We start from the raw sequence: 115343 nt of genomic DNA, 5'->3' as shown, positions 1-115343 counted from the left end.
GAGCGTGCCTTGGCAACACGGCTATTACAACGCAGCACGCGTAAATTAAGATTGAGTGAAAGTGGTCAGCACGTCTATATGCGCTGTGTCGATATGGTCAATGCCGCTCAGGCGGTGATGCAATGTTCATCGGCATGGCAACAAGAGGCACAGGGGCTGATTCGTATGAGTGTCCCCAAAGCGGTCGGGCATTTTATGATTCATCCGCATTTGCCTGAGTTTTTAAATCTATATCCGCAGATTGATGTGCAGTTATTGCTAGAAGATCGTTATATCGATCTAATCGACGATGCCGTAGATTTGGCGATTCGCATTACCGACCAGCCACCTGGCGGTTTAATGGGACGTAAGCTGATGGAGATAGAGCATGTGATTTGTGCAACACCGCAGTATTTGGCACAGCATGGCGTGCCGCAACATCCACATGATCTCAAACAGCAGCAGTGTATTTATTTAGGCGAGCAAGCCATGGACTCAAAATGGAAGTTTCAACAGGGAACAAAGTCGGTTACGGTGGCTGTGCGGGGGCGTTATGCGGCTAACCATACTGGCATTCGTTTAGATGCTGCCTTACAACACTTAGGCATTGCCAGTTTGCCTTATTTTGTCGCGCGACCAGCCTTACAACGAGGTGATTTACAGTTACTGCTGTCCGATTGGACCTTTAAAACCTATTATAGTGGTGGTGCGTGGCTACTTTACCCACCGACACGGCATTTGGCGCCGAAGCTGCGTGTTTTTATCCAGTACTTGGCAGATAAACTAGCAATGGTGCATAAGCCACTGGACCATACACCATTGGGCGATACACCACTGCAGGTATCTACTAAAAATGCTTTTGATGAAAGTCTACCGCGATGAGTAGACCCTCCAAAGCATAAAATTGCAGTTGCGGCACAGAGCTATAAACCGGTTTATAGTACGCTGGCAATGGCTTGTGCCACGGTATCGAGGTTACGGTCATTTAAACCAGCAATACAGATTCGACCACTGCCTACCAAGTAAATTGCATGTTGTTCACGTAAGGTATCGACTTGTGCTGGGCTTAAGCCGGTATAACTAAACATACCGTGTTGTTTGGTCAAATAGCTAAAATCATGCTTGGGACATGCCTGACTCAGTTTTTGGTAGAGACGGTGACGCATCTGGTCTATGCGATCACGCATGCTTTTGACTTCATCTCGCCATTGTTGAGCCAAGTTTGCATCGTGCAAGATGTGGTTGACCAATGCCGCTCCAGTGGTCGGTGGACTAGAGTAGATACGACGTACAGTGGCTTTGAGCTGCCCTAGTGTTGCAGCTGCCGCAGTCGCATCATCACAGACTATACTTAAACCACCAACACGCTCGCCATATAAAGAAAAGATTTTAGAAAAAGAGTTGCTGACAATAAAGTTGAGACCCGCACGATCCATCGCACGAATGGCATAGGCATCTTGGTCTAAGTCTGCTGCAAAACCTTGATAGGCGATATCCAAAAAGGCAATTAATTGGCGTTGTTGGAGTACAGTAATGACTTGATCCCACTGTTCCGGACTGAGATCGGCACCCGTTGGGTTATGGCAACAAGGGTGTAACAAGACGATGGACTGTGCAGGCAATTGAGCCAAGCATTGCAACATCGCAGCAAAGTCGACGCTACCACTTTGTGCATCGAAATAAGGATAGAAATGGGTGTTAAAACCGGCCCCTTGGAAAATTGCCACATGGTTTTCCCATGTCGGTTGGCTGACCCAAACCTCAGCTTCTGGAAAATATTGCTTGAGAAAGTCGGCAGCTACTTTTAATGCACCTGAACCACCTAGGGTTTGAATGGTCGCAATACGTTGTGCTGCGAGTGCTGGGCTGTCTTGAGCAAAGAGTAACTGCTGAATGGCTTGACGATAAGGTTGTAAACCTTCCATCGGCAAATAAAGCTTACATTGGTTTTGTTCTGCTTGTAAGGCTTGCTGGGCATTAATGACGCATTGTAATTGCGGCACGATACTGTCTTCATTGTAGTACAAACCAATGCTGAGATTGACTTTTTCAGGGCGGGGATCGGCTTTGAATTGTTCCATCAAGGATAGAATTGGATCACCCGCATAAGGGGGAATATGTTGAAACATCATGGTTCCTCTAAACGTGTTAAAGCAAATGTCGCGATTACAACAGCGCATAGCACGTGCGCAAGCTGTATTAAGCAACAATCTCAGCTAAGTTACCTTTTTGTTCTAACCAATGCTTACGATCGGCAGAGCGTTTTTTGGCGAGTAGTTTATCTAGTAAACCATAAGTTAGATGGATATCATCCAAATCCAATTGCACTAAACGTCGTGTATTAGGGTCCATGGTGGTTTCACGTAATTGTCCGGCATTCATTTCACCCAGCCCTTTAAAGCGTGTGATTTGTGGGTTTTTGCTCTTGCAGCGTTTTAGAATACTTTCCAATTCTTCATCATCAAGCGCATAGTGCACGTCTTTGTTGTCATCGATGCGAAATAGCGGCGGCATTGCAACAAATAGATGCCCTTCTTCGACCAAAGTGGGGAAATGTTTGACAAATAATGCGCACAATAAGGTCGCAATATGTAGACCATCTGAATCGGCATCTGCCAAGATACAAATTTTGCCATAACGCAGTTCGGAAAGATCTTCACTACCAGGGTCCACCCCAATGGCAATGGCGATATCATGTACTTCTTGTGAGGCAAGCACTTCATCGGAAGCGACTTCCCAAGTATTTAGAATTTTACCGCGGATCGGCATAATGGCTTGGAAGTTTTTATCACGTGCTTGTTTGGCTGAACCACCCGCAGAGTCACCTTCTACAATAAACAGTTCTGAGTCTTCACGGGTTAAACCCACACAGTCCGCCAATTTGCCGGGTAAAGCGGGTCCAGAGACAATCTTTTTACGCTCAACTTTTTTTGCTGCCTTGAGACGGCGTCCAGCTTTGGCAATCGCCATCTCAGCCAATTGCATGGCAACATCGGCATTTTGGTTCAACCATAAAGCAAAAGCATCTTTGGCCATGTTTAGCATGAGGTTTGAGGCTTCACGGCTAGAAAGTCGCTCTTTGGTTTGACCTGAGAATTGCGGTTCTTGAAACTTTAAGGACAAGATAAAGTTGACGCCATCCCAGACATCTTCCGCAGACAGTTTGAGATTACGCGGTAATAGATTACGCAAATCACAAAATTCACGAACTGCATCCGTTACCCCAGCCCGTAAACCATTGACGTGTGTTCCACCTTGTGCGGTCGGGATGAGGTTGACATAACTTTCATGGATTTGCTCACCAGACTCAAGATTCCAACAAATAGCAAATTGTGCGCTGGCACGCTCAGCCTCACCACTGCTGACAAAGGCGGGTTGCGGTAAGATTTCACGACCAGCCAGTTCATCCATCAGATAGTCGACAAGACCGTTTTCAAATTGCCATGTGATTTGTTCGTTATTAATTTCATCGACATAATTGATTTGCAATCCTGCGGCGAGGACGGCTTTTGCTTTTAGATTGTGTTTTAGTGCTTTGAGTGCAAACTTAGGCGAATCAAAGTATTTGCTTTCAGGCCAAAACTGCACACGCGTCCCTGTCGCACGTTTGGCTACTTTGCCATTGAGGACATTGAGTGGTCCTGTGGCTTCACCTTGCTCAAACTGCATTTGGTAAAGATTGCCTTGGCGTTTGACTTCTACCTCAACTCGTGTAGATAAGGCATTGACGACAGAAATACCCACTCCATGCAAACCACCAGAAAACTGATAGTTATCGGTACTAAATTTACCTCCAGCATGTAGCTTGGTCATAATGATTTCGATACCACATTGACCATATTCGGGGTGAATGTCGACAGGCATACCACGACCATTGTCTTCTACAGACAACGAACCATCTTGGTGAACTGTGACGTGAATCGTATTGGCATAGCCTGCTAGTGCTTCGTCGACTGCATTATCAATCACTTCTTGTGCCAAGTGGTTGGGACGAGAAGTGTCGGTATACATGCCAGGACGACGACGTACAGGATCTAAACCGGAAAGTACTTCAAGCGACTGAGCCGTATATTGAGACACGTTATAACTGTTCCTTTTATTGTACAGAGTAAGATAAAAACTCAAGCAGCATGGGAATTTTATCTGAGAAATTCGACATGCTGTGGTCTCCCCCTAACTCACTGATGATTAAGCTGTTGTGGGGAACTTGACTATAATACCGCTCTGCTTCGCGATAATCCAAGACTTCATCACCTCGCTGTATCAGTAATAACACTTTGGCATCAGTTGCTAAGCGATTGATCGCGAGTAGTTTGAGGTCTTGTAGTTGGGTTGCATCGAGCTGCCATTGTGGGCTGATATAAAGTGGTAAATCAGCTAAATTGTAGCGCTGTGCAAAGACCTGCCATGGTCGCACAACTGGATTGATTAGAACAACAGGAAGGTGAAATTTTGCGACGAAATACGTCGCGTAGAAGCCCCCCAGACTGCTGCCAATCAGGGCTACAGGCTGTTGCTGGGCTTGTAAGGTCATCAAGATATCGGCAAGTTTGGCGATGACTTGGCGTGGTGGTGCATTTAAATCAGGGCAATGAAACGTAAACTGACGATGCTTGGCACAGTAGGCTTTGAGTTGTTGTGCTTTGATGGATTGTGTGCCACTGCGAAAGCCATGTAAATACAAAATATGCATAGGGTGCCTATAGCCATCACGCGCTGGGCGGGAAACCGAGTGTTGGCGCTATTGTTTTAGTTTTGTTCGCATCCCATGCTGCGAGATTGCGAATGTTCAGTAGTTTATCGCGTATTTTAGGACGGCGATATACGTGAAACCATTATAACATCACACAATTTATTCAAATTGTTAAACAATATATTGGATTTCAGCGGCAACAAGCAGTATGTTAATAACAGGCAAAAAACCGACTATAAATCATAAAGCTTTTTTTAATGCAATGATTTAAAACAAGAAACAGATGTGATGCTATTGAGATATTAAGGATGTAATCTACAGATGCCGAGTTTAACACCACTGCATGAAAGCTATTGTACTTTGCGCAACACCCCCCTGAGTCAGGCAGATCTATTAGAAGGCATTGCCCAACTGGTCAGTACGCCAGTGAGCAGTGTTATGCGAGATGTGATTGAAATGCTACAGCGCGATGTGTTGCTCAAGGTACTTGGTGTGAGTCGTAGCAAGACCCGAAAATTCCAAAAAATGCAGAAAGTACAACGTTTCCACCGCGCAGGTTATGTGAACTTGCAACGTTATGGGCGTTATTGGGTTGCGCCCAGTTTGCGTCGCCTCATCAATCTATTCCCCGATTTGCAACACAAACCGATTAGCCCAATTGCGCAAGTGCTGCTCGGAGCACTCAATGGCTTATTGGGGGATTATTTACATGCCAAACAAAATCCGCTGGCTGTGCCGATGGTGCTCTATGATCATTATGGTATGGTGCAGCAGGGCGATCTGGCAGGTCGTGTGGTGATTTTTGTGCATGGTCTGTGCATGACCCATTTAGATTGGAACCATTCCACAGGTGGCATTGCCGAAAAGTTGCTGGCTCAGCGTGATAATAACCATATGCTTTATCTGAGCTATAACACTGGACGCCGTATTTCTGCCAATGGTCGCAGCTTTGCATATTTACTCAATGAATTGGTTGAACAAAACCCTGATATTCGCAGTATTGATCTGATCGGACACAGTATGGGGGGGCTGGTTTGTCGCAGTGCATTATTTTATGGCAAGCAAAATCTACAGCAATGGATACATCGAGTCGAAAATCTCGTGTGTTTGGGATCACCGCATCATGGTGCCGCCTTAGAACGTTTTGGCTATGCTTTACAAGAAAAAATAGGTCATTTGCCTATTATTAAGCTATTGAGTTACATCGTAAATATTCGTAGTAATGGCATCTTAGATTTACGTTATGGCAGTGTGCGGGATGATGACTGGGAATATAACCAAGCCCGTATTGGTCTGATCGATGACAATCGTAAGCCAGCACCTTTGCCTAGTCATATCAATACTTACTTGGTGGCAGGCACTTTAGAGTTTGAAAGTAAAAATAACCGACCGCTACAGATTATAGGCGATGGTTTAGTGAGTGTAAAAAGTGCTTTGGGTGAACATCCCAATCCACGTTTTCGTTTGAAATTGCCTGAATCCAATAAGGCGATTTTTTATGGTTTGAATCATTTTGAATTGCAGCATCATCCACAAATTGCAGAACAAATTTGTACATGGTTTTATCCGTCTGAAGATCAAAAAGATCCTGCAGCTTTGCATTGTATCCATCAATATGTTGCACCTGTGACAGGCAAAAACAACTATACTGAAAGCGCCGTATCTTAGCTCAAAGTCATTAGCTCAAAGTCATTAGCTCAAAGTCATGAGCTTAAAGTCTTAGCCCAAGTAAAAACCGTATAGCTACGCACTATACGGTTTTTACTTGGTATGGTTGTTACTTGGTATTATGTCGTACTTGCAGAGCACAAGGATCAAAACGCTGTATAAAGCGTTTTAACGCGGATAAGACCGTAGCGCTTGCCAAATACCAATCAGTGTAAGGATTGCAAAGAAGACACTTGACCAGACTGGTAAGGCTAGCCCTAAGAACTGCCAGTCAATGGCAGCACATTCTCCTGAACCAGAGAGTACTTCTTGGAATACGACTTGTAATGGGAGTGCGCTGACAAGATAGTCAAGTCCAGGTCCACAGCTTGGTACTTGGTCTGGTGGTAAGCTTTGTATCCAGATATGACGTCCTGCGATCGCCAAAGACCATAAGATTGAAATACTAGCAAGTGCAGCGTACACACGCTTGGCAACATTGCTGTTGGGGTTGTGCAAGAACGCCAATAATGAGAAAAAGCCTAGCCCAATCAGACCAATGCGTTGGAAGATACACAAAGGGCACGGATCTAAGCCTTTTACGTGCTCTAAATATAGGGCAAAGGCCATACCGATGACACTTGCTAAAAATAAAATACCGCTAACAAATCGATAATTACGCCATTGCATGCGAGAGCCTCTTAGATTTTATCTAAATTTTTCAAGATATTGTTCAAAAGTTATAGAATGATCACTTTCAAGTTGCTGTTGTTGTTGCAAAGAAGTTTCGGTGAGCGCATTAAAATAAGTCTGTATTTCTGGTTTGCATTGCAGACTTTGATAATACTGCACATGTTGTTGCGCCATATAACTACCAAAACTCCATGTGCCACCGTGCTGAATGGTGTCATGAATGACCTGAGCAGAAAGCGTCACATCCACATCACGATTACGTTGCAACATACGTTGTAGAGCAGTGCTATATAAATCAGTTGTATAGGCTTGATCTAAGTATTCTGCATAAGGTTGCATGTGCTCAAGATGCTGTGCAATCCATTGGTCTAAGCCAATGCTTTGTTCTGCAATAAGAATTTTGGCATTGGGGGCACGACCACGATTGACCACTTCTGCTTGGTTACGTTCGATCTGGTTCTGTTCTTCTTCATCTAACATAGGGCTGTCAGTGATTAAGCAATAGCTGGCTAAAATTTCTAAGAAAGCCGCGCTATATTCATCGATTCCGATCGGGCTGTAGGGGTTGACATCAACCGCACGTAATTCCACATAACTGACACCACGATGTGCAAGTGCTTGAGAAGGAGTTTCACCGTCTAAAGGCACTTGTTTGGGGCGAATGATACTGTAGTATTCATTTTCAATCTGTAAAACATGGTCATTAATCTGTAACGGTTCTCCATTTTCATCATTTAAGCCAAGTCGACTAAATGGTGCGAAGGGTGTATATACCGCTTTTTGTAATTCACTGACATAGCCTTTGATGTGGTTATAGTGAATACCCAATTGTTTTTGTGCTGAGTTTTGATAGCCAAAATTACCCATACGCAAGGCTGTGGCATAGGGCAGAAATAAGGTTCCTCTGACCAAAGGCAATAAATGGTGCTCACGACCTGTTAAAAAGCATTTGCATACTGAGGGGCTGGCACCGAGTAAGTACATCACCATCGGGCTGAGGCGAATAAAATTGCGAATCAGACCGAAGTAACGATGGCTACGATAGTCTTGTAAGCTGAGTTCTTTCAGGCGTGTATCACTTTCTTGTTGTTGCAGTGCGGCAAATAGATGATCTGGAAATGAGACATTGTAATGTACGCCAGAAATCGTTTGCATGCGACGACCATAACGTAGACCTAAACCACGACGATACAAAGTTTTAAATTGACCGATATTGGAGCGACCATATTGAGCAAGACGAATATTATTTTCATCGTTGTCGAGCATGCAAGGCATGGATAAGGGCCAAAGTTTTTCACCTTCAGGCAGATGTTGAAAGACAAAACGGTGGATATCGGTCAAGTAATCGAGTGTTTTTTCAATGCTGTCGAGAGGTGGTGTAATAAACTCCATCAAGGCTTCAGCATAGTCTGTGGTGATGTGTGGATGGGTCAGTGCTGCACCCAATGCTGCAGGATGATCTTGTTGTGAGAGGTAGCCATTACTTTGCATGCGTAAGCTTTCACGTTCTATTCCCCGTAACATCCCTTGAAAGAATGACCCATCGAGCCAAGTCGGGGTTAAAGCGGTGGAGGTAGATTCTGGCTGACACATAATGATGGCTCTCTGAAGTCTTTTATACGCATAAACATAAGCAATATGCGCTGCTAAGTATACTGTGATTTTTACAATTGCAGCGTATTAAACGATGTATTGTAAATAAGTATAACTTCTATAATGGCAAATATTTAGCACAAAGTTACTGTATATGACATTTGTAATTTGTGCTCTGATACTGATATATATCAGTAAATGTATAAAAGAATAGAGACAAATAGACAGTCTCATGATGTTTACCGATGCATCGGGTGGGCTAGCGGTTGGCATATGATGTATGTGAATGTCTTGGTTTTGGGTTGGAGTGAATCTTTTCATCCAGCCTGATCTGTCGTGTAAAAAGTGGATGACCTGAGCTTTAGCTTTAAAGTCAGTGGGCATCTTTTAGATTTTACCCACCTCGCAGTATACTGCTGTTATTGAGGTCTAGGAGTTTAGGCATGAAAAACATCTGTTTGAGTTTGTTGATCGTACTGGGCGCAGGGCTAACGGGCTGTGCATCTCTTCCAAGCAAGCCTCTTACGTATGACCAGCTTGGTAAATATGAAACCTATCCATTAAATGCCTCGAGTTTTCGTGTCAGTTTTGAAGGACGACGAGACATGAGCTTTGCCACTGCCGAAGAGATTACCTTACTCAAGGCGGCACAAGTAGCGGTACAAAATGGCTATCAATATTTTAAAGTATTAGACACGCCAAGCAATGCTACACCGCGTCCGCCACGCCAAGCAGTGGTCTATCCAGCACCACTGTACGCACCTTATGGTTATTATCGTCATTATCCTTTTTATGACCCATTTTATAATATGCCGCAGGTGGTCACGATTGAACCCACACAAGTTAGCTATAGCATTGAATGTTATAAAGATCAAAAAACTGCACCGAAAGAAGCATTTGATGCACGTTTGATTCTAAAGAGTCTTGGCGCTAAATATGGGTTGAATAGCAGTGGTGAAGTTTTGCAGCCGACTCCCGTTGCAGCCAAATAGCGTAACAATCCATGTTGAGCCATGTTGAGTTTTAGGATCTTGTGATGCCCGATTCGTTTACGACAGACCATTCTCCCTCTCTCAGTTTACAGCGTAGTAAACGTTTTGCCACCATCGCTTTAATGTGCGCAGTGTTGCTTTGGCTATGCTTAATCGTGGTCAGTAAGTTCTGGCCCGAACAAGGCTGGTGGTTGCATATTTTAATGTTGGGCGCAGAAGCAGGCGTGGTGGGTGGATTAGCCGATTGGTATGCCATCACCGTGTTATTTCGCAATCCTTTTGGCAAGATTCCCATTCCCAATTTTTTAAAAGACCATACTGAGATTATTCCGCGTAACAAAGCACGCATTGCCGAATCGATGGGGCGTTTTGTACAGGAAAATTTTTTATCGCCACACATCGTGCAGCAGAGTTTGGCCAAAACAGATCTTACGCTGGCAGTGGGGCAATGGCTGGCAACTCCGAGCAATCATGCACAGGTGGTGGCTGTTATACAGCAGAGTTTGCCCAAACTCTTTGATTTTGTCGGGCAACAACAAATAGCCAATTTTGTGCAAGGCAATAGCGTGCAATGGTTGCGTAGTACCCAAATCAACCATATGGCGAGTGAGATGCTGCGTGCCGTATTGGAAAATGATTTCCATCAAGATGTTTTACAACGCGGTTTAGATGTTATTCAGCAATGGATGCTTACGCATCCAGCGCAAAGTCAAGACTTGGTGCGGCAACTCTTTAAGGAGTTGGGGGTGTGGAAATTAGCCAAAGGGGCAAGTTGGATCGGGATTGATGTACAGCAACGCACTTTGGACTCCGTGCTGGCAAAAATTGAGTTGATGTTGGCAGATCCAGAGCATCCCATGCGTCAGCAGATTGAACAGCTGGGACTCCAGCTTATGCAGGCTTTGGCTGATCAAAACAGTTCGGCAAGTATGGCTTTAAATGACAGCAAAAATGCTTTGCTCGATAGTCAGGCTTTTTTAAACTTTGTCTCGGGCGCTGTGGTGATCTTATGTGATGCAATTAAGCGCGATTTAGAAAAAACAGATTCTGGTATTGCCAAAAACCTCAATATTGCTATTCAACAAGTAGGTGAAAACTTGATGAGCAATCAGGCGGTGCGTGAGCTACTGAATCAGCGTATGAGTGCCTTGGCAGTCAACCTCAGTGATCAATATAGTGAGAAGATTATTCTTTTTATTAGCCAACGCATTCATGAATGGGACTCGACTGAAATGATCGATAAAATTGAAAGTGAAGTCGGTGGTGATCTGCATATGATTCGGGTGAATGGCGTTGTGGTGGGTGCATTTATTGGTTTAAGTTTGGGAGTTATCCGGGCTGTGCTGGATACACTGTTATAAATTTTTGTTTTCATGTCTTGATAACAAATTACACATAAAAGTTATCTGGTCGACAGCAGGAGCGAATATGCAAATTGCACTAGCCAATAAACTGGCAGGACAGGGCACCACAATTTTTAGTCAGATGACAGCCTTGGCACAACGTTTACAAGCACTGAACTTGGCACAAGGTTTTCCTGACTTCGCACCACCAGCCGCATTATTACAACATTTGATTGCTGCGATTCAGGATGGGCAGCACCAATATCCACCGCGTGATGGTATTTTGGCTTTACGTGAGCAATTGGCTGTACAGTTTTTACAACGTGACCAGATTCAGTTAGACCCCGAACAAGAGCTTTGTATTACCGCAGGTGCGACCATTGCCATTTACTGTGCGATTCAGAGTTGTGTACAAGCAGGTGATGAGGTCATTGTTTTTGATCCAAGTTATGACAGTTATGCACCGAGTATTGAACTTGCTGGCGGCAAAGCCGTACATATTGCATTGCAACCCCCGACTTTTGCCGTCGATTGGGATCAAGTAAAAGCAGCCATCAATAACAATACCCGCATGATCATTGTCAATACACCGCACAATCCAACTGGGACGGTATGGGGTGAAGAAGATTGGCAGCAATTGATTGCGTTGATCGCAGCATATAATATCGTGGTGCTATCCGATGAAGTTTATGAGCATATTGTTTTTGATGGACGTAAACATTTATCTGCGCTGCAGTTTCCCGCATTAAGAGCACGTAGTTTTGTGGTGGGATCTTTTGGCAAAAGCTTTCATGTCACAGGGTGGAAAACGGGATACTGTGTGGCCGCACCTGCTTTATTGCAGCAATTCTGTAAGGTATATCAGTTTGCACAGTTTTGCGCGGTACACCCGATGCAAATCGCTTTAGCACAGTTTATGCAACAATATCCTGAACATCTTGCCGCACTCAGTGCTTTCTATCAGCATAAGCGTGATTTATTTTTAACTGCGCTACAAGATTCAGTTTTTATAGCAACGCCGAGCCAAGGCAGTTATTTTCAAAACTTAGATTATCGACAGTTCAAGCCAGAGCTCGATGCGATGCAGATGTGCCAATATTTAGCCACTGAGCATAAACTGGTCGCAATTCCGGTGTCAGCGTTTTATCAGACGCCACCGCCATCTTTAACCTTGATTCGTTTATGTTTTGCCAAGCAAGATGAGACCCTTGTACGAGCGGGTGAAATATTGTCACACTGTCGCTAAGCCTAGCTCTCGACATCATGTTGTTTTCAGTAAAATGGGCGCAAACAATATATTTACGCCCATTATTGCTGTCCATGCCATGGTGCTGCATCACCAGCTGTGTTACAAACCGCGGATATCAAAAGTCAAATAGTCAGACATGACCAGACATTAGAAATCAAAGGTGACGCCCAATTTATAAGTACGTCCCTCGCCAATGGTCGCAAAGCCACTTTGGAATACCCCAGCCCAATATTTTTCGTTGGTGACATTGTCAATATTGGCGCGGAAAGTCGTGCCGACCCCACCGATTTGCGTGGCATATTTAGCACCAATATCAAGCAAGGTATAATCTGGCAATTCTAAGGTGTTGGTATTGTCTAAATACTGTTTATCGACATAAGTGGCGCGCGCATTAACACTGAAGCCATCCAATACTGGTAGATGGTATTCAAGACCGAGCCCTGCTGTAAATTCTGGCTGACCCTCTACCGTTTTACCCGATAAATTGACGCCACGAAGCGCTCCTTTATTATATTCAACATCAATATAAGCCAGATTGCCCCAGATGATTAAGTTATCGATGATGTTGCCTGAGAAACCATATTCAACGCCTTTGGATTTGGTTTTTGCTCCATCGGTCGTGATTTGTTTAATCGCACTGTTATTGGGGTCACGGTAAGTTGTATCGGTTAATGTACTTGGTTTTTCGATTTGATAGAGTGCTAAGGTGTGTAGCCAAGAACCTTGTTGATATTTAGCACCTAATTCATATTGCTTGGTTTGAAAAGGGGCAAAGGTTTGACCATAATTGGCATCGCTGAGCGTATTTACAGTTGCACCCTCACTGAGCCCTTCAACATAGCTGGCATATAAAGATAGGTCATCACCGAATGGTTTTGCCACCACGCCAACACTGGGGGAAATCTTCGCTTTGCTATATTTTATACCAGTTAAAGGATTCTTTAGGTCCATGTCCTGATAGCGCGCACCGAGAATAAACTGCAATTTATCATCCAACATGGTGATTTGGTCCGTGAGGGTATAGCTGATAAACTGATTATTGGCTTGTGGTACCAATTCGGGTGCCTCGGCTGGCATCTGGGTACCATCATTACGTGGGTCATATAAGTTGGTGAAAAACTGTGAGGGGGTTGGACCTTGCTCAATTTGAGCATCTTTTTTAGACTTTAAATAATCAGCACGTACGCCGACTGTATGTCGGAGTGCTCCAGTATCAAATACCCCTTCTAAGCCTAGATTGGCAGTGGTATTGGTATAATTGGAACCGACACGATAGTACTGTGAACTCGCTTTGCCTTGTGCATCTTCTATAATCATACGCGTGCCAAAGATATGACCTTTATATTTTTGCTCAGCAATGCCGAGCCCTGCGATGGCTTTTAAGTTGGGCAAAATTTTATATTCACCCGATACACCAATATGCTGTGCGCTTTGTCGACCATGTAAATTGGGGAAGTAATTGTTTTTCCCATCGGGCGCATCTAATACTTTGCCCAGCTTGCTAAATGACACCATGGCGGGGGAGCCATGATCCCGTTTATCACTGACCGAATAGGCATCTAGATTAATTTTGGCTTGATCCGTGGTCCAGTCTAAACCAATGACTGCAGAGACATTTTCATCTTCCATGCCTTTGACTACATGTTCGCCTTGACCATAGGTTGCACTCACGCGGGCACCGAATTCTTGTGCTTCACCAAAACGCCGTGAGATATCAAAACCAGATTTGTAGTAGCCTTCAGTATCATAATTGGCAGAAACACGACTCAGCTCGCGGTCTGCACGTTTGGTATTGGCAATAATCACACCACCGACCGCACCTGCCGGAGACATTCCTGCAATTAAGGCATTGGGTCCTTTTAACACCGTAACGGAACTGAGAATATCGGTGGTGACACGACCTGTCGGCGCCATGCCATAGGCACCATTGAGATTATAGTTTTCCCAGGTGACATTAAAACCACGCATACTGAAGTTTTCATTGAGGTGACCATTATTGGTGGTGGTGCGAATACTTGGGTCAATTCTTAGCACATCCATGATGGATAAGGCGTGGGCATCTTGGATGGCTTGTTCGCTATAACTACGAATGGTGAAAGGTGTGTCCATCACATCTTTTTCACCTAAAATATTTAATGTGGCTTTTTTCTTAAGCTTGCCTGTGACGTCTGTTTCTTGTGAATCTGCTTTAACGACGATGGTTGGTAATTCTATGAGTTCTTCTGCAAATGCAAAGCTTGGCAGTGCGATAAGAGATAAAAATAAAATATTTTTTTTCAAGGTGAGTTCCCCTGCACGATCAGCGATATAAAGCCTAAATACTAACCTATTTTTTTGAGAATGATTACCATTGTTTTTTACTTTCATCGGCATCTTTCATTGCCAGCATGCTGTTTATTTTTTATTGGTCTTTTTGTGATGTACTGGGTCATGTTATGAAGCAGCAAAGCCATTTGCTTTGCAGCGACGGATAGGCATACATTTCATGCTATGCTCAACAACAATATTTTAAATTTTATATTTTGATTACAATCTCAAATAAAGTCTTAACAGTTGTTTAACTTTCAATAAGATATGTGTATGGGCTCTAATTTACGGTTGAGTTGAATGAAGAGTTTTTGAAAAAATGTTCAATAAGCTGGGGGATAAAAAGCTGATCTTTGCACTTTCCCAGTATAATACGCTGCCCATCATATGCTGATATCGACATATTGGCATTGGGGTGTTATTCAATCGGTTGTTGCTGATAACGCAGAATAGGTCGCGTTGCTGTTCAAACAATCATAATGCAGTGATGCATTGAATATTTTGTTCTGGATTTAAACTGCATGCCACCACGTGATCAAACCATACAACAAACACATTTTTATAAGACTTTTCTGATTTTTGTCTTACCGCTGATTGCGACAAATATCCTGCAAAATATGTCAGGAACGCTGAATGCCGTCTTTGTCGGGCAGATGTTAGGCGTCGACGCTGTAGCTGCCATCTCAGTATTTTTTCCCATTCTATTTTGTATTATTGCCTTTGTTATTGGTCTATCCGCAGGGGCAACGATTTTAGTTGGACAGGCGTGGGGCGCCAAGCAGATTGAAAAAGTCAGTGCTGTGGTGGGCGCTTGTCTCTTTCTGACGCTGATCGGTGGATTATTTATTGCCATATTTGGGGTGATATTTAGCGAAAACTTACTTCGTTTACTGGGCGTGAGTGAGCAAGTGATGCACCTATCATTGCCCTATGTGCGATGTATGCTGGCTGCGAGCCCAATCTTATTTGTCTATATGATTTTTACTGCGGTACTGCGTGGAGTGGGAGACAGTACCACACCATTATTTGCCCTAAGCTTAACCTGTTTAATTGGTGTCGTGGTGACACCAACCTTAATTCGTGGTTATGGGATTTTCCCTGCGTTGGGGATTATTGCACCGGCGATTGCTTCGATTATTGGCTATGTTGCTGTATTGGTTTTTTTAGGGTTTTATCTCAAATATAAAAAACATGCACTACAAATGAATCGTGCTTTATTAAAACAGATTCGTTATCAACCAGAATGGTCAGCATTGATTTTAAAGCTGGGTATTCCCACTGGTGTACAGATGGTGACGAATTCTATTGCTGGCTTGGTGATTATTGGCTTGGTGAATCGTTATGGTGTGCATGCCACTGCAGCATATGGTGCAGTGAATCAAGTGTTAAATTATATTCAATTCCCGGCGATCTCCATTGCCATTGCCGCCTCTATTTTTGCCGCACAAGCCATTGGTGCGGGCAAACAAGATTTATTGCGTAAGGTGACGCGAACTGCGTTGAGCGTCAATCTACTGATGACAGGTGGTTTGATTATATTGGCCTATATCGGTGCTGAGGCACTCATGGCTTTATTTATTACCGATCCTGCCGTGGTCGATGTTGGGCGTCAATTATTATTTATTGTGCTGTGGTCCTATTTGTTTTTTGGTGTAGCCGCAATTTTCGCCTCGATTATGCGTGCCAGTGGCACGGTCAATATGCCTATGCTGATTAATCTTGTTGCGATTGCGTTGATTGAAGTACCTTGCGCCTATTGGTTTAGTAGTATTTGGGGGCTAAAAGGCATTTGGTATGCTTATGCACTGGCTTTTGTCTGCCTGAGTATGATGCAAGGCATATATTATCAGTGGGTATGGAAAAAGAAATCGATTCAAGCATTGATCTAATATGATCAATGCGATGGCATGCACGCATCGTTACTGCAAAGATTAATCGTTACGGCAAATATTAAAATTAAGCCCATAAATATTCATAAACATTTAATCCGATAAACATTGATTTAACCCCATGAACATTCATTTAATCCCATAAACATTAAAATCCGCAAGCAAACCAGCAAGCACGCTGCTCAAAAAAACATGACACAAAACTGAAGATCTTAATTTTGAATTTAAACTCACTGGCGCAGCGATAGAGCAAAGTCGATAGAGCAAAGTAGTAACTTTAAATTCAAATGTCCCATTGGCTTATTTTTAAATTTAAAAGCAATGAATTTAAAAATACCAAGCAGTCGATTCAGTTTTTGAATTCAAAGCATCTGTTTCTCGCGCAAAGCCCTTTTAAATTCAAAAATGCTTGTGCGAGCTTGCGCGCTTTTGAATTTAAAATCGTTCGCAGTGATTTGCTTGAATCTGGGCTCAGGGGGTGGCTGATTGTATTTGAATTTAAAAAAGTTCGATTTATTTTTAAATTCAAAGGCGGTTATCGGATGGCGCATATTTGAATTTAAACTTTAGGGATCTTAGAGCTAAATTCATCCCAAAAATAAGATGAAAGTAGTTTTGAATTCAAATATAGCAAAGCATATTGGTGGTGGATAATTTAAATTTAAAAGCTTCTGTGGATAACTATTTTCTTTTATTTTGAATTTAAAATATTTTGGTTTTGAGGTTTTGAATTTAAATTCAAAACGGCTGTTATGTGGTGTCATGCTGCGTTGTGGATAACTTTTTATATTGTGCTGTCGAGAGCACTGAAAAATTTTGCGTATATTTTTTGCTGATTTTACCGGATACTGCTCAACAAGAATTTGAAAAATTACGGTTAAGTATCGTATGAACGGCAAAGTCAGAAATACCCGTCGCTACAATTTCATGTCGGCAGCCTCTGCTTTATTGCTTTGGGGAAGTTGGTCTTTTTATATCAATGTACAGCAGGCTGATTATCGTGTTGCATTGACCTCAGCGTTGGCACAAGGGTTGAGTAGTTTTGTGATTACTTTGGGCATAACTATTTTGATCGAAAAACAGTTTAACTTTTATCAAGCACCTTTAAGTCGTTTAATTTTACCGCCACTCTGTACGGTATTTTTTACGGGGGCTTGTTTGATCACGATACATTTACTTGTTGCAACGCCGAGTATTTTAAAAACCGTGGCACCTCCTTTAACGGTGGCATTATTTTTTGCTTTTTTTACCAATTTCAAATTATATAAACAAGTTCAGAGTAACCAATAGGTATAGCATGCAGAATGATTCTCAGCAGGATATAGATGCTGCAAAAAATCTCCACCAACAAAATGCATCCGCAACGCATCAGGATGCGCTGGAAAACCGCCGCCCCTTAAAAGTTAGGCAACATCGTTTGGTTAATGCTATTGCACGCTGGTTATCCCATAAATCCGTCACGCCCAATCAAATTTCTATCTTGAGTATTTTCTTTGCTGCTTTCTCTGCATTATGTTTACTGTTAGTGCCAGCGTTTCATGGTATCAATCAAGTCGTACTGTATGTCTTTGCTGCGATTTTTATTCAAGGTCGTTTATTGTGCAATTTGTTTGATGGCTTGGTTGCGATTGAAGGCAATAAATCAACTGCATCAGGTGAGTTATTTAATGACATTCCAGATCGCATTTCCGATCCCTTGATTATTGTTGCTGCGGGTTATTCATTAACAGCGGTGGGTTTTGGTGATAGCTTAGGCTGGTGTGCAGCATTATTGGCGGTATTTACTGCCTATGTCCGAACCTTAGCGGTTTCAATGGGAGCACCAGCCAATTTTAGTGGGCCTATGGCGAAACAACATCGCATGGCTTTATTAACCTTAGTATGTATGATTGCGGCACTAGAACAGTATTTTTGGCAGCATGATTATAGTATGTTGCTGGCTTTACTTTTGCTCAATGTCGGCTGTGTGATCACAATCTGGCGTAGAATAGTTGCTGCTTATTGTTATTTAGAAGTTAAATAACACGATGATCGACCCAAGATTCAGCTATGCTGTCAATGTTGGTTGGTATATTTAAAAAAAGGGCTGAAAATATTATGCAACGTTTATCTTATTTATTTGCTGCTGCGGTGCTCGGAATTACACAGGCACATGCGGACTTAGTAATTAACGGACAAAACACAGCAATAACGACAGCAAATCCAGTTGCAAGTTCTGTCAAAAATAACAGTAATTATACACCGAGTCGTTCTTTTCCAAGTTGCTTAGCCAGTTTACGTAGCCAAGCGATTGCTGCGGGTGTATCTGCAGCCAATTATGATCTTTATACCCAAAATTTACAGCCAGATTATTCCGTCATTGAAAAGCTGAATTATCAACCCGAATTTTCTACGCCAATTTGGGATTATCTTTCCGGTCTGGTAGATGATGAGCGTGTGCAAAAAGGGCAGGCGATGTTACAACAACACCGTGAGGTCTTGAACCGTGTTGCTGCTCGATACGGCGTTCCTGCCGAAACGGTTGTTGCCGTCTGGGGAGTAGAAAGTAATTTTGGTGACATTTCTGGAAAATATCCATTATTACAAGCGCTGGGTACGTTGAGCTGTGAAGGGCGTCGGCAAAGTTATTTCCGTGGTGAGTTTTTTGCCACCATGCGTATTTTGCAACGTGGTGATTTGCGTATGGATCAACTCTATGGCTCTTGGGCTGGTGCCTTTGGTCATACCCAATTTATGCCATCGACCTATGAGCGTTTAGCGGTTGACTTTGATGGAGATGGTCGTCGTGATTTGGTGTCAAGTACTGCAGATGCCTTGGCTTCAACGGCGAACTTTTTAAGCAAAGCCGGTTGGCAAACGGGTATGCCGTGGGGATTTGAAGTGAAGATTCCAGCTGGAATGTCCACAGCTGGCGAGGGTCGTCGTCAGAAAAAGCCTTTGAGTTATTGGGTCAATCAAGGTGTTAAGCGTGTAGATGGCAGCCCATTGATGCAAGGGTCACTCAGCAGCAGTACATCGGCTGGCTTAATGGCACCGAGTGGTGCACAAGGACCGGTATTTTTGGTCTTTAAAAACTTTGATGCCATTTATGGTTATAACGCGGCAGAAAGTTATGCCTTGGCCATTGCACATTTATCGGATCGTTTACAAGGCAAAGGAGCTTTTGTGACCGCATGGCCGACAGATGATGCAGGAACGTCACGTGCAGAACGTCGTGAAATTCAACAGTTTTTGCTCAACAAAGGCTATGACATCGGTGCGGTAGATGGTTTGATTGGTGATAAATCACGACAGGCTATTCGTCAGGAGCAACAATCACTCGGTTTAAAACCGACGGGTCGTGCCGGACAGCAAATTTTGAAAGCTTTCCGTGAACAAACAGCCAAGGAAATGATGCAATAACGATTATGCCAGCGCTTGCTTGACTTAAGTTTTATCAGTCAATTTTGCAATAAAAATCCCGTCAGGATGCGATGCTATGACGGGATTTTTTTTGATGGTATCGTGGTCATTTAGCATAGATATGACTAGACACGAGCACCAATAGATAGGGCATATTGATTTGAATTTTATTCGATCTCGCCATGATCGAGTTTGGCTGCCTCAAGTAGGTCAAGCACAACAGTGGTGACATCCATGGTATGGTCACGGTTGTTAAAGATTTCATAAGCAGTAATGGTGATATCGGTATCACTCGGCAATTGCTTTTGCTCTTCTTCAATCAGTTGCTGAATCGGCAATAAAGTTTGCTTGATTTCAAGATGTAGAATATCGCTGAATTCAATATTTTCATCTTCAAGCTCAATCATTTGCTCATTAAAATAGGGCAATAAAATTGCATAGAGGCTGGGTTGTAAGTCGGTAATATCAAATAGTTCGATATCACGACTTTGCTCGATGGTGCTGATGTGGTCATTGACCTCTAGAATGATATGATAATAACTCACCTTCTACTCCTTAAATCAGATGACCTGCAATGTTTATGATGTTACATCAAAACAACAAGCAAGGCGATACAATCCGATGCTGTGCTACACATAATTTTTATAAATAATCAGATGTTAAGGTGATTTTGCCCGCATGCTGCCATGTGATGATTCAGGCACAAAAGCGGGCATGCTGTACTTTTGCGGCAGTACAGTTAGGCATTGCCGCAAACTTTAAACGCTAAAATTGTCCAGAACACTTTACTGAAAACACAGCTTGATCTGACCTTGGCTTAGTCAAGCCTCAGCACGAGAGCGTATTTAGACTGCATCATGCATCATAATGTTGTTGTAATGCCTGTAGTAATTTTTGGTGTAGTCCAGCAAAGCTACCGTTGGACATAATCACCACAGCATCGCCAGCTTGCGCATTTTGTACGATTTTATCGATGATGGTCTCGATATCATTGCAGACCTCAGCTTGATTACGGGCTGCAGCGACGACAGGTTGTAAATCCCAGTCTAAGCCAGCGGGTTGATACCAGATGACGTGATCGGCAAGTGCGGCTGAAGCCGCTAAATGTTCTTTATGCCCACCCATGCGCATGGTGTTGGAGCGTGGTTCAATGATGGCCCACAGTTTACGCTGTTGTAAGCGTTGACGGGCACCCTCTAAAGTGGTGGCAATGGCCGTAGGGTGGTGAGCAAAATCATCATACACTTCAATACCCGCCACCGTAGCAAGCAGCTCCATGCGGCGTTTTACCCCACCAAAGTTTGACAATGCCTGACAAGCATCCGCAACACTGACACCGACATGCTGTGCTGCAGCAATAGTCGCCAGAGCATTGGCAACACTGTGTTGACCGGTCATGTGCCATTGCACCACGCCTTGTAATTGACCGTGATGATAAACCTCAAAGTGTGAACCATCGGCGCTCAGTAACTGCGCATATAGAGCAAGGTCTGGTCGCGAGCCATCAAGTTGTGAAAAGGGTTGTGCCGGATGGTCAGGGTTTGTGGTGCTTTGGATTGCTGTACGCACCACAGGTGTCCAGCAACCTTGCGCCAAGACTTCATCGATATTTGTTTCGCTTAAGGGCGCAATGATTAAACCTTGGCTTGGAATTGTACGTACTAAATGGTGGAATTGTTTTTGGATGGCTGCCAAGTCATCAAAGATATCGGCATGGTCAAATTCTAGATTATTTAAAATCGCTGTGCGTGGTTGGTAATGTACAAATTTAGAGCGCTTGTCAAAAAATGCCGAGTCATATTCATCAGCTTCGACCACAAAATATTGACCATCGCCTAAACGTGCACTGTGGCTGAAACCTAATGGAACACCACCGATCAAGAAGCCAGGGGCTAAACCTGCTTGATCTAAAACCCAAGCCAGCATGGTGCTGGTGGTGGTTTTACCATGAGTACCTGCGACCGCCAAGACGTGTTTGCCTTGTAAAACATGATTGGCGAGAAACTGCGGACCTGAGGTATAGGGAATCGCTGCATCGAGCATATATTCAACCGCATCAATGCCACGCTTCATGGCATTCCCGACAATCACTAAATCAGGATGAGGCTGGAGATGTGCACGGTCATAACCTTGCATAAGGGTAATGCCTGCGTTTTCGAGTTGTGTTGACATCGGTGGATAAACATTCTGGTCTGAGCCAGTTACCGTGTGCCCCAGATCACGTGCCAATAATGCCAAAGACCCCATAAAGGTGCCACAAATTCCCAAAATATGCAGATGCATGTGTGTTTACTCCACTACGTTTTAGACACATCAGTTTATTGTTTGATGGTGTTGTCGTAATACATTTCATTTGCATGCAACGATAACAAGGCAAAGCCCGAAAAGATAGTAATAGTTGTGTCGATTTGGTGATTCTGTCGGCAGGCTTTGATGCTGGCTGGGTGATGGCGAAGGTTGGATTGGGAAAATAGCCAGCATCAAACATGCCGCGCCATCAGGTTATTCTCGCTTATAGATGAAAAGTTGCATCGGAAAATCGCAGCATATAAAAACGCTCTTAACTTCCTGTTAAGAGCGTTTTTATATTCCACATCACAAATAATCGTGCGCTTCCTGCTGTATTTTTTTGCAAGTATCTTGTTTTATTATTGGTATTTATTGAGTTGTTTATACTTATTATGCAAACATTTTAATCAAAGCCTTACACCCGCTGCAGCAGATTATTTCATCATACCGTGTAAGTCATTGCCGACACTGTTTGTAGCCCATGAGGCGATGGCATCATATGTTGATGGGTGGATTCACGTGGAACCTAAGTCGTGTACTTGGGGGATTTTTTTGGGTATTTAGATGATTAAGCCTGACAATACTGAAGCTTATCTTCATGGAAAATATCGGTAATAACCTGTATGGAGGGTATCGGTTTGCTAATATCAAGCAATTGATGATGCGATATTGATGATCAGATAAGGAGTCAGGATGTCCGCAGCAACTGCATCGACCGAGCGTATAGCCTATGGTTCACCAGCCTTTCATGCTATTTTGCTGTCCTTATTCCTTGCTGGATTTGCAATTTTTTCCAGCTTATATTGCGTACAGCCGATGATGCCATTTTTGGCAGAATATTTTCATATTTCAGCAACCCAAAGTAGTTTCCCGCTGTCTAGCTCTACGATTGCTCTGGCCTTGGGTTTGATTTTTGCAGGGCAAATCTCTGATCGCTATGGGCGTAAATCCATCATGGTCGCTGCGCTATTTATTGTTGCTAGCCTATTGTTATTGAGTGCTTTATTTCCAATATGGTCTTTTTTCCTAGCGCTACGCGTGGGGGTTGGTTTGGCGGTTAGTGGTGTTGCAGCAGTTGCCATGACCTATATCGGCGAAGAAATTGCCGAAAAAGACGTGGCATTGGCAATGGGCTTATATATCTCTGGTACCGCCATTGGGGGGATGGGTGGGCGACTGATTGCTGGTGTGCTGCTGGACTTTAGTACATGGCAAGTTGCGACACTCAGCATCGCTGTGTTGAACTTAGTCATAGCGCTGGTGTTTTGTTTATTATTGCCAGCGTCCAAGCATTTCAAAGCATATCCTTTGAGTTGGTCACGTTTGATTCATTCTTTTTGTAAAAATGTGCAAGACCGAAAGTTACGCCTTTTGTTCCTACAAGGTTTTATTTTGATGGGCTGCTTTGTCAGCATTTTTAACTATATGAGTTACCATCTGCTGCAAGCGCCTTTTCAGTTATCACAGACATGGATTGGTCTGATTTCGATTGCTTATCTGTCTGGCATTTATAGCTCACCACGCGCCGCTGCATGGAGTCGTCGTTTTGGTCGTGATGGGGTATTGCCTGCGATGTTGCTGAGCATGTTATTGGGCTTATGGATTATGCTGATTCCATCGATCACTTTTACGTTGATTGGCTTACTTATTTTTACCTTTTCCTTTTTTGCGGCGCATTCTACCGCCAGTAGTTGGGTTGCTGTGCAATCCTTACAATACCGCGCCATGGGCTCAGCCTTATATTTATTTTGCTATTATTTAGGTTCAAGTCTGCTGGGCAGCGCCAGTGGTTTGGTCTGGGAATACCTTGGTTGGAAGGGTATCGTCATGGTGATGAGTGGGGTATTGCTCTGCGGACTATATGCAGCATTGACGTTAAAGAAACTGAATCAGCCAGAAACCACATAGCAAGAGAAAGCATTGTGCCACTTAAGAACATCACGGCGCAATGAATAGAGCTGCAATGAAATAGCAATCAATGAAATAAGAGATGAAATAGATGCTCAGTCGGCGAGTATCCCGTTTGCTATGTACAGATCTTTAATGTCCACGACAGATATTGGCATCATGCACATGATCATGGGCATCAATCGTTTGGGGAATATGTTCGCTTTCTAAAGCGCGTAAAATGCCGCAATCTTCAACACCATCAAAACCTTGGCATTGTTGTTGTAAGCGCTGTAACTCTTGCTCCAGAGCCTGTAGTTCATGTAAACGATGTTGTACATGGGCAAGGTGCATGGCGATCACATCATTGATAGCATGGCAACCATCGATATTTTTCTTGGCATCGAGTAGGGTGCGGATTTCATCATGCGTCATGCCCAAAGAACGGCAACGACGGATAAAACGTAAACGTTCCAAATGAACGTGTTGATAATCGCGATAGTTATTTTCTATATTGCGCAGCGCTTTGGGTAATAAACCTGCTTTTTCGTAGAAGCGAATAGTTTCTACACTACAACCGACCTGTTGTGCCATTTCACCAATTTTCATAATTTTTCCCTTTTATACTTGAGTCTGGAGTTACTTTAGGGTGTTTAATAGCGCTACAGTATCACTCAGGATGAATCATGAGCAAAGATTTTAACAATAAAGATCAACAGTCTGAATTACATGATGTTCAAGATACTTGCTGTCGCGTCGACCACGTTGTCGATCCCCAGTCCGCTAGAGCTGAACAGAAACTGGGTGATACACAGTCAAGTGCTTGTTCTCATCAATCCAAGCCTGTTGTTGATGCAACGGCACAAGAGCATAGCTCAGGTTGTGGTTGTTCAGGTGAAGCTACTGTTCCAAAGCAGTCTTCGTGTTGTTCCGGTGAAAGCACTGTTCCAAAGCAGTCTTCGTGTTGTTCCGGTGGGCAATCACAAACACATAATGACCATACACAGGGCGCAAGCGCCTTGACGGCTTTGGCTGTAGCAACACAACACGGAGATTATTTGCGTAGTCAACTGCGTATTATGCAAATGGATTGTCCCACCGAAGAAGCCATGATTCGTAAAAAACTCGGTCATATGTCGAGTGTGCAAAGCCTTGAGTTTAATCTAATGCAACGGGTGTTGACCGTAGTCCATGAGCCCGCGGCTATGCCAGAGATTATTGCTGCAATTCAGTCTTTGGGTTTTGACGCAGAAAGTGCCAATGCTGCTGGACAGTTCGAGCAAAATAGCGAAGCAAAGACCAAACCACTTTGGCCATTGGCAATTGCGGGGATTTTTGCGTTGTTGGCTGAAATAGGGGATTGGTTGCAATGGTCGGTCTGGATTACCTTATTGGTCAGTTTAATTGCAATTGGCTTATCTGGTATAGAGACCTATAAGAAAGGTCTTATTGCTGTTAAAAACCTAAATTTAAATATTAATGCTCTGATGAGTATTGCGGTAACAGGAGCATTTCTAATCGGCTCTTGGCCCGAAGCAGCAATGGTCATGGTATTGTTTTCCGCTGCTGAATTGATCGAAGCACGTTCTTTGGCGCGGGCGCGCAACGCAATTGGTGAATTGATGCAATTGGCACCCGATCGCGTCACGGTGCAACAGCCCGATGGGCAATGGTTAGCGCGCGATGCAGATCAAGTGGCAATCCATGATATTGTGCGGGTCAAACCTGGTGAAAAAATTGGTTTAGATGGTGTGATTGTGAAAGGTCAAAGCAGTATTGATCAATCACCCATCACGGGAGAAAGCATCCCGATTGATAAAGTAGAAGGCGATAGTGTTTTTGCAGGGACCATTAATACCACCACTGCCTTTGAATATCGTGTGACCGCCGCTGCAAATGACACGACTTTGGCGCGTATTATCCATGCTGTTGAAGAAGCACAAGGTGAAAAGGCACCTACACAGCGCTTTGTCGATCAATTTGCCAGAGTATATACCCCGCTAGTCTTTCTGGGTGCTTTGCTTATCGCGATTGTGCCACCGTTAATATTCGGCGCGGCTTGGTTAGATTGGATTTATAAAGCCTTGGTGATTTTAGTCATCGCCTGCCCATGCGCTTTGGTGATTTCAACCCCTGTAACGGTCGTGAGTGGCTTAGCTGCGGCGGCACGCCGTGGCATATTAATCAAAGGTGGTGTCTACTTAGAGCAAGGGCGTTTACTGAAATATCTTGCCTTTGATAAAACCGGTACCATTACTTATGGCAAACCACAACAAACTGATTTTCAGGTTTTGCATGGTAAGCCAGATGATATTCAACAATTATTGGTCAGTCTGGCGCATCACTCAGATCATCCTGTCTCTCAGGCGATTGTTCAAGCTGCGGCAGATGATTTAAAGCTTTTGGATGTTGATGATTTCACTGCTTTGTTGGGACGTGGTACCCGTGGTGTAATGAATGGTGTGACCTATTGGTTGGGGAATCATCGCTTAATCCATGAGCTGGATTATTGTTCACCTGAACTAGAACAACAGATCGCTACTTTGGAAAAAGCAGCCAAAACAGTTGTGTTATTTGCCAAAGATCAGCAAGTTTTAGCGTTGGTTGCTGTGGCAGATACGGTCAAAGAAAGCAGCCGTAAAGCCATATCCGCATTGGCGACATTGGGGGTTTCTACCATGATGCTTAGTGGTGACAATAGCCATACGGTAGAAGTCATTGCTCAGCAGGTTGGTATCGATCAAGCCAAGGGCAATCTATTACCCGAAGACAAATTAAATCTTGTTGCGAGTTATGCCGAGACCAGTCATATCGGTATGGTGGGAGATGGTATTAACGATGCACCGGCTTTGGCGCGTGCCAATATCGGTTTTGCCATGGGCTCGATGGGAACGGATGTCGCGATTGAAACAGCAGATGTCGCCATTATGGATGATGATCTTGGTAAGATTCCCGATTTTATTGCTTTGTCACATAAGACCCATCGTATTTTGGTTGAGAATATTAGCTTAGCCTTAATCACCAAGTTTGTATTTTTAGCATTAACTTTATGGGGGCTCGGTAGTATGTGGATGGCAGTCTTTGCGGACGTGGGGGTGAGTTTGATTGTGGTTGCCAACGGTTTGCGTCTATTGTCTAAGGCAAAATGATCCTAATAAAAATAATATCATGCGTTCGACCGCTCTATGTTCGATCTGCCGCAAAATAGCCCAAGACTTAAGATTGGGCTATTTTGTAGGGTAGAGAAGTTTGTCGGGCAAAGAAAAAAGCAATACGTCGGTTGAATAAAGCCCTCAGCGTCAGATATTGTATGGCAGGGACGTATGTTATTTTAAATACTTCCAGATATGGGATAGGACAGGCTAAAACTTGAAGTGGTGGCAATTGAAAAGCATTTTAATTTTTATAAAAAACTATGCGCAACGTATGCTTTATTTTATGTTGTTTCTGGGTTTGATGCTGGCAACAGATTTAGTTTATGTTATTTATCCGCAGGAGCAGATCACTCAGCACGATTTTAAGATTGCGTTGCTACAAAGCATAGCATGCTGTTTGGTGATTTCTTTTTTTTATCGCCGTTACCGTAAACAACTACAAGTCTCTAATCCCAATCATTTTCATCGTCAGGCTATAAACAAGAAATTTGTTTATTTTATGTTTTGTATGGCGTTGTGTTGTGGCGTGGTCAGTTATATCTTTGATGATATTTTGCATGTGGGAACACCTGAAAATCAGCGCCTAATTGAAGAAATGTTTCGCCAGACGCCGATATCAATGACCATAACAACAGTATTAATGGCGCCGATATTGGAAGAATTATTATTTCGTGGGATCTTTGCCAATTATTTTTTTAATCGCTCACATCTATTTTGGAATATTTTAGCGATTATCAGCAGTAGCCTATTGTTTGCTTTGATGCATGAATTCGCTTTGTCAGTTGCACTTTTTTACTATATGAGCATTGGTGCAATCTTCGGGGTGACTTATTTCTATACGCGAGATATTCGCTATAGCATCTTCTTGCATATTATGATGAACAGTATTGCAGTCATAATGATCTGGGCTGGGGTCTAATACCGATTCATGCGATCAAATTTAAGATCATCAAGCTGCACTGTCTTTGTGTGTGCTATACACTTGCCATGAGGAGCTTGGGCTGCAGTAAATTAGTCTGGTCTTTTAATCACCCATAGCCCCAAGCTTATGAATACTGAAGCACTGATATAACTGAGTAAGCGTTGTAGAGATGGCGTGCTTTTTATTCTTTGTAATAGCCAGCTCGCCATATAGACGCAAACAATATCAGCTGAGACAAAGATCATATTGACCGCGACGCCCAATATTAACAATTGCGCCCAGATTGGTAGACTAGCACTGCTGACAACAAACTGTGGTAAGAAAGCGACATAGAAAATAGCTGTTTTAGGATTCAACACTTCTACCAAGATACTTTCTTTTAGTGATTTGGTTTTGAGATCGCCGGTAGATGCGAGCAAGGGTGAAGCTTTGGTGTTTCGAGCATTGCGGATTAATTGAATCCCCAGATAGAGCAACCAACAGGCACCTGCAAATTTTAATACAGCATAGATCAGCGGGAAAATATGAAAAATTGCAGTCAATCCAACAGCTGCAATCAATATATGTACGCAACCTCCTAGGAAAATACCATAAGCCGCCATCAGCCCAGCAGCTTTACCATGGGCTAATGTTTGCGCTGCGCTATATAGCATGGCAGGTCCTGGTATGTAGGCAAACAGTAAAGTGGTGAGTAAAAAACTCAAGAGTAGTTCAAAAGACATCATACATTTTCCAATTGGGTGCTTTAAAATCCATCATTTAAAATATTTTCTATAATATCAGTAGTATAGAGTGTTGTTGTGATCATACCAAGCATGTGAAGTACATCGATATATCGTACTTTAGTTGTCTATAATATAGAATCATCGGCTTATTTTGTGCTGAGCCGTACTGCAAAACAATAACAAGAGATACATATCAATAAAGTGCAATATTTTGTTATGAAATTACATGAATGTTATATTTTAATTTAAAGCAATGCTTTGCATAAATTTGACCAAGTACTTTGGCAAAGGCTTCTTGTATTTTGTTGATTATCTCGTTATAACTAAATACATAAATGCTTCCATCGGATGGTAAAAAAAGCGGGTGGAATCTCGGATATATATTTAAAATTTAACGTGAAATACACTGTATGGACAAAGCTTTAAACAGGACATTTTATTGTTTTAATGCGATGGATGATGGCAAGTTTTTGGAAAGTTTTAATGATTATTAAATACATCAAGCGCATCATGGATTAAAACAATAATGTAGATCCAATATGAGCAATTATTAAAACATGAAGGTAAGGGATGAGAAATGGACATAATCATCATAACAAGTTTAAGTATCTGCTTACTGATCGCCTATTGGATGTATCAGCGCGGCTTAAACCAAAGCAAAAAAGACAGCCCGTTACGGCAGAAAGCTATTTTAAATGCCAATACGCAAGTTACCTATATGCGTCTCAAACAGTTATTGCCAGAATGGCATATTATGGCGCAAGTGCCATTCGATAGTTTATTGACCACCAAGTATTTGCATACCCGACGTAAATATCAGGAGTTAACGGCAGATTTTGTGGTGTTGGATCAAAATTATCGCACTGTGGCTGTGGTGTTATTACAAGATGCGCATTTGATGAAGCGTTTAAAAGCATCACATTATCGTGAAGATATATTGAGTATGGCGGGTTATCGTGTACTGCGCTATGAAGGAAATGCTGAAGTCGAACAGCTACAACGTGATTTTATGCAAGATATCAAAGCTGTTGAGCAAGGTTTTCACTATATTGAGCATGACTTTGGCGATAGTCAGCTGTCTATGCAGCAGCGTTTAAATCGTTTACGTCTGTCTCGTATTTAATTTTCTACAGTCAGCGATTCGATCTGACTAAGGGTGAATATGCCTGCTATATGTTGCCTTAGCTTGATTGGATAATGACGACAGTTCATGGGTGGTTAATGATTAAAAGGGTCGGCTTTGCGTCCACAAAGTCGACCCTTTTAAATTGCTATTACGATGAATCCACTGGATTTTCTTAGTCTGGCTTAACCGCTACCACAGTCATTTCAACCAGCACTTCAGGCGCATAAAGTTTGGCTTCCACACAAGTACGCGGTGGCGCTGCAATATCGGCACACCAAGCATCCCAAACTTCATTCATTGCCGCATAGTCATGGTCAATGTCTTTTAAAAAGATCATCACCGACATGATGTGACTTTTATCGGTGCCGGCATCTGCTAAAAACTGATCGATGATATCGAGTGTTTGTTGTGTCTGTGAGCGGATATCTGCACTGGTATCTGCGGCAAGTTGCCCCGCTAAATGTACTAGATTGCCACTGATCGAAATTTCGGAAAAGCGTTTTGCGATATGTAAACGTTGCACAGCCATAATCATCCTCACATTGTTTTGCGCTCAGTTTACGTGAAAGTGCTAGCACTGAACATATGAAAAAGCATCATTTCCGTAGCAAGCCAAGTGTAGCCTGAATATTTTTGTGTCGAGCTTGGCTTTACCATAAAGCAAGCTGTGCCTGATTTTGTTTGGCTTGTAGCTGATAAACACCGATACCCACTAAACGATATTGCTGTTGTGGATCCACTTGCAGTTCAGTAAAAAGCTGCGTCACAGCGAGCTCTAACTCGCTGAGTTGCTGTAGCGGCTGTTTAAAGCTTTTACTATGTTGAATAGTCTGAAAGTTTTTTTGTTTGAGCTTGATGCTCACACCATAGGCTTGTAATTGTTTCTGTTGCAAGCTATGCCAGATGCTGTCGATCAGTGCCGGGCAATAGGGATAACATTCCGCTAGGCTTAAATCACCATCAAAAGTCGTTTCTTTGGAAATTTGCTGACGTTGCCGATATGCTTCTACTGGGCGTTCATCGATTCCGCGGGCATAAAGATAGAGTTGTCTGCCATATTTTCCAAAATAATGTTCCAGAAATAGTACGTCATGTTGTTGCAGATCACCCAAGGTTTCTAGTTGTAGCGCTTTGAGTTTTGCAAAAGTGACCCGACCTACACCAGGAATTTTATTGAGTGGCAGATGACGGATAAAGTCAGCAATATGATGTGGTTTGACCACAAAAATACCATTGGGTTTATTCCAGTCCGAAGCAATTTTGGCGAGGAATTTATTTGGTGCAACACCAGCAGAGGCAGTTAAGCCTGTTTCTGCCCAGATATCTGCACGAATTTGCATCGCGATGGCCGTTGCACTGCCACGCGTTGCTAAACAATCACTGACATCGAGATAAGCTTCATCGAGGGAGAGCGGTTCGATACAATCACTATAGCGTTGAAAAATTTTATGGATTTGCTGAGAGACTGCGCGATATTTATCAAAATTAGGCTCAATCACAACAACATGGGGGCAGCGTTTCCGCGCTTGCGCCATCGACATGGCTGAGCGTATGCCAAATTCACGCGCAGGATAAGATGCGGCAGCCACCACAGCACGGGGATGTTGTGATGAAATGACCACAGGTTGTTGTAGCAGCTCGGGATGTTCACGTAGCTCTACCGATGCATAAAATGCATCCATGTCGATGTGAATAATTCTTCTCAAGCCTTGCCCCATTCATGCCAGTAAAGTGCCAGTCTTTGGCTGGTATTTTAGCTGAAATGGTTTGTTATTTCTGTATCTTAGCGCTTATGTGCGACAGCTATTGTCTTGTTGCTGGCATCTCTATTGAATTGTGCTGAAGAAAGTGTTGCCATTGTGCGTTGTTACCCAAAAAGAGATTGAGGTCCACTGTGCCTTGAATCGCTGAGATTTTGCCTTGGCGGCTATATTGCCAAAAAACGATTTGTGTCTCAGCGGGAGTATTGCCGCTAAAATCTTGCAGCCAAATTGGAGCATGCGCAAAATGCTGTTGTAAATACAGGGTATAAAACTTTGCGCTACTATAAAAGATCGGTTGTTTTTCATAGTGTTGTTGCAATAATTTTTGCATGATTCGCATTTTTTGCAGCACTTGTTGCCGAGTCAGTTGTGCCATGCATCGACTGTCATATTCAACATCAATCACTGGTGGCAGAGCATTGTTCTTTTTGGGTACGGTCGCGATAAAATGCTGGGCTTGCCGCTCGGCACTGCTGCTGCAAAAACGAAAGAAATGATAAGCACCGACATATAAGCCGCGTTCTCTGGCGGCGAGCCAATGGGCTTGAAAACGTGGGTCGGTATAGTCTGCACCTTCAGTGGCTTTAAGATAAACAAATTGATATTGCTGGGGCGAGACCCGTGACCAGTCAATGGCACCTTGATGGTGAGAAACATCAAAACCACGAATTTGAAAATTAAAATCTTGCGCAGTGCTATGCGGATGGTCTGCATATAAAGCACTACAGCACAGGATTAACATCACCGTATAGGCTAAGCGCTGAGTGAATCTAGGAGGATGTGCGGGTTGATTTGCATCAGCTTTGGTTTTTTCCCTTGATGCACGGCGTCTATTGCTGAACCTGTAGGCTGACATGATGGCGCTCATGGTGATTATTTTCATCCTGATTCTGTATCACTGATGCTTTTAACCCACAGTGAATGTCATTGCTTTAGGCATATTGTTTGGGGATACGCATAAAAATCAGCGCTGTCAGCATATTTAACAGACCTAAACAGAGCAGTGCATAATGAAATGCCAACGTGATCTGATCGCTGCTATCACTACCATAATGTGCCATAAAAATATTGAGCAAGGTACTGGCTAAGGCAATGCCAATACTCATCGATAGCATCATAATCATGGATAGAAAACTATTGCCACTGCTGGCGTCATGTGCTGGCAAGTCTTTGAGAGTAAAGGTATTCATACTGACAAATTGTAAGGAATTGAGCATACCAAAAATAAAGAAATGCAAAGCCCGTAGCCAAAAGGGCGTTTCTGCTGTCGATAGACTAAAGCTGATAATGCAGCTGCCCAACAGCAGTGTATTGAAAATGAGAAAATTCCGATAACCAAATTTCTGAATAATGGGGCGGATAATCGGTTTAGAAAAGACCGAACCGAGTACCATTGGGGTCAATATAATACCCGTCATCAAGGGTTCCATTTTAAAGGCAACTTGCAACATGAGTGGCACAAGAAAGGGAATAGCATTGGAGCTTAGACGCGCAAATAAATTTCCCCAAACCCCTAAGCTAAACATCTTATTACGAAATAGCCGACCTCTAAATAAGGCATTTTGATGGCTGTGGGCATGGATCGCGTAGAGAATGGTGGCGATCAACCCGGCAGCCATTAATGCCGCAGTACTATATAAAGCATGCTGTGGTTTAGACAGACTCTCGATACCCATGGCGAGTCCAACCATCGCGATTGCCAGTAAAATAAAACCACTCAAATCGAATTTGAGCACTTTGCTTTCTTTGATATTGGGCATAGCTTTAAAGCTAATCATGACGCCCAATAAGCCAATTGGTAGGTTAATCAAGAAAATCCAATGCCATGTGGTAAATTCTACCAACCAGCCTCCTAGGATTGGACCCATCAGCGGTCCTAGCATGCCAGCCAGACTCATCATGCTCATGGCGGCGAGAAACTGCTCACGTGGAATAATCTTCAGCAGGGCCAAACGACCAACAGGCATTAAAAGCGCACCACCCAGCCCCTGTAAGATACGAAAAAAAATCAGTTGATTTAAGTTGTTGGATAGACCACAGCCCAATGACGATAGGCTAAAAATAATTAAAGCAGCCAAAAAGATATTGCGTACACCAAAGCGGTCCGCCAACCAACCGCTCAGTGGAATAAATGCAGCAACAGTGAGCACATAGCTAATCACCACACTGTGCATGCGTAGCGGATGCTCATTCAGGCTATTGGCCATCGCTGGTAATGCGGTGTTGATAATTGTGGTATCCAAGCCCTGCATAAAGAAACCCACAGAGACCAACATGACCAGTAGGCGGTACTGTGCTTGCAGCGGTTGATGAACTTGTGTCGTCGTCATCGCGCAATTACTCTCCTTTTATTGGGCAAACCATCCTGACGATGCGCAGTAATTGTGACAACCCTTGATGATCTCTAGCGTATAATCCTGTTACGATGATTAATTGCCGTTGATCAAAAGTTAATCATCAATATGCGGCAATAGCTTGGCGTTCTGCTTGGAAGATAGCCAGAATTTCAGCAATATCACTACACACCAGCAATTTTTGTCGATGCTCAAGCGGTAGAAAGCCTTCTGCGGTCGCATGGTCGAGCTGTGCAATGAGGGGAGCATAGAAGTTGTTGACATTATAGAGCACCATAGGCTTTTGATGTTGCTGCAACTGCCCCCACGTGGCGACTTCTAAAATCTCCTCGAAAGTTCCAAGACCGCCTGGCAGGGCAATAAAGCCACAGGCACGATCAGCCATTAAGGCTTTGCGTTCATGCATGGACTGTACAATATGCAGTTCAGTCAGTTTTTGATGGGCAATTTCAAAGTCCAACATAAACTCTGGAATTACACCAACAGTTTCACCGCCATATTGAATCACGGTGTCGGCGACTTGTCCCATGAGACCGATACTGGCGCCGCCATAGACTAAACCAAAGCCATGGCTGGCAATATTTTCTGCCAGCTCGATGGCGGCTTGGCGATAAATAGGTTGATTACCGAGGCGTGAACCGCAGTAAACGGCAATTAGTGCTTGGGTGGTTTGAACGCGATCTTGTTTGCTCATTGAATAAATCTTTTTTACGTTTTGTGTCATGAATGTTTAAACCTTATTTGAATCTAACATGTAATTTTTAATCGCTCTATAGGCGTTGTGGGCTTTTTGCAGATGTTCTGTTGCGCGATTGAGATGATCTCTTGGATGACCTGCTATCGATGAGCTAAATTTGCGACAAAAAATGAGCAAGGGTTTTATCTAGTCTAGTTGTGAGTAGTAAGTCGGTAGTAGGGTCGTAGAGTATGTACGCAAAAGACCCGAGAAACCTAGGGGGCAGCTCACTTTTTGCAGCCTTAGACTGCACTGTACTATAAGTTTCAAAGATGAATAAAAAAAGACGATGACAAATGAAAGAAAAATGATGAATTTCGAAATAATCTTGCCTATACTGTTAGCCATGTTTGGCTATAAAAGCATCATTTATGAGTAGTGGTTGTTGTCACTTAAAGAATATCCCGTCTTATCAAATAATAACAGTTCAATTATTTTTGAAGTCTATTTTTGAATTTTCGTCTAATTTACAACGTAGTCAAATCGCGCCATGGGGGAATGATCAATGTTCTTAGAATGGATGTCTGATCCTTCTGCTTGGGTAGGTTTAGCAACCTTAGTGATTTTAGAAATCGTCTTAGGGATTGATAACCTCGTTTTTATCGCGATTTTGGCGGAAAAATTACCACCACAACAGCGTAATACGGCGCGAATTCTGGGTCTAATTTTAGCTCTAGGTATGCGTTTGGTGCTGTTAGCATCGATTGCTTGGGTGGTGACTTTAACCGCGCCTTTGTTCCATATTTTCTCGCATCCTTTCTCTGGACGAGACCTGATTTTACTGTTTGGTGGTGTGTTCTTGCTGTTTAAAGGCACCATGGAATTGCATGAACGCATTGAAGGCAAACAGCATCTCAAAGAAGAAAACCCTGTCCATGCTGCGTTTTGGATGGTGATTGTGCAGATTGTCGTGCTTGATGCCGTGTTCTCTTTAGACAGTGTGATTACCGCTGTCGGCATGGTCAAAGAGCTTTCAGTGATGATGATCGCGGTCGTGATTGCCGTGGGCATCATGCTCTGGGCATCTAAACCATTAATGGATTTCGTCAATAAGCATCCAACGGTTGTGATTCTCTGTTTGGGCTTTTTGATGATGATTGGCTTTTCCTTGATAGTGGAAGGCTTTGGTTTCCATATCCCAAAAGGTTACCTCTATGCGGCTATTGGTTTCTCGGTGTTGGTCGAGTTTATGAACCAGACCATGCGCAAAAACCAAGCCAAGACCGTGACCACAACCGATTTACGTTTCCGTACCGCCTCAGCTGTATTACGTATGTTGGGAGGTCGGTCGAAACAGGAAGACAATAGTTATAAGCAACCTGAAGACGTTTTGGCGGCAAAAGCCTTGGCCGATAAGATGTTTGACCCTGAAAATGGTGCTTATCATAGTGTGATGGTACAAGGGGTATTGGGCTTGTCAGAACGTCCAGTTAAGTCGGTGATGACCCCACGCCCTGAATTGGAATGGTTGGACTTACAAGAAGATCCAGAAGTTCTCAAAGAGCGTTTGATGGGCATGACGCATTCACGCTTAATCGTCGCCGATGGTGAACTGGATAATCTCGCTGGGATTGTGTTAACCCATAAAGTGCTCAATGATTTTATTGAGCATGGTGAGCTGAATATTGCCAAGCATTTGCGCGAGCCTTTGATTGTGCACGAAAATGCGCAAGTGCTGATGGTGGTTGAACAATTACGTCAAGCACCTTTGCAAATGGCCATCGTCCTTAATGAATATGGTTCAATTGAAGGGATTGCTACACCAATCGACGTGTTGGAAGCCATTGCCGGTGAGTTCCCCGATGAGGACGAATTAGAAGCGACGGCAGAAAGCCTAGAAGATGGTTCGCTCATCCTAGAAGGCTCAACGGATATTCGCCATGTCTCTTTATTGCTGGGCAAAGACTTGGTCGATGACGCAGAGCAGTATTCAACTTTATCGGGTTATATTCTGTTCCATTTAGGGCGTTTGCCGGAAAATAGTGAAAAGATAGAAGTTGATGGTTATATCTTTGAAGTGGTCACTATGGATGGTCATAAGATTGATAAAGTCCATGTGACCGCAGTAAAGGCACATCAGACCACAGACTAACGTAGACGAAAGCTTCAAGCAGACTCAGTCTGTTGCGCGACATTAGACATTATAAAAACCAATCAGCTTGGCGTTGATTGGTTTTTTCATATCGTATAGTCGTGCATCTGGATGCGCTTAAACTTGGTTTATTATTTGGCTTGTTATTTGGTTTATTCGTTGGTCAAGCGTTTAGTCAAGTATTGGATTAAGAATCGACGGTCATGCTTGTATTACGATACTGGCAAAATTGCGCTATTGGCAAATCATGCGTTTAGACGATGATCGGGCTGCAACAGTGCTTCGGTTAGAGAAATAGAGGTAAATTTATGTCATCAAAGGCTTGTCCTTGTGGTCATGCAAGTTATCAGCAGTGTTGTCAGGTGTTACATCTAGGACAACAACATGCGAGCAGTGCGGCACAATTGATGCGTTCACGTTATAGTGCCTATGCCTTGGGTTTGGTCGATTATATTTGTGACACCACAGCTTTGGGGCAGCAACAAGCCTTAGATCGCGCGGCGATTCAGCAATGGAGTGAGCGTAATCGTTGGTTGGCATTAGAGCTGTTAGAGCAGCAAGCACATCCCGATAAGCGACATGCGTTTGTCAGTTTCAATGCACATTATCATGATGGTCAACATGCACAGTTACATCATGAGCGCTCTGCCTTTGTGTTGCAGCAAGGTCGCTGGTATTTTCTCGATCCTACCGTGACACAGCAGCGGACACAAAAACAGCCATGTATTTGTGGGAGTAATAAAAAATTTAAGCATTGTTGTGCAGTATTTTTAACAGCTTAAAGCTATACTTTTAGTTTGATTATTATATTAACTTTAATATAAATAGTGACTATTTTTGATTAACGTTCAGCATGGATGACACCGAGCATGTTGTTATTGGTGATTTATATTATTGCGATTACGGCTGAAGCAATGACAGGTGCACTGTCTGCTGGTCGTCGCAGCATGGACTGGTTTGGCGTGATGTTGATTGCCTGTGTGACCGCATTGGGTGGGGGCTCAGTCCGTGATGTGTTATTGGGGCACTATCCACTGACTTGGGTAAAACATCCTGAGTATTTGGTGCTGACTTGTGCAGCAGCATTTTTTACGATTATTATTGCCAAATGGATGCGTCATCTACGCTCTATCTTCCTGATTCTTGATGCCTTGGGTCTAATTGGTTTTACCATTATTGGCTGTCAAATTGCTTTGCAAATGGGGCATGGCTTTGTCGTGTCTGCCGTCGCAGGCGTTCTTACGGGGGTGTCTGGTGGGATTCTGCGCGATATTCTATGTAATGATGTGCCCTTGGTATTCCGACGAGAACTGTATGCCAGTATTTCTTTTGTGGCAGTCATTTTTTATTGGTGTTGTGATTATCTGGGCGTTAGCCAAGAGATTACCATTATTTCAACCTTGATTTTTGGTTTTAGTTTACGTTGTATTGCGATTTATTTTGGTTTAGAGATGCCGAAGTTTATCTATCAAGATGATGATGAACACTCTGCATCATCAAAAGATGAAAGTTAACAAAGGCAGACCTGAGCCCCTTTGCGATTGAGAACAATTTCATGGATTTAACTGCGCGTTTACACGCCATACCGGTTGGTAAATTTCACTACAAGCTGTTGTGGGTGATTGGTTTAGGCTGGATGTTCGATGCAATGGATACTGGTTTAATCGCCTTTATCCTGACCAAGCTCGGCAGTGAGTGGGGGTTGAGTGCTGCAGATAAAGGCTGGATTGTTTCAATTGGTTTTGTCGGCATGGCGATTGGCGCGGTACTCTCTGGTGCTTTGGCTGACCGTTTGGGACGACGCAATGTATTTTCCTTGACCTTGTTGGTCTATAGTGCAGCGACGGCATGTTCTGCCTTTGCACCAGATTTAAGCAGTTTGCTGGTGTTACGATTTATTGTCGGCTTAGGGCTGGGTGGGCAATTGCCTGTGGCAGTGACTTTGGTCAGTGAATATATTCCAGCCCATGTGCGGGGGCGTTTCATTGTATTACTGGAAAGCTTTTGGGGTTTGGGCTGGCTTTTGGCGGCATTGATTGCTTATTTTGTGATTCCGAGCTATGGCTGGCAAGCGGCATTTTTGATGGGGGGTATCCCGATTCTGTATGCCGTGGTGATCTACCGAAAAGTTCCGGAATCGATTCCTTATCTGATTAATCGCGGTCGTGTGGATGAAGCGCATCGTATTTTACAAAGCATTGAAAAACAATCAGCTATAACTGTTCACCAGCAAATCATTGTGCCTGTTGTGAAAGAAGTGCCAAAATTACGCCTAAAACAATTATGGTCTGCAGAATATGCACGACGTAGTCTGATGTTATGGCTGATCTGGTTTGGGATCGTCTATTCATATTATGGAATTTTTACATGGTTACCCAGTTTATTGGTCAAAGCAGGTTATACCATCGTACAGTCATTTGAATATGTCCTCTTGATGATTTTGGCTCAGCTGCCAGGTTATCTGGTGGCCGCATGGTTGGTAGAAAAGTTAGGTCGTAAGAAGACTTTAGCCGGTTTTATTGCCATGTGTGCTGTATCGGCATATTTCTTTGGAGAAGCTACACAAGTTGCACAAATCATGTTTTGGGGATGTTGCCTATCGTTCTTTAACTTAGGAGCATGGGGGGTTCTTTATACCTATACACCCGAGCAATATCCAAGTCATATTCGGGCTTTTGGCTCTGGCTGGGCTGCTGCGATTGGTCGGATTGGCGGTATTGTGGCACCGTTGGTGGTCACACAGTTGATGGGCTTTAGCAATGGTTTCCAATTGGTTTTTAGTATGTTCACTGCGGTACTGTGCGCGATTGCTTTGATTATTATGTTATTAGGAACTGAAACCAAAGGTCAGATTTTGCAATAGACGACCTATTTTGCCAAAGGCTACATAACGTTGCAGAATAGGGTCGAAGCATAGGACTGAAAAAATAGGGTTAAAAATAGCATTGAAAAAAATAGGGTTAAAGAGGGTCTGTCGCGTGGGATCCGCTGCAGAGCATGTCATGTTATTTTTATTCTGTTCAGCGCTTGATTAAGTCTATTTATTATGCAAAATAGAATGTAATTTACAATTTAAAGATGAACAAAAAAGCGATCTTTCTTTAATAGGTCACAATTTGTCGTGGCTATTTTTGATTTGCTCTTGTGTTCGCGTATATCGCGTCATAGCATTATAACTTTATAACAAAACGTTGAATTAGGATTTACGGTTGTATGACAAGCCTCGCGCATCATCCCACAGAAAACCGTTCTGTTGCAGAATTTACTGAACAAGCTTATTTAAATTATGCAATGTACGTCATTATGGATCGTGCATTGCCCCATATTAGTGACGGTCTAAAACCAGTACAGCGGCGTATTGTATATGCCATGAGCGAGTTGGGACTTAAGCCAACAGCAAAACCCAAAAAATCAGCACGTACAGTGGGTGATGTTTTGGGTAAATATCATCCACATGGTGATAGTGCGTGTTATGAAGCAATGGTGTTGATGGCTCAGCCATTTAGTTATCGCTATCCCTTTATCGAGGGGCAAGGCAACTGGGGCTCACCAGATGATCCGAAGTCCTTTGCTGCCATGCGTTATACCGAAGCAAAGCTATCAGCATATAGCGATTTATTATTGTCTGAACTTGGTCAAGGCACCAGTGACTGGCAAGATAACTTTGATGGTTCCATGAAAGAACCTTTGACGCTACCTGCGCGTGTGCCGAATATTTTGCTGAATGGTACCACCGGTATTGCTGTGGGTATGGCGACCGACATTCCACCACATAATTTACGTGAAGTCGTCAAAGGCACCATTGCTTTAATCCGCAATCCCAATTTGACGGATGAAAAAATAGCCGAATATATACCCGGACCCGATTTGCCGACTCATGCAGAGATCGTGACTTCACCACAAGATTTGTTGAAAATACAAACGACTGGTCGAGGAAGCTATCGTGTTCGTGCGGTTTATAAAGTCGAAAAAAATGAAATCGTCATCCATGAACTGCCGTATCAGGTTTCTGGGGCTAAGGTCATTAGTCAGATTGCTGATCAAATGCAAGCCAAAAAACTCCCTTTGATTGCTGATTTACGTGATGAATCTGATCATGAAAATCCGACGCGTTTAGTCATTGTATTGCGTTCTAATCGTGTTGATGCAGAAATGGTGATGAGTCACTTATTTGCCACCACTGATTTAGAATCAAGCTATCGTGTCAATCTCAATATGATTGGTGCAGATGGTCGACCACAGGTCAAATCTGTACGCCGTATTTTATTAGAATGGATTGAAATTCGGAAATATACCGTGACGCGCCGCTTGCAGTATCATCTCAATAAGATCGAGAAACGTCTGCATATTTTGGCCGGTTTGCTGATTGCTTATTTAGATATCGACACAGTCATTGCTATCATTCGTGAAGAAGATCGACCTAAGCCAGTTTTGATGTCGCACTTTCAAATTGATGATATTCAAGCTGAAGCCATTTTGGAGTTGAAATTACGTCATTTGGCGAAATTAGAAGAAATGGAAATTCGTCGTGAACAAGATGAACTAGAAGCCAAAGCTGCCATTATTCGTGAACAACTGGCAAATCCAGAGTCATTAAAAAACTTGATTATCAATGAATTAAAAGATGATGCCAAACGTTTTGGCGATGATCGTCGTTCAATCATTGTGCAACGTGCAGAAGCAACAGCGATACAAGAACAAGATTTGCTGCCAGCAGATCCGATTACCGTGGTGTTATCTGAAGCAGGTTGGATTCGTAGTGCCAAAGGGCATGATGTGGATGCAACACAGCTCAATTTCCGTGCTGGCGATCAGTATCTGAGTCATGCACAAGGCAAGTCCAATCAAAAAGTTTATATTTTAGATCAAACGGGGCGTAGTTATGCCTTGCCAATCAACACACTGCCTTCAGCACGTAGTTTGGGTGAACCATTGAGTTCAAGGCTCAATCCAAGCAATGGTGTGGGTTTTGTGCAGGTCTTGATTGCCGATGATGATCAGGATTTATTTGCATTAACCACTGCTGGTTATGGCTTTATTAGTAAGGCCAATAATCTCGATACCAATGCCAAAGCCGGTAAAGCTTTTTTAACGGTTCCTGAGCATGCACAGCTGTTAGCTTTCCATATCTTAAATGCCGCAACAACGCATATTGCTTTGGTGAGTTCGGCAGGGCGGATGCTCATTTTAGATTTGCAGGAATTACCCGTACTCAATAAAGGTAAGGGCAATAAGTTAATGCAACTGGCAGATCAGGAACAGATTCTTTATGTACAAGCGCTAGATTTGGGTGAGACCTTGATTGTGGTTGCAGGGCAACAACAGGTCAAGTTAAGAGGCACAGATTTAGAGCAATATATCGGAAAAAGAGCGAGCAAAGGACAGCTACTACCGCGTGGCTATCAAAAAGTAAATAAACTGTGTATTCAAAGATAAAGCTAGCAATATTGCTATTAAATACGCTATATATGTTTTAAATTGGTGCAAAATGCTGCGGAATCAAGCACACTACGCCAAAATAAAATCATGTATAGCGAAAAAAATGCTTTAAAATTTAGGGATTACTGATTGGAGATCATGGCATTATGGAAAAAATCTGGTTTGCTGAATATCATAAAACGGGTATTCCAGAGACGGTAGAATTACCAGCAGAAAACACTTCACTTCTTGACATTTTTGAACGAAATTTTAAAAAGTTTTCCTCGCGTGATGCCTTTATCTTCATGGATAAAACATTAACTTTTGATGAGTTAGATATTGCGAGTCGTAAGTTTGCTGCTTATCTCCAAAGCTTAGGGCTAGCCAAAGGAACACGTGTTGCGGTTATGATGCCGAACGTTCTACAGTATCCAGTTGTTGCTGTGGGTGTTTTCCGTGCCGGTTTCGTATTGGTCAACGTTAACCCACTCTATACCGCACGTGAGTTAGAACATCAGTTGAATGACTCAGGTGCTGAAGTACTGGTGATTATTGAGAACTTCGCAGCAGTATATCAGTCCATTATTGGAAAAACGCCGGTTAAGCATGTGGTCGTTGCTTCTGTTGGCGATATGCTTGGTTTAGTGAAAGGAACATTGGTCAATTTTGTATTGCGTAAAGTGCGTAAACAAATTCCAGCATGGGATATTCCAGGACATATCTCATTCAATACGGCCATCAATAAAGTCAGTGCCAATCAGTATAAACGTCCTCAATTAACCTTAAGTGATACTGCCGTTTTACAATATACTGGCGGTACCACAGGGGTTTCAAAAGGTGCGGAGCTGACACATCGCAACTTGGTCTCCAATATGTTGCAGTGTGATGCTATTTTCCAAAGTAAATTTGGTCCAGGCGATGGTTCACCTGAAGACCGTATTTTCTGTGCTTTACCGCTGTATCATATTTTTGCCTTTATGGTTTGTGCTTTGTACGGTATGTATAAAGGTCAGCCGAACGTCTTGATTCCGAATCCACGTGATCTTCCTGCGGTCATTAAAGAATTACGTAAGTACAAGCCAAACTTCTTCCCAGCAGTCAATACACTCTTTAATGCTTTGGTGCATAATGAAGAGTTTAAGCAACTTGACCATAGCAATATGAAAATTGCCATGGGCGGGGGGATGGCGGTATTGCCATCTACAGCGGAAGCATGGAAAAAAGTAACAGGCACGGTGATTATCGAGGGCTATGGCTTATCTGAAACATCACCGGTTGCCAGTGTTAATCCACCAGCATCTGAAGAGTTCAGTGGCACGATTGGTATTCCATTACCATTGACTGATATCGCTATTTTGGATGATGAAGGTAACCATCTAGCGATTGGTGAACAGGGTGAGATTTCGATTCGTGGTCCACAAGTCATGAAAGGTTATTGGAATCGACCTGATGAAACGGCGAAAGTCATGAGCAGTGATGGTTTCTTCCGTACTGGTGATATTGGCATCATGAATGATCGCGGTTTTGTGAAAATCGTAGATCGTAAAAAAGACATGATTCTGGTGTCCGGTTTTAATGTGTATCCATCTGAAATCGAAGAAGTTATTGCAACACATCCAAAAGTATTGGAAGTTGCAGCGATTGGTGTGGCAGATGAAAAATCTGGTGAAGTACCAAAACTCTTTGTGGTTAAAAAAGATCCATCTCTGACAACTGAAGAAGTGTTGGCATATGCCAAAGAGAACCTAACAGGCTATAAACGTCCGCGTTATGTGGAGTTTATGGATGAATTACCAAAATCTAACGTGGGTAAAATTCTACGTAAAGATCTACGTAAGTAAGCTGTCGTAAAATTTTAAAAAATAAAAACGCCAAAGCATCATTTGGCGTTTTTTATTTTTGTTTATCCTTGCTTGAAGACCTTGCTATGTAAAGCTGACTTATTGGTTATTTGGGTTATTATTCTGCATCATCCAACGTTCTAATATTGGACGACTCACCCCAATAATTCCTGTAAAGACCAGCATGGTTGCTGTTTGGCGACCGACCGCAGACAATGGAAAAGAACCTTGATAACTCAGATAAATATCGACCAGACTATAGATCATCACCAGAAATAAGCAGAAATAAAGATTGAGCTTTTGGTAAATTGCCACGACATAAAAAGCAATCAGCAGTGCAATAAATGTGCCCAAGGTCGAAGGCCAATTGAAGTTAGCACAAATTACCGTGATGAGTAGGGCAATGACCGGCAGTGCAATCCATAAAATACGATTCAAGCTTTTTTGGCGTTTTTGTTGTAAGGCTAAAGCATCTAACAGTTTTTCTTGATCTGGATTGTTCATAGTCGCTCCATTCAGCGGATAAATAAGGCACACATCAGTGTCACGATAAGCATCAGCGATACTATAAGCAGTCTGTTTAAAAATCAAATTGCTGTGCAATAAGACTATGCAGTCATGGTCTGCGTGCTATGATAAGCCATATTCAGAAATGCAAGAGTAAGCTTCAATGTCTGGTATAGATGGCATCGTTTATTTAATACTTATCGCCTGTTTATTACCTTATGTATTTGCAATTTTGGCGAAGTTACTGGGTGGTTTTAAGCCTCAAGATAATAAAAATCCTCGACAGTTTTTGGCAAATACCACAGGAATTGCAGCGCGTGCCCATGCAGCACAACAAAATAGTTTTGAGAGTTTACCGCTCTTTATTGCGTCCATTTTATTGGCTGAATATATGGTGACCTCTCAGTACCTCATTATGTTATTGGGTTCAACCTATATTATTCTTAGAGTTCTTTATGGGATTTGCTATTTAGCCAATTTAGACCGTTTAAGGTCAGTAATCTGGTTGTTATCAATGGCATGTCCGATCGTGCTACTGGTTTGTGTATTGAAAGGTGTTTACTATTAATGATTCTGCTGTGCGATTACCCTAGGAATTATTTTTAAGATCATTTCTAAGGTTGTTTTTGAGATTGTTTCTGAGATTGTTTCTGCGGCATTTCTGTAATGATGCTGACTTCAAACAGATTCAATAGCACGCTTATAAGAAGCATGTTGGAAATTAGACAAGGTGTGCGAGCACGAATAAATTTATTTCCATAGATCATCATCTTGCATGATTTACTTGAATGGTTATGTGATAGTTTGACAGATTAAATCTGCTTTATCCTGACAATTTAAAAAATGCACTGCAATTTGTACAATAGCAGTATGTGAATGCAATTAAGCGTTATAATTGCAAAAATTCCAATTTAGACCTAAGCCGAAAGAGTTTTTTATGAGCTACAACGATATTCCTGCGGGAAAAGATGTACCAAATGATATTTATGTCGTGATTGAAATTCCTGCAAACGCAGCGCCAATCAAATACGAAATCGATAAAGATTCTGACGCGCTCTTTGTAGACCGTTTTATGGGTACAGCCATGTTCTATCCAGCGAACTACGGTTATATTCCAAACACATTGTCAGAAGATGGTGACCCGCTTGATGTCTTGGTGGTTACACCGCATCCTGTAGTCCCTGGTTCAGTGATTCGTTGTCGTCCTGTGGGCAAACTGAACATGGAAGATGATGGCGGTATCGATGCGAAACTCATTGCAGTACCACATGACAAATTATCTCCATTGTATAAAGATGTACAAGAATATAGCGATCTCCCCGCATTGCTATTACAACAAATTGAACATTTCTTCCAACACTATAAAGATTTAGAACCAGGTAAATGGGTCAAATTAACCGGTTGGGAAAATGCAGAATCTGCAAAAGCTGAGATTTTAAAATCAATCGAAGCTGCTAAAAAATAATCGGCGCTAACTTTGATAAGTTATTGATCTTGAAAAAAGTTGTGAAAAAGCCAATAAAATTATTGGCTTTTTCACTTTTTTAAGGATGTAAATCTAAACTTAATATTTTGTAGTTATTTCAAACTTTACAAAAATATGACTATAATCCGATCTCAACAACTAATTCAGTATTTTTTTATGAAAAAGCTAGGAATTTTAATAGGTGCATTGGCTGTGATGAGCCCTATGTTTGCCTACGCTCACTCAGATTCAGCTGAGCAAACAACACAACCACAACAAGCACAACCGAGTCAGGATGACCAGTTTCAAGTATCTGGATGGATTGGCGCGGTTTCTGCCTATGTGTCACGTGGTGGTACCAAGAGTCCAGAAAATGACGATACCGTGATTCAAGGTTATTTAAACGGTAGTTATAAAGGTTTATATGCGGCATATTGGGTCTCTAAACTGGGTTATTCTTTTGCTGAAACGCAAGAAAAACAGAATATTGACAACAATAATGCACTGACAGCATTGCAAAAAGCAGAAGCGAAATCAAATGTAAGCCGTTCTGCAGCAGATTTTTATGAGCATGATTTCTTTGTGGGTTATGCAAATAAATACAATGACTTGAGCTATGATTTACAAGTGGCAACCTATTTATACCCAGGTAGTAAAAATAGTACGGGTGTGGAAGCTGGTGTCTTTTTAAATCATCCAGTGAACAAAGATATTGGTAATGCTGTGTCTTTAAGTGTGCAGTCTTATTTAAATGACACAATCTATATGAACCAAGGGGATACCTATGTCGAACTTGGTTATGAGCATCCATTACCGAAAGGCTTTACCGCAAACTTGAGCTCTGGTTTCTCTTGGTTCCAAGATAACGGTAAATATGAAGGCGGTAAAAATGGTGGTTTAATCAATACCACAGAAGATTTTGTATTCCGCCATGCTACCGTTCAACTGACACATGATCTCTTTAACAACCCACAAGCAACAGGCTGGTTAAAGTACATCGTGGGGGGTGAAAACCGTAGCGGTGAAAATCAAAAGAATATGGTTGTCGCAGGTGTACGTTACGCATTCTAAGTGATAACAATAAGTCTTAGCAAAAAAGCATAGCCCGAGGGCTATGCTTTTTTATTGGATGCGTGAATCTGAGCGCTGACATCCAGCAGTGTTTTATTTGGCTAGGCGTTGTTGAATAAATTTACGCACTTGCTTAACTTTTTGCTGAACGGGCTGAGGGAGCTTGGGTGGGATGAGTTTGGCGGCTTGGTTAAACCAAACCAATAGACCAAAATCCCCTTCCATATTGATGCTACCATCCTGCATTCCAGTCATAAATGCTGTTGGATCGCCTTTGACCAAGGTTTTTACCCCTTGCTCTGAGCTGGCGAATTGTAAGCTAAAATCAGCTGTTGTGCTTTGATCTGGCGTAGTTGCGATCTGACCGTGATCGACAATAATCTGCCGTGCAGCACCGTCTGCAGAGCCAATTTGGATTCTAAACTGACGATCATGAATGAGTTCAATAAATTTAGGGCTAGTACGTGCAAGTTGTTTCATACGTAATGCTAAACCCAAGACCAGCAGGTCAAGTGGATCAGTACTTGCATCAATCACGGGCAATTTAACAACAGGAATTGCAGGGAATTTCATAGGCATCATCTCAGCATTGTTATGATTTCAAGATTGCCACCATCGTACCATATCTTGTTTTTATAAAATGATAGCTTTATAGAACAAATTTTTGTAACAACACACCATAGTTTTCTATGCGTCTATGATTTATGCCCTTTATCAGTATAGGGAATTATTGCTCCTTCAGCATAGTAAGTTTCAACATAGTTATCTTCAACACACTTCCGCATAGTCACTTCAATATAACAATCTTCATCAAAATAACAATTTTCATCAAAGCTATATTGAGCTAACAATTGAGATCACAGTGAGCAGTGTGATTAGGTTAATTTTTACTATAAAACAGTCACCTATTCGGGGTGACTGAAAGAATAATACAACATCTTTCCCAAGTACGAGCGAGGATAGGGGATGTTGTTCATTATAAATTGAATATCTTATTCTTCATCGTACACCGGTGTATGTTCAATATATCGGCGATTGGCTAAGGCTTTTTGTGAGCGTTTATCTTCGTGTAGCAAATAAGCTGTTAAAGCTAACATGGCAACACTAAAAGCTGTTAAATAGCTCAAAGCGAGTGATAGGTCAAAAAGGTTTTGTACACTAAAACGTACAGTCTCTAAGAGCCCCCAAAACAGCATACCCGCAAACATAAATCCTAACCAATGACGATAAGGCGAAAAGAAAATAGCCGATAACGCTACAGCAATTAGGCTAAATCCTAAAATTGATGTAAAGATCGTTGTTGTCATAAAAACCTCCGTCAATCATGATGATGGCTCTACCTACCATGCTTCGAATTTTTAACTGAGAATTATTGCAGTTGTTTATTCGAACTTTTATCACGTTTTATGCATGCATTATGGAGGGTTTTTTACAGAAGAAAAGAGCCTTTTATTTCCTATACGACACAGCATGACGCAATATTTAATTGTAATTACATTATTTAAAAGCTTAATTCTGTTGCAGCATAATCAAATACAATCTTGGCGTGTCATTACATTAAAATACAGCGATTCTTTTACAAGGTATTATGTTTTTTTAAATTACCAACACTTTGTGTTTAGGGCACTTGACCGCTGTTTAAGCCTTATTCAATTCGCGCGTCAAACAGATAAAATTGCGGGTCTGCGTCTGCAGTGCAGATGATGTTGATCCAGAGAAAAACAGCCAGCGCAAGGCTATTCTACTGTTCAAACATCATCTAAGTTGTATCTAAGCTGCTGACCTACGCGCTGAATTTAAGCTGCAGTACGGTCCTGGTCATGTATACCGAGTAAATATAAAATCGCATCGAGACCCATATGAGAAATGGCCTGTGCGGCACTTTGTCGTACTTTAGGTTTGGCTCGAAAAGCTACTCCCAAACCTGCATGTGAGAGCATGGCGAGATCGTTAGCACCATCACCTACAGCAATCGTTTGTGCCAAAGATATCTGCATCTTATCTGCAAGATGTTGTAATAATTCTGCTTTACGTGTGGCGTCTACAATAGAATGTTGAACCTCACCAGTCAGTACACCATCGACGATATCAAGGTGATTGGCATGCACTTCATCTATTCCCAGTTGTGCTTGTACATATTCTGCAAAGTATTGAAAACCACCTGAAAAAATAGCTGTTCTAAAGCCGCGAGCTTTTAACGTTGCAATAAGATGTGCAGCACCTTCATTGATGGTTAAACGTGCTGCAATTTTAGGCAAAACCGCCGCGTCTAGTCCTTTGAGCAACGCAACACGGGCACGGAAGCTTTGTTGGAAGTCTAATTCACCTTGCATGGCACGCTCGGTAATTTCAGCAACTTGTGCGCCAATACCGGCTTCCTTGGCGAGTTCATCAATCACTTCTTGCCCAATGAGGGTGGAATCCATATCAAAACAGATTAAACGTTGCTCTGTAGCATAGATCTCATCTGTTTGCGCTGCAATATCAATGCTCAGTTGATCTGCAAGCGCTAAACATGCATGACGTAAAACATCAAAGGTTAGCTGGGTTGCAGAAATTTTAACTTGTAGGCTGTGACGTCGTAAGTCTTTAGGAATCAGAGGATTTTTAGTATCTGTCTCTGATAAAGTGGTAATTTGTTCAATCTGAGCGCCAAGCTGTTCAAGCATTTGTGTGAGTTTTGCAATTTCTGCAGCACTGAGCTGATTTGCGATGGCGGTAACGATATAGTATTGCTGCGGATTATTCATATTTTTTGATATAGATTCAGTGGTTAAAATTGGGGTGAGTTGCACTGTTAGCTTTAGATCCTGTGCTAAAATTGGAAGTTCTTTCATAAGCTGTGCTTTGCTATCAGCATGATCGAATGCAATGACAGTGCTCAGGCTCAATTGACCATAACTGATCTTTTGTTCAAAATCTAAAATGTCTAGGCGATATGCAGAAAGTGCTTGCATAACGCGTGTACAGTGGCTCGGTTGCTTTGGCCCTAAGAATGAAATATGAATGATTTCTCGCATGAATTGACTCGTGTGTGCGCGACAACTAATGTGAGCATCATAATCGAAATTAAATATATTTTCTTTGGAAGTTTAAATTGAATGCGCCTCGACAAGGGCTATTTGCTAGCCTACTGATTATAAGCTTTGCATTACACACTTTCTTGATGGTGGTCGCGACTACGCACCAACTTAAGGAAAATCGTACCAATCAAGGTCAGCTCATGACCAGTCAATTGGTCACAGATAGTATGCTTGAACTCGAATCAGCCAATACAATTTCTTTGGCTCTGATTGCAAAGCGCTATGCAACGAATCCAAGTGTAGCAGCCATTCGCATTTTGGATGCTCGTCAGCAGGTATTGGCGACGAGTGGTCTTGCCAAAACACGTGAAGGAGAAGTCTTTGTCCGTGATGCGTTGTTAAACGAGAAGAAAATTGGTCGTGTAGAAGTTACGCTGATTAAGCCCAGTACGGGTGAAATCTTACGGAGCCAGTGGTGGGCTATTGTTGTTTCACTCTTGATTCATGCTTTATTGTGGTTGGCTTATCGTGCTATTGCACGCCCAACACGTAGCGAGTATTTAGCGCGTATGAACCAAGAAGCTCGCCTCAAACATGAAATCATACAACTCACTGAGGCTTTAGAAGCAGAGAAAAATCAGCAAGCTTTGGCGATTGCGCAGGCACAGCAACAACAGCAGGAAAATAAAGCACTGGAGCGCAAACTATCCGATCAAGCTGTGGCTGGCGAAGATATTGTGGCGATTAATATCCAATATTATGATCCAAAACAGTTGTTGAAAACCGTGAACCAATCGGTGTCTATTCCATACTTCAATCTTTGTCAGATTTTTCTCGAAAAAAGTATTGAGCAATGTACCCAGTATTATCAGCTTGATCCAAAACTCATTATGGTGCAGCAGAAGTTTAATCAACAAGGTGCCATGCTCTCTGCGACCATAACGCATCCACAAGCGGTTGCATGTTTATTACTGATTGGTTCGGTTTTTCAGTTATTATCCGACGTTTTATATAAGCGTTATCGTGAAGAACGTCGTTTTGTACTGCAAACGCGTTGTGGGGTTGCAATGGCTGTTGAAGTCATGCAGCTCAATGCACCTCAAGCTGCGGCACGCCTTACACAACAATTGATCGCCAAAGAAATGGCATTATATTTGAGCAATGAGCAGCTTAAAACAATTTGTGAGCAATACCAACTGGTGGCGATGCCAAACCCAAGCAGTGTCCTCACGCGCCACGCCTTCATGGTCAATGGTTTAAATAGCGATTTGGCAAACCTAGTGCAAGAAATGCGTACTGAAATTTTACGTGGTAAAAATCATTCCAGTCTTCAGCAGCATGCACCAGATCAAGTTGGAAAATAATAAGCATCACCATGGTTGCGATGTTGATGAAAAGCGAGTTTGGTTGATTGACTGAGCTCGCTTTATTTTAGTTAGGTTTTAGTTGGGTTTTAGTCGGATTATGGCTAGATTTTGCTTGAGTACTTAGCATGCTTGATATTGGGTTTGTCATTTCATTTGCCATTTCAATAGGTGAGATAAAATAATAAAGAAATTATCGATGATAATTTTATTGTGCTTCATTTTCAGTCTATAATAGCGAGCTTCTAATTCATTTAAAACTTGACGCCCGTCAAGATTTTCCCTCTTTAAATCTCTGGAATACTCGTAATGAATGCGGTCGAAGCAGCTGAAGCTCAACCATTAGTTGGAATTATCATGGGGTCCCAATCCGATTGGGCGACTCTAGAACACACTGCCAATATGCTCAAGCAACTTGGTGTCCCTTTTGAAGCTGAAGTCGTTTCTGCGCATCGCACGCCAGATCGTTTATTTGAGTATGCTGAGACTGCCGCGGCGCGTGGTATACAAGTCATTATTGCAGGTGCCGGTGGTGCTGCCCATTTGCCTGGTATGTGTGCCGCAAAAACAGCGCTCCCTGTACTGGGTGTTCCTGTTAAATCTTCTATTTTAAATGGCGTCGATTCTTTATTGTCTATCGTACAAATGCCTGCTGGTATTGCAGTGGGTACCTTGGCGATTGGACCTGCTGGTGCCAGTAATGCTGCATTATTGGCGGCACAAATTTTAGCCTTAACACACCCAGAAATTGCTGAGAAAGTTGCCCAGTTCCGTGCTGCGCAAACTGAAAAAGTTGCACGCAATAATATTCCAGGTCAGAACTAAACTAAGGCAAAGCTCATGAATAAAACCATTGGCATTTTCGGTGGTGGGCAGTTGGGTCGTATGATGGCACAAGCTGCTTTACCTTTAAATATTCAATGTTGCTTTTATGAAGCAGATACGCATTGTCCTGCTGCACAATTGGGTGCAGTTATTGCAAACCAAGCGCCAGATGCTTTACAGCAGTTCATTGCCAGTGCTGATGTGTTCAGCCTTGAATTTGAAAATACCCCATTAGCTGATGTCGACCAACTCATTCAAACGCAAACTTTATATCCGCCGCGTCAAGCCTTGGCTACGGCACAAAACCGTTTGCTGGAAAAAGCCTTATTCGATGAATTGGCTATTCCTGTTGCGCCTTATCGTGCGGTGCATTGTGAAGCTGACTTAGAACAAGCTGTGGCTGAGTTGGGACTCCCTTTGGTCTTAAAAACCGCCACAGGTGGTTATGATGGCAAAGGTCAGTTTGTGCTGCGTGAAAGGGCTGATATTCAGGCGGCTTGGCAAGCGCTCGGTCCTGCCCAACATTTGGTTGCTGAAGCCTTTGTTGATTTTTCGCGTGAGTTGTCCATTATTGCGGTACGTGGACAAGATGGTGAATTAAAAACCTGGCCTTTGGCTGAAAACCATCATCATCATGGCATTTTATCGCATTCGATTGTGCCAGCGCCTGACAGTGCCGAATTGCAATTGGTGGCGCAAGATTATATTTGTCGTTTGCTCGATCGTTTGGACTATGTAGGGGTGTTAACCTTAGAACTGTTTGTGACCGAACAAGGCTTGTTGGCCAATGAGATGGCGCCACGCGTGCATAATTCTGGTCACTGGTCTATTGAAGGCGCCATATGTTCACAATTTGAAAATCATATCCGTGCGGTAGCTGGACTACCTTTGGGCTCAACTGCAATGGTTGCCCCGACGGTAATGGTGAATATTATTGGACAATACCCAGATTCAGCACAAGTTTTGGCTTTAGACGGTGCGCATTTGCATCTGTATAACAAGACCGAACGTGCTGGACGTAAGTTAGGGCATATTACTTTGTTGCCGAAGGATAGTGCGCAATTGAGTACATTATGTCAAAAATTAGCCATTATTCTGCCAGAACCTCTGGCCTTGCATGCTGAGATTGACATCCAGCATGGTGCTGTTGAATAAATTGGTCGTCTAAGACGTTCATAGATTTTATTACTCAAACAAAGCCCGACCAAGTGTCGGGTTTTGTTTTATAGTGGTCTTAGACAAATGCCGTGACTTGGGTAAATAAAGTCTGAGTGTTTTAGTGTTCAGGCGACTATAACAACTCTATTGCAGAAATTATTACAGAAATTGCAGGATTTAGCGCAAATGCTGCACAATGGCTTGCGTGGTCTGATCACTATGTGAAACTAAACCACCATGCCCAGCACCAGGAATGGCGAGTAATTTTTTCTGCTTTAAGACATGATCAAGTTCAGTAATGATATTTTGATAAGCTGCAATAGAGTCAGTGCCATATAAAATACTAATACGACCCGAGTATTGGTTGAGTGGCTCCGCTTTTAGATTTAAGCGTTCCGGATCATTGGCTTGATCTAACCAAGTACGATAGCTCGCTAGCATGGTTGCTCTGGCACGCTCATCAAAAAGGTTCTGCCAGCTATTGGCACCAAAGGCAACTTGCTCAATAAACTCAATGCTGCCTTTTTCGATATCACCTTGTTCTAAAGACTGTTTTGCAGACTGCATCGCGGTCTGTACCTGCTGTAAATTGTTTTGATATTGTGCTTTGCCCTTTAATAAACCAAATAGCGGGGGTTCATAGAGTACGATGCTTTTTGCAACGAGAGGGTATTGCTCCGCAAGTTGCATAACAATATTGGCACCATATGAATGCCCGATAAAATGCGCTTGCTCAAACCCCAGTGCTTTGGTTAATGCGATTGCATCTTTTACATCTTGTGTGATCGTACCTTGGGCTTGATCGGGAGTGGAGGCGCTATGACCACGACGATCATAGAGAATAATTGGATTTTTAAGCTGTTGAGCCAGTTGTTCAGCGACGGCTAACCAAGAATGATGATCATCCCAAGAGCCATGTACAAAAACGATTGGTGTACCTTCACCGGGCTTATAGCGTGTTGCCAATTGTGTTTGTGCATCAATGGCAACGCTTTTGAGTAACGAAAACGGCTGGCTATGCTGTTGCGTTGGTGTGGGAAAATCAAAGCTAGGCTGGGCTGCAAAGGCTGGACTTTGTAATAAAAAGCCACAGAGTAATGCCAGATAAATTTTTTTGCCGCAATGTTGTGATTGCTTCACTTTAAACATAATGAATTCCAGAATACTAAATGTCTTGGCAGTGGGAGTTGGGATATATTCAGGATCAAAATTTAAATCGAAATAGAGTAGATTTAAATAGAACGCAGACTGAAATAAAATAACAGATCTATATCATAGACATATCTATTCAATAATGTTCAGATCAATGCAGCATATAAATTGTAAGTATTAATGACAGGTTTTTTATAGAGATAAAATCAGATTTAAAGTACTGACCATACTGGTTATTTGAATATGACCGTAGATATTTTTAACTACGGTCATATGGGAATATCAAATGAATATGTGCTGTTGAGATAGCACTTTGTTGAGTAGATTATATTTGCTTATATTTGGGGGTATATATTGCCAGCTATAAACTTATCGCGATTCAACTGTCGCTCGCGCCAATTTTTCAGCTTGATTACGCTTCCATAAAATTAATCCGGAAATGAGACCAATCAGCATGCCAAATAGTAAAGGAATGATGAGGAAAAAAATAAAGTTGATGATCTCACTGAATGTACTACGGTCACTGAAAAGTATAAGACCGAGCAATAGGAATGGAATACATGCAGCAATACCACCAAAGATAGCACTGCTCCAGATCGCGTTGGTTTTATGCTGAACTTTACGGAGAATCCAAAAATTCATAAATATGCTATATAGTACAGATTGTAGACCTGCTGTCACCAAGACAAATAATACAATGCTCATGATCTGTTTGGTGAATAATGTCATCTGTTCAGTATTAAATAAGCTAATAAACTGAGCAAAAGACTGAATCGGTTCACCGAGTAAACCAGAAAATGTTGCCAGAACAAAAATGACAATGAATAATATGCTAATCAGTATGGGAGGTAATATAAAGCCTAATACTAAAAGTTTTGTGGAAACCGTTTTCAATGTAATTCACCAAAATATAAGAAGCGTCAATTAGAAAATTTTATTTAAGCTTCGAATCATAGCGTATAGTTGTTTTGTTTCTTTAGTTTTTTTGAATATTACTACAAAATAAAACAGCGCAATTTATGCATCTAAGAGGCTCTGGGTATTTTACAATGTATTGCAATTCATGTTTGAATTTGTCTAGTTTTCCATATGAGCCATCAAAACGTTAAAATGCTAAGCATGAAATTTTTAATCAGTGCCTGTTTATTAGGTGATCGCGTTCGTTATGATGGGCAACACGCTGCACAGCAATATTTACAGCAGTTGTTGCAACAGCAACAGGTTATCAAGATTTGTCCAGAACAGGCTGGTGGTTTGGCAACACCACGTGCAGCTGCAGAAATTGTAGGCGGTGATGGCAGCGATGTATTGAATGCTCGTGCACGGGTTTTGGATTGCGAGGGCGTCGATGTCAGTGCAGCCTTTGTAAAGGGGGCATATTTGACCTTGCAACTGGCCCAATATCATCAAGTCACCCATATTGTACTCAAATCAAAAAGCCCTTCTTGTGGGACAGCACACATTTATGATGGTCATTTTCGTGGGCAACTTCGCTCAGGTGCTGGTGTTACCGCAGCATTATTACAGCAGCATGGCTTTGAAGTTTGGGATGAACAGAGCTTTTGGCAGTATTTGACAACACAAGGCTTGGCTTGGTTAGCAGAATAACGTTCTACAGGTATAACCGTCATATAGACGTGTCATATAATCAGGCGCATTCTATGTCGTGTATATAAGCCGTGTCGGCTAAGACATTGAGCATTGACGCGCCTGTATAATCCCAAATGATTTGCTACTTTTGATTACTATTTCTTCTGACTATTTCTTTGCTGCTGTCGGGATCCGTTTTACTCGCCCAGTAGGTGGCGAGCATGGGACCAGAGATATTATGCCATAGACTGAAAATTGCGCTGGGAAGTGCGGTAATGGGCGAGGCTGCAAAGTGTACTGCCGCCAAGGTGACGCCAAGCCCAGAATTCTGCATTCCCACTTCAATCGCTACGGCTTTACGATCTGGATAATTTAATCGCAATAAACGGCTGAGTGTATAACCACAAAGATAACCCAAGCCATTATGTAATATCACCACACATAAAATCAGTAAACCAGATTGCAACATTGCTGCTTTACTGTCACCAATAATGGCAGCCACAATGGCAATAATCGCCACAACTGAAATCAATGGCATCGCCTGAATATAGTGTTCAACTTGTTTTTTAAATAATGTCCGTGCAATTAATCCTAAGAAAATAGGGAACAGAACGACTTGTAAAATCGAAATAAACATGGCGCTGGCATTGATATGTAACCATTGACTAGCAAGTAGATAGAAAATACCCGGTGTGAGTATTGGCGCTAAAATAGTGGAAATTGTAGTACAAGCAACAGATAACGCGGTATTGCCTTTGGCCATATAGGTAATGACATTGGATGCTGTCCCACCAGGGCAACAACCCACCAGAATAACCCCTATGGCGATTTCTGCGGGTAATTGAAATAGCTTACATAATATATAGGCGAGACCCGGCATGATAATAAACTGAGCAAATACCCCGATCGCGACGGCTTTGGGACTGGCAATTACCCCTTTGAAGTCATTAAAGGTCATACTCATGCCCATACCGAACATAATAATACCAAGCATCCACGGCATATATGCTTTGAGCCAGACAAAGGCGTCAGGAATAATCAGTGCAATTACGGCAAATAACATGACCCATAAAGCAAATGTTTTTTGAATAAACTGTGAGAAACGAAGAAATGAGGTCATAGCAATGGGTCTGGCTAAAAGTGAAAGAAAATGCTGCCGAATGCCTAAGTGAATCGATTGTGCCCAAATGAAAAGAGCATTAGCTGTTCACAGGCTAAATTATCTTAAAATGTGTGTTTCAACATATGTTTCAATAAAAGCTTAAAAAGCGCTAGATGATTTTAAAAACTGTTGGCTCATACAGCGTTGTACCCCTTGTGCCAGCATTTCTTGCCAGGCATGTTGTAAGGAGCCGTTTAAATCGATCCCCCGTGTTGCATCGGCAATCACATAGCTATTAAAGCCAAGTTTACAAGCATCCATTGCTGTCCATGCCACACAGAAATCGGTCGCAATCCCCACAATATAAACATCTTGGATGCCACGTTCACGTAGATAACCTGCCAAGCCCGTCGTGGTTTTACGATCTGCTTCTAAAAATGCTGAGTAACTGTCGATATGCCGATGAAAGCCTTTGCGAATAATCAATTGCGCAGTCGGCAGGTGGAGTGCCGGATGGAGCTCGGCATCATGGCTACCTTGTACACAATGTTCTGGCCACAGAACCTGAGGACCGTAATCTAGCAGAATGGTTTCGAAAGCGTGCTTGCCTGGATGTTGATGCGCAAAAGAAATGTGATCACTGGGATGCCAATCTTGGGTAATCACGATATTATCAAAGTGTGGTGCCAACTGGTTGATGATAGGAATAATTTGATCGGCATGTGCCACCGCCAGATTGCCGCCTGGAGTAAAACCATTCTGTACGTCAACTACAATGAGTGCACGATCTGCGTGTTGCATGGTGCTCGGTCCTTGCCAAATTGCGAATGAATTGAATATTAACCTTTAATCCGACTGCTGCAAATATACGCAAAGCTCATCAATGCCAGCGAGGGCGAGTATGACGAGCGCTTTGAATGTGCTCGGTTAGGATCTCTATTGTTTCAAGATTTCCGATAAATTTGTGTATTGTCTTGAGAAATCTAAACAATTATGGAGATTGAGTTAGATTTTAGAAAGATTTCTCTTAGTTGGACCAAAGCATATTGTTCTGTATCGCTGAATCAGTCATAATTTGCATACGCAATATGCAATTCATAAACATGAATTAATTTTGCTTAAAATCAAAATGCTACACCATCCCTTGTATTTGTTGTATGTTTAATGGATGGATCAATAGGATAAATTTTCAAAATGACTCAGCAAGCACAGACCATTCAAGGCTCAATTGTCGCACTCGTCACACCAATGTTAGAAGATGGAAGCGTTGACTGGAAGAGCCTGGACAAGCTGGTTGAGTGGCACATAGAACAAGGCACTAATAGTATAGTTGCTGTCGGGACAACCGGCGAAGCTTCTACGCTTAGTATGGCAGAACATACACAAGTGATTAAGGAAATCATTCGTGTCGCCAACAAACGTATTCCGATTATTGCTGGTACTGGTGCAAACTCAACACATGAAGCGCTTGAGCTCACCAAGGAAGCCAAAGAACTTGGCGCAGATGCCGCACTTTTAGTTACCCCATACTATAACAAGCCAACGCAAGAAGGTTTATATCAACATTATAAAACCATTGCGGAAGCAGTTGATCTACCAATCATTTTATATAATGTTCCAGGTCGTACTGGCGTGGATATGCACAATGAAACGATTGTGCGTCTGGCCGACATCAGCAATATCATTGGTGTAAAAGATGCCACCGGCGATGTACCTCGTGGTCAAGCATTATTGGACGCACTCCAAGATAAACACATGACGGTTTATTCAGGGGATGATGCAACAGCATGGCGTTTGATGCTGTCCGGTGCGAAAGGTAATATTTCGGTGACTGCCAATGTCGCACCGAAACAGGTGAGTGAAGTGTGTGCCGCCGCAATCGCGGGGAATGCTGCCTTGGCAGAGCAACTTAATAACAAAGTTACAAATTTAAATCACATCTTGTTTTGTGAATCGAATCCGATTCCTGCAAAGTGGGCCTTATATGAAATGGGGCGTATTGGAACAGGCATTCGCTTACCTTTGACTCCTTTGGCACAACAATATCGTGAAACTGTGCGTGCTGAATTACAAGCCGCGGGTCTCATTTAATAAGAGCTATTTATGATGCAATTACGTTTTGCTTTAACCGCTGTTTTAGCAGCGATGACATTAACTGCTTGTGGATCCATGGGCTTAAATAATGGTTCCTTGAAGTATAAAAATACGAAGACCTTAGAGCCTATTCAGTATCCAGAAGGTTTTACAGTTAGACCAGCAAGACCATTGTATCCTGCCCCTGTGATTGATCCATTGGCATTACAACACGCTCCGATTTTAGAAAATAAAAACGGTAAGCGCTTTGAATTGCCGCGTCCAGAGGAAACTGTTGAGCGTCAAGCTGCGGTTGCTCAGGCACTGCAAGCACAAGCAGTTGGTCGCCCTCAAATGCTCGCCGATGGCAATGGCAATCCATTGATTAAAATCGATGGTCGTGCGGATGAAGTTTGGAAATATATCGTTGCCACACTGAGTAGTATCAATGCGCCTGTGGTGACGCGCAATGATAGTGCTTATGAGGCAACGATCAAGGTAGATGATCAAGCTTATATTGTGCGCTTACTGCCTGCCGGTTCTAGCAATAATATTGCTATCTTTAATACCAATAGTGGTTTTGCTGATCAGAGCAAAGCCACTGAGTTATTAACTCAAATCTACCAAAATTGGCCAGCCTAGTCGTACTAGGCTTTTTTTTTTGCAAAAGGTCCCCGCCCATGTTGAAACAAAACTTGCTCTATACTGGTAAAGCGAAATCCGTCTATGAAACAGATAGTGCAGACCACCTGATCTTAGTCTTCCGCGACGATGCATCTGCCTTCAATGGTGAGAAAATCGAGCAGCTAGATCGTAAAGGTAAGGTGAACAACCGCTTTAATGCCTTTATTATGGATAAACTTACTGAGGCGGGTATCGAAACGCATTTCGAAAAACTCCTTTCTCCAACAGAAGTGTTGGTGAAAAAATTGCAAATGATTCCAGTTGAATGTGTGATTCGTAACTATGCAGCTGGTTCATTGTGTCGCCGTTTAGGTGTAGAGGAAGGCAAAGAGCTTACACCGCCTACATTTGAGTTATTCTTTAAAGATGACGCATTGGGCGATCCAATGGTCAATGAATCACAAGCTATTGCATTGGGGTGGGCAACTGCAGCGCAATTAGAGCAAATGAAAGTGCTGACTTACCAAGTGAATGACGTGCTTAAAGCACTATTTGAGCAAGGTAATATGATTCTGGTAGATTTCAAACTTGAGTTCGGTGTATTCCACGATCGCATTGTGTTGGGTGATGAGTTCTCTCCAGATGGTTGTCGTCTATGGGATAAAGACACCAAGAAAAAACTAGACAAAGACCGTTTCCGTCAGGGTCTAGGGGGCGTGGTTGAGGCCTATGAAGAAGTTGCTGCACGTATTGGCATAGACTTGTCTGATATCTAATACAGCAAAGCGATAGACTAAACGCCATAAAACCTAGCATAGGGTTTTATGGCGTTTTTTATGGTTAAATGATTGACTGAATATTTTCTTAAAACTGCTGTTTGTTGCGTAGAGGATAATTTGCTCGTTGCCCATGTCGCTCATGTTACCAATAAGACTTAGCTTGCTAAAGTGGGTTAACGTCTTCAAAGGTATATTGCATCAATACCAGATCACGCCACTGTCCAAATTTTTGTCCAACTTTGGGCATTAAACCTGTTTGAACAAAACCGAGTTGCTGATGTAACCGAATTGACGCAACATTTTCTTGGTCAATAGCTGCAACCATCACTTTGATGTCATGTTGTTGTGCTTCATATAAAAGTGCTGTTAAAAGTGCTTTTCCCAAACCGCGGCGATTGTAATCAGGATGAATAAACACCGAATGTTCAACGCTTTGTTTATAGCCGCTTAAACTACGGAAGTGATCATAGTCTGCATAACCAGCAATGGTCTGATGTTCTTTGTGTTGTGCCACCAAAAGCGGGAAGTTGTGCTGTTGTAAGTGCTGCCACCACTGTTCGAGTTGTGCCATACTTTTGCTGATCGTACCCCAGTTCGCCGTGCCTGTGGCGATCTCAGTATTAATAATTTGCTGTATTGCCGTTAGATCGGTTGCTTGTGCTGGTCTAATAATAAAATCGTTATGGTGAAACATAGGCATAAAGCACGATCCTTAAATGAAAGAAACAACATGGCGATATTTGCCATGTTGTGAGCTTATTTTAATTTAGATCAATTTAGAAATGGTATTTCAGCAATGCACTGACATTATTTTCATCTTGCCCCTTAATACCAAACTTATTATTCCAAACAGAATGCTCTATACCCAAATATAAACGCGTATCTGGGGAAATATTTTTACCAAGATTCCATTTCCATTGCGTAGTCCAGTTTAATTCACTGGGATGATCTTTTTCAGCAGTAGACCAATCCAGAAAACCATCGACTAGAAAATCTTGGCTTCCCCAGTTAAACGGTAGTGCATAGCTTGCAGTGAGTTGATAGTCATTTTTTTGTTTATCATTATGGGCACGATAAAAGTTGAGATTGAAGTAATTAAAATAAGGCACATCTAAGTCAACAGCGAAACCATAAAGGAAGTTATCAAAGTTATTGTCAAAGTCATCATGGTTACTTTCCCATGTGGTAGAAATAAGTACATCTTTAATTGGACCATAACTTAAATCTTTTTGGGTTATTTCACCTAAACTAAAACGCGGAGATAATTCAAAGTAAGTTGTTTTATGATCATCACCACCTTTTAAATGATCTAGAAAGAAAAATACATCAGCGTATTTTGCTTTGCCAGCATATTCTAAGGTAATGGTGGTTTGTTGTGGGTCGACGACTTTATAATGTTCACCATATAGTGCCGTGACACTAAAATCTTGCCAAGCGGGTGCAGCAGATAATGTTGTTGTTGCCGAGAATATAACCGTCGAGAGCAATGCGCGAGAAAAATTCATTCTAAATCACCTCCAGAGAAAGCGCTAAAGAATACTGATTATCAAATAAAAATAAAGCCCATTTTTACTGATTTTTTCTTATTCAATCTTTATGGTCGATATGTTTTAGGAAATTACTGCTGGCATTCTATAAAAAGCGACCAATGCCCTGACCTTCATCGCTGTCTTGAAAGGTTGTTGTTATATTTATTGTTATATTTGCATCATGAGTATATCTTTGACCTGTCCGAAATAAGTAGAAATTGGCTAAAAATAATGCGATTTCTGGGTAAAAAAATTAAGCTAAGCTTTTAAATTAGCACAATAATTAATATAAAACATGAATAAAGTAAAAACTTGTCAATTTTCATAATGTTTTTAAAATTGTGCTTGCATATTTTTCATGAACATCCGATATTGAAAAGACCCCAACAACAATGTGAACAACTGATTACATGCAATAGATGAACCACAATCATGTAACAGGCTTAACACAGTGATGCTGGTCTCTAAGACGCTGTAGCAACAGCATGATAAAAAGTGTGCCGATATCTATTCGGTTTTGCACTCTTCATTGGTATAAAAATGTGAGGATGATATTTTATGAACATTGAAATCCGTACAGACAAGAACATTAAAAATAGTGAGCGTTTGATTAGCTATGTGCGTGAAGAGTTAACCAAAGAATTTCAGCGTCATACTGAACGCATTACCCAGTTCTCAGTGCATATTAGTGATGAGAATGGTGATAAAGGCGGCGCAGACGATATACGTTGTATGGTCGAAGTCAAAGCTGCAGGGATTAAACCTGTTGTAGTGACCCATAAAGCCAAAAATATCGACTTATCTCTACATGGCGCGATTGAACGTGTAAAACGCAGCCTAGAACATGTCTTAGAGAAACAAGAAAACCCGCGTGGTGGGCAATTAGAGCTTGCCGATGAAATCTAAAAAAAGCCCTTCGGGGCTTTTTTGTTGCAGCTGAAATTCGCTCAGAATTCCCAAAAGTACAATTTAAAAATTTATAATAGACGATATATCTAAAAATACTTGTATTTTTTCGGCATAATACAACAATGACAGCGAGAGAGCATAGGCGATGTTAACTGCACAGCAAGAAAATTTTATTCAAGCCATTCAAAACTTAGATCTGCCACAAGTACAGCAACGATTAGCAGAGGGCTTGGATCCAAACATCATTGATGCTGAGCTAGGACCAGCAATTTCAGTATGGTCTGATGGCTTATTTAAATGGTGGGAAGCCGTATGTGAAGCTTATGAGGCGGGTCAACCGTTTTCGGAAGATGAAAAACAGCAACGTTTACAAGTACACTTGGATATTTTGGAAGCAATGCTTGCTGCCAAAGTTAATGTGCATCTTTGGGATTGCGAAGAATGCTATGGACCCTTGTGGGACGCGGCAAGTGCTGCATGCGTACCAGCTGTCAAACGATTACTTGAGCTGGGCGTCAATCCCAACAGCAAAGACGATGAAGATAAAACGATTCTAAGTTCAATTAGCGATTTATTCTTTGATTGTGATTTTGATGAAATTGATTGGCAACAGGCGTTGGCTGAAGAAAAAGAAACCTTGCACTTATTGCGTGAACATGGTGGCAAGATGACCAAGGAATTGATTTAAATAAGAGTCTAACAATGAAACTTTTGCAAAAAACAATGCTGTTGGTGTGCTGTTCAAGCAGCATGGCGGTCTTAGCCAATGATTTTTCTTTTGATCGTCCCGGAACTGGCTTTGGTACAGGGATTACGCCTGTGGGGCGTTTGGCTTGGGAACAGAGTTTGCCGAGTGTAAATTATCAACAAAGTACGCTAGAAGGTGATCGTCAGAAGAATTTAACGCTTAATGGCGATGTCTTATTGCGTACAGGTTTAGCATCTGGCTTGGAATTACAATTGGGGTGGGACGGTCCAGCATGGTCACAAACCAAATATCGTGGTCAGACCCATGAAAAGTCTGGTAATGGTGATGTCAGTATTGCTCTAAAAAAAGCCATTGATTTAAATGACGATAAAATGTCTATGGCGGTGTTGGCAAGAGCACAGATTGCTACAGGCAATGATGAATTTAGTGCGCATGACGATATCTATACAGTTGGTTCAAGTTTAGATTATAAGTTCAATGATTTAGTCAATACTGGCATCAGTATGTACTATGAAGTGCAAAATAGTGACTGGTCTGTAACTGCTGTTCCAAACATTAATTATAAAATCGCAGGCAAACTCTCTGGTTTTTCAGAGTTTGTTTATCGCAAGCAAGAAAGCCAAGCTTACCAGTATTCTCTAGGACAAGGGCTAATTTATAGTCTAAATGATCGAGCACAATTGGATGCCAGTATTGCGGTGCAATTGAATGGAGATGATCGAGATTATAAAGCTGGATTGGGCTTTGCTTACTTATTCTAAATTGCTAAAGCAGCCGTAGGCTGCTTTTTTTCTACTCAGTAAATGGATCATTACAATGCTAGAACTTTACATTGGCAATAAAAACTATTCCTCTTGGTCTTTAAGAGCGTGGTTGGTGTTAAAAACAGCGGCAATACCTTTTTACGAGCATATGGTGTTTTTTGATGATTTTCAGAAACAGAGCCCATTTAAGCAAAAGATTTTAGCGTTAAGTAGCGTCGGTAAAGTACCTATTCTAAAGCATAAAGATCTCATCATTACAGATAGCTTGGCAATTTGTGAATATTTAGCCGAGTGTTATCCAGATCGTTTGTTATGGCCCAAAGATCCTGCACAGCGTGCATATGCACGATCCATTACAGCAGAAATGCATAGTGGATTTAATGTCTTTCGGCAATATTTCCCGATGAATATTGAAGCTGAATTGGGCGAGCTTGGGGCAAAATATTGTCAAGACAATGCCGCATTACAGCAAGAACTGGATCGTATGCAAGCGATTTGGTCGTCACGACCAACGCGTGATGGGTTTTTATGTGGACCACAATTTGGTATAGCAGATGCTTTTTATGCGCCGATGGTTCTGCGTTGTCTGAGTTATGCAGTACCGCTGTCTGAGGATGCACAAGCTTATGTCCAGCAAGTGCTAACAGTCCCTGCATTACAACAATGGATCAAAGAAGCCAAACAAGAGCATCGTTTTGTGGAAATTAATGAACCCTATCGTCGTCGTATATAAATATCGTCATATTTTTGATTAGGTGGTTATGAGCTGCGTGATTGGACGTGAGTTCAGAGCATTATATAAATGAGATAAATGCCCGATGCTCGAGTGCGGTACAACATAATCTTTGGCAAATTAGCTTAAAATAAATTTTGAGGAGACAGTATGCGCCAGACTATTTTTGACATAAACTGCAAGGGGCAGTGAATAAAAAATATTTGGAATAGCAACCGTTGTTCTAAGGGCATGCTGAAAGGATTATTCTGAATAAAATAAGGATTCACGTACACTAAATAGTCACATTGAATATTTGCTAAATTTAGCAGAGTTTTTAATACTATCTAATTCAAATACAACTAGGGATATCAAAATGAAAAAAATAGCACTGACACTTGGTCTACTCGCTGCTTCAGTATTTGCAAATGCTGCAGATGCATTAAATGGTACAACATGGAAAACGATTGACGATGAAACAAAGCAACCACGTGCTTTGGTTAAATTTACCGAACAAAGTAATGGTACATTAACAGCAACTATTCAATCTATTTTGGTTGCAGGTGAAGAAAATGCTTGTACCAAATGCGAAGGCGCTTATAAAAATAAACCTTTAAAAGGCGTCACTATTGTGAAAAACCTTAAAAATGTTGGTGGTAATAAATATGATGGCGGTACGATTTTAGATCCCAAAACTGGTAAAACCTATAGCTTAAAAGGTGAGCTTGCTGGTAATAAACTTAATCTTCGTGGCTTTATTGGCGTATCAGTGCTCGGTCGTAATCAAACATGGATTCGTGCTAACTAAATTTTTTATTGAGCGCAGTTGTAGTTTGGGCTTCATCTGCCTAAATATAGATTGAGCTAAAGATAAATTAAAAAAATACAGCCCGTTTATTTTCGGGCTGTATTTTTTGGTGGCATTTGTGGTTTATTTTAAAGCGCGATATTGTGCTTCATCAAAACCAACAATAAAACCTGTATCTGTTTTAACAATAGGGCGTTTAATCATACTGCTATGTTCAACCAATGTCGCGATCAGTGCCTGTTCACTCTGTAAAGCTTGCTGCTGTTGTTCTGCGCTTAATTTACGCCATGTGGTTCCTTTTTTATTGAGCACAACATCGGCACCTAAAACATCAATCCAGCTTTTAATGGTCTCTGCATCAATTCCTTGTTTTTTATAATCATGAAACTCATAGGCTAGCGCTAATTCATCAAGTAATACAAAGGCTTTTTTCATTGTGCTGCAATTTTTTATACCGTAAATAACCAACATAGTGTATTGACCTACTCAGGTGAAAGAAAAGAATAACCAGATCATGCATCATACTAAGTCAATCGCTGGTGATTGTTAAGTCATTCACAGGCTGAATCTGCTGTAGGGCATAAATCGTTGTAGTGGGTTATTTTGCTGTATAGCAAAATTTGACAGCTTTGAGTAAACAGCTTTATAAAGTTCTGCAAAATAAAATATCTCATAGAGAAAACCCGCATTTAATCATCCTGATCATGCGGGTCTCAGTCCAACGTCCAATGTCACATCCTTAAAATAAATACCAAGGTATTTATTTATTCATCCTTCGGCGTCCTATCCCTTTGTTGTCATCCTGACAGTGTCCCTGTGCCGTATGCATATAATGCACCCCTTAGGCATGAATAAACATCCGCAAATACGGCAACTGACGTGAGATAAAATCTGATATTAAGTGAACAAGTGTTCACTTAATGTTTCAATTGGTATTTTTTGTTATTGATCTAGAGCATAGTCAATGATGACCGGTGCATGGTCACTAAACCATTGTTCTCTATAAACCCAAGCATTGATTGCACGCGTTTTCCAGTCTGGAGAGCAGGCATGATAGTCAATACGCCAACCCACATTTTTGGCACGTGCTTGTCCACGGTTAGACCACCAAGAATAGAGCTCGGCTTCTTTGCGGACTTCACGGAAAGTATCGACATAGCCAAGATCATCATAGATATGGTCTAACCAAGCGCGCTCATGCGGTAAACAACCGGAAGATTTTTGATTGCCGGACCAGTTTTTTATATCAATCCGTTTATGCACAATATTATAATCACCGCAGACAATGATGGATTTATTCTCATCACGCCATTGCTTGAGGATATTGGCATATACCGTGAGAAATTGATCTTTACGGGCTTGCGCCTCTTCCCCAGAAGAACCGGATGGTAAATACAATGAGCAGATATATGCAGGCTGCTCTAAACCCAGATCAAACTCTGCGGCGATGAAGCGACCTTGACTGTCTGCTAATTCAAAATCTAAACCATTACGGACATTCTGGAAAGGAATACGGCTGTAAATGGCAGTTCCCGCATAACCTGCACGCTCTGCAGGAAATAGATGGGTATGCCAGCCAGCGGGTTTAAAATGATCATTCCATTGCTCGTGGGTAATACGACTTTCTTGCATACAGACCACGTCAGCTTCGGATTGTTCTAACCAGTCCAGCAAGCCTTTTTTGACTGATGCGCGTAATCCATTGACGTTTATAGATACGACCCTTAAAACTTTTTGATCACTCGGATAGCTACTCTTTGGTATCATTCGCAGTCATAACCTCATTCATAATTTTCTGGAGCACCGCATGACATCACCTGTTGAATTTAACACGCAAGCTTTTATTGAACTCGCGCTTTCGCGCGGTGTGCTGAAGTTTGGTGAGTTTACGCTAAAATCGGGTCGGGTGAGCCCATATTTCTTTAATGCGGGTTTACTCAATGATGGCGAAGCATTATCGCTGTTAGCACAAGGATATGCGAATAAGTTAACACAATGTAACAGCGTCGATGTGATTTTTGGACCAGCCTATAAAGGTATTCCATTCGTTGCTGCGACAGCGGTTGCTTTATCACAATATCATGGGGTGAGCGTACCCTGGGGGTTTAACCGTAAAGAGGCCAAAGACCATGGTGAAGGTGGTGTGTTGGTTGGCGCATCCGTTGAAGCGAAAAAAGTTTGGATCATTGATGACGTGATTACCGCGGGTACAGCCATTCGTGAAGTGGTCAGCATCTTGAAAAATGCCGGTGCAAGCATTGCGGGTGTTTTAGTGGCATTGGATCGCCAAGAACGAGGGCAAGGTCAGTTATCTGCCATCCAAGAAGTACAAAAAGAGTTAGAGATTCCTGTGCACGCACTGATTACCATGCAAGATCTTATGCAATATCTTGAGCAAAAAGGTGATCAACAGGCACTCAAAAATATGCAAGCTTATCGCGTTAAATATGGTGTTTAAGCGATATATTTTGCTATCAATAGATTGAAGTGGCTGATTATTTTACCACTTCAATCCCAAAAAGCGCTTCCACTGCCAAGCTAGGACGCATGATGCGATGTATTTTTGGCTTATTGTTGTAATTGGCGTAATTTTATGCGTCTTGCTGTTGCAATTTGATCGCTATCGATGGCGTGGTTATCGGATGGCGCGAGGACGCTTTTTTTATACGCATCCATTACAGTTAGGGACTTTGCAGCAATACTGCTATCACTTGACTGTGAACGCAGATGTACAACGAAAATTAATAAATAACCTTATGCTCAATGAACAGCATGATGAAGTTTATAATACGGTTTGGTTGCTCTATACACCGTCACAGTATTTCCCCGTGATTCAAGTCTGGTATAGACATATACTGCTGACGGACCTCGATACCCACTATGCACAAGCACTATATAACAGCTTAATCGACCATGACTTTGCCATCGGTCGCCCAATTGCTGTTGTTGCGCGCTTTCGATATTTTAGGTTGACCCACTCAGAAGGGCGTTTAGCGTGCCAAGTACAATTGGATTTACCGGAAGATCCCTTGAGCGTATCTGAGCTAATCTTAGTGCCTACAAATGAGCAGTAAATTGCTGATTTTTTAATAAATGCATTGGCATGATCGTGATGTACAGTGATGCCATCATGGTGATGTCATCGTTATCTGGCAATTTCATTGGATGTTCTCTCGTATCTTGTTTGCATACAATCTAGCTATTCGGCGAAGCTATAGTGCTGATTGCTCTTGCATTTTCCTTAGATCAATATGTAATTAAAAGCCATACAGATCATATGTTCTCCGTTATACTGCTGGCTGACCAAAGCTTTAAAATGAGTGAGCGTATGCGCGTATTAGTGGTAATGGATCCGATTGAACAGGTCAATCTTAAGAAAGATTCCACCATGGCAATGCTATGGGCAGCAGCACGTCGTGGGCATCAACTGGGTTATGTATTACAACAAGATTTATATATTGACCAAGGTAAGGCCTTTGGTTTAATTGCGCCTTTAGCGGTATTTGAAAATACTGAGCATTACTATACTTTAGGCGAAAAACAAGCACAGTCTTTGGCGAGTTTTGACGTGATTCTGATGCGTAAGGACCCACCATTTGATATGAACTTTGTCTATAGCACGTATATATTGGAACAGGCTGAGCGTGAAGGGGCATGGGTGATCAATAAGTCGCAGAGCCTGCGAGACTGTAATGAAAAATTATTTGCCACACAGTTCCCCGAACTACAAGTACCAACCTTGGTGAGCTCACAACAAAGTTTATTGCGTGCTTTTATCGATAAACATCAAGATGTGATCGTAAAACCTTTAGATGGTATGGGAGGGATGGGCATTTTTCGTCTCTTTCACGATGGTCCCAATATTGGTTCAACCTTAGAAATGCTGAGTCAAAATGGGCAACAGCCGATTATGGCACAACGTTATATTCCTGAGATTGTAGACGGTGATAAACGAATTTTAATGATTAATGGTGAGCCAGTACCGTATTGTTTAGCACGAATTCCACAAAATGGTGAAGTGCGAGGTAACTTAGCTGCTGGTGGTTTAGGTGAGGCACGCCCATTAACAGACAAAGACCGAGAGATCGCAAGCAAGGTTGCGCCCTATCTTAAAGAAAAAGGCTTGGTTTTTGTTGGGTTAGATGTCATTGGTGAATACGTTACCGAGATTAATGTCACCAGCCCAACATGTATTCGTGAAATTGACAAACAGTTTGGCACCTCTATTGCCGATGATTTGTTTGCGGTATTAGAGGCCGGTCGTCCTAAAACAGTATAAAGTGCTGAAGAGCATAAGAGCGTGTGGTGACTGAGCACGCGCTCTTTCTGACTGACTTGCTCTCGATCTGCTTCAGCTTGGTGTTGCGTAGATTTTGATTGGTTTTTGATCTGGTCGTGATCAGTTAAGATCATCTACTGGTTATGCACAATAGGCAGTCTTTGTTGATAGCGGAATCAGGCTTATAAATCAAAATAAAGGCTAAACTGAAAACACTTGGTGAAAAAAAGTAATTAACCTTTGCTCTAGGTCTATTTGAGATTACAATTAGCGGTTTGAGATAAATATATCTTTAACATTCGCTTTAATTTTGAAGAACTAAACCGTGACCGATTTTCAAAAAAATGCAACACAGCACGTTATGTTTATGGCGGCTGGTACTGGTGGACATGTTTTTCCTGCGCTGGCTGTGGCAAAACAACTTCAGCAGCAGGGTGTTCAGGTTTCTTGGCTTGCTACGCCATCAGGAATGGAAAATCGATTATTAAAACAACACGATATTCCAATTTATCGGATTAATATTCAGGGGATCCGTGGCAACGGTTTGCTACGTAAACTCGCCGCACCATTTAAAATTCTTAAGGCAACATTACAAGCTGTGCGTTATATGAAACAGCATAAAGTGACAGCTGTAGCAGGTTTTGGTGGCTATGTTGCAGGTCCCGGTGGTTTGGCGGCGCGTATTTTAGGCATTCCAATTTTAATTCATGAGCAAAATGCTGTTGCAGGATTTACCAATAAGCAATTGTCAGGTTTGGCAAGTACGATTTGTCAGGCATTTCCAAATACTTTTGCACAATCAGATAAGTTGGTGACGACAGGCAACCCTGTACGTCGAGAAATTATCAATATTTACAACCCTAGTTATCGTTATCAACAGCGTGAAGATGCAGGGCAACCCTTGCAAGTTCTGATTGTTGGTGGGTCGTTGGGTGCACAAGCATTGAATCAATGCGTGCCACAGGCATTGTCACACTTAGCACAGCCTTTGCAGGTTTTGCATCAATGTGGTCAAGATCATGTGGAGAAAACCGAAGCAGCTTATGCGCAAGCACCAGCCAATATTCAAGTGAAAGTACAGGCTTTTATTGAAGATATGGCACAAGCTTATGCAGATGCTGACCTAATTATTTGCCGTGCAGGCGCTTTGACAGTGACCGAAGTCGCTACCGCGGGTGTTGCGGCTATTTTTGTGCCTTTGCCCAGTGCAGTCGATGACCATCAAACTGCCAATGCACAGTATTTAGCCAAGGCGGGTGCAGCCAAAATTTGCCCGCAAGCCAGTATGAGTGCAGACAGTTTAGCTGTTCAACTGGGTAATATCATGAGTCGTCCGATTTTAATGGAAATGGCGGTAAAAGCGCGCCAGCATGCTCAAGCCGATGCAACTGAACACGTTGCAAAATTAATTCAAGCTTTAAACTGATTTTAGATTTGATGCCAGAGTAGACTATGCCAACTTCAACCCCAAGCAATGCCACCCAAAAACTTATTAAAGTGCCAGAAATGCGCCGTATTAAACATATCCATTTTGTCGGGATCGGCGGGGCGGGCATGTGTGGTATTGCCGAAGTTCTTAAAAACCAAGGCTATCAAGTCTCTGGCTCAGATATTAAGGTATCCAAAACCACCAAACAGCTAGAAGCCAATGGTATTCAAGTTTATATCGGTCATGCGGTAGAAAATATCAAAGACGCCAATGTTTTGGTGGTATCGACTGCGATTGATACAGAAAATTTAGAGATTAAAGCCGCCATTGAGCAACGCATTCCTGTGGTACGACGCGCAGAGATGCTGGGGGAGTTGATGCGTTATCGCCATGGGATTGCTGTGGCAGGGACGCATGGTAAAACCACCACGACCAGTTTGATTACATGTATGTTGGCAGAAGAAAATCTTGATCCAACTTATGTGATTGGTGGTTTGCTGAATCGGACCGGTGTAAATGCGGCGCTCGGTGAAAGTCGCTATATCGTGGCTGAAGCAGATGAGTCCGATGCTTCTTTCTTACACCTTGAGCCGATGGCGGCGGTTGTGACCAATATTGATGCCGACCATATGGACACCTATGGCGGTAGCTTTGATAAATTAAAAGATACTTTTATCCAGTTTTTACATAAACTGCCATTCTATGGTCTGGCTGTGGTTTGTGGCGATGATCAAAATATTCGCGAGATTATGCCACGTATTGCACGTCCAATCTTAACGTATGGTTTTAATGAAGATAATGATATTCGTGCCATAGACGTGGTACAAAATGGGATGCAATCGCATTTCACCGTGCTGCGTAAAGAGCGTGAGCCATTACGCGTTACCGTCAATCAGCCCGGTTTGCACAATGTCCTCAATGCCTTGGCTGCAATTGGTGTTGCCACAGATGAGGGCGTTTCAGATGCAGCAATTTGCCGTGCCTTAGAAGGCTTTAGCGGTGTTGGTCGACGTTTTCAGGTGCAGGGTGAATATCCATTAGCAGAGGGGACGGTCAAACTGATTGATGATTATGGTCATCATCCCAAAGAGGTTGAAGCAACGATTAAAGCGGCACGCCAAAGCCATCCCGATCGACGTTTGGTTTTATTATTTCAACCACACCGTTTTTCGCGTACCCGTGATTGTTTCGACGATTTTGTTGACGTATTGTCACAAGTTGATCAGTTATTGCTGCTTGAGGTCTATCCTGCTGGTGAAAAACCGATTGTTGGTGCAGACAGTCGCGCTTTAGCACGTAGTATTCGTTTGCGTGGTGCGGTTGAACCGATTTTGATTGATCCTGTAGATGAAAATTTACAGCATGTCGTACAAAAAGTGTTACAACCTAATGACTTATTACTTACACAAGGTGCAGGGAATGTCGGTGCAATTTCTTTAGAATTGGCACAAAATGGATTATTCTTAAAAGCATAAATGCATTGGTAGGGCAATGCATCCATATAGCAAAGTGTATAACTTTTAAATTTTGCTAAAAATTTTTTGATTTGGGTAATAGATTAAGGATATCAACGTGTCAAATCCTGCTAGATTCGGTAAAGTTGCAGTGTTGTTGGGGGGTAAATCTGCTGAACGAGAGGTATCACTCGATAGCGGAAATGCCGTATTGGCAGCACTATTGCGTGCAGGCGTTGATGCTGAAGCATTTGATCCTGCGTTGCGCAGTGTGACTGAGCTGGTTGGCTATGATCGTGCTTTTATTGTGTTGCATGGTCGTGGTGGCGAGGATGGTCAGATACAAGGTGTTTTAGAATGGTTGAATATTCCTTATACCGGTACAGGCGTACAAGGTTCGGCCATTGGTATGGACAAAATCAAAACCAAACAAATCTGGCAAGGTTCTGATTTGCCTACAGCGCCTTATCGTATGGTCAGTTCTGATCAAGATGCCGCTGCAATTGTCCAAGATCTAGGTTTACCCCTCATCATTAAACCTGTGCACGAAGGTTCTAGTGTCGGGATGAGTAAAGTTGAAAAAATTGAAGACTTTGACATGGCGATTGCCAAGGCGGTGCGACATGATGCGGTGGTGATGGCCGAACGCTGGATTACAGGGCGAGAGTTTACCATTGCCATGTTGAATGGGCAGGCACTTCCCGTGATTCGTCTAAGCCCACCACAGGACGTTGCTTTTTACGACTATGATGCGAAATATTTACGTAATGACGTTGAATACGGCATTCCATGTGGTCTGAGCAGTACCGAAGAACAACAACTACAAGCACTATGCTTACAAGCATTTAAGGCAGTTGGTGCATGGGGATGGGGGCGTATCGATGCCATGCAAGATCAGCAGGGCAATTTCTGGTTACTTGAAGTCAATACTGTGCCCGGTATGACCAGCCATTCGTTGGTCCCCAAAGCAGCCAATGCTGTAGGTTATGATTTTGATAGGCTCTGTATGGCTATTCTTGAGCAAACATTATCGGATGAAAAACATTAATTTATGGCGCAACTACCTGCTTCAATGCGTCCTAAACGGGCTGCAATAACCTCGATACATGAGAAACCACCAAGCACCAAGGATAAATTCATTCACCTTGGTGGATGGGGCTTGTTGTTGGTTGCCATAGTTTTTTTAGTGATCGGCATAGTTGGTCTTTATAAAGTCATGACGGATGCACGTGTTGCCAATTTACAAGTGGTTGGGACCAATAGTGAGGTCGAACAAAAACAATTAACAGCTTATTTAACACCCTCTATTCAATCAAATTATTTTACTTCTGACCTGGAGCAAATTCGCGATAAAACCTTACAGGTATCGTGGGTGGAGCGGGTGGTGGTATCTCGTGCATGGCCAAATGAGATTCGTGTCCGAGTCGTGCCCAAGCATCCCATTGCACGTTGGGGGACTGGACGTTTACTCAGTGATTCTGGCGTAGTCTATACCGAAGCAACAACTTTAGATCATTCTCATTTACCCATGTTGCATGGTCCGCTGACACAGTCTAAAGTAATGATGCGTCGCTACAATGAAATTACGCCGTTGTTTTCACCGATTGGTTTAAGTTTGAAAGATTTATATTTAACAGATCGTATGACTTGGTTTATGCAGTTTAATTCCGGTCTTCGTGTTATTGTGGATCAAGATCAAACCATGAGTAAATTACAGCGACTTAGCCATTTAGCACAAACCGACCTAAAACCAGTTTGGTCACAGATTGCAGCGATTGATTTGCGTTATCGGAATGGTTTGGCGATACAATGGAAAAACTCAGTAGCACCAAAAATAATCAATGGTCAGTTTGTTGTAACTAGTAGTGACATAAATGTTGCGAATTCATTGACAGCACAGCCATAATAGAGTGTTTTATAAAACTGGTTAACACCAACATAATCTAATGAACAAAATGGTAGTAAGTAATGAGTGAAGCTGTTCCATCGGTTGTTGCGATAGACATTGGGACACATAAGGTTTCAGTTCTAATAAGTAAAGTACATGCACCTGATAATATTCAGGTTATTGGGATGGCTAGTGCGCGCAATCGCGGCATGAATAAAGGTAAAATTGTTAGCCTAGATAAAGTGATCACTGCCATTAAAAATGCTGTACAAGAAGCAGAAGACATGGCCGAGTGCCGTGTCCATTCGGCGTGGGTATCTATTCCGAGTGCTGAACTCAAAAGTTACTATGCATCTGGTCGTACACCGATTAATAATCCAGAAAGAACCATTACCACCACAGAAGTCGTTCGCGCCTTAGAGTTGGCAAAAGCGAGCCACATGACGCCAGATTACTATTTAGCCAGTGCGGTGCCTCTAGGTTTTGAATTGGATGATGAAACGGAATGGGTACAAAACCCAATCAATCTGTCTGCAAACAGTATGACAGCACATTATCAATTGATGATGTTACCGATTAGCACCATGCAAAATTTAGACCGTGCCATGAAAGGTGCCAATATTTTCGTTGAAAAGATGGTGGTTTCATGTTTGGCAACGGCTGAAAGTAGCTTGCTAAAAGACGAAAAAGAATATGGCGTCTGCTTACTTGATATCGGTGCGGGTGTTTCCAATATTGCGGTTTATATCGAAGGGCATCTGGTTTTTTCACATACTATTCAACGTGGTGGTGAAAATGTAACGCGCGATATCGCTGCTGTATTACAAACAACAACAGAAGAAGCAGAACGTCTGAAATTGCTGTATGGTTGTGTCGACCTCAACCAAGTTAAACCCGATCATATGATCCAGTTTGAAGCAATTGATGGTCCTCAGAGTATTAGCCGTATAGAATTGTCAGAGATTATTTTGGCACGCTATGAGCAAATCCTCAGCCAAGTTTATGAGAAGTTAGAAAGCAATGGCGCGCTAGCAAGCTTGTATCATGGCGTGGTGTTGACGGGAGATGCTTGTCAAATTGAAGGTATGGTGACATTGACCCGCCGCATGCTTGGGGTCTCTGCGCATTTAGGTAATCCGCCTCTACAAGTGAGTTGTGATGATCAATATCTTCCTTCATTAAGACGTTCAATGTATGCCACTGCAGCAGGATTGTTAATGTTTAGTCAAAGTGAGATGCAAGAGACGGTTGAAGAACCGGATAGCAAGGAAAAAAGATCGCTGTGGCAAAGACTTAGCAATGGTTGGAATGCAATGAACAACAAATTGAAGGGTATTTTTTAGGTATAGTTTTTTTAGGGATTATTGTGCAAAAGTTGTAAGTATATTCGCCTATACTTGACAAGCTCAATATTGCAACGCATCCTAAAAAAACGATTTATTATTTGAGATCAAGGCAGTATACGGGCTTAAAGTGACTGCCGTTATTTATTAGGAAGTCTACAGGTCATGGCCTCATTTGAATTTTTAGAAGACGAACAAAACGATGGTAACGGTCAAGCCCGTTTTACAGTATTTGGTGTCGGTGGTGGCGGTGGTAATGCCGTACAACATATGGTGCAATCTGATATTCAGGGTGTGAAATTTGTTTGTGCAAATACCGACAAACAAGCATTGGATCGTATGAATGCGCCGTTCAAAATTCAGTTAGGTGAGCAAAGCACACGAGGCTTAGGCGCTGGTGCAAATCCAGAAGTCGGTCAGATTGCAGCAGAAGAAAGCCGAGAAATTATTCGCCAGCATCTTGAAGGTGCTGACATGGTTTTTGTTACTGCAGGCATGGGCGGTGGAACAGGAACGGGTGCAGCGCCAGTTGTAGCAGAAATTGCTAAAGAAATGGGTATTTTGACAGTTGGTGTTGTGACTACGCCATTTAATTTTGAAGGTCGTCGTCGTCAGCGTTCAGCGGAAAAAGGTATAGAAGCGTTAGAAGCTCATGTAGATTCTTTGATTATTATTCCAAATCAACGCTTATTGAGTGTTTATGGCGATATTTCTATGCAAGATGCTTACCGTAAAGCAGATGATGTATTGTTAAATGCTGTGCGTAGTATATTTGATCTTGTGGTACGCCCTGGTCATATCAACCTTGACTTTGCCGATTTAAAAACTGCGATGAGCACACGTGGCTACGCCATGATGGGTGAAGGTAAGAGCAGTGGTCCAGATCGCGCTGAAGAAGCTGCCCGTTTAGCAATTCGTAGTCCATTGTTGGATAACGTGAATATCATGAATGCTAAGGGCGTTTTAATTAACATCACGGGTGGGGCAGATGTCACTTTACGTGAAACTGAAGTCATTACGGATGTTGTGAACCAAATTGTTGATCTAGACGAAGGCGAAGTATTCTTCGGTACCGTATTTGATCCGGATGCGCGTGATGAAATTCGGGTAACGGTGATTGCAACAGGTTTGACACGAAATGCCAATGATAGCGTTGAGCATAAACGTAAAGTGCCAACAAGTAGTGCTTCAGCCACTACAGCAGCATCAAATGTGGATGAAGATGATGTTCCCGCGATTAGCAAACGTCAAGGTGTTGATCATGCACCTTCTGCAGCCGCAGCAACACCACGTTCAACCCCGATGAGCATCCAAGATTATTTAAAGAATCAGCAGCGTAAGTAATTGATATTTAAATAATTAATTCTTCATTTATCTAAAGGTAGTGATAATCACTACCTTTTTATTTTTGCTCAATGCCTAAATATGCTACCTTATAGCGGATTTTAGGATGAAGAACCAAGTAACATGTTGAAGCAACGTACCCTGAAGCGCGTCGTGAAAGCAAGCGGCATTGGACTACACAGTGGTCAAAAAGTTTTAATTAACTTTTTACCTCATGTAGAGGATGGGGGTATTGTTTTTCGGCGTATTGACCTTGTGCCACCTGTCGATATCCCAGCAGATGCACTATTGATTCAAGAAGCTTTTATGTGTTCTAACTTGGTGATTGGCGATATTAAGGTTGGCACTGTTGAGCATGTCATGAGTGCGATTGCAGCATTAGGGATTGATAATCTCATTGTCGAAGTGTCTGCTTCTGAAGTTCCCATCATGGATGGTAGTGCCGGTCCTTTTATTTACTTATTGATGCAAGGTATTTTAGTAGAACAACAAGCACCGAAAAAATTTATTCGCATTTTAAAACCCGTTCAAGCGTTGATTGATGATAAACGCGCTGTTTTTAGCCCACATGAAGGCTTCCAGATCAATTTCACCATTGATTTTGACCACCCAGCTTTTGCCAAAGAGTATCAATCCGCCACTATTGATTTTTCTACAGAAACTTTTGTGTATGAGGTGAGTGAAGCGCGAACTTTTGGTTTTATGAAAGATTTAGATTATTTAAAAACTCATAACTTAGCCTTAGGGGCAAGTTTGGATAATGCCATTGGTGTCGATGATACGGGAGTTGTGAATGAGGAAGGTTTACGCTTTGCAGATGAGTTTGTAAGACATAAGATTTTGGATGCAGTCGGTGACTTATACTTATTGGGACATCAAATCATTGCAAAGTTTGATGGCTATAAATCTGGACATGCTTTAAATAATCAGTTGTTGCGCAATGTCAAAAGCGATCCAACAAATTATGAAATTGTAACATTTGATGATGCGAGCTTAAGTCCTATTCAATATGTTAACATTGTGTAAACGAGCGCTTGTAATTGCCTCATAAGGATTTTACTCAGGTTGATACCCTGTCAACTTACTTAATTTATCCATAATTGATTATATTTCTCATATGGTTGTTACGTTTTATTTCTTGCCAAACGTAGCATTGCTTGATTAAGCTTAGGGTCGCTTACGAAGCTTGCAGCATTTTTAAGCATGTCTTGTGCAATTGCTGGTAGTGCTTCGGTGGCTTTAGATGTTTTTACTGGGGATTTAGATGCGGTTCTTAAACGAACCTGTATTTTTTGCAAGTCTTTTAAGCCATCTAGCTGCGCAAGCTGTTGCACATAGTGTTTTTGAAGATAACCGAGTTGGCTAATCATTGCTTGATTTTCACCGGTAATGGTCAAAATACCAAATTGATAACAGGCGACTTGCCATTGCTCTGGTTGGGGTAATAGCGGTTGAATAAGTTTTGTGATTTTTTGCCATTCGGCAATCTGTTTGGTAAGAAACGATAAGTTTCCTGTTTTTACGTGTTGTCTTGTTGGTTGAAAAACCTTGATAGGCTCAGACATATGGCATAGCTCCATGTAAGTGTCTTTATCATAAGCTTTAGATTCAAGAAATATCAAGGCAGTCATCACGCAAGAAACTTAATTTGTAAGAACAGTTGATAGAGGTTTTTTATGCATTTTCGACGTATTTTATTAGCATTTTCACTGGCATCTTCTGCTGCATCGGTTGCTTTTGCTGATTTGGTTCAAATCAATCAGCCACATCAACAAAATCAATCAGATCGACTTGAGGCATTGACTAAAAGTTTGCAACAGCCTTCCAATATCCACATTCGTGATAGCAAAGAACCGATCGAAATCAATAATGATTCTCTTGCAAAAAAATATAGCGGCTCAAATACCAAATTTAGCAATACTGGTTATTCGTGGTTAGTAACACATCCTTTACCAGATATGAAGCGCGTGAGCTCAAACTATGGTGGTCGTACCATGGGTGGGCGCGCTGAAAACCATTCTGGCTTAGATATGGCTGCGCCAAGTGGTACGCCGATCTATGCAACAGGTCCTGGTGTTGTAACCAAGTCAGGCTGGGGCACCGGTTATGGGCAATATGTTGAAATCAACCATGGCAATGGTTATATCACACGCTATGCGCACGCTTCCCGTCTACTGGTTAGTGTTGGTGATGATGTAAAAGCGGGTGATCATATTGCTAACGTCGGTTGTACTGGTCGTTGTACTGGACCACACTTGCATTATGAAGTGGTTAAAGATGGTCAGCGTAAAAACCCATCAACCTATTTAGCGTTGTTACCTTAACTAGCACTATAAAATTGTTGTAGTACTTAAAAAACCGCCAATTGGCGGTTTTTTTGCATTTTTATGTTTATTTTGTGTTTAAAAAGTCAATTGGTATTTATTTACTAAATAATAGGGGGCTATCCCATTCAGCTGTAACCATAACTTAACAGCATCAAAATGTGATACATATATGATATAGAAAACAGATCATGGAATAGGTGAATTATGGCGTATTACGGCGATTCAGATGCTCAAGAAACAAAAGAATGGCAAGATGCATTTGACTCAGTGTTACAACACATGGGAACAGAGCGAGCAGCATTTTTACTCGAAAAGCTGTATCAGCGTGCAATTTTTAAGCACGTTCCCATTCAGCGTCTAAATACCCCTTATCTAAACACCATTTCCGTCGATGAAACCCCAGCGATGCCGGGCGATCAAGATATGGAACGCCGTATCCGTGCATTGATTCGTTGGAATGCTTTGGCGATGGTATTGCGTGCCAATACGACTGGAGATGATTTAGGTGGGCATTTAGCTAGCTTTGCATCTTCTGCGACCTTGTATGATGTTGGGTTTAACCATTTTTTCCGTGCCGCCAATGATCATTTCGGTGGTGACATGCTTTATATTCAAGGGCATTGTGCACCCGGTATTTATGCACGTTCATTCCTTGAAGGGCGTTTAAACGAAGAACAACTTAAAAACTTTCGCCGTGAGGTTGGTGGTCAGGGCTTACCAAGCTATCCACATCCGTACTTAATGCCAGATTATTGGCAGTTCCCAACGGTTTCGATGGGACTTGGTCCAATTATGTCAATTTACCAAGCACACATCCAAAAGTATCTAATGAACCGTGGTCTAATTAAAGAAGAAGACCGTAAGGTTTGGGCTTTCTTAGGCGATGGTGAGATGGATGAGCCAGAAAGCCTTGGTGCAATCTCGTTGGCTGGACGTGAAAAGCTAGATAATCTGATCTGGGTTGTAAACTGTAATTTACAACGCTTAGATGGACCGGTACGCGGTAACGGTAAAATTATCCAAGAATTAGAGTCAGTATTCCGTGGTGCGGGCTGGCGTGTTATTAAAGTTGTATGGGGGCGTCATTGGGATCCATTGTTGGCCAAAGATAGCTCCGGTGCATTAAAAGCACGTATGGAAGAAGCTTTGGATGGTGATTATCAGCGTTATCAAGTCAAGGGTGGTGGCTATACGCGCGAGCACTTCTTTGGTAAGTACCCTGAATCGGCAGAACTTGTAAAGCATCTGAGTGATGAAGATATTGATAATTTAAATCGCGGTGGTCATGACCCTTATAAGGTTTATGCAGCTTATGCCGCAGCGATGCAAAGCAATGGTCAACCGACGGTTATTTTAGCAAAAACTGTAAAAGGTTATGGTTTATCGGATGAGATTGAAGCGGTCAACAAAACGCATCAAATCAAAAAAATGCAGTTAGAGTCATTAAAATATTTCCGTAACCGTTTTAATTTACCGTTTACAGATGAGCAGTTAGAAGAGTTACCGCTGTATCGTCCAAATGAAAATTCACCTGAAATTAAATACCTAAAAGCCCGCCGCGAAGCATTGGGCGGTTATCTTCCTGCACGTCGCAAAGACAGTGTCAAGCTAGATATTCCAGCATTGTCTATTTTTGATCACGTATTGCGTGGTAGTGATGGTAAAGAACAATCGACGACCATGGTGATGGTCCGTCTAATCGCTGCATTATTGAAAGACAAAGCGATTAAAGACCGCGTCGTGCCTATCGTACCAGATGAAGCGCGTACTTTTGGTTTAGAGGGGATGTTCCGTCAACTGGGTATTTATGCTGCACATGGTCAGAACTATACACCGGAAGACCAAGAACAGTTGATGAGCTATCGTGAAGCAAAAGATGGACATATGCTGCAAGAAGGCATCAATGAAGCGGGTGCCATGAGTGCGTGGACAGCATTGGGTACCAGTTATTCTACCAATAACTTGCCGATGATTCCGATGTATATGTATTACTCGATGTTCGGTTTTCAGCGTATTGGCGATATTGCTTGGGCTGCTGGCGATTCACAAGCACAAGGCTTCTTATTGGGTGCTACCGCAGGGCGTACCACCTTAAATGGTGAGGGTTTACAACATCAGGATGGACATTCACATATTTTAGCTAGCACAATTCCAAACTGTGTATCTTATGATCCATGTTTTGGTTATGAGTTAGCGGTCATTGTACATGATGGTCTAGAGCGCATGTATGTCAATCAAGAACGCGTGTTCTATTACTTGACGCTCATGAATGAAAACTATGCGCAACCAATGATGCCAGCTGGTGTTGAAGAAGGCATTAAACGTGGTCTGTATTTATTCGCCGAAGATGAAAAAGCCACCGTACAATTACTGGGTTCTGGTGTGATTTTGCGCGAAGTTATTAAAGCAGCGCAGATTCTAGCTGAAGAATATCAAGTTCACGCCAATGTGTGGAGTGTGACAAGCTTTAATGAATTGGCACGTGATGGTATGGCGGCTGAAGAATATAACCGTTTACATCCAATGGCTGATCAGCCGAAACAAGCATGGGTTACTGAACAATTGCGTGCAACGGACGGTATTGTTGTTGCTGCGACAGATCATATTCGCGCCTATAGCGAACAAATTCGTGCCTATCTACCGGATGGTCGCCCATACGTTACATTGGGTACAGACGGTTATGGTCGCTCAGATACTCGTGGTAATTTGCGTAGTTACTTTGGTGTAGATGCTGCCCATATTGTGGTGGCTACCTTGAAAAAACTCGCTGATGAAGGCGAAGTAGATGCACGCTTAGTCAAAGACGCTATTTCAAGTTTTGAACTTGATGTAGATCGCCCAGTTGCGTGGTTGCCACAAGCGCATGCAGAAGTGTCTGAAGTTGCTCCTTATACAGAGCAAACAGGTGAGGAGAAATAAAATGCACATTACCACACCTGATATTGGCGTAGATAAAGCGACTGTTGCTGAACTTTTGGTGAAAGTCGGTGACCGAATTGAAGCTGAAGACAGTATTGTTTTGCTTGAGTCCGACAAGGCTTCTGTTGAAGTTCCATCAACTGCAGCTGGTGTGATTAAAGCTATTTTGGTAAATGTCGGTGATAGCGTGACCGAAGGGACTGCACTGATTGAGCTGGAAACAGAAGCAAATGCTGAAACGCAAAGCACGGCTGTTGAGTCGCAACACTCGCCAGAACCAGCAACGCCAGTCGCAGAGCAAGTCGCAGAAAGCCCTGCTGACGTTGCCGCTGTTGCGAATAGTCAAAATGATGCAGCAAGTACTGCAACCATTGAATTAAAAGTACCTGATATTGGGGTTGAAAAGGCATCAGTCAGTGAATTGTTGGTTGCAGTCGGTGACAGTATTGCTGTGGATGACAGTATTGTACTACTAGAGTCAGACAAAGCTTCGGTTGAAGTACCGAGTACAGCGGCAGGTACTGTTGTTGAAATTGCGGTAAAAGTTGGAGATATAGTCAAAGAAGGCGTGTTATTGCTGAAAGTCGCAACGGCGGGTCAAGCATCTGCTGCTACGGCAACATCAAATCCCGCTGCGGCAGTTGCAGAAAAAAGCACACCTGCACCAGCAACAACGGTTGCAGAGAAGACAGTTGCAACGGTAGCTGACAGCAAGCAAAGTCAGGCGCCTACGACGCACAGTACGACGACACCAAGCCTAAGTCCAGAACAGCATGAACAAAATGCAAAAGTTTATGCTGGTCCAGCCGTGCGTAAATTGGCACGCGAACTGGGTGTAGTCTTGGCTCAGGTTCAGGCGACAGGTCCTCATCAACGTTTGTTGAAGGAAGATGTATTTGCTTATGTGAAACAACGTTTAACCACAGCGGCGACGACAAGTACTACTTCAGCTTCAGCTGTTGTTGCGAGTGCTTTGCCGAATTTACCGGATTTTAGTAATTTCGGTGGTGGTGAGCTGAAGACTTTAACACGCTTACAGCAAGTTTCTATTCCACAGTTATCGCTGAATAACTATATCCCACAAGTGACACAATTTGATTTGGCGGATATTACTGATCTAGAAGCATGGCGCGGTGAATTAAAAGCCAACTTTAAGAAACAAGGCATAAGCTTGACGATTTTAGCGTTTATTGTTAAAGCGATTGCACACTTGTTAAAAGAAGAGCCTTATTTTGCTGGGCATTTAGCGGATGATCAAAAAGCAGTATTATTACGTAATGAAATCCATATGGGTATTGCAGTGGCAACACCTGATGGCTTAACAGTCCCTGTGCTGCGTAATCCAGATCAAAAAAGTATTCAGCAAATTGCCATTGAGTTGGGTGAATTAAGTCAGAAAGCGCGTGATAAAAAATTGTCACCGAAAGACTTACAAGGTGCTAACTTTACCATTACCAGTTTGGGCAGTATTGGGGGTACAGCATTTACTCCCTTGGTGAACTGGCCACAAGTTGCAATTTTAGGTATTTCACCTGCCACGATGCAGCCGGTGTGGGATGGTAATAAGTTTGAACCACGTTTGATGTTACCATTATCACTGTCTTATGATCATCGTGTGATTAATGGTGCAGATGCGGCACGTTTTACCAATAAACTCACCAAGCTATTGGCCGATATTCGTAATATCTTGCTCTAAGCTCGAGGCTTTTTAAACAGCATTGCAATACCTTATTGTGATCTGTTGTATCGAAATTTTATATGTGCAAAAAACCCTGTATCCCAAGTGATACGGGGTTTTTATTTATAAGCATGATCTAATATGTATTTTCGAGATAAAGTGTTTTGGGCTGTTGCTTAAATGCCGATTAGCCTGTAGAATTGCCGTACACTTCATTGGGGAGTAGCCGCTGTTTACGCAGGTAAACAGGTGATGATCAACATAATTGCTCAACAGAGCGTGGTCATCATAGCAAAGTTCAATGGTGCTTAGAAATAAGCTATCTTTTGTTGGCAAGACCTTTGATTTACCGCTCTGCAATCATTTCGATTTATGGCTAGCAGGAGAGGTAGGTCATCGGTATGACGCTAGCCAGAGATTTTGAATATGCAAGAACTAATCTCTTCTACACTCATTGTAGCGCTCGCAGAGATGGGTGATAAAACACAACTCCTTGCCTTGCTGCTTGCTGCACGCTTCAAAAAACCTATACCGATTATTGCCGCAATTTTAGTTTCTACCTTAATTAATCACGCATTATCTGCTGTATTTGGACAATGGATTACTGCGATGATCAATCCAACATGGTTGGTTTGGGTCTTATCAATTGGTTTCATTGCGATGGCTATCTGGATGCTTATTCCAGATAAACTAGAAGATGAAAGCGAAAATATAAAAAAATGGCAAAAATTTGGCGTATTCGGGGCAACCTTCATTTTATTTACCCTAGCTGAAATTGGCGATAAAACACAATTGGCTACGGTTGCATTGGCCGCCAAATACGACAGCATATTTTGGGTCACAATGGGTACCACCTTGGGCATGCTCATCGCGAATGTCCCAGCGGTATTGGTTGGAGATCGCTTTGCCCAGCGCCTACCGATTGCTTTGATTCATAAAATTGGTGCCTGTATTTTTATGGCATTAGGGGTGATGACTTTGCTTGGGTATTATTTGCTCTAAGTTTTTAAATACGCCATAAACTGCTTATAACGTTAAACCGCGATCTGAATAATCGCGGTTTTTTTGTCACTGTTTGCCCCATACAGAATATCTATTTAAATTGCACCATTTTAGCGCTATTTAGAAGGATGCTCGATTGCTTAAAGCGTGATGGGCTGGTGCTTAGCGCAGTGCATGATCACAAAAAAATATTAAAAAACTATTGCCAATAAAAACAGATTTTTTTAGCATTTCTGCTCAATCTACAACTTTAATAATGAGAATTTCAAATGCAGTTGTCACAGGTTAGTCGAGACGATATTTGTTTAAGCTGCGGGGCATGTTGTGCCTATTTTCGGGTATCTTTTTATTGGGCTGAAGGTGAGGCGATGCCTAGCGAGATGGTTGAGCCTTTAACGGCCGTTTATTCGTGTATGTGTGGTACCAATCAGAAACAGCCGCGTTGTGTTGCACTACAGGGCGAAGTTGGACAGGCTGTAAGCTGTGGAATTTATACAGTACGCAGTGAAAGTTGTAAGGAGGTTCAAGCGGGTGATCAACAGTGCCAAAAAGCACGACTTGCCCATGGCTTGATTCCAATCGTCAATCTCGATTTGGCATCTAGCAATGATGAGGGTTATGACCAAGTCAGTTAAATGAAAAAAGATCACGAGGCGCTATGTATGATGCTCGGCAAAATACCTAGCATCTTGTTGTTCTAATAGACATTTTATAAATAAAAAATTGCTTAAATAAAAATTACAGTGCAATTTATGCAATTAGCAATGAAATTTATCATTAAATTTGTATATAATGGCTCACGGAAATTACCAGTGAGATTGTTATGCTGACCATCGTTCAAGAAGCGTTGACCTTCGATGATGTCTTGTTACTCCCTGCCTATTCTACAGTTCTTCCAAAAGATGTCTCCCTAAAGACACGCCTTACACGAGGCATTCAATTAAATATTCCTTTAGTTTCTGCTGCCATGGATACCGTGACTGAGTCTCGTATGGCAATTGCTATGGCACAGCATGGCGGTATTGGAATATTGCATAAAAATATGGACATTGCTGCACAGGCTGCCGAAGTTCGCCGCACCAAAAAATTTGAGGCGGGCATAGTCAATGATCCGATTACCGTTAGTCCAGAAACCACAGTACGTGAGTTGATGGCGCTGACTGAAGCCAATAATATCAGCGGTGTGCCAGTGGTAAAAGATGGCAAAGTCGTTGGTATAGTGACGGGGCGTGATACACGTTTCGAAACGAATTTTGAACAGCCTGTTAGTAATATTATGACCACGCAAGAGCGTTTGGTGACAGTAAAAGAAGGCGAATCTAAAGAAAATATTCAAGCATTGTTGCAAAAACATCGTATTGAAAAAGTTTTGGTGGTTGATGATCATCATGCGCTAAAAGGTTTGATTACCGTTACGGATTTCCGTAAAGCTGCGTTATATCCCAATAGCTGTAAAGATGATTTAGGTCGTTTACGCGTGGGCGCAGCCGTTGGAACGGGTGCAGAAACACCTGCACGTGTTGAAGCATTGGTTGATGCTGGTGCGGATGTGATTGTGGTTGATACTGCACATGGTCATTCTGCTGGCGTGATTGAACGTGTACGCTGGGTTAAACAAAACTATCCTCAAGTTCAAGTGATTGGCGGTAATATTGCGACCGCAGATGCAGCATTGGCTCTCATGGATGCTGGTGCAGATGCAGTGAAAGTCGGTATTGGACCGGGTTCAATTTGTACGACACGTATTGTGGCTGGGATTGGCGTACCGCAAATTTCTGCCATTGATAATGTTGCCAATGCACTGAAAGAACAGATTCCACTGATTGCAGATGGTGGTATTCGCTTCTCTGGAGATATGGCGAAAGCCTTAGGTGCTGGTGCTAGCACGATTATGGTAGGTTCTTTAATGGCAGGTACCGAAGAAGCACCTGGCGAAGTTGAGTTTTTCCAAGGTCGTTATTATAAAGCATATCGTGGTATGGGCTCTTTAGGCGCAATGGCTGGTTCAACAGGCTCAGCCGATCGTTATTTCCAAGATGCGAAAGCAGGTGCTGAGAAATTGGTTCCTGAAGGGATTGAAGGTCGTGTGCCGTATAAAGGTCCAATGGGTGCGATTGTGCATCAAATGATGGGTGGCTTACGCTCATCCATGGGATATACCGGTTCTGCCACAGTTGATGATTTACGTCAAAATGCCAAGTTTGTGAAAATCACTTCTGCCGGCATGCAAGAATCACATGTACATGATGTCACTATTACCAAAGAAGCTCCAAACTATCGCGTAGGTTAAGCTACGCGATATAACCTTAAAAAAAATAAGGTTTTAATGAAAGTTTGCATAAAAAGCCATCCTCAAGTGATGGCTTTTGTTGTTTTTGGTGTAAAGTACAGAAAGACTTGAGCACTTGCTGGTGCTCAGGTTGGTGCTTAGATAAGATAGAAGAATGTCTGGGGAAATGAGGATATCGCATTACAAATTTGATCGGTATCCGCATGAGCAGCTCTTTAAAATATATGTAATTTGAAACGATTAGCGGATTTAAAATGAGTTATTTTGGTACAGATGGTATACGGGGAAAATTTGGTGAATCACCAATTACACCACAATTCGCCTTACAACTTGGTTTTGCAGCAGGGAAAGTATTAAAAAAAATAAGTCACACGCAAAAACCCATTGTTGTTTTGGGCAAAGATACACGTTTATCGGGTTATATTTTGGAATCTGCTTTACAAGCGGGATTAAATGCCGCAGGTGTTTATGTTCATTTATTGGGCCCTCTGCCTACACCGGCGATTGCACATTTAACCCGTGCCTTACATGCTGATGCTGGTATTGTTATATCTGCATCACACAATCCTTATTTTGATAATGGCATTAAGTTTTTCTCAGGAGAGGGCAAGAAGCTTTCTGATGAACTCCAACAAGCCATTAACCAACAGCTTGAACAAGACTTGTACATCGATGAGCCGGCAAATCTTGGTAAAAGTGTGCGTGTTAAAGATGCCAATGGTCGTTATATCGAATTTTGTAAGTCTACTTTCCCTTATCATTTTAGTTTGCGTGATCTGAAAATTGTGGTGGATTGCGCCAATGGTGCGGCTTATAGCGTGGGTCCAGCTGTATTCCGTGAGTTAGGTGCCAAAGTCATTGCCATGCATGAACAGCCTGATGGTTTAAATATCAATCAAAACTGTGGTTCCACTCATCCTGAAAGTTTGCAACGTGCTGTGGTAGAACAACAAGCCGATGTTGGAATTGCTTTTGATGGGGATGCAGATCGGGTTGTGATGGTCGACCGTTTTGGTAATTTGATTGATGGCGATCATATTCTCTATATCTTGGCTACACAAAGTCAGCATAAGCCTGCGGGGATTGTGGGTACGGTGATGAGTAATATGGCCTTAGAGTTAGCACTTGCTGCTGCTGGTGTGCCATTTGTACGTGCTCAAGTCGGCGATCGCTATGTGTTGCAAGCCTTAGAGGAAAATGGTTGGAGCATTGGTGGTGAGCCATCAGGTCATGTCCTGACACTTGATAAAAGTACCACTGGGGATGCCATTATTGCGGCATTACAAGTACTGACCGTAATGGTTGAGCAGCAAAAAAGTCTTGATCAACTGGTCAGTGAGTTTAAGCTATTTCCACAGGTCTTGGTCAATGTTCGCTTAGAGCAAATGATTGATCCTTTTGCCATAGATGCTCTGAAAGCACAATTTGCCAGTGTCGAACAGCAATTACAAGGTCGTGGACGTTTATTGATTCGTAAGTCTGGCACTGAACCGGTGATTCGTGTGATGGTAGAAGGTGATGATCACGAACATATTACTGCATTGGCCAATCACTTGGCTGACGCAATCCGGCAACATGCCTGAGCTTAGGTGAGGAGTTTGAGATGAGTGATACCATCAAAGATTTGAGTGAATTGCGTTTAAGTTATCAAAAAGATCAACTGTTAGAATCACAGCTACATCGAGATCCGCATGAGCAGTTTTTGCTTTGGTTTAATCAAGCCTTAGCATCGCCTTTACATGAACCTTATACCATGTATTTGGCAACAGCAGATGCAACAGGACGCCCTCATGTTCGTACGGTATTACTCCGTGGCGCCAGTCAGGCAGGTTATGATTTTTATACCAATTATGACAGCCAAAAAGGGCTGGACTTAGCCGAAAACCCACAAGCAGAATTATTGTTTTATTGGCCAGAGTTAGAACGTCAAGTGCGCATTCATGGGGCTGTGGAGAAAATCTCTGAGGCTGAAGCCAGTGATTATTATCATAAACGACCACGTGATAGCCAATTGGCGGCTTATGTCAGTACACCGCAAAGTGGTGTGATTGCAGATCGCTCCAGTTTAGAGCAACGCTTTGCACAGATAAGTGCACAATTTGCACAGGATGAGGCAATTCCTAAGCCTGAATTTTGGGGAGGGTATCGTGTGCTGGCAGATCGTTACGAGTTCTGGCAAGGACGACCAAACCGTATGCATGATCGGATTCACTATCTACAACAAGATGGTCAGTGGATTTTACAACGTTTGATGCCTTAAGAGCTGTCAATTTAGGAAGAAGATGTCTAAATACCGTATTGTTTCACGCCCTTTACTGAGCTCTCCTGATTGCTTTAAGACGGTACCCAGCTTTATGGCGAAGATCTTGGCGGCGCGTGGGGTACAGTCTGAACAAGAGCTGGTGTTAAAGCTCAAACATCTGCTGCCGCCAGATTTAAAGGGGCTGCAACAAGCGGTAGCACTCATGGATCAAGCCATTGATCAGGGTGAGAAAATTGTAGTAATTGGCGATTATGACGCCGATGGCGCAACCAGTACTGCATTGATGATATTGGCATTGCGCGATATGGGGGCAGAGGTGAATTATCTGGTGCCAGATCGTTTCAAATATGGCTATGGTTTGACGCCCGCTATTGCCGATTTAGCCATGCAGACCTATCAACCAGATCTTCTGATCACGGTAGATAATGGTATTTCCAGCCATGCCGGTGTTGCTCAGGCACAGGCGCATGGTATGCGCGTCATTATTACCGACCATCATTTAACCAGCAAAATACCGCCGCCCGCTGAAGCTGTGGTCAATCCCAATCAGCAGGGCTGTACTTTTGCCAGTAAAGCTTTAGCGGGTGTTGGGGTTGCTTTTTATGTATTGGCTCGTTTAGCGACTTTGCGGGCTCAGCATGGCAAGACCACGTCAAAGATAACGCAATATTTAGATTTGGTGGCGCTGGGAACTTATGCCGATGTTGCAAGTTTAGACTATAACAACCGCATTTTAATCGAAGCAGGTTTACAACGCATACAACAACAGCAATGTCGTATTGGGATTAGTGCATTATTGGATGTTGCTGGGCGAGATCCTGCTCAGTTACAAGCACAAGATTTAGGTTTTGTATTGGGTCCTAGAATCAATGCCGCAGGGCGAATGGATACCATGGACATCGGTATCGCCTGTTTACTCTGTGACGATGTCTCTGAAGCATATCGTTTAGCTAGAGCGCTCAATGGTCTCAATTTGGAACGACGGCAAGTAGAAGTGCAAATGAAGCAGGAAGCTTTGCAGGCACTCAATCAGGTTGAAATTGATGCACAAACTTTGCCTGCCGCATTGGTCATGTTTGAGGAGCATTGGCATCAAGGTGTGATTGGAATTGTGGCAGGGCGCTTAAAAGAACAATTTCATCGACCGAGTATTGTCTTTGCACCCGATCAAGACGGTATACACATCAAAGGTTCAGCACGTTCAATTGAAGGCATTCATATTCGTGATGCAATTGAACTGGTTGCAGAAAAATTTCCACATTTAGTTAAATTCTTTGGTGGGCATGCCGCTGCTGCGGGTTTGACCATTCGCCGTGAACATTTTCAAGAATTTAAAGCTATCTTTCATGAACAGATTGCGGCGATGGACCCTGCTTTATTTCAAGCGAGCTTATGGACTGACGGTACATTAGATGAACACGAATTGCAGTTAGAAACGGTTGATTTAATCCAGCAATATGGTCCATGGGGGCATCAATTTCCATTGCCAATCTTTGAAGGGCGATTTCAAGTACAAGATGCACGGTGGCTGAAAGAGACTCATCTTAAGTTACGTTTGACTTTACAGAATGGGCAAAGCCTTGACGCGATTGCCTTCAATGCGGCGGAGCGTTTTCAGTTTGAGCCTACGCAGTCTCAGGTGTCGCTGGTCTATAGCTTGGAGCGCAATGACTACAATGGTCGTAGTAGTCTGCAGTTAAAAATCCTAGATTTGCAATAAACCATTTGCTTGCCCCAAGTTACTGTTGAGGAGCGATTGGTTGTACAACTGCTGTGAGATCTTATTTACAAAGTTTAAGCAGCGCAGAACTTTAACTTGGGTTGCCCCTTATGATACTGCGCTGCTATGACAGATATTAGAAGTCGTAGGCAAGACCTAATACCACCTGATTCTTTTGCTTTTCATCAAGACGATCACGCCCTCCGACAATAAAGTCAAAATTGACATTGGCACCAGTGTTGGCTATTGGGTGGCTTAGCCCCAGCGTTAAATGCCTGAAGTTAAAGTGTTCGGTGGTTTCAACGTATTTGTCTTTGTCATTGTAATAATATGCACCAATAGCCGCGTGCCCAGTAAAATCTTTCGGTAATGCTTGCGCATAGGCAACTTGTACGTAGGTATCGCCTTTATTGCCAGAGATGGTGTCTTTGCTAGCAGTCTGGGTAATGAAACTAAGATTTTTATAGTCGATGCCCAATAATGTTTCAAAGAAGTCTGATTTGGCATCGGACTGATGATAATAGTAATAACTGCCGCCGATGGTATAGCTTAGGTCGTCATTCACTTTGCCGCGGTAACCGATATTGATATCATTTTCAAATGCTTTACTGCCTTGATATTGCTCACTGGCTGCATCATATTTGCTCAGTGAGTAGCCTAGATTTGAGCCCCAATAACCGATGTATAAACCTGATGGATGGCTGTATTCGATGCCACCTTGGATAGAGGGATTATCATTTTCTGGGCTGTTGGTCATACCGCGAAAAACATAGCTGGAAACCACGGCAATATTCCCCGTCACTTCACCGGCAAAAGCTAAGTTGTCACTGGCCATGAGATAGGGTGTCATACTCATAAGGAGCGTGGCGGCACACAGTTGCTGAATTGCTTTCATTAAAATTTCCCCTACGATAAAGTCGCACACGATGCGCTGTGTGAATAGCAAGCAAGACAAAGCAATTGTTATGCCATTTTGCTAATGGGAATAATTTTAACGGTTGTAATGACTTCTTGTCTTGAAGCCAGTCTAAAATTTTTTATGAATATCTGTTTTATTTTTAAGTCTGGGTTTAAAGCTTGGATTTAAAGCCGCATTCTAAGATCAGCACAGAGCATCCGACATGAACAATGAATGCTGTAGGGGCACAGCATTCATTGTGTTAAGGGCGAGATTCAGTGAATCGCCTGAACTTCTATAATCAATTGCTCCACCACTTGAGGCTCAGCTAAAGTACTGGTATCGCCTAAACTATCGAGTTCATTGGCAATAATTTTCCTTAAGATACGCCGCATGATTTTACCTGAACGGGTTTTTGGTAAGGATGGTGCCCAAACCACGGCGTCGGGTGTTGCCACAGGACCGAGTACTTTACGCACCCAAACATAGAGCGCTTGGCGTAATTCCTCGTCTTGTGCTATGCCTGCCTGCAAGGTAACGTAGGCACATATTCCCTGACCTTTGATGTCATGTGGCATTCCCACTACAGCAGCTTCAGCAACAGCCTCATGTGCAACCAAAGCACTTTCTATTTCTGCTGTGCCTAAACGATGTCCTGAAACATTGAGTACATCATCGACGCGCCCTGTAATCCAATAGTAGCCATCCGCATCACGGCGTACGCCATCACCAGTAAAATACTGACCGGGATAAACTGAGAAATAGGTTTCAATAAAGCGTTTTTGATCGCCCCAGATACTACGCATTTGCCCCGGCCAGCTGTCTTTGATGACCAAATTACCTTCGGCCGCACCTTCGAGTTCATTTCCCTGCTCATCCACAACAGCCGGTTGAATACCGAAATAAGGACGAGTCGCGGAACCTGGTTTTAAGGGCGTTGCACCGGGTAAGGGCGAAATGAGTATGCCGCCAGTTTCTGTTTGCCACCAAGTATCGACAATTGGACAGCGGCTTTCGCCCACAACGGTATAGTACCATTGCCATGCTTCAGGATTGATGGGTTCACCAACTGAGCCGAGCAGGCGTAAACTGCTGCGGTCGCTTTCTCGTACAAAGCCATCACCTTCACGCATCATGGCGCGTATCGCCGTTGGTGCAGTATATAACACCGTCACATTATGTTTATCTACAATATGCCCTGTGCGTGCCCAAGTTGGATATTGTGGAACACCCTCAAACATAACTGTGGTGGTGCCATTGGAGAGCGGACCATAGAGTACATAGGAATGTCCTGTGATCCAACCCACATCTGCGGTACACCAAAAGACATCATCTTGTTTGATATCAAAAATTTCTCTAAAGGTACTGTTGACATAGGTGAGATAGCCGCCCGTGCTATGCAATACCCCTTTGGGTTTTCCAGTAGAACCCGAGGTATATAAGATAAAGAGTGGGTCTTCAGCAAACATGGGTTCAGCTGGGCAGATTTCGTTCACTTCGGCAATTTCAACGTGATACCACAAGTCACGCGGTGGATGAAAGTTGATCGCATTGCCTGTGCGATGCACCACGATGACATGCTCGACGGATGTGGTATTGCCCAGCGCCAAAGCCTGATCAACATTTTCTTTTAAGGGAATGGGCTTCCCGCCGCGCATGCCAGAGTCCGCCGTTACGACGATTTTGGCTTGGCAATCTTCGATTCGGCTGGCCAAGGCATCGGGTGAAAAGCCGCCAAAGACTACGCAGTGCACTGCACCAATACGGGTACAAGCCAGCATGGCAATGGCTGCTTCAGAGATCATTGGCATGTACAGCACGACACGATCACCTTTTTGTACGCCATGTTTTTTTAGGACATTGGCAAAACGGCAGACTTCGTCATAGAGTTCTGTATAGGAAATAATTTTATGACGTGAAGGGTGATCACCTTCCCAAATAATGGCAGGTTTATGGGGGTGTTCTTTGAGGTGGCGATCTAGGCAGTTGGCACTGACATTAAGCTGACCATCTGCGAACCATTCCAGTTTAAAGTGATTTGGATCAAGATTGCAGTTACGGACAGTTTGAAATGGGGTAATCCAGTCTAATTTATTCGCAGCATCGGCCCAAAATAGTTCTGGATTTTCGATAGATTGTTGATAGCGTTCAAAATACTGCTGTTGGTTGGTCCGTGCAGTTTTTGCAAAGTCTTCTGGGACTGGATAGATTTCTTTCATCTTGAACTTCCTTGATTATTCCATCTCATCATGAGATTGGTGCTTTAATTTTAGTTGTATTACTTAGCCTGTTGTTTTCAGTATTACGACACATCTTTTCGGATAACAATTATGCTTTAGTCGTAGTTTAGAATAATTTTTAAAAGATTGAAAAGTAATTTTCAGTCATGTGACAGCATGATATAAATATTTAATTTGGAACAATAATATCTTTTGCATCAGCCTTATGTTGGCGGCGCAGCGCAGCATCTCATTTGAAGGATCTGAGATAGAATAGATATTTTAAGAAGCGCTCATTGAACTGTTAGCTGCCCAACATTGATCAATATAAGCCTTGTACAAGGTGAATGGATGATGATTTTGCCCTATCTCTTACAATACCTCTGGCAATATTTTTTTAAGACCTCTGGCAATATATTTTGAGCCCTTGCGATATTAAGCTGGTGCTTGAAGGTGTGAATATATACGGCAGCAAGTCTATAAAATGCTGCAGCATTCATACAAAGTGCATAAAAATATTATGTTAATTTATCCTTTGGAGCGTAAAACCTCGGGGTTTAGCCCGAGGATATAAGCGACTGGAAGCACCCTTTAAACTATTCACTAAGCTAGAAATTGCTATTTATTGTTAGCCATAGACCCAATATATTTTAAGTATTAAGTATGAAGACACTTAAATTACGCATAAAAGATAAACATTAAGAACTATGCTCCAGTATAAATGCGAGAACGCAGGAGTATGGTATGAAGAAGTCAATGAAGCCTATACCACCCAAACTTGTTCGTGTTGTGGCTCACGCTGCAATAGTCCGAAAGGTAGAGCAGGACTTGGAATAAGAGAATGGCAGTGCATGGAGTGCGGTACGCTCCATGATCGGGATGTAAATTCCGCACTGAATATTCTTGCGCTCGGGCATGAGCGTCTCGCAGGAGGAATCCCCGGTCTTTAGGTCGGAGAGGATGTCAATGCAATCAAGATGAACTGACGAGCTGTTGTGATCCTGATCAATATAATGTGATCCTGCTGTATCGTGAGTACAAGATTTTAAAGATATTGAATGAAAATGATTTGTCAGATAAATGACGTGATCTTGCATGACGTCTGGAGAAAGTTAACGTGACAGAACAAAGATCTGATCTCAGTGAAATGGCGCAGGGCACCTCAGAGTTTATACATTCTGCGACCGAAAAAACCGCTCAAACGGTCATTGCGCATACCAGTAAATATAATGATGTATATAGTAGTATCGATAAAATCATTGAGGGATTTTGGCAACGCGTTCCTTATTTTATTATTGCACTCGTTGTTATTTTAATTTTCTGGTTACTGTCTAAAGTTTTTAAATTTTTTATTCAAAAGACTTTAGAAAATCGTAGTTATACCCGTCAAAATTTAGTGCTGGTATTAAATCGGGTCGGCAGTACGATTATTATTTTCCTTGGTATATTAATCGCAATGGTTGTGGCGATTCCTGGGTTTACGCCTGGGCAGTTAATGAGTGCTTTGGGAATTGGCTCTGTTGCGATTGGGTTTGCATTTAAAGATATTTTCCAAAATATGCTGTCGGGTATTTTGATTTTATTGGGTGAACCTTTCCGTATAGGGGATACCATTATTGTCAATAGTATGGAAGGTACAGTCGAAGACATTCAAGTTCGTGCAACTTTTTTACGTTCACCAGATGGTCGACGTATTGTGATCCCCAATGCGACGGTATATACCAGCTCATTAACGGTCAATACCGCCTATACGCGTCGCCGTTGTGAATTTACAGTTGGCATCGGTTATGAGGATGATACCACTAAAGCGAAAGCATTGATTATGAATATCTTAGATCATGATCAAAGCATTCTCAGCCAACCGAGTTTTAGTGTGAATGTCAGCAGCTTGTCTGATTTTTCAGTGAAACTCGCGGTGACGTGGTGGGTTGATACCAATGATGTCTCAACCTCAGCATCTATTAGCCGTGTGCAAGAGCAAGTGGTTGAAGCATTCCATCGTGAAAAAATTTCGATTCCTTATCCCGTACAAGAAGTCAAAATATATCGTGCGGAAGCAGATGCAGATGCAGATGCAGAGACAGCAGCACAGCCTAAAGCATGAACTGTGAAATATCAGACTACATCGTGACATCAAGCCATGGCTAGATAGCTGATGTTTAATAGCATGTAAGATCATCGGATGGAGCGGCTTATTGATATAGCCGCCCAATCACATAAGAAATAGCAGTTTCTGTACGTAAAATTCGTGTACCAAAGCAGCGTGCTTGGCAGCCATTTTGTTGTAAGAGCTCGATTTCATAGGGAATGAAACCACCTTCTGGTCCAATCACGATACTGCATGGGTGATCAATCGCATGTGGCATCGCCTGTTCTGCGTATGGATGTGCGACCCAGGCGGTTTGCCCAGCTGCGATTTGTGCAGCAAGTACATCTTCTACAAAAGGTTTGAAGCGTTGGTAAATCTCGATTTGCGGCGCAATCGTGTCACCCGCTTGCTCCAATCCAAGATCGATATAGTGTGGCAGTTGTTGTAAAAAAGGGCTTTGCCAGTAGCTTTTATCAACGCGATAACTATGAATCAGAACAATTTTTTCTACTCCTAAACTGACACTGTCCATAATCAGTCGGCGTAGTACCTTTGGGCGTGGCAATGCCACAATCAGCGTTAAGGGGATTTTGCCAGGACAGGGCTGAGACATAATGGGCTTCAGTGCCACACCTTGCGCATCTATTGCAACGACTTCAGTCAGATAGCGTTGTCCAGCACGAATACCGACTTTGAGTTGCTCTCCAACTTGCAGCTTTAAATGCTGCTGTAGATGTTGCAATTGCCGTGCTTCTTGGATGTACCACAGCTCTGCCTCAGCAGGAGGTGGGTCAATTAAAACAATATTCATGGGCGATACAAAGGTTCATGGGCGATACAAATATTGATACAAATATTAATGATGAGATTAGGTCGCGCTTTCGGGCTGCAAAGCAAGATCAATGGCTTGGATATGCCGTTGTAGTGAGCCTTGATTACGTGCCAAAACGCTTTGTGCGTGTTGTTGATATTGTGCAGCGAATTCAGGTTGCTCTAAACATTGCACAATGCTCTGAGCGATATCGGCGGCATTGTTTTGAATAGCGATGGCTTGGGCTTGCTTGAATTCTGTAACAATACTTTGAAAATTAAAATAATTCGGTCCAATAACAGTGGCAAGTCCTAAGCTTAAGGGTTCGAGTATATTGTGCCCACCGCCGGGTTCATTCAAGGAACCTCCGACGTAGGCCACTTGACTCAGCGCATACCAGAGCCAAAGCTCACCCATACTATCGGCCAAATAAACTTGGGTATCTGCTTGGATGGGCTGCGCTAAACTGCGTCGTTGTACGGTTAAAGCTAACTGCTGGATTTGGTTAAAAACTTCCTCAAAGCGTTCAGGATGACGTGGTACGACAATACATAGGGCGTGGCGATTCTGTTGGAGGTAGTCTTTTAAAGCTTCTAATAACACGCGTTCTTCAGGTGCATGGGTGCTGGCTAAAATAACAATTTTGCGATGTTGCAAATGCCACTGTTGCTGTAATTGTTGAGCCGCTTGAAGCGCTGTTTGTTGGGCTTGAATATCATATTTGATGCTGCCAACGATTTGACTTTGTGCTGCTGGCATACCTAAGGCAAGATAACGCTGTTGTGTATCAGCATCTTGGGCTAATAATTGTGTTAAGCATTTGAGCATATTTGCTGTCAGTTTGGGCAGGCGAGCATATGATTGTGCCGATTTTTCTGATAGACGCGCATTGATCAATAAACAGGGAATATGCCGTGCATGGACTTGATCGAGTAAGTTTGGCCAGAGCTCGGTTTCCACAAGTGCCAATAATCGCGGTTGATATTGGTTGAGAAAATCGACAATCAGATGGCGTTGATCTGCAGGTAAATAAACGGCTTGAAATAACGCTTGATAAGGGCTGTTGAGAAATAAAGCCTTAGCGCGTGCTTGTCCAGTTTTGGTGGTATTGGTCACCAAAACGGCGTGCCCTTGTTTTAAATAATGTTCGATTAAGGGCTGAGCAGCGTTGGTTTCCCCGACTGAAACAGCATGAAACCAAATACAGTGTAGGTTTTTAACCGCTTGAAAAGGACCAAAGCGTTCTAGGCATTCCGCTTGGTATTGGGATGGGGTGTCTGCACGTTTTTTTATACGCCAACGATACAGTGGCTTGGCGATCGCTAATGCCGCATTATACCAAAATGGAGTAGCCAAACTTGATCCTACACAGGTGGAGAATGAAGGCAATATAACAAAGCCCAGTGGAGCAAATAAAGAGAAATCGCATAGCAGATGTAAGAAAACACATTACGTTTTTCGTCATCTTTCTCACCGTGTTTCGATGGTGACGCTTGACCGCCAATAAAGCGCCTATAATGACTGTTGTATTGACTGAATAAACTGCTGAATATTTTGTTCATTACGTGAGAAATAGCACCATTGCCCACGTTTATGCAGTTGCAATAAGCCGGCTTGATGTAAAACAGCGAGGTGATTTGACATGGTGGACTGTGAGACATGACCCAGCTGTTCAATTTGACCCGCGCAGATGCCATGTTCGAGGTCTAAACACGCTTCGGCTGGAAAATACTGGGCTGGGTTTTTGAGCCAATGTAAAATCTGTCGTCTTAAGGGATTGGCCAATGCTTTAAAAACAAATTCATGGTCCATAAGAAACACCTATTCATCGGTGAATAAACCCAAATCAATCAAGTGCTTGAACCTGCTATCAGCGCTCCATGCTAGAGGGCTGAGTGCTATGGCGTAAAGCGCTAGCATTTGCGCTGTAATCAGGCTCTTGATCTGGATATATTGCTGGTTACAAGGACTCGCGCATTTGCTGGAGCCCTTGTAGTAGCGAGTTGCTAATGACGCTGAATTATAAACCTTGTTTTAGACTGGCTTCGATGAAACGGTCTAAATCGCCATCCAGCACAGCACCGGTATTGGAGTTTTCAACGCCGGTTCTAAGGTCTTTAATACGTGAGTCATCTAGTACATAAGAACGGATCTGGCTGCCCCAACCGATATCCGATTTAGCATCTTCCATCGCTTGTGCGGCTTCATTACGTTTTTGCATTTCTAATTCATATAACTTGGCACGAAGTTGTTTCCACGCACGATCACGGTTGGCATGTTGTGAACGTTCATTTTGACAAGCAACCACAATACCGGTTGGAATATGGGTTAAACGTACTGCTGAGTCGGTCTTGTTAATATGCTGACCACCTGCACCAGAGGCACGGTAAGTATCTGTACGTACATCGGCCGGATTAATTTCGATCTCAATATTGTCATCGACTTCTGGTGAGACGAAAACTGCAGAGAAGGAGGTGTGGCGGCGGTTGCCAGAATCGAAGGGGGATTTACGTACTAAACGATGTACTCCGGTTTCTGTTCTTAACCAGCCGTAAGCAAACTCACCTTCAACACGAATTGTGGCAGATTTAATACCTGCAACATCGCCATCAGAGACTTCCATCAGTTCTGCTTTAAAGCCATGACGTTCGATCCAACGCATATACATGCGTAGTAGCATAGATGCCCAATCTTGTGCCTCGGTGCCACCGGAACCGGCTTGAATATCCAAGAAGCAGGGATTTGGGTCCATCGGGTGGCTAAACATACGACGGAACTCAAGCGCAGCAAGTTCTTTTTCTGCTTGATCAAGCTCATTTTGTACATCGACTAATAAGCTCTCATCGTCGGCTTCAACCGCAAGATCCAGCATAGCTTTGGCATCTTCAAGCTGCTCGGCCAAGCGCTCAAGTACATTGATGACATTCTCAAGCTCACCTTTTTCTTTGGCCATCGCTTGAGCACGATTTTGGTCATTCCAAATACTAGGGTCTTCTAACTCGCGGAGTACTTCTTCTAAACGTTCTTTTTTAAGATCGTAGTCAAAGATACCCCCGTAGTGTTTGACCACGGTCAGTTAAGTCTTTTAATAAGTTTAGATATGGATTGATTTCCACGCGTAGATCCTATTCAAATTTAAAACTGGCACATTCTAACATAGCCAATGACCATGCTACAGATACCAGCAGCTGATAAGTTGTAGGTGATTGAAACGGAATATGCTGTACAGACATGCGTGTGCAATTGCTATGTTTAGCGAGCTTGGCATGCCACTAAAATAAAGCACACTAAACTAAAGCAGTCGTTACATAGTGCTATGTGCTATGTAGATAGGCAATAGACGAGAGACGCGATGCATCGAGCGGGGGAAATCTTCTCTCAATATTTTCATTTTGGCTCAATGTCATAATTTGTTCACAGTTTTAATAAAATTAAACATTTAGTAATTTATTTTATAAATCATGCACTTGATGTTATTATTGGCGCGATATTGCAAAGCTGCTTGGACTTTTTGATTGACTGGCAAACAAAAATCACTAGACTGAACTTGTAACAAAAAATGTATTTTGTGACACACCTTGAGGAACAAAGGGGTTTTAAAATGAAAAAACTAGCATTAACAACTGCATTGCTTTCAATGGTCGCTGTAGCAGCCCCTGCCTTTGCTTACCAAGCAGAAGTCGGTGGATCATATGTATTTACAGATTTTGATGATCTAAAAGACACGCACAGCTTTGGTCTTGATGGAACCTATTACATCAAAGATGTGCAAACCCGTGATGCTCCTTTAAATGAAGCTGCATTCTTAGACCGTGCGACGAACATTAAAGCCAAGGTCGATTATGCAGATAATAACGGTATCAAAAACACTTTTTATGGTGCTGGTGCAGAAGTTTTCTTAGATGGTACCGATTTTTATTTTAGTGGAAATCTAGGACGTAATGAGCTTAAAGCTAAAAAATATGATGTAGATAATCGTGTGACCACTTATGGTGCCGAAGTCGGTTATCTGCCAGCACCGGGCTTATTATTAGCCTTAGGTGTCAAAGGTTATGACCAAAAAGATGGTAAAGATGGTGCAGATCCAACTGTACGTGCAAAATACGTTACGAAAATCGCCAACCATGATGTGAACCTTGAAGCATACGGTGGTTTTGGTGATCTTGATGAGTATTCTGTACGTGGTGATTTCTACTTTGACCGTACCATGAGTGCTGGCGTAGATTACTACAAAAATGATTTGACCAAAGAAGACGAATGGGGCTTCTCTGCCAAAAAATACTTCAACCAAAATGTAAGCCTTGAAGGTCGTATTGGTGTTGGTGATGACTACAATACCTATGGCGTACGTGCCGCATATCGCTTCTAAGTCACGGAATACGTAAAGGATTAATTGATTAGTCCTCTATCCAAAGCGCCCAAGCATGCTTGGGCGCTTTTATTTTGTCTGATCTGCTCATTTCATTTTTGAGTACCTTCATGCTGAGCTGCGCTTGCATTACTTTAGTTTTCAAGAGATTGCTATTTAAAAACGTGATCTTTAAATGAGAGCATTTTAGCGAGATGCATCTGTAGTAAGTATGGATAAATTCTCAGCAAGTACTTGATAGATTTTGGGATCTTGTGATTGAGAAACATTAAAGCGTAGAAAATGTTGGGCACTTTCTGATTGGCTAAAGACTTGCCCTGGCGCCAGCATAACACCTGCCTTAAAACATGCCTTGGATAATGCGGTACTGTTAAGTTGATTGGGGAGTTGGCACCATAAAAACATACCGCCTGTGGGGATAAGCCAAGGTTGAATGTCCAATGCCGTTAGACGATTGATGGTTTGAGTCATGTGCTTTTGTAGTTTAATTTTTAAATGATCGACATAACGTCGATATTGGCTATTGGTGAGAATGGCATAAATAATTTTGCTATTGAGGGTGTTATGACTAAAGACCGTGGCAACTTTTAGGTTGATCAAACGGTCGATCCAGATGGGTTTGGCCATAATGGCACCGCAACGAATTGCTGCAGAAATAGTTTTTGAAAAACTTGTTACTTGAATCACATGCTCAAAACCACCTAGTGCCGCATAACGTGGTGCAATATGGTGTTCTAAGTCAGCAAAGATATCATCTTCAATAATCACCATGTGCTGCTGTTCAACAATTTTCAAAATCTGATAAGCCTTATATAAAGATAAAGCTGCGCCTGTAGGGTTATGTAATGCTGAGTTGGTCAGATAAAGTTTGGGTTGCCATTGTTGTACGGCTTCTTGGAACGCTTGAATATTGGGACCATCTTGTTCAAAGGGGATGGCGATGATATTGAGGCGGTGAACTTTGAGTAAGGCGTGGAAATTAAAATAACAGGGATCATCTATAAAAACACAATCACCATCTTTTAAAAATAATCGAAAAATCAAATCTAAGGCTTGAGTGCCTGAATCCATCAGCATTATTTGTTCAGCATAGACCGTAACGCCGCTATTACTGGCTTTACGACTTAATAACTGGCGTAGTGGCAAATAGCCTAATGGATGAGGATAGGTCACTAAATCAGTGACAGAGCTTTGAGCGACTTCTTTAATCGCTTTACGCATTAATTTTTCAGGCATCCAAGAGCTAGGTAACCAACCGCAGCCTGGTTTGAGTAGATCGCTTGAAGATTCTAGGGACTGTCTAGAAATCCATAGCGGATCGACTTCACGTTCAGGATTAATTTTTAAAGCATGAATATCAGAAATATTATGCTTCTCAGCCACATAGTAGCCTGCGCCGGGCCGTGTATAAATTAACCCCTGTACCAGTAAACGCTCATATGCCTCAACAACTGTTGAAGTAGAGACTGCTAACTGTCTGGACAGTTGGCGAATAGACGGTAGCTTTGCGCCATAGGAGAGTGTTTGACTATTGAGTAGTGCTTCTAAGTGTGTTGTGACCAGATGGAGTTTGCTACTGTGCTTAATATTTTTCATAACACCACGCATGACTGTTTCATAACAGTATTGTACGCATACACCATGACTGTTCCTATGCAGATAATAAATTGTTCATTAAAAATATAGCAAAAATAGTGAGGTATTATTGTTGTGAATGCATGGATAACAGGACTCATCGCGATATGTATTTTTGCAGGCTCTTTACCCGCAACTAAAATCGCCATTATGGGGTTTAGTGCAGAGTTTTTGACTGGTGCCAGAGCATCTATTGCCGGTATTTTAGCACTGCTTATGTTGTGCTATTACCGCCAACCTTTGCCGAATCGGCAGCAATTGCGTGGTTTGGGCATGATTGCTATTGGCGTGGTATTCGGTTTTCCATTCTTTACTGCTTTGGCACTACAATATATTACGTCTTCATATTCAACAATTTTTGTTGCTTTATTGCCATTATCCACTGCGGTATTTGCTGTGATTTTAGGCGAGCGTTTGCCGAAGTGGCCGTTTTGGATTTTTGCCATTTTGGGGAGCTGTAGCGTCGTCATCTATATGTTTTTGCGCAGCAGTGGAGAACTACAGTGGCAGGGTAGTCTTTTGATGATCATTGCTATTTTACTGTGTGGGCTAGGCTATGCCGAGGGCGGGCGTTTGTCTCGGCAGTTGGGTGGCTGGCAAGTGATTTCTTGGGCATTAATTTTGGCTTTACCTGTGATGCTGTTTTTGTCTTATGCATATTATCCCAGTGACTTAGATCAAGTTGGTCTTTCTGCTTGGCTTGGAATGGTTTACGTTTCAGTTTTTAGTATGTTTATTGGCTTTATCTTCTGGTATCACGGTCTGGCAAAAGGTGGTGTTTTAAAAATTGGGCAATTACAGCTGTTGCAGCCCTTCTTTGGTTTAATCTTATCGGCATTATTATTGGGTGAATCGATAGATATGATGATGTTTGCTGTTTGCAGTCTGGTGGTACTGTGTGTGTGGTCTGCCAAAAAATATAATTAATAAGCGGACCATAACTATGCCGATTATATTGCAGCCCTGAAGGGTGAGGTGTTCGGGCTATAGCGATAAAACTTTGCAGTATGCCATGGTTGTCGTCGAGATTTTTTAAACATCATGCATCTGTATATGCATGATGATGGTGCAATTTTTAAGAGATATTTAATGCGCTAAAATTTAGCAGAAGCCATAAGGTTTCGCGCGCCATACAACCATGAAAGTCATCAATAACAGGATGAGTAATGCGATTGGAAAAGTACTGACACTAAAATAACTGAGTAAGAAGCCACCGATAATGCCACCACCAGCAATCGCGATATTCCAAACGGTGACCAGCATTGATTGGGCAATATCAGCCATGTGATCTGTCGTTTTCGCTAATGCAGTTTGAAATAATGTCGCGGCTCCACCAAATGCAATTCCCCAAATTCCCACGGCGAGATAAACCGCAGGAGCATGATGCCCCATGATGTTGAGCAATAGGGCTGCAAAGCCAAACAATATGATGCTACACAATGTTAATAAGCGCAGATGTTGGTCAATCAGCATGGCTGTAATGAAGATGCTAAATAATGATAAACAACCGAAGATGAGCAAAATGATGTTGATATGCTGCGTTAAATCGGCAAGCGACAAAAACGGAACAATATAGGTATAAAGTAGATTATGTGCTAGCACAAAGCTTAAGACAGTAAATAATATTGCTCTAACGCCAGGTAAAATAAATACTTGCTTTAAGGAGACTTTCTGATCTGTAGCTTGTCCATCAAAGTCAGGTAAAGCCACCCATCCCCACAGTACTAACATAATTGCAAAAATACTCATCACCGCAAAAGCCATACGCCAACCCAGCATTTGACCTAAATAGGTGCCAGCAGGAACACCTAAAGATAGGGCGAGTGGTGTGCCAATCATTGCGATTGCTATCGCGCGCCCTTTTAAGGCTTCGGGTGCCATGCGCGTGGCATATCCGGCTAACAAGGCCCAAAGTAGTCCTGCTGAAACACCTGCCAGAAAGCGAGCGATCATTGTTAAAAGATAACTGCTCGATAGCGTTGTGATCAAGTTGGTCAGAGCAAAACCCAATAGCGCAATCAGTAATAAGGGCTTACGTCGAATATTTTGGCTAAGATTGGTTAATGGAATCGCCGTTAATAATGATCCAACGGCATATATGGTAATGCTTTGTCCGGCAAGAGATTCTGATATATTTAAACCCAATGCAAATTGAGTCAATAAGCCTGCTGGTAAAGCTTCTGTTACGATGGTAACAAAAGCCGCCATGGCAAGGATGAGTAAAGGGATGATCGGCAATTGATCATGTGCAGCTGATCGGCTCATTGCATTACCCCGATTGCTTTAAAGCGATAGCCTAAACCTGCGGTATGGCTGAGTAGTTGGCGTACAGTGATGGGTACAAATTTTCCATTTGCCAATTTAGGCTGGAACATGGGTAATTGATGATGAATAAACTCATCTAAGCCCAGTTTGTTTTCAGCAATCAGCACCAAAGCTGCTGTTGAAACAATCACCTTACTCACTGACGCCAAACGAAACATGGTATCGGTGGTCATTGCTATGGATTGCTCTCGATCAGCCAGCCCAGAAGCTGTACGGTGTATGATTTTTCCATGCTGCGCCGCGATGACTGTAGCACCAACTAACTGATGGTTATCGATAGCCGCTTGGATAACATTTTGAACTGGCTCTAGCGCAGGGGATGCTGTGGAAGTCATGTTAAAAATCTTCTTTTCATAAGCGAGATTTATATACTAGGAAGTCTGCTATTAAAGAAAAAGTCGGTTATAGTTCCTTGTTCTACGGAAGTTTTATTCCGTAATCAGGAGGAAGCAATGGATAGTCTGAGTGGGTTTGCCGTGTTTGTGAAGATCGCTGAGATGGGGAGTCTAGTGGCAGCAGGGCGAGCCTTAGGCATTTCTGCTTCTGCTGTCGGTAAAAGCTTGATTCGTCTTGAAGAAAAGCTTGGTGTACGACTTTTTCATCGTAATACACGTAGTCTTAATCTGACGGCTGAGGGCATATTATTCTTAGAACGTAGTCGACGGATATTGGCTGAAATTGAAGCAGCGGAAATGGAGCTATCGCAAGCAATAAAGTCTCCACAAGGTCGATTACGGGTTAGTCTGCCTTTGGTCAGTTCACTGGTATTGCCTGTACTGGGTGACTTTATGCAACAATATCCAGAAATAGCCTTAGATCTTGACTTTACCGACCGACTAGTCGATGTGATTGAAGAGGGGTTTGACGCCGTTGTGCGTACTGGGGTTCCGACCGATTCGCGTTTAAAAGCATCTAAACTAGGCAGCTTTAGACAATTGCTGGTGGCCTCGCCAGCGTATTTGATGCAACATGGAACGCCCACAGTCCCTGCCGATTTATTAAAACATGTTTGTTTACACTACCGATTTTCTCATAGCGGTAAGCTGGAGCAATGGCCCTTAAAACAGGCTGGAGATGAAGCAGATTTACAGCTTCCGATCTCTATGATTTGTAATAACATCGAGACACGCCTTTGCTTTGCGCTGAAGGGTCGAGGGATTGCGTGTTTACCCGATTTTGCGATCAAGACATTTTTAGATGATAAGCAATTAGTTCAAGTATTACCTGAGTTTGTAGACAGGACAGGGGTATTTTATATCCTTTGGCCGGCTAGTAAGCATCCTTCACCTAAAGTTCGAGCGTTGGTTGATTTCTTGTCGCAACGGATGTTTGAGACGTCAGATGTTTAAAGAATAAAACAAGCGTGCTCATTTTTGATCACTTTGCTTGATCTAAAGCGAAGGTAATTGATCTTTCAAGAATAAATAAAATATCTAAATTGGTGATTGCTCTAAGGTGAATGGATTGATATGCACTAGGCTAAGTCGTTACTACGATAGGACAAAGCCTCACTGAGATGCTGCGTGGTGATATTCACAGATTGTTCTAAATCTGCAATAGTACGCGCGACTCTGAGTATGCGATGGTAGGCACGCGCAGAGAGCTTTAACCGTTGCTGGGCCAAGCTCAGAGACTGCTCTGTCGCATGATCGAGTGGCACATATTGTTCCAGTTGTTTAGGGCTAAGACTATGATTGAGCTGGTTTTGACGCTGTAATTGTAGATGATAGGCTTGTGTAACACGCTCACGTACTGTGGCTGAGTCTTCGACTGGGCGGGTATCTTGTAGTTCATGTGCTTTAAGCGGTGGCACATTGATATGTAAATCGATTCGGTCTAACAGCGGTCCTGAAATACGATTTTGATAGCGCTTAATGGCTTCACTGGAACATTGGCAGCGACTATCCTGATTGAATGCATAACCACATGGGCAGGGGTTCATTGCCGCGATTAACTGAAAATTGGCAGGAAAAGTAATTTGCCTTGAGGCTCTAGAAATCACAATTTCTTTGGATTCTAAGGGCTGTCGTAATACCTCCAAAACCTTACGGTCAAATTCGGGTAATTCATCCAAAAATAAAATACCCAAATGTGCCAAAGTAATTTCACCAGGTTTGGGATGTGAGCCACCACCAACTAAGGCAATGGCTGAGGCGGTATGATGTGGTGCACGAAACGGACGCTCACCAAAAGGATGATGATGATTGGCAATCGAATAAATACTGGCTACTTCTAAATTTTCTTGTTCAGTTAAGGGCGGTAATATACTGGGAAGCCGTGAAGCCAATAAGGTTTTTCCTGTGCCTGGCGGACCTTTAAATAATAAGGAATGTCCACCTGCCGCGGCGATTTCTAAGGCACGACGCGGTCGTCTTTGTCCCTTAACATCGGCTAAATCAAAACGATAATTCAGCACGCTACTCGGACTGTCGACAATAGTGGGGGCAATATGCTGTTCTGACAAGAAATGTGCGCAAACTTGTTTGAGATGTTCAGCGGCATAAACTTGCATATGCGGCAGTTGCGCAGCTTCAGCAGCATTTTGCTGTGACAAGAATAATTGATGCCCCGATGCTTTGCATGCCATAGCAATACTGAGCGTGCCGGAAACAGAGCGCAAATGGCCATCGAGAGCGAGTTCACCAATGAATTCATATTGATCGGTACAGTTTTCCGGTAACTGTCCTGTGGCGATGAGAATACCCAAGGCAATCGGGAGATCGAGACGTGAGCCATCTTTGGGGAGGTCTGCGGGTGCAAGATTAATGGTCAGGCGTTTGGTCGGAAACTGATAACCGCTATTGATAATGGCAGAACGTACACGGTCTTTGCTTTCACGTACTGCCGCTTCGGCAAGCCCAACAATGGTCAAGGACGGCAGACCTTGACTGACATGCACTTCTACTTCTATTAAGGGGGCATGTAAGCCCAACAGACCTCGGGTAAAAATTTTGGCAAAAGACATGAGCATAGTACTCTGATTATTTTTATTATAGATCGTGATGGGTGCGTGACGTTTCTATAGGCTGACGCTATATCTATGCAACAGCGTAAACAGGCATAAACTGAGGACGTCACCACCTTAAGTTTATGAGAACTTATTGCGTAGAGGTTGTTTGAGTCGCTGACGTTTGTGCTAGCAAAGCTTCCAATGCTGTCAGTTGTGTTTCTAAAGCTGTAAGTTGTTGATTGGCATTGTTGAGTGCTGTTTTTTGCCGCTCTAATTCGGCTTGTGATACCAAATCCATTTTAGTTATGGTTTCTGAGAGCAATGCACGTAGATTGTGTTCAAGGTCTTTTTTAGGTTGATCCAGCTGTTCTAAGATCGCCTGTAGTAATGTTTCAATCATCTCTATCTCAACACAAGTAAACATTCGTTAAGCAGTTTAGCATTGCCAAGCCTCGAGTTGCTAACAATATACGATTAAGCTCATTATTTAGCCTGCTTTGATTTTATGGTGGTGCTATTGTTCAAAAACGCACCGCTTAAGCGCATTGTTAGATGCAATGCTGCTGTTTTGGCGCATTTTATCTGGGGCGTAGGCAAAGCAGCTGTTGAAAGTTTTTTAATTGCACTAAAAATGCACAATATTTTGCTTTCATCTTGTGACACTTGATTGGTCTAGTTGTGACACTTGATCGGTCTAGCCAGCAATAAGGTTCATGTTTAGTCATGATGGATTTAACCTCAGCCGAAGCTAGGCTGGCTAGCGCACAGGGCTAAGTCCATCCAATCGCTTGAACATTCAACTTTTATTTATGATGGTGTTTATCTAAAAAAATAAGCATAAGCCTTATATATTTATAAATTTTCCCGTTAGATTTTTGCTTTTACGGTATAGAATAGGGAGCAAGCTGATTCATGACCCAGCCATATAACATCCCCAACCGTTGTATTGGTTTTGGCATGAAAATTGAACATAAAACCTTGCTGCTGAGAAAAGCCAAAGGAAAACAATATGAAACTCGTAACTGCAATCGTTAAACCATTTAAATTAGATGATGTGCGTGAAGCACTCTCCGAAATTGGCGTACAAGGGATTACCGTCACAGAAGTGAAAGGATTTGGTCGTCAGAAAGGGCATACAGAGCTGTATCGTGGCGCTGAATATGTCGTGGATTTCTTACCGAAAGTCAAAATCGAAATTGCGATTAGTGATGACATGGTGGATGCAGTCATTGAATCCATTACACGTGTTGCCAGTACTGGAAAAATTGGTGATGGCAAAATTTTCGTGACCAATTTAGAGCAAGTCATCCGTATCCGTACGGGTGAAACAGGTCCTGATGCGGTGTAGTTTGGCATAAAGTTTGCTGTTATGTCTCATCGTGCATAACGACAAATTAGGTTGGGGAAATACGAATGAAAAGAATACTTTTTGCGCTCAGCCTGGCTGGCGTACTCTGCGGTGGTTCCACCACTTGGGCTGAAACAGATCATGCTGCATCAGCGGTGTTAACCACCAGTCATCATGCTGTGCTCGATACCGATCACAACACATCACATCCGAGCGATCCTGCTTTAAATACAGATACCGCGGATAACAACACCGCAACAGCTGTTGATGAATCCAGCAATACCGCCACCACGGCATTGGACCACGGTGATACCGCTTGGGTCTTAAGTTCTACGGCTTTGGTTTTACTCATGACCATTCCGGGACTTGCGCTGTTTTATGGTGGAATGGTTCGTAAAAAAAATGTACTCAGTACGATGGTACACAGTCTAGTGGCAGCGGCTGTTGTCAGTGTCATTTGGGTGGTCATCGGCTATAGCTTGGCATTTTCTGAAGGCAATGCGTGGATTGGCGGTTTGGACAAAGTCATGCTGGGTGATCTGCATCCCGATACACTGAGCGGCTCTATTCCGGAAATATTATTTGTCATTTTTCAAATGACCTTTGCCATTATCACCGTTGCTATTATTAGTGGTTCGATTGCCGAACGCATGAAGTTTGGTGCGTTTGTGGCGTTTATTAGTATTTGGGTGATTGCAGTCTATGCGCCAATTGCACATTGGGTCTGGGGTGGTGGCTGGTTAATGCATGATGGTGCACTGGATTTTGCCGGTGGTACGGTGGTACACATCAACTCAGGGGTTGCGGGTTTGGTGGCTGCGTATATGCTGGGTAAACGGATGGGCTTTGGCAAAGAGTCCATGGCACCGCATAATCTGACTTTGACTGTACTGGGTGCGAGCCTGATTTGGGTGGGCTGGTTCGGTTTTAATGGCGGATCAGCACTGGCTGCCAATGGTTCAGCGGCTTATGCTTTGGTGACCACACAAATTGCAGCTGCGGCAGCAACCATAACCTGGTTATTGGTCGAAAAAGTAGTGCGTACTAAAGCTTCGGTATTGGGCGGGGCATCGGGTGCGGTGGCAGGATTGGTGGTGATTACACCTGCGGCAGGTTTTGTCACCGTCACAGGTGCTTTATGGATGGGGCTGATTGGCGGTATCGTTTGTTTCTGGGGAACCACACGGTTAAAACAACTCTTAAAAGTCGATGATTCTTTAGATGCCTTTGGTTTACATGCTGTTGGCGGTATTGCTGGGGCGATTTTAACCGGATTCTTTGCCAGCCATTTTATTATGGGCGATGATGCGCCTGTGGGGCTATCTGGCATCATGCATCAAGTCTATGTACAAGTAATTGGTGTGGTTGCAACGATTGTTTATTCGGCAGTCTTGACCGCGATTATTTTAAAAGTCATAGATTTGCTCATTGGGCTGCGGGTTGAATCTGAAGATGAACGTATGGGTTTAGACTTGAGCCAACATGGTGAGCGTATTGAATAATAAAAGCTAGCGAATAACAAAGCGAATAATAAACCAAATAATAATATGTCTAGATCGCTATATATTGTGTAAAACAGCTCTTTTGAGCTGTTTTTTTTCTATATATAGCGATTATTTTTACCGTCATTCAGAATTTTTGCTACACTAGCATATCCGATTTTTCGAAATGAACCGCCATGCACTGTCCATTTTGTAATGTTGCTGATAGCAAAGTTATCGATTCACGTCTAGCTGCTGCGGGCAGCCAGATTCGGCGTCGTCGTGAGTGTTTGTCTTGTGGGGAACGCTTTACCACTTTTGAAAGCTATGAAATGGTGATGCCGCGCGTGATTAAGTCAAATGGTAAGAATGAGCCTTTTGATGAAACCAAATTACGCCGTTCTTTGATGCATGCTCTGCAAAAACGCCCTGTGACGCAAGAACAAATCGAAAGTGTACTCAGTGATATTCAATTGAAAATTCGGCGTTTGGGCGAGAGAGATGTCAAATCACGTTTGATTGGTGAAATTGTTATGCAGTCTTTGTTCGGATTGGATCATGTGGCTTATGTGCGTTTCGCATCGGTTTATCAGGATTTCCAAAATATCGATGCATTTCAACGCCAAATTGAGTTGATGCAACAAAAAAGCCAAGATGATGAAGTGCTATAGTCACCCCCAATAAGGCCTGTTAAGAAAAAATGTCTGAGTTAAGTCAAGATCAATACTGGATGCAGCGTGCCATTAGATTGGCGAAGCGAGGACAGTACAGTACCAAACCCAATCCCAATGTCGGTTGTGTCATTGTACAGCAACAACAATTACTCGGTGAGGGCTATCATCCTCGCGCTGGGCAGCCCCATGCAGAAGTATTTGCCTTGGCGCAAGCTGGGGACGCCGCCAGAGGGGCAACTGCCTATGTTACTTTGGAGCCTTGTGCGCACTATGGTCGTACGCCGCCTTGTGCTGAAGCGTTGGTGAAAGCAGGTGTTGCCCGTGTGGTCATTGCCAGTCTTGACCCCAACCCCTTGGTTGCTGGGCAAGGTGCAGAGATATTACGGGCCGCGGGCATTGTGGTTAGCATTGGTGTGTGTGAGCAGCAAGCCAAGCAACTCAATCCAGGTTTTTTAAAAGCAATGGCAACACAAAAACCGTATGTACGTTTAAAAATGGCATCCAGTCTAGATGGGCGTACCGCCATGGCATCAGGTGAGTCGAAATGGATTACAGGCGCGCAAGCGCGTTTGGATGTACAGCATTGGCGTGCGTTATCTGCAGCAATCATAACCGGCGTCGACACGATTTTGGCTGATGACTGCCAGCTTAATGTACGCCAGTTAGCCGATGATGATGTGACCAATGTGGTACAGCCACAACGTATTATTTTAGATCGCCGTGGGCGTTTGAACTTAACTGCACAAATTTTGCAACAGCCCGACACCGTAATGGTAATGGGACCTTATCGTGATGATTTGGCCGCTCTTGGTGTACAACAGCTACCGATTTTAGCTTTGCCTGATTTATTGTCTTATTTATTGGAACATCACCAAATTTATGATGTTTTGGTTGAGGCTGGCGCAACCTTGGCGACTGCTTTCTTACAACATGCTTTGGTCGATGAATTAATTAGTTATATTGCACCGACCTTTTTGGGGCAATCGGCGCGGGCGATGTTCGCAGCAGACTTCACCACAATGGCACAACAGTATCGTTTTAAGTTGTTGGACGTACAACAACTTGGCGATGATTTACGTTTGAGATTAATTCCTTCGCAAGAGTCAGTATGAGTACAGAGTCCACCGTTTATCATAAACGCCGTCATGCCGCGCGCACCACGGATGAATACTTATTCCATCAGTTGGTTCCCTATTTGGGAAATAAACGCAGATTACTACATCTGATTTTAGAAGCTTTAGATTTGACTGGCACCTTATCGACAACGCATAAACGTGCCCCGATTTTTGCCGATTTCTTTGCCGGAAGTGGTGTGGTTTCGCGTTTAGCGCGAGAAAATGGTTATCGTGTGATTGCCAATGATTGGGAGCCTTATAGTCATGCGCTCAATCATGCAATTTTGGCTTGTACCGAAGCACCCGCTTTTCAACAATTGGGCGGCTATGACAAAGCTATTGCCTATCTCAACAGCTTGCCAGAAGTCAAAGGTTGGGTAACGCATAATCTCTGCCCGCGTAATGATGATGTTTATGATCCAAGTCGAGACCGCTTGTTTTTTAAACGTCGCAATGGCATGCGCATAGATGCGATTCGTCAACAAATCGCGACATGGCAAGCACAAGGCGCTATTGATGATATTGAAATGAGTGCGCTATTGGCACCATTGCTGTATTCAGCCAGTTTTGTCAGCAATACCAGTGGGGTTTTTAAAAGCTTCCACCAAGGTTGGGGCGGGCGTACCCGTACCGCTTTAGAGCGCATCGAATCCCGTTTAAGCCTGACGCCGAGTTTATTCTGTGATCGCAGCTTTGCCAAACAAAAGCATATGGCCGAAATGTGGTGTGTCGATGCGCAGCATTTAGCCAATCAAATGAGTGGTTTTGAAGTTGATGTTGCCTATTTAGATCCCCCCTATAACCAACATGCCTATAGTAGTAATTATCACGTGTTGAATGCTTTGACGTTATGGGATCAAGTGGATTTGCCACCGCCAGATACCAAAGGTTTTAAAAGTGGTATTGACCGTGCTTGGCGCAAAGAGCGTCCAAGTTTGTATAATTCATCTAAGCATGCACAAGAAGCTTATGAAAATTTATTGGCAACGATTAATGCACGTTACATCCTAACCAGTTATTCTACAGATGGTAATATTGAAGCCAAAGATGTCTTAAAAGCCAATTTACAACGTGGCAAAGTGACTTTACTCACACAAGATGTGCCACGTTATCGGGTCAGCAAGCAAAGACAGTCTGAACGCGCACGTGTACTAGAGTTTATTATCATCACCGATACCCATGCCAAACCGGGCCCACCGCTCAGGCAGCTTTTGGGGCAGCTCTATCATTTTGC

At 42.6% G+C, this 115343-nt stretch carries 100 protein-coding genes, 2 pseudogenes and 1 riboswitch (2 of these 103 running past the window's edge); of the genes and pseudogenes, 63 read left to right on the top strand and 39 right to left on the bottom strand.

The genetic code is table 11. The features are described from left to right. Window positions 1-861, top strand: partial view of a LysR family transcriptional regulator gene (locus BFG52_RS16085; RefSeq protein ID WP_081408727.1) — the 3' portion only. 138 nt of this gene lie to the left of the window's left edge; only the last 861 of its 999 coding nucleotides appear in the window; the start codon falls outside the window, past its left edge; its stop codon occupies window positions 859-861. Window positions 862-914: 53 nt separating this feature from the next. Here the strand turns inward: BFG52_RS16085 and BFG52_RS16080 are convergent, their stop codons facing one another. The 3 genes from BFG52_RS16080 to BFG52_RS16070 form a co-directional block, all read right to left on the bottom strand. After that, on the bottom strand, window positions 915-2108 hold the full coding sequence (locus BFG52_RS16080) for an amino acid aminotransferase (RefSeq protein WP_067558638.1): 1194 nt from the start codon (window positions 2106-2108) through the stop codon (window positions 915-917). A 70-nt stretch (window positions 2109-2178) separates the two neighbouring features. Beyond that, complete coding sequence (gene parE, locus BFG52_RS16075; protein WP_067558635.1) at window positions 2179-4059, bottom strand: DNA topoisomerase IV subunit B; 1881 nt, start codon at window positions 4057-4059, stop codon at window positions 2179-2181. 16 nt (window positions 4060-4075) lie between these two features. Further along, complete coding sequence (locus BFG52_RS16070; protein ID WP_067558631.1) at window positions 4076-4672, bottom strand: YqiA/YcfP family alpha/beta fold hydrolase; 597 nt, start codon at window positions 4670-4672, stop codon at window positions 4076-4078. 321 nt (window positions 4673-4993) lie between these two features. Between BFG52_RS16070 and BFG52_RS16065 the strand changes: the two genes are divergently transcribed. After that, a complete protein-coding gene (locus BFG52_RS16065; RefSeq protein WP_067558627.1) occupies window positions 4994-6340 on the top strand; it encodes a PGAP1-like alpha/beta domain-containing protein in 1347 nt (448 codons plus the stop codon). Window positions 6341-6508: 168 nt separating this feature from the next. On the opposite strand, the gene BFG52_RS16060 is transcribed toward BFG52_RS16065, so the two are convergent. Further along, window positions 6509-7009 (bottom strand): disulfide bond formation protein B, encoded by a 501-nt coding sequence (locus BFG52_RS16060; RefSeq protein ID WP_067558623.1) that lies wholly within the window; start codon window positions 7007-7009, stop codon window positions 6509-6511. A gap of 18 nt (window positions 7010-7027) precedes the next feature. Beyond that, entirely contained in the window at window positions 7028-8605 is a 1578-nt protein-coding gene (gene gshA, locus BFG52_RS16055) for a glutamate--cysteine ligase (protein ID WP_067558617.1), read from the bottom strand. 443 nt (window positions 8606-9048) lie between these two features. On the opposite strand from gshA, the gene BFG52_RS16050 reads away from it, so the two are divergent. From BFG52_RS16050 to BFG52_RS16040, 3 genes are all read left to right on the top strand, one after another. Next, window positions 9049-9597: a CC0125/CC1285 family lipoprotein gene (locus tag BFG52_RS16050; RefSeq protein ID WP_067558613.1), complete on the top strand. Its 549-nt coding sequence runs from the start codon at window positions 9049-9051 to the stop codon at window positions 9595-9597. A 44-nt stretch (window positions 9598-9641) separates the two neighbouring features. Further along, window positions 9642-10958 carry a DUF445 domain-containing protein gene (locus BFG52_RS16045; RefSeq protein WP_067558609.1) on the top strand — a complete coding sequence of 439 codons (1317 nt, stop codon included), beginning with the start codon at window positions 9642-9644 and terminating at the stop codon, window positions 10956-10958. A 67-nt stretch (window positions 10959-11025) separates the two neighbouring features. Next, entirely contained in the window at window positions 11026-12186 is a 1161-nt protein-coding gene (locus tag BFG52_RS16040) for a methionine aminotransferase (protein ID WP_067558606.1), read from the top strand. A gap of 150 nt (window positions 12187-12336) precedes the next feature. Here BFG52_RS16040 and BFG52_RS16035 read toward each other — a convergent pair whose 3' ends face one another. Then, window positions 12337-14469 carry a TonB-dependent receptor gene (locus BFG52_RS16035; protein WP_067559678.1) on the bottom strand — a complete coding sequence of 711 codons (2133 nt, stop codon included), beginning with the start codon at window positions 14467-14469 and terminating at the stop codon, window positions 12337-12339. Between the two features lie 548 nt (window positions 14470-15017). Here BFG52_RS16035 and BFG52_RS16030 point away from each other — a divergent pair. The 4 genes from BFG52_RS16030 to BFG52_RS16010 all read left to right on the top strand — a co-directional run bounded on the left by BFG52_RS16030 (window position 15018) and on the right by BFG52_RS16010 (window position 19787). Then, window positions 15018-16385 (top strand): MATE family efflux transporter, encoded by a 1368-nt coding sequence (locus BFG52_RS16030; RefSeq protein WP_067558603.1) that lies wholly within the window; start codon window positions 15018-15020, stop codon window positions 16383-16385. A gap of 888 nt (window positions 16386-17273) precedes the next feature. Then, window positions 17274-17675: a hypothetical protein gene (locus tag BFG52_RS16020; RefSeq protein ID WP_067558597.1), complete on the top strand. Its 402-nt coding sequence runs from the start codon at window positions 17274-17276 to the stop codon at window positions 17673-17675. Between the two features lie 7 nt (window positions 17676-17682). Beyond that, window positions 17683-18408, top strand: coding sequence for a CDP-alcohol phosphatidyltransferase family protein (locus BFG52_RS16015; protein WP_081408725.1), 726 nt, complete (start codon window positions 17683-17685; stop codon window positions 18406-18408). A 74-nt stretch (window positions 18409-18482) separates the two neighbouring features. Continuing rightward, the gene (locus BFG52_RS16010; RefSeq protein WP_067559672.1) at window positions 18483-19787 is read left to right on the top strand and encodes a lytic murein transglycosylase; all 1305 of its coding nucleotides are present in this window, start codon (window positions 18483-18485) and stop codon (window positions 19785-19787) included. 167 nt (window positions 19788-19954) lie between these two features. On the opposite strand, the gene BFG52_RS16005 is transcribed toward BFG52_RS16010, so the two are convergent. Further along, a complete protein-coding gene (locus BFG52_RS16005; RefSeq protein WP_067558591.1) occupies window positions 19955-20332 on the bottom strand; it encodes a hypothetical protein in 378 nt (125 codons plus the stop codon). Window positions 20333-20642: 310 nt separating this feature from the next. Beyond that, window positions 20643-22070, bottom strand: a complete 1428-nt coding sequence (gene mpl / locus BFG52_RS16000) for a UDP-N-acetylmuramate:L-alanyl-gamma-D-glutamyl-meso-diaminopimelate ligase (RefSeq protein WP_067558588.1) — start codon at window positions 22068-22070, stop codon at window positions 20643-20645. Between the two features lie 699 nt (window positions 22071-22769). Here mpl and BFG52_RS15995 point away from each other — a divergent pair. Beyond that, window positions 22770-23984, top strand: coding sequence for an MFS transporter (locus BFG52_RS15995; RefSeq protein WP_067558584.1), 1215 nt, complete (start codon window positions 22770-22772; stop codon window positions 23982-23984). A 132-nt stretch (window positions 23985-24116) separates the two neighbouring features. Here the strand turns inward: BFG52_RS15995 and BFG52_RS15990 are convergent, their stop codons facing one another. Beyond that, the gene (locus BFG52_RS15990; RefSeq protein ID WP_067558580.1) at window positions 24117-24572 is read right to left on the bottom strand and encodes a MerR family transcriptional regulator; all 456 of its coding nucleotides are present in this window, start codon (window positions 24570-24572) and stop codon (window positions 24117-24119) included. A gap of 77 nt (window positions 24573-24649) precedes the next feature. On the opposite strand from BFG52_RS15990, the gene BFG52_RS15985 reads away from it, so the two are divergent. Continuing rightward, window positions 24650-27112, top strand: coding sequence for a heavy metal translocating P-type ATPase (locus tag BFG52_RS15985; protein ID WP_157758125.1), 2463 nt, complete (start codon window positions 24650-24652; stop codon window positions 27110-27112). A gap of 235 nt (window positions 27113-27347) precedes the next feature. Further along, a complete protein-coding gene (locus BFG52_RS15980) occupies window positions 27348-28037 on the top strand; it encodes a CPBP family intramembrane glutamic endopeptidase (protein ID WP_157758124.1) in 690 nt (229 codons plus the stop codon). Window positions 28038-28129: 92 nt separating this feature from the next. On the opposite strand, the gene BFG52_RS15975 is transcribed toward BFG52_RS15980, so the two are convergent. Beyond that, window positions 28130-28765: a LysE family translocator gene (locus tag BFG52_RS15975; protein WP_067558574.1), complete on the bottom strand. Its 636-nt coding sequence runs from the start codon at window positions 28763-28765 to the stop codon at window positions 28130-28132. 577 nt (window positions 28766-29342) lie between these two features. On the opposite strand from BFG52_RS15975, the gene BFG52_RS15970 reads away from it, so the two are divergent. Then, a complete protein-coding gene (locus tag BFG52_RS15970; protein ID WP_067558567.1) occupies window positions 29343-29888 on the top strand; it encodes a DUF2726 domain-containing protein in 546 nt (181 codons plus the stop codon). A 175-nt stretch (window positions 29889-30063) separates the two neighbouring features. On the opposite strand, the gene BFG52_RS15965 is transcribed toward BFG52_RS15970, so the two are convergent. The 5 genes from BFG52_RS15965 to BFG52_RS15945 all read right to left on the bottom strand — a co-directional run bounded on the left by BFG52_RS15965 (window position 30064) and on the right by BFG52_RS15945 (window position 34702). Continuing rightward, window positions 30064-30420, bottom strand: coding sequence for a RidA family protein (locus tag BFG52_RS15965; protein ID WP_067558563.1), 357 nt, complete (start codon window positions 30418-30420; stop codon window positions 30064-30066). A gap of 121 nt (window positions 30421-30541) precedes the next feature. Further along, window positions 30542-31597 carry a DNA polymerase IV gene (gene dinB, locus BFG52_RS15960; protein WP_067559670.1) on the bottom strand — a complete coding sequence of 352 codons (1056 nt, stop codon included), beginning with the start codon at window positions 31595-31597 and terminating at the stop codon, window positions 30542-30544. Between the two features lie 97 nt (window positions 31598-31694). Then, on the bottom strand, window positions 31695-32510 hold the full coding sequence (locus tag BFG52_RS15955) for a GH25 family lysozyme (RefSeq protein ID WP_081408776.1): 816 nt from the start codon (window positions 32508-32510) through the stop codon (window positions 31695-31697). A 76-nt stretch (window positions 32511-32586) separates the two neighbouring features. Further along, window positions 32587-33984 (bottom strand): multidrug transporter subunit MdtD, encoded by a 1398-nt coding sequence (mdtD, locus tag BFG52_RS15950; RefSeq protein ID WP_067558559.1) that lies wholly within the window; start codon window positions 33982-33984, stop codon window positions 32587-32589. Between the two features lie 127 nt (window positions 33985-34111). Continuing rightward, on the bottom strand, window positions 34112-34702 hold the full coding sequence (locus BFG52_RS15945; RefSeq protein ID WP_407639225.1) for an LOG family protein: 591 nt from the start codon (window positions 34700-34702) through the stop codon (window positions 34112-34114). 547 nt (window positions 34703-35249) lie between these two features. Here BFG52_RS15945 and BFG52_RS15940 point away from each other — a divergent pair. The 6 genes from BFG52_RS15940 (at window position 35250) to BFG52_RS15915 (ending at window position 44095) form a co-directional block, all read left to right on the top strand. Beyond that, the gene (locus tag BFG52_RS15940; protein ID WP_067558553.1) at window positions 35250-36836 is read left to right on the top strand and encodes a TerC family protein; all 1587 of its coding nucleotides are present in this window, start codon (window positions 35250-35252) and stop codon (window positions 36834-36836) included. A 308-nt stretch (window positions 36837-37144) separates the two neighbouring features. After that, on the top strand, window positions 37145-37618 hold the full coding sequence (locus tag BFG52_RS15935) for a YchJ family protein (protein WP_067558549.1): 474 nt from the start codon (window positions 37145-37147) through the stop codon (window positions 37616-37618). An 87-nt stretch (window positions 37619-37705) separates the two neighbouring features. Then, window positions 37706-38350, top strand: a complete 645-nt coding sequence (locus BFG52_RS15930) for a trimeric intracellular cation channel family protein (RefSeq protein WP_067558546.1) — start codon at window positions 37706-37708, stop codon at window positions 38348-38350. Window positions 38351-38391: 41 nt separating this feature from the next. Then, window positions 38392-39699, top strand: coding sequence for an MFS transporter (locus BFG52_RS15925; protein WP_067558543.1), 1308 nt, complete (start codon window positions 38392-38394; stop codon window positions 39697-39699). 350 nt (window positions 39700-40049) lie between these two features. Next, window positions 40050-42272 carry a DNA topoisomerase IV subunit A gene (parC, locus tag BFG52_RS15920; RefSeq protein ID WP_067558540.1) on the top strand — a complete coding sequence of 741 codons (2223 nt, stop codon included), beginning with the start codon at window positions 40050-40052 and terminating at the stop codon, window positions 42270-42272. Between the two features lie 149 nt (window positions 42273-42421). Beyond that, on the top strand, window positions 42422-44095 hold the full coding sequence (locus BFG52_RS15915; RefSeq protein WP_067558537.1) for an AMP-binding protein: 1674 nt from the start codon (window positions 42422-42424) through the stop codon (window positions 44093-44095). Window positions 44096-44194: 99 nt separating this feature from the next. Here the strand turns inward: BFG52_RS15915 and BFG52_RS15910 are convergent, their stop codons facing one another. Beyond that, on the bottom strand, window positions 44195-44599 hold the full coding sequence (locus BFG52_RS15910; protein WP_067558534.1) for a hypothetical protein: 405 nt from the start codon (window positions 44597-44599) through the stop codon (window positions 44195-44197). Between the two features lie 166 nt (window positions 44600-44765). Here BFG52_RS15910 and BFG52_RS15905 point away from each other — a divergent pair, with 166 nt between their 5' ends. The 3 genes from BFG52_RS15905 (at window position 44766) to BFG52_RS15895 (ending at window position 47138) form a co-directional block, all read left to right on the top strand. Continuing rightward, complete coding sequence (locus tag BFG52_RS15905) at window positions 44766-45170, top strand: MAPEG family protein (protein ID WP_067558530.1); 405 nt, start codon at window positions 44766-44768, stop codon at window positions 45168-45170. A gap of 369 nt (window positions 45171-45539) precedes the next feature. Further along, on the top strand, window positions 45540-46067 hold the full coding sequence (gene ppa / locus BFG52_RS15900) for an inorganic diphosphatase (protein ID WP_067558527.1): 528 nt from the start codon (window positions 45540-45542) through the stop codon (window positions 46065-46067). A gap of 177 nt (window positions 46068-46244) precedes the next feature. After that, a complete protein-coding gene (locus BFG52_RS15895; protein WP_067558524.1) occupies window positions 46245-47138 on the top strand; it encodes a TorF family putative porin in 894 nt (297 codons plus the stop codon). Between the two features lie 93 nt (window positions 47139-47231). Here BFG52_RS15895 and BFG52_RS15890 read toward each other — a convergent pair whose 3' ends face one another. The 3 genes from BFG52_RS15890 to serB form a co-directional block, all read right to left on the bottom strand. Continuing rightward, window positions 47232-47711: an SCP-2 sterol transfer family protein gene (locus BFG52_RS15890; protein ID WP_067559664.1), complete on the bottom strand. Its 480-nt coding sequence runs from the start codon at window positions 47709-47711 to the stop codon at window positions 47232-47234. A 419-nt stretch (window positions 47712-48130) separates the two neighbouring features. Continuing rightward, window positions 48131-48445, bottom strand: a complete 315-nt coding sequence (aciT, locus tag BFG52_RS15885) for an AciT family ciprofloxacin tolerance protein (protein WP_067558520.1) — start codon at window positions 48443-48445, stop codon at window positions 48131-48133. Window positions 48446-48934: 489 nt separating this feature from the next. Next, the gene (gene serB / locus BFG52_RS15880; protein ID WP_067558517.1) at window positions 48935-50158 is read right to left on the bottom strand and encodes a phosphoserine phosphatase SerB; all 1224 of its coding nucleotides are present in this window, start codon (window positions 50156-50158) and stop codon (window positions 48935-48937) included. Between the two features lie 77 nt (window positions 50159-50235). Between serB and BFG52_RS15875 the strand changes: the two genes are divergently transcribed. The 3 genes from BFG52_RS15875 to BFG52_RS15865 all read left to right on the top strand — a co-directional run bounded on the left by BFG52_RS15875 (window position 50236) and on the right by BFG52_RS15865 (window position 53505). Then, the gene (locus BFG52_RS15875) at window positions 50236-51525 is read left to right on the top strand and encodes a hypothetical protein (RefSeq protein WP_067558514.1); all 1290 of its coding nucleotides are present in this window, start codon (window positions 50236-50238) and stop codon (window positions 51523-51525) included. Between the two features lie 309 nt (window positions 51526-51834). After that, on the top strand, window positions 51835-52350 hold the full coding sequence (gene purE, locus BFG52_RS15870) for a 5-(carboxyamino)imidazole ribonucleotide mutase (protein WP_067558510.1): 516 nt from the start codon (window positions 51835-51837) through the stop codon (window positions 52348-52350). A gap of 15 nt (window positions 52351-52365) precedes the next feature. After that, on the top strand, window positions 52366-53505 hold the full coding sequence (locus BFG52_RS15865) for a 5-(carboxyamino)imidazole ribonucleotide synthase (protein WP_067558505.1): 1140 nt from the start codon (window positions 52366-52368) through the stop codon (window positions 53503-53505). Between the two features lie 180 nt (window positions 53506-53685). Here BFG52_RS15865 and BFG52_RS15860 read toward each other — a convergent pair whose 3' ends face one another. After that, complete coding sequence (locus BFG52_RS15860; protein WP_067558503.1) at window positions 53686-54657, bottom strand: alpha/beta fold hydrolase; 972 nt, start codon at window positions 54655-54657, stop codon at window positions 53686-53688. 372 nt (window positions 54658-55029) lie between these two features. Beyond that, window positions 55030-55554, bottom strand: coding sequence for a hypothetical protein (locus tag BFG52_RS15855; RefSeq protein WP_067558499.1), 525 nt, complete (start codon window positions 55552-55554; stop codon window positions 55030-55032). 225 nt (window positions 55555-55779) lie between these two features. On the opposite strand from BFG52_RS15855, the gene BFG52_RS15850 reads away from it, so the two are divergent. Continuing rightward, the gene (locus BFG52_RS15850; protein ID WP_081408723.1) at window positions 55780-56268 is read left to right on the top strand and encodes a DUF523 domain-containing protein; all 489 of its coding nucleotides are present in this window, start codon (window positions 55780-55782) and stop codon (window positions 56266-56268) included. 124 nt (window positions 56269-56392) lie between these two features. Here BFG52_RS15850 and BFG52_RS15845 read toward each other — a convergent pair whose 3' ends face one another. Together BFG52_RS15845 and pncA are read right to left on the bottom strand one after the other, a co-directional pair. Continuing rightward, window positions 56393-57370 (bottom strand): bile acid:sodium symporter family protein, encoded by a 978-nt coding sequence (locus tag BFG52_RS15845; RefSeq protein WP_067558491.1) that lies wholly within the window; start codon window positions 57368-57370, stop codon window positions 56393-56395. Window positions 57371-57511: 141 nt separating this feature from the next. Further along, window positions 57512-58153: a bifunctional nicotinamidase/pyrazinamidase gene (gene pncA, locus BFG52_RS15840; RefSeq protein WP_067558488.1), complete on the bottom strand. Its 642-nt coding sequence runs from the start codon at window positions 58151-58153 to the stop codon at window positions 57512-57514. A gap of 393 nt (window positions 58154-58546) precedes the next feature. Between pncA and dapA the strand changes: the two genes are divergently transcribed. The 3 genes from dapA to purC are packed head-to-tail and all read left to right on the top strand — an operon-like array spanning window position 58547 to window position 60825. After that, window positions 58547-59443, top strand: a complete 897-nt coding sequence (gene dapA, locus BFG52_RS15835) for a 4-hydroxy-tetrahydrodipicolinate synthase (RefSeq protein WP_067558485.1) — start codon at window positions 58547-58549, stop codon at window positions 59441-59443. Window positions 59444-59458: 15 nt separating this feature from the next. Continuing rightward, on the top strand, window positions 59459-60067 hold the full coding sequence (locus BFG52_RS15830; protein ID WP_067559661.1) for a lipoprotein-34 precursor (NlpB): 609 nt from the start codon (window positions 59459-59461) through the stop codon (window positions 60065-60067). A 38-nt stretch (window positions 60068-60105) separates the two neighbouring features. Then, window positions 60106-60825: a phosphoribosylaminoimidazolesuccinocarboxamide synthase gene (gene purC / locus BFG52_RS15825; RefSeq protein ID WP_067558482.1), complete on the top strand. Its 720-nt coding sequence runs from the start codon at window positions 60106-60108 to the stop codon at window positions 60823-60825. A gap of 166 nt (window positions 60826-60991) precedes the next feature. On the opposite strand, the gene BFG52_RS15820 is transcribed toward purC, so the two are convergent. Further along, the gene (locus tag BFG52_RS15820; protein ID WP_228703781.1) at window positions 60992-61528 is read right to left on the bottom strand and encodes a GNAT family N-acetyltransferase; all 537 of its coding nucleotides are present in this window, start codon (window positions 61526-61528) and stop codon (window positions 60992-60994) included. A gap of 76 nt (window positions 61529-61604) precedes the next feature. Next, complete coding sequence (locus tag BFG52_RS15815; RefSeq protein WP_067558470.1) at window positions 61605-62333, bottom strand: outer membrane protein OmpK; 729 nt, start codon at window positions 62331-62333, stop codon at window positions 61605-61607. Between the two features lie 582 nt (window positions 62334-62915). Between BFG52_RS15815 and BFG52_RS15810 the strand changes: the two genes are divergently transcribed. From BFG52_RS15810 to BFG52_RS15790, 5 genes are all read left to right on the top strand, one after another. Continuing rightward, the gene (locus tag BFG52_RS15810) at window positions 62916-63263 is read left to right on the top strand and encodes an HPF/RaiA family ribosome-associated protein (protein WP_067558467.1); all 348 of its coding nucleotides are present in this window, start codon (window positions 62916-62918) and stop codon (window positions 63261-63263) included. Between the two features lie 148 nt (window positions 63264-63411). Continuing rightward, window positions 63412-63954 (top strand): ankyrin repeat domain-containing protein, encoded by a 543-nt coding sequence (locus BFG52_RS15805; protein WP_067558463.1) that lies wholly within the window; start codon window positions 63412-63414, stop codon window positions 63952-63954. 14 nt (window positions 63955-63968) lie between these two features. Next, entirely contained in the window at window positions 63969-64736 is a 768-nt protein-coding gene (locus BFG52_RS15800; protein WP_067558459.1) for a transporter, read from the top strand. Window positions 64737-64791: 55 nt separating this feature from the next. Beyond that, window positions 64792-65472, top strand: coding sequence for a glutathione S-transferase family protein (locus BFG52_RS15795; RefSeq protein WP_067558455.1), 681 nt, complete (start codon window positions 64792-64794; stop codon window positions 65470-65472). 355 nt (window positions 65473-65827) lie between these two features. Beyond that, window positions 65828-66259: a DUF2147 domain-containing protein gene (locus BFG52_RS15790; RefSeq protein WP_067558452.1), complete on the top strand. Its 432-nt coding sequence runs from the start codon at window positions 65828-65830 to the stop codon at window positions 66257-66259. Between the two features lie 123 nt (window positions 66260-66382). Here the strand turns inward: BFG52_RS15790 and BFG52_RS15785 are convergent, their stop codons facing one another. Further along, window positions 66383-66730: a Spx/MgsR family RNA polymerase-binding regulatory protein gene (locus tag BFG52_RS15785; RefSeq protein WP_067558448.1), complete on the bottom strand. Its 348-nt coding sequence runs from the start codon at window positions 66728-66730 to the stop codon at window positions 66383-66385. A 471-nt stretch (window positions 66731-67201) separates the two neighbouring features. Then, a complete protein-coding gene (locus tag BFG52_RS15780; RefSeq protein WP_067558445.1) occupies window positions 67202-68026 on the bottom strand; it encodes an exodeoxyribonuclease III in 825 nt (274 codons plus the stop codon). Window positions 68027-68066: 40 nt separating this feature from the next. Here BFG52_RS15780 and pyrE point away from each other — a divergent pair, with 40 nt between their 5' ends. From pyrE to lpxC, 10 genes are all read left to right on the top strand, one after another. Further along, window positions 68067-68717, top strand: coding sequence for an orotate phosphoribosyltransferase (gene pyrE, locus BFG52_RS15775; RefSeq protein WP_067558441.1), 651 nt, complete (start codon window positions 68067-68069; stop codon window positions 68715-68717). Between the two features lie 97 nt (window positions 68718-68814). Beyond that, entirely contained in the window at window positions 68815-69333 is a 519-nt protein-coding gene (locus tag BFG52_RS15770; RefSeq protein WP_067558437.1) for a hypothetical protein, read from the top strand. 254 nt (window positions 69334-69587) lie between these two features. Next, window positions 69588-70538 (top strand): glutathione synthase, encoded by a 951-nt coding sequence (gene gshB, locus BFG52_RS15765; protein ID WP_067558434.1) that lies wholly within the window; start codon window positions 69588-69590, stop codon window positions 70536-70538. A 325-nt stretch (window positions 70539-70863) separates the two neighbouring features. Continuing rightward, window positions 70864-71964, top strand: a complete 1101-nt coding sequence (murG, locus tag BFG52_RS15760; RefSeq protein WP_067558430.1) for an undecaprenyldiphospho-muramoylpentapeptide beta-N-acetylglucosaminyltransferase — start codon at window positions 70864-70866, stop codon at window positions 71962-71964. A gap of 26 nt (window positions 71965-71990) precedes the next feature. Next, complete coding sequence (gene murC, locus BFG52_RS15755) at window positions 71991-73442, top strand: UDP-N-acetylmuramate--L-alanine ligase (protein ID WP_067558426.1); 1452 nt, start codon at window positions 71991-71993, stop codon at window positions 73440-73442. A gap of 97 nt (window positions 73443-73539) precedes the next feature. Further along, on the top strand, window positions 73540-74469 hold the full coding sequence (locus tag BFG52_RS15750; RefSeq protein ID WP_067558421.1) for a D-alanine--D-alanine ligase: 930 nt from the start codon (window positions 73540-73542) through the stop codon (window positions 74467-74469). Between the two features lie 3 nt (window positions 74470-74472). Beyond that, complete coding sequence (locus tag BFG52_RS15745) at window positions 74473-75327, top strand: cell division protein FtsQ/DivIB (RefSeq protein WP_067558418.1); 855 nt, start codon at window positions 74473-74475, stop codon at window positions 75325-75327. Window positions 75328-75389: 62 nt separating this feature from the next. After that, window positions 75390-76652: a cell division protein FtsA gene (ftsA, locus tag BFG52_RS15740; protein ID WP_067558415.1), complete on the top strand. Its 1263-nt coding sequence runs from the start codon at window positions 75390-75392 to the stop codon at window positions 76650-76652. A gap of 165 nt (window positions 76653-76817) precedes the next feature. Next, the gene (gene ftsZ / locus BFG52_RS15735) at window positions 76818-77996 is read left to right on the top strand and encodes a cell division protein FtsZ (RefSeq protein WP_067558412.1); all 1179 of its coding nucleotides are present in this window, start codon (window positions 76818-76820) and stop codon (window positions 77994-77996) included. 123 nt (window positions 77997-78119) lie between these two features. Continuing rightward, window positions 78120-79022: a UDP-3-O-acyl-N-acetylglucosamine deacetylase gene (gene lpxC, locus BFG52_RS15730; protein WP_067558409.1), complete on the top strand. Its 903-nt coding sequence runs from the start codon at window positions 78120-78122 to the stop codon at window positions 79020-79022. A 98-nt stretch (window positions 79023-79120) separates the two neighbouring features. On the opposite strand, the gene BFG52_RS15725 is transcribed toward lpxC, so the two are convergent. After that, on the bottom strand, window positions 79121-79561 hold the full coding sequence (locus tag BFG52_RS15725) for a DUF721 domain-containing protein (RefSeq protein WP_067558406.1): 441 nt from the start codon (window positions 79559-79561) through the stop codon (window positions 79121-79123). Between the two features lie 111 nt (window positions 79562-79672). Here BFG52_RS15725 and BFG52_RS15720 point away from each other — a divergent pair, with 111 nt between their 5' ends. The 9 genes and pseudogenes from BFG52_RS15720 to recJ all read left to right on the top strand — a co-directional run bounded on the left by BFG52_RS15720 (window position 79673) and on the right by recJ (window position 92195). Then, a complete protein-coding gene (locus BFG52_RS15720; protein WP_067558403.1) occupies window positions 79673-80320 on the top strand; it encodes a M23 family metallopeptidase in 648 nt (215 codons plus the stop codon). Window positions 80321-80527: 207 nt separating this feature from the next. Next, a complete protein-coding gene (aceE, locus tag BFG52_RS15715; RefSeq protein WP_067558400.1) occupies window positions 80528-83242 on the top strand; it encodes a pyruvate dehydrogenase (acetyl-transferring), homodimeric type in 2715 nt (904 codons plus the stop codon). Between the two features lies 1 nt (window position 83243). Next, window positions 83244-84938 (top strand): annotated as a pseudogene (locus BFG52_RS15710) (2-oxo acid dehydrogenase subunit E2); the annotation flags it as partial. A 185-nt stretch (window positions 84939-85123) separates the two neighbouring features. Next, a riboswitch (yybP-ykoY riboswitch) is annotated at window positions 85124-85267 on the top strand. A 79-nt stretch (window positions 85268-85346) separates the two neighbouring features. Then, complete coding sequence (locus tag BFG52_RS15705; RefSeq protein WP_067558393.1) at window positions 85347-85922, top strand: TMEM165/GDT1 family protein; 576 nt, start codon at window positions 85347-85349, stop codon at window positions 85920-85922. Between the two features lie 269 nt (window positions 85923-86191). Continuing rightward, complete coding sequence (locus BFG52_RS15700; RefSeq protein WP_067558390.1) at window positions 86192-86557, top strand: YkgJ family cysteine cluster protein; 366 nt, start codon at window positions 86192-86194, stop codon at window positions 86555-86557. Between the two features lie 188 nt (window positions 86558-86745). Next, window positions 86746-88212, top strand: a complete 1467-nt coding sequence (guaB, locus tag BFG52_RS15695) for an IMP dehydrogenase (protein WP_067558386.1) — start codon at window positions 86746-86748, stop codon at window positions 88210-88212. Window positions 88213-88466: 254 nt separating this feature from the next. Next, window positions 88467-89795, top strand: a complete 1329-nt coding sequence (glmM, locus tag BFG52_RS15690; RefSeq protein ID WP_067558383.1) for a phosphoglucosamine mutase — start codon at window positions 88467-88469, stop codon at window positions 89793-89795. 20 nt (window positions 89796-89815) lie between these two features. After that, complete coding sequence (pdxH, locus tag BFG52_RS15685) at window positions 89816-90472, top strand: pyridoxamine 5'-phosphate oxidase (RefSeq protein ID WP_067558380.1); 657 nt, start codon at window positions 89816-89818, stop codon at window positions 90470-90472. A gap of 22 nt (window positions 90473-90494) precedes the next feature. After that, window positions 90495-92195, top strand: coding sequence for a single-stranded-DNA-specific exonuclease RecJ (recJ, locus tag BFG52_RS15680; protein WP_067558377.1), 1701 nt, complete (start codon window positions 90495-90497; stop codon window positions 92193-92195). A gap of 136 nt (window positions 92196-92331) precedes the next feature. Here recJ and BFG52_RS15675 read toward each other — a convergent pair whose 3' ends face one another. Next, the gene (locus BFG52_RS15675; RefSeq protein ID WP_067558374.1) at window positions 92332-93090 is read right to left on the bottom strand and encodes a TorF family putative porin; all 759 of its coding nucleotides are present in this window, start codon (window positions 93088-93090) and stop codon (window positions 92332-92334) included. A 278-nt stretch (window positions 93091-93368) separates the two neighbouring features. Continuing rightward, window positions 93369-95312: an acetate--CoA ligase gene (gene acs, locus BFG52_RS15670; protein ID WP_067558370.1), complete on the bottom strand. Its 1944-nt coding sequence runs from the start codon at window positions 95310-95312 to the stop codon at window positions 93369-93371. Window positions 95313-96007: 695 nt separating this feature from the next. Between acs and BFG52_RS16725 the strand changes: the two are divergent. Both BFG52_RS16725 and BFG52_RS15665 read left to right on the top strand, forming a co-directional pair. Then, window positions 96008-96262, top strand: a pseudogene (locus BFG52_RS16725) (zinc ribbon domain-containing protein); the annotation flags it as partial. Window positions 96263-96429: 167 nt separating this feature from the next. Beyond that, window positions 96430-97416 carry a mechanosensitive ion channel family protein gene (locus tag BFG52_RS15665; RefSeq protein WP_067558367.1) on the top strand — a complete coding sequence of 329 codons (987 nt, stop codon included), beginning with the start codon at window positions 96430-96432 and terminating at the stop codon, window positions 97414-97416. A gap of 88 nt (window positions 97417-97504) precedes the next feature. Here BFG52_RS15665 and BFG52_RS15660 read toward each other — a convergent pair whose 3' ends face one another. The 4 genes from BFG52_RS15660 to prfB form a co-directional block, all read right to left on the bottom strand. After that, window positions 97505-98212 (bottom strand): 16S rRNA (uracil(1498)-N(3))-methyltransferase, encoded by a 708-nt coding sequence (locus tag BFG52_RS15660; RefSeq protein WP_067558362.1) that lies wholly within the window; start codon window positions 98210-98212, stop codon window positions 97505-97507. Between the two features lie 57 nt (window positions 98213-98269). After that, a complete protein-coding gene (locus tag BFG52_RS15655) occupies window positions 98270-99568 on the bottom strand; it encodes a 3-deoxy-D-manno-octulosonic acid transferase (protein WP_067558357.1) in 1299 nt (432 codons plus the stop codon). A gap of 156 nt (window positions 99569-99724) precedes the next feature. Further along, a complete protein-coding gene (locus tag BFG52_RS15650) occupies window positions 99725-100024 on the bottom strand; it encodes an ArsR/SmtB family transcription factor (RefSeq protein WP_067558354.1) in 300 nt (99 codons plus the stop codon). A gap of 208 nt (window positions 100025-100232) precedes the next feature. Continuing rightward, window positions 100233-101328 (bottom strand): peptide chain release factor 2 gene (prfB, locus tag BFG52_RS15645; RefSeq protein WP_099092644.1). Its coding sequence is split into 2 segments (ribosomal slippage): window positions 100233-101255 and window positions 101257-101328, totalling 1095 coding nucleotides; the frame shifts between segments, so codons are not numbered across the junction. Window positions 101329-101813: 485 nt separating this feature from the next. On the opposite strand from prfB, the gene BFG52_RS15640 reads away from it, so the two are divergent. Next, window positions 101814-102581 (top strand): putative porin, encoded by a 768-nt coding sequence (locus tag BFG52_RS15640; protein WP_067558351.1) that lies wholly within the window; start codon window positions 101814-101816, stop codon window positions 102579-102581. A 186-nt stretch (window positions 102582-102767) separates the two neighbouring features. On the opposite strand, the gene BFG52_RS15635 is transcribed toward BFG52_RS15640, so the two are convergent. Next, window positions 102768-104177, bottom strand: coding sequence for an aminotransferase-like domain-containing protein (locus tag BFG52_RS15635; protein ID WP_067559652.1), 1410 nt, complete (start codon window positions 104175-104177; stop codon window positions 102768-102770). Between the two features lie 114 nt (window positions 104178-104291). On the opposite strand from BFG52_RS15635, the gene BFG52_RS15630 reads away from it, so the two are divergent. Then, window positions 104292-105143 carry a DMT family transporter gene (locus BFG52_RS15630; RefSeq protein ID WP_407639223.1) on the top strand — a complete coding sequence of 284 codons (852 nt, stop codon included), beginning with the start codon at window positions 104292-104294 and terminating at the stop codon, window positions 105141-105143. A gap of 174 nt (window positions 105144-105317) precedes the next feature. Here the strand turns inward: BFG52_RS15630 and BFG52_RS15625 are convergent, their stop codons facing one another. Next, window positions 105318-106481 (bottom strand): MFS transporter, encoded by a 1164-nt coding sequence (locus BFG52_RS15625; RefSeq protein ID WP_067558345.1) that lies wholly within the window; start codon window positions 106479-106481, stop codon window positions 105318-105320. Beyond that, entirely contained in the window at window positions 106478-106876 is a 399-nt protein-coding gene (locus BFG52_RS15620) for a serine hydrolase domain-containing protein (protein WP_067558342.1), read from the bottom strand. The genes BFG52_RS15625 and BFG52_RS15620 overlap by 4 nt, the downstream gene beginning before the upstream one ends. Before the next feature lie 117 nt (window positions 106877-106993). On the opposite strand from BFG52_RS15620, the gene BFG52_RS15615 reads away from it, so the two are divergent. Beyond that, window positions 106994-107890 (top strand): LysR family transcriptional regulator, encoded by an 897-nt coding sequence (locus BFG52_RS15615; RefSeq protein WP_067558339.1) that lies wholly within the window; start codon window positions 106994-106996, stop codon window positions 107888-107890. A 125-nt stretch (window positions 107891-108015) separates the two neighbouring features. On the opposite strand, the gene BFG52_RS15610 is transcribed toward BFG52_RS15615, so the two are convergent. Beyond that, the gene (locus BFG52_RS15610) at window positions 108016-109506 is read right to left on the bottom strand and encodes a YifB family Mg chelatase-like AAA ATPase (protein WP_067559649.1); all 1491 of its coding nucleotides are present in this window, start codon (window positions 109504-109506) and stop codon (window positions 108016-108018) included. 133 nt (window positions 109507-109639) lie between these two features. Beyond that, complete coding sequence (locus BFG52_RS15605; protein WP_067558336.1) at window positions 109640-109891, bottom strand: accessory factor UbiK family protein; 252 nt, start codon at window positions 109889-109891, stop codon at window positions 109640-109642. A gap of 609 nt (window positions 109892-110500) precedes the next feature. Here BFG52_RS15605 and glnK point away from each other — a divergent pair. The 5 genes from glnK to BFG52_RS15580 form a co-directional block, all read left to right on the top strand. Further along, window positions 110501-110839: a P-II family nitrogen regulator gene (gene glnK, locus BFG52_RS15600; RefSeq protein ID WP_067558332.1), complete on the top strand. Its 339-nt coding sequence runs from the start codon at window positions 110501-110503 to the stop codon at window positions 110837-110839. A gap of 65 nt (window positions 110840-110904) precedes the next feature. Further along, window positions 110905-112341 (top strand): ammonium transporter, encoded by a 1437-nt coding sequence (locus tag BFG52_RS15595; protein WP_067558330.1) that lies wholly within the window; start codon window positions 110905-110907, stop codon window positions 112339-112341. Window positions 112342-112517: 176 nt separating this feature from the next. Next, window positions 112518-112991, top strand: a complete 474-nt coding sequence (nrdR, locus tag BFG52_RS15590) for a transcriptional regulator NrdR (RefSeq protein ID WP_067558327.1) — start codon at window positions 112518-112520, stop codon at window positions 112989-112991. Window positions 112992-113020: 29 nt separating this feature from the next. Then, on the top strand, window positions 113021-114106 hold the full coding sequence (gene ribD, locus BFG52_RS15585; RefSeq protein WP_067558324.1) for a bifunctional diaminohydroxyphosphoribosylaminopyrimidine deaminase/5-amino-6-(5-phosphoribosylamino)uracil reductase RibD: 1086 nt from the start codon (window positions 113021-113023) through the stop codon (window positions 114104-114106). Continuing rightward, on the top strand, window positions 114103-115343 hold the 5' portion of the coding sequence (locus BFG52_RS15580) for a DNA adenine methylase (protein WP_067558320.1). The gene runs 55 nt beyond the window's last position; the window shows 1241 of its 1296 coding nt (coding positions 1-1241); the start codon lies at window positions 114103-114105; its stop codon lies beyond the right edge, outside the window. Before ribD ends, BFG52_RS15580 begins: the two co-directional genes overlap by 4 nt.

Origin of the sequence: Acinetobacter larvae (assembly GCF_001704115.1) — a bacterium.
Lineage (GTDB): Bacteria > Pseudomonadota > Gammaproteobacteria > Pseudomonadales > Moraxellaceae > Acinetobacter > Acinetobacter larvae.
Note: the sequence above shows the minus strand (reverse complement) of the source record. Positions and strands in the feature narration are given on the sequence as shown.

Bases quoted from the DNA above. Each gene is read 5' to 3' on its own strand.
- BFG52_RS16080 (WP_067558638.1), bottom strand. From the start codon at position 2,108: ATGTTTCAACATATTCCCCCTTATGCGGGTGATCCAATTCTATCCTTG.
- BFG52_RS16070 (WP_067558631.1), bottom strand. From the start codon at position 4,672: ATGCATATTTTGTATTTACATGGCTTTCGCAGTGGCACACAATCCATC.
- BFG52_RS16065 (WP_067558627.1), top strand. From the start codon at position 4,994: ATGCCGAGTTTAACACCACTGCATGAAAGCTATTGTACTTTGCGCAAC.
- BFG52_RS16060 (WP_067558623.1), bottom strand. From the start codon at position 7,009: ATGCAATGGCGTAATTATCGATTTGTTAGCGGTATTTTATTTTTAGCA.
- gshA (WP_067558617.1), bottom strand. From the start codon at position 8,605: ATGTGTCAGCCAGAATCTACCTCCACCGCTTTAACCCCGACTTGGCTC.
- BFG52_RS16050 (WP_067558613.1), top strand. From the start codon at position 9,049: ATGAAAAACATCTGTTTGAGTTTGTTGATCGTACTGGGCGCAGGGCTA.
- BFG52_RS16045 (WP_067558609.1), top strand. From the start codon at position 9,642: ATGCCCGATTCGTTTACGACAGACCATTCTCCCTCTCTCAGTTTACAG.
- BFG52_RS16040 (WP_067558606.1), top strand. From the start codon at position 11,026: ATGCAAATTGCACTAGCCAATAAACTGGCAGGACAGGGCACCACAATT.
- BFG52_RS16030 (WP_067558603.1), top strand. From the start codon at position 15,018: ATGCCACCACGTGATCAAACCATACAACAAACACATTTTTATAAGACT.
- BFG52_RS16020 (WP_067558597.1), top strand. From the start codon at position 17,274: ATGAACGGCAAAGTCAGAAATACCCGTCGCTACAATTTCATGTCGGCA.
- BFG52_RS16015 (WP_081408725.1), top strand. From the start codon at position 17,683: ATGCAGAATGATTCTCAGCAGGATATAGATGCTGCAAAAAATCTCCAC.
- BFG52_RS16010 (WP_067559672.1), top strand. From the start codon at position 18,483: ATGCAACGTTTATCTTATTTATTTGCTGCTGCGGTGCTCGGAATTACA.
- mpl (WP_067558588.1), bottom strand. From the start codon at position 22,070: ATGCATCTGCATATTTTGGGAATTTGTGGCACCTTTATGGGGTCTTTG.
- BFG52_RS15995 (WP_067558584.1), top strand. From the start codon at position 22,770: ATGTCCGCAGCAACTGCATCGACCGAGCGTATAGCCTATGGTTCACCA.
- BFG52_RS15990 (WP_067558580.1), bottom strand. From the start codon at position 24,572: ATGAAAATTGGTGAAATGGCACAACAGGTCGGTTGTAGTGTAGAAACT.
- BFG52_RS15985 (WP_157758125.1), top strand. From the start codon at position 24,650: ATGAGCAAAGATTTTAACAATAAAGATCAACAGTCTGAATTACATGAT.
- BFG52_RS15975 (WP_067558574.1), bottom strand. From the start codon at position 28,765: ATGATGTCTTTTGAACTACTCTTGAGTTTTTTACTCACCACTTTACTG.
- BFG52_RS15970 (WP_067558567.1), top strand. From the start codon at position 29,343: ATGGACATAATCATCATAACAAGTTTAAGTATCTGCTTACTGATCGCC.
- BFG52_RS15965 (WP_067558563.1), bottom strand. From the start codon at position 30,420: ATGGCTGTGCAACGTTTACATATCGCAAAACGCTTTTCCGAAATTTCG.
- BFG52_RS15955 (WP_081408776.1), bottom strand. From the start codon at position 32,510: ATGTCAGCCTACAGGTTCAGCAATAGACGCCGTGCATCAAGGGAAAAA.
- mdtD (WP_067558559.1), bottom strand. From the start codon at position 33,984: ATGACGACGACACAAGTTCATCAACCGCTGCAAGCACAGTACCGCCTA.
- BFG52_RS15945 (WP_407639225.1), bottom strand. From the start codon at position 34,702: ATGAGCAAACAAGATCGCGTTCAAACCACCCAAGCACTAATTGCCGTT.
- BFG52_RS15940 (WP_067558553.1), top strand. From the start codon at position 35,250: ATGTTCTTAGAATGGATGTCTGATCCTTCTGCTTGGGTAGGTTTAGCA.
- BFG52_RS15935 (WP_067558549.1), top strand. From the start codon at position 37,145: ATGTCATCAAAGGCTTGTCCTTGTGGTCATGCAAGTTATCAGCAGTGT.
- BFG52_RS15930 (WP_067558546.1), top strand. From the start codon at position 37,706: ATGTTGTTATTGGTGATTTATATTATTGCGATTACGGCTGAAGCAATG.
- BFG52_RS15925 (WP_067558543.1), top strand. From the start codon at position 38,392: ATGGATTTAACTGCGCGTTTACACGCCATACCGGTTGGTAAATTTCAC.
- parC (WP_067558540.1), top strand. From the start codon at position 40,050: ATGACAAGCCTCGCGCATCATCCCACAGAAAACCGTTCTGTTGCAGAA.
- BFG52_RS15915 (WP_067558537.1), top strand. From the start codon at position 42,422: ATGGAAAAAATCTGGTTTGCTGAATATCATAAAACGGGTATTCCAGAG.
- BFG52_RS15910 (WP_067558534.1), bottom strand. From the start codon at position 44,599: ATGAACAATCCAGATCAAGAAAAACTGTTAGATGCTTTAGCCTTACAA.
- BFG52_RS15905 (WP_067558530.1), top strand. From the start codon at position 44,766: ATGTCTGGTATAGATGGCATCGTTTATTTAATACTTATCGCCTGTTTA.
- ppa (WP_067558527.1), top strand. From the start codon at position 45,540: ATGAGCTACAACGATATTCCTGCGGGAAAAGATGTACCAAATGATATT.
- BFG52_RS15895 (WP_067558524.1), top strand. From the start codon at position 46,245: ATGAAAAAGCTAGGAATTTTAATAGGTGCATTGGCTGTGATGAGCCCT.
- BFG52_RS15890 (WP_067559664.1), bottom strand. From the start codon at position 47,711: ATGAAATTCCCTGCAATTCCTGTTGTTAAATTGCCCGTGATTGATGCA.
- aciT (WP_067558520.1), bottom strand. From the start codon at position 48,445: ATGACAACAACGATCTTTACATCAATTTTAGGATTTAGCCTAATTGCT.
- serB (WP_067558517.1), bottom strand. From the start codon at position 50,158: ATGCGAGAAATCATTCATATTTCATTCTTAGGGCCAAAGCAACCGAGC.
- purE (WP_067558510.1), top strand. From the start codon at position 51,835: ATGAATGCGGTCGAAGCAGCTGAAGCTCAACCATTAGTTGGAATTATC.
- BFG52_RS15865 (WP_067558505.1), top strand. From the start codon at position 52,366: ATGAATAAAACCATTGGCATTTTCGGTGGTGGGCAGTTGGGTCGTATG.
- BFG52_RS15860 (WP_067558503.1), bottom strand. From the start codon at position 54,657: ATGTTTAAAGTGAAGCAATCACAACATTGCGGCAAAAAAATTTATCTG.
- BFG52_RS15850 (WP_081408723.1), top strand. From the start codon at position 55,780: ATGAAATTTTTAATCAGTGCCTGTTTATTAGGTGATCGCGTTCGTTAT.
- BFG52_RS15845 (WP_067558491.1), bottom strand. From the start codon at position 57,370: ATGACCTCATTTCTTCGTTTCTCACAGTTTATTCAAAAAACATTTGCT.
- pncA (WP_067558488.1), bottom strand. From the start codon at position 58,153: ATGCAACACGCAGATCGTGCACTCATTGTAGTTGACGTACAGAATGGT.
- dapA (WP_067558485.1), top strand. From the start codon at position 58,547: ATGACTCAGCAAGCACAGACCATTCAAGGCTCAATTGTCGCACTCGTC.
- BFG52_RS15830 (WP_067559661.1), top strand. From the start codon at position 59,459: ATGCAATTACGTTTTGCTTTAACCGCTGTTTTAGCAGCGATGACATTA.
- purC (WP_067558482.1), top strand. From the start codon at position 60,106: ATGTTGAAACAAAACTTGCTCTATACTGGTAAAGCGAAATCCGTCTAT.
- BFG52_RS15820 (WP_228703781.1), bottom strand. From the start codon at position 61,528: ATGCCTATGTTTCACCATAACGATTTTATTATTAGACCAGCACAAGCA.
- BFG52_RS15815 (WP_067558470.1), bottom strand. From the start codon at position 62,333: ATGAATTTTTCTCGCGCATTGCTCTCGACGGTTATATTCTCGGCAACA.
- BFG52_RS15810 (WP_067558467.1), top strand. From the start codon at position 62,916: ATGAACATTGAAATCCGTACAGACAAGAACATTAAAAATAGTGAGCGT.
- BFG52_RS15805 (WP_067558463.1), top strand. From the start codon at position 63,412: ATGTTAACTGCACAGCAAGAAAATTTTATTCAAGCCATTCAAAACTTA.
- BFG52_RS15800 (WP_067558459.1), top strand. From the start codon at position 63,969: ATGAAACTTTTGCAAAAAACAATGCTGTTGGTGTGCTGTTCAAGCAGC.
- BFG52_RS15795 (WP_067558455.1), top strand. From the start codon at position 64,792: ATGCTAGAACTTTACATTGGCAATAAAAACTATTCCTCTTGGTCTTTA.
- BFG52_RS15790 (WP_067558452.1), top strand. From the start codon at position 65,828: ATGAAAAAAATAGCACTGACACTTGGTCTACTCGCTGCTTCAGTATTT.
- BFG52_RS15785 (WP_067558448.1), bottom strand. From the start codon at position 66,730: ATGTTGGTTATTTACGGTATAAAAAATTGCAGCACAATGAAAAAAGCC.
- BFG52_RS15780 (WP_067558445.1), bottom strand. From the start codon at position 68,026: ATGATACCAAAGAGTAGCTATCCGAGTGATCAAAAAGTTTTAAGGGTC.
- pyrE (WP_067558441.1), top strand. From the start codon at position 68,067: ATGACATCACCTGTTGAATTTAACACGCAAGCTTTTATTGAACTCGCG.
- BFG52_RS15770 (WP_067558437.1), top strand. From the start codon at position 68,815: ATGTATTTTTGGCTTATTGTTGTAATTGGCGTAATTTTATGCGTCTTG.
- gshB (WP_067558434.1), top strand. From the start codon at position 69,588: ATGCGCGTATTAGTGGTAATGGATCCGATTGAACAGGTCAATCTTAAG.
- murC (WP_067558426.1), top strand. From the start codon at position 71,991: ATGCCAACTTCAACCCCAAGCAATGCCACCCAAAAACTTATTAAAGTG.
- BFG52_RS15745 (WP_067558418.1), top strand. From the start codon at position 74,473: ATGGCGCAACTACCTGCTTCAATGCGTCCTAAACGGGCTGCAATAACC.
- ftsA (WP_067558415.1), top strand. From the start codon at position 75,390: ATGAGTGAAGCTGTTCCATCGGTTGTTGCGATAGACATTGGGACACAT.
- ftsZ (WP_067558412.1), top strand. From the start codon at position 76,818: ATGGCCTCATTTGAATTTTTAGAAGACGAACAAAACGATGGTAACGGT.
- lpxC (WP_067558409.1), top strand. From the start codon at position 78,120: ATGTTGAAGCAACGTACCCTGAAGCGCGTCGTGAAAGCAAGCGGCATT.
- BFG52_RS15725 (WP_067558406.1), bottom strand. From the start codon at position 79,561: ATGTCTGAGCCTATCAAGGTTTTTCAACCAACAAGACAACACGTAAAA.
- BFG52_RS15720 (WP_067558403.1), top strand. From the start codon at position 79,673: ATGCATTTTCGACGTATTTTATTAGCATTTTCACTGGCATCTTCTGCT.
- aceE (WP_067558400.1), top strand. From the start codon at position 80,528: ATGGCGTATTACGGCGATTCAGATGCTCAAGAAACAAAAGAATGGCAA.
- BFG52_RS15705 (WP_067558393.1), top strand. From the start codon at position 85,347: ATGCAAGAACTAATCTCTTCTACACTCATTGTAGCGCTCGCAGAGATG.
- BFG52_RS15700 (WP_067558390.1), top strand. From the start codon at position 86,192: ATGCAGTTGTCACAGGTTAGTCGAGACGATATTTGTTTAAGCTGCGGG.
- guaB (WP_067558386.1), top strand. From the start codon at position 86,746: ATGCTGACCATCGTTCAAGAAGCGTTGACCTTCGATGATGTCTTGTTA.
- glmM (WP_067558383.1), top strand. From the start codon at position 88,467: ATGAGTTATTTTGGTACAGATGGTATACGGGGAAAATTTGGTGAATCA.
- pdxH (WP_067558380.1), top strand. From the start codon at position 89,816: ATGAGTGATACCATCAAAGATTTGAGTGAATTGCGTTTAAGTTATCAA.
- recJ (WP_067558377.1), top strand. From the start codon at position 90,495: ATGTCTAAATACCGTATTGTTTCACGCCCTTTACTGAGCTCTCCTGAT.
- BFG52_RS15675 (WP_067558374.1), bottom strand. From the start codon at position 93,090: ATGAAAGCAATTCAGCAACTGTGTGCCGCCACGCTCCTTATGAGTATG.
- acs (WP_067558370.1), bottom strand. From the start codon at position 95,312: ATGAAAGAAATCTATCCAGTCCCAGAAGACTTTGCAAAAACTGCACGG.
- BFG52_RS15660 (WP_067558362.1), bottom strand. From the start codon at position 98,212: ATGAATATTGTTTTAATTGACCCACCTCCTGCTGAGGCAGAGCTGTGG.
- BFG52_RS15650 (WP_067558354.1), bottom strand. From the start codon at position 100,024: ATGGACCATGAATTTGTTTTTAAAGCATTGGCCAATCCCTTAAGACGA.
- BFG52_RS15640 (WP_067558351.1), top strand. From the start codon at position 101,814: ATGAAAAAACTAGCATTAACAACTGCATTGCTTTCAATGGTCGCTGTA.
- BFG52_RS15635 (WP_067559652.1), bottom strand. From the start codon at position 104,177: ATGAAAAATATTAAGCACAGTAGCAAACTCCATCTGGTCACAACACAC.
- BFG52_RS15625 (WP_067558345.1), bottom strand. From the start codon at position 106,481: ATGAGCCGATCAGCTGCACATGATCAATTGCCGATCATCCCTTTACTC.
- BFG52_RS15620 (WP_067558342.1), bottom strand. From the start codon at position 106,876: ATGACTTCCACAGCATCCCCTGCGCTAGAGCCAGTTCAAAATGTTATC.
- BFG52_RS15615 (WP_067558339.1), top strand. From the start codon at position 106,994: ATGGATAGTCTGAGTGGGTTTGCCGTGTTTGTGAAGATCGCTGAGATG.
- BFG52_RS15610 (WP_067559649.1), bottom strand. From the start codon at position 109,506: ATGTCTTTTGCCAAAATTTTTACCCGAGGTCTGTTGGGCTTACATGCC.
- BFG52_RS15605 (WP_067558336.1), bottom strand. From the start codon at position 109,891: ATGATTGAAACATTACTACAGGCGATCTTAGAACAGCTGGATCAACCT.
- glnK (WP_067558332.1), top strand. From the start codon at position 110,501: ATGAAACTCGTAACTGCAATCGTTAAACCATTTAAATTAGATGATGTG.
- BFG52_RS15595 (WP_067558330.1), top strand. From the start codon at position 110,905: ATGAAAAGAATACTTTTTGCGCTCAGCCTGGCTGGCGTACTCTGCGGT.
- nrdR (WP_067558327.1), top strand. From the start codon at position 112,518: ATGCACTGTCCATTTTGTAATGTTGCTGATAGCAAAGTTATCGATTCA.
- ribD (WP_067558324.1), top strand. From the start codon at position 113,021: ATGTCTGAGTTAAGTCAAGATCAATACTGGATGCAGCGTGCCATTAGA.